The organism is Neotabrizicola paludis (assembly GCF_044142105.1).
Lineage (GTDB): Bacteria > Pseudomonadota > Alphaproteobacteria > Rhodobacterales > Rhodobacteraceae > Pseudogemmobacter.
This window is the reverse complement of the sequence record NZ_JBGTYM010000002.1, coordinates 52,781-165,204: the sequence shown is the minus strand read 5'-3', so window position 1 is coordinate 165,204 and position 112,424 is coordinate 52,781. Positions and strand designations below refer to the sequence as shown.

Here is a 112,424-nt window from a genome sequence, read left to right as displayed (position 1 = left end):
ACTATCCACATAGATGATGCGTGCGACCTGCCCCTGCAGCGAGGCAAGGCAGGCCAGCAGACGGGCCCCTTCGTTGCGCCCGATCACCACGGCGTCGATGCTGGAAGAAGGGGAAGCGCCGGATCTGGACATGGCGCGATCCTAGGCGGGGAAGGACGCGGTTTCCACCCCTTCGCAATGGCGCGCAATGCGACGGAGTCTCTGGTAGCTTTGCACCGCAAAGCTTTCATTTCGCCAAACTTTCTGCTATCGCCAAGCGTACGGGTGGGGACCCGGACGGATCAGTGCGATGAAGACCGCCCCAGTGATCGGGCCGCGCTTCCGCACCCCTTTCGGACAGTAACCGCCTTTGGGCGGAATGCAGTACTCGACCGGCGGCCCCAAGGGTCCGTTGCCGCAACAAAGGCCCGCGACTGACATGAACCGACACATCATCTTGGGGGCCGAGGCACTTGATCCGCATGATAAGGGGCAAACCCTGATGCCGGGCAAGAAGGATGACGGAAAGGGCCGCGCCGAGACACGGCCGCGCCCCGGCCATGTGCCAGTCTTCCGTCAGGGTCAGGTCCTGCCAGCCCAGCCGATTACCCTTGACCAGAAGACCGGCCGCGAGATCCTGCCGCCCTCGCTTTCGCTGGCGACGCTCAATCCTGCGCGGATCTGGGAATCAATCACGCTTGCGATGCCGGAGCCCGGACTTCTGGCGCGAAACGGTCTGTTCTCAGAGATCGAACACCATCCCGCTGCCCCCGCCTTTGACATTCTGCGCACGCGGGTCGTCCAGGCCATGGCCCGCAACGGCTGGACGCGTCTTGCCGTGACCTCGCCCACCCGTGGCTGCGGAAAAAGCCTGGTCGCGGCCAATCTGGCGCTGGCACTGGCCCGGTTGCCGTCTTGCCGAACCGTGCTTGTCGACCTCGACTTGCGCGAACCCGATCTTGCCGATCGTTTCGGACTTGAGGGCATCGGTCCGCTTGTCGACTACCTGCGGGGCGAGCAGCCGATGGAAAGCCACTTCCGCCGCATCGGCAGCAATCTGGCTCTGGCCCTGAACGGCGCGCCGGTCGCCCGCGCGGCCGAGCTGATCCAGGACCCGGAATTCGCCATGGCGCTTGGAGCGGTGGCCGAACTGCTCCAGCCCGACATCGTGATCTTCGACACGCCACCTGTCTTGCCGTCGGACGAAGTCATCTCACTGACCGGTCAGGTCGATGCCGTACTTCTGGTGGTCGACGGCACCCAATCGACCGCGCAAGAGATCAAGGCCGCGGAAGACCTGCTGGAAGGCCAGTTTCCGCTTCTGGGCGTGGTAATGAACCGCGCGCAGGACCGCGCCCTGACCCGTAGCATGCCACGGCGGAGGCAGTGACATGGGCCAACTTCAGACCCTTGAGGATCTGCTCAGCTTCCTGACACGGCGTTGGTGGGTGATCCTGGCCATCATCATCCTGGGCTTTGCCCTGTCCGCGACGCTCGCGAAAATGCGGCCCGACATCTATGAGGCCACGGCCGTGATCCAGGCCCAGGGCGCCCAGATCGGACTGGAGGCCACCAATGGCGGTTCGGCCCAGATGCTACAAGCGATCGAACAGCGGCTCACCACGCGCGAGGCCCTGTTGGCGATGATTGCGCGCCAGGGGCTTTACGCTGATCTGCCCGCCCTTTCGGACGAAGAGCGCGCCGCGCTCTTGCGCGCCTCGATCCGTATCGAGGGCGTGGCCAGCGCCGGGAATCAGGCCTATGGCCAACCCGCGCAGATTTCCGCGATCATCGTCACTGCCCATGATCAGGACGCCGACAAAGCGGCCCGCATCGCCAATGATCTGGCGCAGAGCGTGCTTGATATGGCCGCGGCGGGGCAGATGGCGCGGGCACAGGATACTCTTGCCTTCTACCGGGAAGAAGAAACGCGGCTCAGCGGGCAGGTCGCCGCGTTGGATGGCGATATCGCGGCCTACAAGCAGACCAACAGTGACGCCCTGCCGGAAGGGGCCGATGCGCGGCGTGATGAGATCGCCAGCATCGAAGCGGATCTGCGGGATTTGGACCAGAAACTTGTCGCCTTGACCGAAGAGCAGCGGCAATTGTCATCCCGCACCGACCTGCGCGCAACCGAGCAGCGTCGGTTGCAGGAGCTGACCAGCCAGATCGCCGTTCTGGGCGAACAGCGGGCGACGATCATGGCGCGGCGCGATGTCTTGCAGGCCGCCGGCGCGCGCCAACCCGAGGTCGAGCGCGGCCTGGCCGGGCTTGAGCGCCAATTGGCGCTGGCCCAGGGCAGCCTTACCGCAGTGCAGACCCGCTTGGACGATGCTGAAACCGCTCTGCGTCTGGCCGAAAGACAGCAGGGCGACCGGCTTGCTCTTCTCGACCGCGCCGTGACACCCGGGCAGCCCACGGGCTCGGGCGGCAAGAAGCTGTTCATGGCGGGGGCAATCGGATCGGTCCTGCTGGCCCTTGTCTTTGCCCTTATCCTTGATCTGGCAAAGCCCGTGATACGCACCTCGGCCCAGCTTGAACGGCAACTCGGGCTGCGCGCAGTGATCGCCCTGCCGGATCTGGGCCTGCCGACAGCCAAGTCCCGGCGTGGCAGCCAACGCCCGGCCCGCGCGCACGGGTGATGCTGTATCCTTCATCCCGCTGAAGAAGCGGTGTCTCCCGGCGATAAGTCCGGGGCAAGGCGGGGCGCCTAGCAGCCAGTGCCCTGAAGCACGACCCGTACCGTCCGCCGCAGCACCCGTAGGTCGGTTGCCAAAGACAGATCGGCCTCATAGGCGGCGTCAAAGTCCGCACGCGCCTCGAAGGTGCTGCGGTTGCGATCGGTGATCTGCCAGTATCCGGTCACGCCGGGACGCATCCGGTAATAGGCGGCCCCCGGATAAAGCTCCCGCTGGCAGGGCATCATGGGGCGCGGGCCCACCAGGCTCATATCCCCTTTCAGCACGTTCCAAAGCTGCGGCAGCTCGTCCAGCGAACTGCGCCGCAACATGGTTCCGAAACGCGTGATTCGGGGATCGTTGCGCAGCTTCTGCGTCAGGTTCCATTCCGCCCGCGCCGCAGGGTTCGCGGCCAGATAGTCCTCCAGCCTTTGATCTGCCTGGCTGACCATGCTGCGCAGCTTCCACATCCGAAAGATGCGGCCGTTCCGTCCGACGCGCTGCTGGACATAGAAGGGTTTGCCACCGTCGCGCGCGACGACAAGGGCCAGCACAGCCACCGCCGGAACGACGACAGGGACGGCGGCCAGCACTGCGGTGACATCGATCATGCGCTTGAAAAATCTGCGATATATCCCGGCCGCCGCAGCGTCGGGGACCGGGGGTTCCGCAGGGGCCGTTGCCTGCACGACCTCCTTGCGAGGCAGAGGGCCCGCATCAATATCGCGGGTGAAGTCAGGAATACTGATCGTCATTGTAGATCTTCCGCGAACAATGCGCGCTCTTGGACTCTGTTCGCCATACCAACACCGCAGGCGCGCGACGGTTTCAGGAAAAAGGGAACGACAAATTTAGAAAGCATCTCTGGCACCCGATCTTTTCGCCGCCATGGCCCATTCTACTCACCCGCCCCATCAAGAAGCTACGGGATAAAACAAAAGAACTGCACAGAGACGCCACAATCTTGCCCTCATTGCTCTGCCGCAGACATAGTAGCTGCACAAGGGCAGTCACCCAGGTTGCAGATTGAGCAGTTGGGGGCAGCAGGCCGGGGAATCCTCCCGCGGCGATTCGGTGGGGCTTTGGCGCCAATGGCAGGGCCAGGGCCTGCGTAGGCCACCCAGGCGGATACGGGAACTGTTGCCTGTATGGCAATAATCGCCGAAATCCCGACCAGCCCTGACGCGGACGCATCCTACTCCGACGCGACACCAGCCAGATAGCGGCCATAGGCGGTCTTGCCGAACAGCTTGCCCCGCGCGGCCAGCGCCGCGCGGTCGATCCAGCCCTGGCGATAGGCGATCTCGTCGGGGCTGCCGACCTGCAAGCCCTGCCGTTCTTCCAGCGTGCGCACGAAATTGCCCGCATCCAGCAGGCTCGCATGGGTGCCCGTATCCAGCCAGGCAAAGCCGCGCCCCATCCGCTCGACCGACAGGCTGCCCTCGGCGCGATAGGCCTCGAGCAGATCGACGATCTCCAACTCGCCGCGGGGCGAGGGCTTGATCGCGCGCGCCAGCGCGGGCGCCCGCCCGTCGAGATAGTACAGCCCCGTCACCGCGAAATGCGACGGCGGCACGGCGGGTTTCTCGATGATACCCTTGACCTTGCCCTGCGCGTCAAAATCGACCACGCCATAGCGTTCGGGATCGGCGACATGATAGCCAAAGACCGTGCCGCCTGCCACGCGCGCATCCGCCGTCGCCAGCATTTCCGGCAGGCCATGGCCGAAGAAGATGTTGTCGCCCAGGACCATCGCACTGGGGCTGCCCGCCAGGAAATCCTCGGCCAGAAGATAGGCCTGCGCCAGCCCGTCGGGGCTGGGCTGCACGATCCACTCAAAGCTCAGCCCCCATTGGCTGCCATCGCCCATCAGGCGGCGGAACTGCGGCTGGTCATCCGGCGTAGTGATGATCGCGATCTCGCGGATGCCGCCCAGCATCAACGTCGACAGCGGAAAATAGACCATCGGCTTGTCATAGACCGGCAGAAGCTGCTTGGAGACCCCCATGGTGATTGGCCAAAGCCGCGTGCCCGAGCCTCCGGCGAGGATGATGCCCTTGCGCTGCGTCATGACGAAAGCTCCTTGAGAATGTCGTCCAGCCCAACCCGCCAATCGGGCCGCGCCAGGCCGAAGGCGGCGGTGAAGCCCGTGCAGTCAAGCCGCGAATTGGCCGGACGCTGCGCTGGGGTCGGATAGGCGCTGGTCGGGATGTCGTTGATCGCGCAGGACAGGCCCGCCCGCGCCATGATCTCGCGCGCGAAATCGGCCCAGCTTGCGTCCGGCTCACCCGCGAAATGCTGCGTGCCGCCCTCTGCGCCCTGCCGCATGGCCCGTGCCGCGCTGAAAAGCGCGTCGGCGATCGCCGCCGCTGGCGTTGGCCCGCCGATCTGGTCGGCGACGACGTTCAGGCTGTCACGCTCGCGCCCCAGCCGCAGCATGGTCTTCACGAAATTCGCGCCATGGGCCGAGACGACCCAGCTTGTCCGCAAGATCAGATGCGGCCCGCCCGCCGCGCGCACGCCGACCTCGCCCGCCAGTTTCGAGCGGCCGTAGGCGCCCAGCGGCGCGGTGCGGTCTTCGGGCCGGAAGGGCTGATCCCCTGCGCCGTCAAAGACATAGTCGGTAGAGACATGCAGGAAAGGCAGGCCCCGGTCTGCCGCCGCCAGCGCCATCGCCTCGGGGGCCGCGCCGTTCACCATCGTGGCGGCGTCCTCTTCGGTTTCCGCCTTGTCCACCGCTGTCCAGGCCGCGGCATTGATCACCGCATCGCACTCGGCCGCCTTGACCGCCGCCGCGCAGGCCGGCGGATCGGAAAGATCGGCCTCGTCCCGGCCCAGAAATCGCGCCGTCACCCCATCAGGCAGCCGCCGCGCCAGTTCTGTCGCCACCTGCCCCGTCTTGCCGAAAACTAAAACCCGCATCACTTCCCCGCCCATCGATAGGCCAGAAGGCCAAGATATTCCTTCAGCGCGACGTCGGCATCCTGAAGGTGATCGTCAAGGCGCCATTCAAGTCTAAAAGTCTGATTTCCAGAACGAAAATCCACCGGCCAAGGGATCAGGCCGGTCCAGCCATTGCGCTGGAATGTCTCGATCGAGCGCGGCATGTGGAACGCGCTGGTCACCAGAAGCCAGACCTGCCCCTCTTGCGGTTGAATCAGGTCGCGGGTGAAGATCGCGTTTTCCGAAGTGTTGCGGGACCGGTCTTCCAGCACGATCTGCGCCTCGGGCACGCCCAGCGACAGCCACAAGGCCTTGGTCATCGCCGAAGGCAGCGTATGGGCATCGTTATAGACTAGGCTCGCCGTGCCACCGGTGAAGATCAGCTTCGCGTCTGGAAAACGTCTGGCAAGGTCGACCCCGGCCGTCATCCGCTCGCCGCCCTGGTTCAACCCGACGACACCCCAGCGCGCATAGGCCCCGGTATCTTCCGCGCCGCCCAGAACGATGATCCCATCCACCTTTTCGGGCAGCGGCGGGTTGGGCGGATATTGCAGTTCAAGGCCGGCCAGAAGCGGCGAGGCAAGCGGAAACAGCGTGAACCCCAGCAACAGGACGAAGGTCAGACCCAGCCCCCAGCGCGCCAGGCGCAGCCTGCCCCGCCACAGGCCTAAAAGGCCCAGCGCCATCAGGAACAGCAACCATGTCTCGACCCGTGCGGCCATGCCGATGGTCTTCGAGGCAATGAAGAACAGCTCGTCCATCAGCCGCCGCCGGTCTTGGCCGTGCCAAGCCTTTCGCCCACACCCTTGCGTTCAAGCAGCGGCTGCCACCAAGCCTGATTGTCCAGATACCAGCGCACCGTGCGGCGCAGGCCCTCCTCGACCGTAACCGAGGGGCGCCACCCCAGTTCCTCGCGGATGCGGCTGGGGTCGATGGCATAGCGCGCATCATGGCCAGGACGGTCGGTGACGAAGGTGATCTGATCCGCGTATGACCCCTGCGTCTTGGGCTTCATCTCGTCCAGCAGCGCGCAGATCGTGCGGACAAGGTCGATGTTGCGGCGTTCATTCTCGCCGCCGATATTGTAGCTGCGCCCGACCTTGCCCTGCCGCACCACCAGAAGCAGCGCATCGGCATGATCCTCGACATACAGCCAGTCGCGCACGTTCTCGCCCTTGCCATAGACCGGGATCGCCTTGCCATGCAGCGCATTCAGGATCACGACCGGAATCAGCTTTTCGGGAAAGTGATAGGGCCCGTAATTGTTCGAGCAATTGGTCAGAACGACCGGCAGGCCATAGGTTTCATGCCAGGCGCGGACCAGATGGTCGCTCGCCGCCTTCGATGCCGAATAGGGGCTGCGCGGGTCATAGGGCGTGTCTTCGGTGAACTGCCCTTCGGCGCCCAGCGAGCCGAAGACCTCATCGGTCGAGATATGGTGAAAGCGAAAGCCGGCAGGCCGGCCCTGCCGCTGCCAATGGGCGCGCGCGGCCTCAAGCATGTTGAACGTGCCTGTGATATTGGTCTCGATGAAATCGGCCGGACCGTCGATCGACCGGTCGACATGGCTTTCGGCCGCCAGATGCATCACCGCATCGGGATTGTGCAGCGCGAAGATGCGGTCCAGCGCCACCCGGTCGCGGATATCGGCCTGTTCGAAACTGTAGAGGTTCGACTGCGCCGCGCCCGCGACATTCGCCTCGCAGGCCGCGTAGGTCAGCGCATCCAGGTTCACCACCTCATGCCCACGCGCCACCGCAAGCCGCACCACCGCGCTGCCGATAAAGCCCGCGCCCCCCGTCACCAGAAGCTTCACTTGCCGCCCTCCCAGGTGAAGGGCCGCGGCGCATCGGCCAGAAGCGGGGCCGCGCGATCCTTGTCCGACAGGACGGGCGTGGTGACGCCCCAGTCGATGCCGATCTCGGGATCATCCCAGCGCACCGCTCCATCGCAATCGGGCGCATAAAGATCGCTGCATTTATACTGGACTTCGGCATTCTCGGTCAGCGTCACGAAACCATGAAGAAAGCCCTTGGGCACCAGCAGCTGCCGCCCGTTTTCCGCCGAAAGCTCCACGGCCACCCAACTTGCGAAACGCGGCGAGCCCGCGCGGAAATCCACCGCCACGTCCAGAATGGCCCCGCGCGTGCAGCGCACCAGCTTGTCCTGCGCGCGTGGCGGGCGCTGATAATGCAGACCCCGCAGCGTCCCCTTGGCGGCGGACATGGAATGGTTGTCCTGCACCCAGTCGATGCCGATCCCGACCTCTGCCATACGCGCGGCGTTGAAGGTTTCGCTGAACCAACCCCGCGCATCGCCAAAGCGGCGCGGCGTCAGGATCAGCACTTCGGGCAGGTCTGTCGGCGTTACATCCATCGTCTCTCTCACCTCGGGCGCGGCCATGGACCCATAGCGCAGGTCGCGTGGCTTGCCCAACCCTTACGTCACAAGTTCAAGCAGTTCCGGGCCATAGACCGCCGTCAATGCTGCAATCAGCGCCAGAACCAGCGCAAAGATCTGCAGATCATGCCGCATGTCCCAGGCACCATGCCGCCAGGCCAGCCGCGCGATCAGCGGATGGACCAGCGTCAGCGCCAGACCCTGCGCCAGCAGGGCCCCGCCCAGGCCGGCAAGCTGCACCCCGATCAGGAAGGCCAGGGTCTGCACGGTCGCCCGGGCCGCCTGCAACAGAAAGAAGCCGCGGCCATCCCCCGCCGCCAGCGCGGAATGCTCATAGGTCAGCCCGACCACGGCAGGCATCTGCGCCATGGCGATGGCCGTCACCAGCACCCCCGCCGTATGGTAGCGGGCGTCATACATCAGCGCCACCAGCGGCCCGCCCGCCACCGCCATCGCCGCCAGCATCGCCAGCACCGAGAGTGAGATCGCCCGCCGCAGCCGCGCCAGCCGCGCGGTATTCTGGGCCGAGGCGGCAGGCGGATGGTCGCGATAAAGCGGGATCATGATCCGCGACACCACCGCCGCCGCCAGCAGCATGGGAAAAGAGGCCAGGAAATAGCCGATATTGTAGATGCCCAGATCCGCAAGGCTCAGATGCGCGCCCAGAACCGCCTTGTCGCCCTGCGACAGCAGGAAGCCGCAGGCCGAAGAAAGAAAGATCCATTTGCCGAAATGCAGAAGCTCGCGGCCCGAGGCGCGTTCCCAGGCAAAGCGGTTGGCCTCGCCCGGCAGAAACAGCCAGCACAGCACCAGCTTTGCGGTCGAGCCGATCAGCGCCCCGATCACCAGCGCCCAGACCGAGCGCATCGCCAGCGCCAGCATCACCATGGCCAGGATGCCGATCGCCTGTGACAAGAGGTCCAGCGCCGTGAGCCGCCCCAGCATCAGATGCCGGTTCGCCGTGTCGATCCGCGTCGGGTTGAAGCCCGCGATCAGCAGCGTCAGCCCGGCCACGGGCAAAAGCTGTGCCAGTTCCGGCACGGCGTAGAGGTGCGCCACCGGCCAGGCCACCGCACAGGTCACCAGCCACAACAGCAGGCCCCGCACCACATTGATCGTCCAGGCCGTATCCAGGAAGCCGCGCTCGTCCCCGCGGACCGAGCGGCTGATCGCCGGGCCGATCCCGGTGTCGGAGAACATGGCAAGCCCGATCAGCACCACCGAGACCAGCGCCATCACGCCGAAAGCCTCGGGGAACAAAAGCCGGGTCAGGACGAGGTTGGAGGCAAGCCGCAGGGCCTGGCTGATGGCATATGAGCCTGCGGTCAGCGCGCCGCCGCTCAGCGCGCGGCCGAAAAGCCCCCTGCCGCCCATTGCCCCTTGCATCGACTGTCCTGTCCTGCCTGCCGCGCCTTGCGGCGAACCCTAGGAAGCTTCCCGATCAAAGAAAAGGTACGGCGGCATGGCGGGGGCATGGCACCTTCCTGACATTTCTCCGATCTCGCGCTGTCGGCAGCGATGCAACGCTTCTCCACCGCCGTGCCCCGCGCTGCCCCCTGCCCCCTTGCTTGTACCGGCTGGGTTGCCAATGCTGCCTCCGCCGCTGCCCCGGCCCTGCCCGCTCTGCTCCGCCGCTGAAAGCCCGTGCCGTGAAACTCGCCTATCTGGTTAACACCTATCCGCTCCCCTCGCACACTTTCATCCGGCGCGAGATTCAGGCGCTCGAGCGGATGGACTGGCAAATCCACCGCTTCGCCCTGCGCAGCGCCCCCGACCGGCTGGCCGATCCGGGCGACATCGCCGAACAGGCGCGCACGGAATATATCCTCAAGCCGGGCCTGTGGCGGCTGATGCGCACTGCGCTGGCCTTTGCGGCGCGCCGCCCGCTGCCCGCCTTGCGCGCGCTGCGGCTGGCCCTGGCCTGCGGGGCAAAGGGCGGCGATGGCGCGCCCGGCACCGGCGGGCGGCTGCGGCATTTCGTCTATTGGCTGGAAGGCGCGCAGCTGGCGCGGCGCTGCCATGAGGAACGTCTGCCCCATATCCATGCCCATTTCGGCACGAATTCCGCCACCGTCGCCATGCTCGCGGCGGAAATCGGCGGGCTGACCTATTCCTTCACCACCCATGGCCCCGAGGAATTCGACGCCCCCCGTGGCCATTCCCTGGGCGAAAAGGTTGCCCGCGCGGCCTTTACTGTCGCGATTTCCTCCTATGGTCGGGCGCAGCTGTGCCGCTGGGCCGATGTCGCGCATTGGCACCGCCTGCATGTCGTGCATTGCGGCATCGAACCCTGGCGCTTCCGCGAACCCGCAGTCCAGCCCGATGGCCCGCTGCGCCTTGTGGCCATCGGGCGACTGGCGGAACAGAAGGGCTTTCCGCTGCTGGTCGAGGCGCTGCCCGCCGCGCTGGCCCGCGTGCCCGACCTGCATCTGACACTGATCGGCGAAGGCCCGTTCCGCCCGCTGATCGAAGCACAGATCGCCCGGCTGGGCCTGGCCGCCCATGTCACACTGACCGGCTGGCTGGACGAGACCGAGGTTCGCGACCAGCTTGCCCGCGCCCATGCGCTTGTCCTGCCTTCCTTCGCCGAGGGCCTTCCCATGGTGGTGATGGAAGCCTTCGCTGCCGGTCGCCCGGCCATCGCCTCCGCGATCATGGGCGTGCCCGAACTGGTCACGCACGAGACGGGCTGGCTGGTCCCGGCCGGCGATGCCGATGCCTTGGCCGAGGCCATCGCCGCCGCCGATGCCCTGCCACGCGAACGGCTGGCCGAAATGGGCCGTAACGCCCGTGCCGCCGTCCTTGCCCGCCATGACATCACGCAAGAGGCCGAAAAACTCGCCGCCCTCTTCGCGTCCGGCGGCAGACCCTGACATCCGGGGCGCCTGCACCCTTCCTCTCGGTCCAGATACTCTCAGGGGACCCGGGGAGCGGAAACCCCCGGGCTCTGACCCAGGCGCAGGGCAAAAACCTTTACGACCTTCCCCGCGTGAACTCGCCCCCGCCGCGCTTGCGCCGCACGGCCAGCGACACCCCGACATAGACCCCGAACCCGACCGGATCGCGCAGGGCCAATCCCGCAAGTCCCGGCAGGGACAGCCGCGCCTTGCCTTCGCGCGCCAGCAGCCCGGGATGCAGGGCGGCAATCTCCGCCATACCCGCATCCTGCCGCCGCCGCACCTTGACCAGCGCGGCAAAGCCTTCGGCCATCGGCCAGTCGTATCGGTCAGGCACCTGCACCCGCTCTTCAGGCAGGAATTGCAGCCGCACGAAACTGTCGTCCGAGATGATCCGCGGAAAGTCCCCCCAGCGCGTACGCCCCGCGGCATTCACAGCGAACAGCCCGTAGCCGGGCGCCACGCTGCGGGCAAAGGGCAGGCGCTGCCAGAAGCGCCCATAGGCGCGGGTCAGGGCCGAACGCGCGCGCGGCACGACCGGCGTCGCCCCGGCATAGCGCGGCACATCTTCCGTCAACACCTGCACAAGCGCCGCCATCACCCCGCGCGTCACCACGCAATCGGCATCGAGATAGGCCCGGCAGGCCCCATGCGCGGCCGCATCGCCCGCATTCAGCGCCCCGGGCTTCGATCCCTCAGCCCGTTCGATCACCATCAGGCCCCAACCCGCCGCTCGGGCCGGCGCCGCAAAGCCCCGCGCCACCTCCGCCGTGGCGTCGCGGCAGCCATTCGCCACCACGATCAGCTCGGCCCCGCCCGGCACCGGATCGCTGGCCAAGACCGCCGCCAGACAGCGCCCGATCCAGCCCTCTTCGTTCGAGGCCGGGATGATCACGCTCAGGGCCGGTGCGGGGCGCGCGGCTGTCAGCATGGATCGCAGCCCCGCGCCAGCGCCAGCCAGCGCGGATTCTCGTCGCCCAGATGCCGCATCGCGCCCCAGCTTCCCCATTTGTTCGGGGGATAGAGATCGACAAAGGCATTGAAGGGCTGATCGCTCAGCCGCGCCCAGCCGGATAGAAGTGTGCCGTACAGCGCGCCCATTTCGGGCGAAAAGTTCAGCACGGCGAAGAAATCGGTCAACGCCTGATCCTCGACCATCGGGCCATAGCCCACGACATGGGTGCCGCCCTCATACATCACCAGCTTCAAACCATGATCGGCCGCGACCTGCGCCTGATAGGGCAGCGTGTCGCCCAGAAGCTGTGCCAGGGTGTCCTCCGGCGTACCGCTCGTGCTGCCATCGCGCAGCTCTGCCGCCGCCAGAGCGACCGCCCGGTCATAGCGATGCGCCGCCAAATACTCCGCCGCCGCCCGCCCCGTCAGCCCCTCGCGCGCGGCGCCCGCCTTGGCCGCCGCCTCGCTTTCCGCGAGCCATCCGTTCACGGTGGCACGCTTCTGCTCGGCCCCCAGAAAACCCGAGAAATAGCCCGTCACGGCATAGGCATCGAAGCTCTCCACCGGCGCCTTGCCACCCCGCGCCACTTCCAGCGGCGCGGCCAGCATGTCGGCTTCAGGCCCTTTCCAGCCGGTTTGGGTTGCGATCACCCGGACCACCCGGTCGCAAGGCATGGCGGCGCACCAGAGGCCCATCACCTCCGCCGCCCGCACCCCGTAATATTGCCAGCCCGCGCCATCGACGCCCCAGCGCGCCAAGCCCTGCTGGTTTGCCCAGGCGTTCTGGGCGAATTGCGGGTTCCAGACCTCGTTCGACAGTTCCACCCAGGCGCGCAGGCCGGGGTCCAGATCGCGCGCAACAATTCCGGCATAGATACGAATGAAATTGTCATCGGCCAGATGCGGCAGGGTGAACCAGGGCTCGGCCTCGAGCCGGTTCGCCAAGGCCACCATCACCTCGACCGGAACCCCCTTGCGCGCCCATGAATAATCCATGGGCAAAGGCCGGTCCGCCGCCCGCGACAGGGTGGAATTGTTGGTCAGCATCCAGTCCATGAAGCGGATGCCCCGCGCCCCTTCAATCCGTGCCAGCCAGTCGGGGTTGAAAATCTCGCCCGCCTCCAGCGCCGCCGCACGATCCTCGCGCACGATCGAGATATGGCGGATCGGGTCGGCGCGGTCGGTGGCGGCGATGGTCAGGATCACCGCGCCTTCGCCGGGCGTATAGTCGAATGTCGCGCTGGCGCCTTCGGCCCGTACCTCCTGCGCCCGGCCCTCGATCTTCAGCACGCCCTTGCCCTGCCAGCGCACCAGATAGCGCCCCGCCGCCCCTGCCGCCTCTTGCGGCAGGTCGGTGAGAACAAGGGTCGAGATGCCCGAAACACCATCGGGAAGGAACAGCGGCCAGCCCTCCGCATCCAGCGCCCCTGCCGCGCGCAGGTCGGCCTCGTCCCAACCGCCCCAGCCGCCGCCGCGATGGGCGATCCAGGGTCGGGCGGATTTCATCTGGTCCAGGAAAGGCAGCTGGACCGACCAATCGGCAATGCCGGCAAGGCCCAGCGTCAGCGAAGGGTTGGTGATCGGGGCAAAGCCGGATTTCGGCGCAGAGGCGGGCGCTGCGCTCTGATCCGGCCCGGGCGCCATGTCCGCCCGCTTGCCCATCGCCGCGATCTTTGCGGGCAAGCCCTCGACCGCCGCCCAGGCGATGCGCTGGAAGGCCGCCGCCTGATCCTCGGGGATAACCGCCTCGCGCGTCTCCCAGACCCGGACCAGTTTGGCGGGCAGGCCTTCGGGCGAGCGTCCGGTCAATGCCGCGATCTGCACCATGGCGACGAAGTAAAGCCCGCGCCCGTTCAGATGGATATCGTCGGCGAAGACATCCGAGATATTCGTCAGCCCGGGCACCTGGCCCGCCGCGATCTCGTCCGACAGCAGCGCCATGGCCTGCCCCGCCGGGATGATCTGCGCCCGGTCGCCCGCCGCCGCGAGCCAGAGCGGAAACTCCTCGTCGAGTCGCAGGCGCCAGGGCAGATCGGCATTCACCTCCTCGGGTTTGGGGGTGAAGCTGGGCCAGGTCTCGTAAAGCCAGACCCGCACTTCGGGGTTCGCGGCCTCGGCCGCATCGGCCCAGCGCGCGACAAGGCCCGTCGTGTCGCTCCATTGCAGATGGGCGGCGATGGGCTGGGCTTCGGTCAGGATCAGATCGCCGACCGTGCCCAATGCCAGCGCGGCGCGGCCATCCACACCCTCGGCCTTGGCGGCATTGTCCCAATTATAGCCCAGCGGCGCGCCATTGATGATCTGGGCCTGGACCTCGCGCGTTTCGCCCATGGCAGCCAGGCCGCGCTCGACCATGCCCGGCAGGTCGGGGCCGACCAGCGAATGGCCGATGAAAAGGATCTTTGACAGCAGCGCCAGCACCGACATCCCCTATCCCGCCCTGATGCCGGTGGGCGGATACCCCGCCACCTCGATCCAGACCAGACGCTGAAGCGCCACCGCCACCGCATCGGAGGGCGCACCGGCCAGGGTTCCATCCCGCTTTGGCAGCCGCGCGGGCAGGCCTTCGGGGCTTTGCCCCGACAGGACGGCGGCATGGGTCATCGCGATCAGCCAGGCGCCCAGATCGCTCGGATGGATCTCATCGGTGAAAAAGGCGCGCCGGTCGGGGATACCGGGCAAGGCCCCGGCTTCCGCCGCGCGCACCGCTGCCGCCAACACCGGGCCACCCGGAATCACATGGATCACGCCGCCCGCCTCGGCCAGAGCTGGGCGCAAGAGCGCCGCCTCCCACAGCGCTGCGCGGTCGTCAGCAATCCGGTCCAGCCAGCCTGCCGGATCATCCAGCCGGTGCCAGGTCTCATAGAGCAGCACCCGCGCCTGCGGATTGCCCGTGCGCGCCCGCGCCACCCATTTCGCCAGATGGTTCGCCGACGCATGCCAGCGGATCGCATCCTTCAGCTCGACCATCTCGGTCAGGATCACCGCATCATAGCCGCCGCCCGCCAGCGCCTCGTCTGCCAGGCGGGTCGCCTCCAGCCCCTTGACCTCGCCCTGCCAATGGTCGCGCAGCGAGGTGCCCCAGCCGATCTGGCTGTCAAAGCCATGGCCCAGCGCCGCGGCCAGCATGACCGGCATATCGGGGCCGACCAGCGAATGGCCCAGGTGATAAACCCGGGTCGGTCGCACGATGGCGGGCGGATCGGCGTAGACGGCCCGGAAGGCGGCCTCATCCAGCGCGGCACGAGGCGCAGGGACATCTTCCGGGCGCAGCGCACGCCACCCCGCCAGCCCCGCCGTCGCGGTCATCGCCGCTCCCCCTGCCAGAATCACCCGCCTCTTCACGCCTGCCTTGCCCCTCATCCGCTCTTTCGCCCGCGCCCCTTTCTGCTATCAACGCCGCGCCATGACCAGTGCCCAGGCCGGAACGCAGCGTTTCCAGGGCAAATGATCGGAGACGACAGGATGACACATCTCTGGGTCCGCGCCGAACAGCGCCCGAATGAGGAACGCGTCGGCGTCACGCCCGAGGGCGTCGCCGCCCTGATCGCCGCCGGGCTTCAGGTCACGATCGAGGACAGCCCGACCCGCGCCATTCCGATTGACGGCTATCGCGCGGCAGGCGCCACCATTGCCGCGCCCTATACCTGGCCGCAGGCCCCGCGCGACGCCATCATTTTCGGCCTCAAGGAACTGCCCGAGGACGGCACGCCCCTGCCGCACCGCCACATCATGTTCGGCCATGCCTTCAAGGGCCAGCCCGCCGGACAAGTGCTGCTGAAGCGGTTCAAGGCGGGCGGCGGCACGCTCTACGATCTGGAATATCTGGTGGACGAGGCCGGCCGTCGCGTCGCCGCCTTCGGCTACTGGGCCGGTTTCGCCGGCGCCGCCGTCAGCCTGAAATGCTGGGCCGCCCAGCAGCGCGGCGGGATCTGCGGCCCGGTTGCGCAGGTCGGCTCGCAGGCCGAGCTGATCGCCGAACTTGAAGAAGACCTGCAAAGCCTCGGCCGCCCGCGCGCCCTGATCATCGGCGCCCAGGGCCGGGTCGGCTCGGGCGCCGCCGCGCTCTGCGACGCGATGGGCGTGCAGACCACGCTCTGGGACATGGCCGAGACAGCCCATGGCGGCCCCTTCCCCGAGGTGCTGGCCCATGGCATCTTCCTGAATTGCATCCTCGCCCGCCCGGGCTGCCCGGTCTTTGTACCGCGCGAGGCGCTGACCCAGGTCCGCCGCCTGTCGGTGATCGGCGACATCGCCTGCGACCCGACCTCGGATTTCTCGCCGATCAAGGTCTATGACCGCACGACCGACTGGCAGGAACCCGCCCTGCGCGTCGCCGAATTCCCGCTGCTGGACGTGACCGCGATCGACAACCTGCCCTCGCTGCTGCCGGTCGAATCCTCGCAGGATTACGCCGCCCAGCTTCTGCCCACGCTTCTGTCGCTGACCGATCTTGGCGCGGGCGTCTGGGCGCGGGCATTGGCCGATTACCGGACCCACAGCGCCCAACTTTGACCCGCCCGCGAATTTTCACCGAAAATTCGTATTCTTGAGTGAAGGGAGACACGACATGACGATCCATTGGTGCGGCACCGGCCTGTCCTCCGGCCCCGGCCTTCGCCGCCTGATCGAGGCGGGGCTTCCCGTCGTGGTCTGGAACCGCACCGTCGCCAATGCGCAGGAAGCCGTGGGCGATATCGCCAGCGACATCCGGGCCTATACGCTCGAGGCGCTGACCGCCGCGCTGGAGCCGGGTGATGTCGCGATCTCGATGCTGCCCGCCGATCAGCATGTCGCCATCGCCAGGGCCTGCCTGACCAAAGGCGCGCATTTCGTCTCGTCCAGCTATATCGCACCCGAAATGAAGGCGCTGGATGCCGAATTCCGCGCCAAGGGACTGGTTTCCCAAAACGAGATCGGTCTCGACCCCGGCCTCGATCACCTGATGGCGCATGACCTTGTGGCGCGCTACCGCGCCGCGCCCGGCTATCACGCCGACAATATCCTCACCTTCACCTCTTATTGCGGCGGTATCCCCAAGATCCCGAATCCCTTCCGCTACAAGTTCTCCTGGGCGCCGGCGGGCGTCCTGAAGGCCCTGCGCTCGCCCTCGCGTTCGCTCAAGGCCTTTTCCGAGCTGTGCATCACCAAGCCCTGGGACGCGATCACCGAATATGTCGCCCCCCTGCCGACGCCCGAGGCCTTCGAGGTCTATCCGAACCGCGATTCGCTGCCCTTCATCGCGGATTACCGCTTTGATCCGGCCTGGAAACTGCGCGATTTCGTGCGCGGCACCATCCGGCTGAATGGCTGGTCCGAGGCCTGGAAGGACATCTTCGCCACGGTCGAGGGTCTGGAAGGTGCGCCGCAGGCCGAGGTGGACGCCAAGCTGAACGCCGTCGCCGCCGATCTTCTGAAGACCAATTCCTACGCGCCGGGCGAACCCGATCGCGTCGTGTTGTTCGTGGCGCTCAAGGCCGAGCGCGAGGGTCGCCCGGTTTTCCACCAGACCTGGGCGATGGATGCCTGGGGCGATGCGCGCGGCTCGGCCATGGGGCGGCTGGTCTCGGTTCCGGTCTCGATGGCGGTGCAGGCGGTTCTCGCGCGCGAGATCCCGGCAGGTGTCCATACCGCGCCGCATGATCCGCGCCTTGTCACCCGCTGGCTCGATGAAACCCGGCGTCTGGCGCAATATCTGGAACGGGTCGATCATCTGCACTGACCCCGGCCCTGCCCGCCGAAAGACGGGCCGACACATTGCGGTGACGTGACAGGGGCAGGCTCTGCCGTTAAGCTTTCAGGCCGATCCGGGGCGCAACCCGGACGCGATGCGAGCAGGCAGAGGACCATCCCGCTCATGGGCAGCGACGGCATCCTTTCAGGCCGGGAACGGCTGGCAAACCGCTTTGCGGCCTGGGCCGTGCGGCGCCAGACGCCCGCGCAGGGATTCGTCTCGCAGCCCGAACCGCGCTCGATCGGACTGTATGCGCGCGGCAAGCAGCTTCTGGCCGGCAATATCCTGCTGGCCGGCCATCTGGCCGAATCCAAGGGCCAGCCGCTCTGGGCGATCGAGTCGCCCGACCCCGCCTTTGCCGCCGAGGCCCAGGGCTTCGCCTGGCTGGATGATCTTGTCGCCCTCGGCACCCTTCCCGCCCGCGCGCTGGCGCAGGACTGGACGCTGGACTGGATCCGCCGCCATGGCGCGGGGCAAGGGCCGGGCTGGACGCCGGACCTGACCGGACGGCGGGTGATCCGCTGGGTTCATCACGCGATCTTCCTGCTGCAATCGCGCGACAAACCCGCCCAGGACGGCTATTTCGACGCCCTGACCCGGCAGGTCGCCTTTCTGGCCCGCCGCGCCGGGGCCGCGCGGCCCGGCCTGCCGCGATTCGAGGCGCTGATCGGCCTTCTGATCGGGTCGCTGGCCCTGAAGGGAATGGAGCGGCACGTTCCCGCCGCCCTCCAGGCCCTGACCCGAGAATGTGCCACCCGCATCGACGCCTCGGGTGGTTTGCCCACCCGCAACCCCGAGGAACTGCTCGAGGTTCTGACCCTGCTCACCTGGGCGCTGCGCGCGCTGGCCGAGGCAGAGCAGACCCTTCCACCGGACCTGGCCCAGACCGTTGACCGCATCGCGCCGTCGCTGCGGGTCTTGCGCCACGCCGACGGCGCGCTGGCGCGGTTTCACGGCGGCGGCAAGGGCGTTGAAGGACGGCTCGACGCCGCCCTTGCCGCTTCGGCGGCGTTGCGCCCGGTCGGCCACCTGACCGAAGCCATGGGCTTCGTCCGCCTGTCCGGCGGGCGCACCAGCCTGATCCTTGATGCCGCCGATCCGCCTGGCGGCGCCGCCCGCGCCACGGCCCATGCCTCGACCGCCGCTTTCGAGTTGACTTCGGGCCGCCGCCCTTTGGTCGTCAATTGCGGCTCGGGCCTGCCCTTCGGTCGGGATTGGCGACTGGCGGGGCGGGCGACACAATCCCATTCGGCGCTCGGGCTGAGCGGTTCATCCTCCTCGCGCTTTGGCAAGGGGGGCGCGACCGAGCGGCTTGAGGACTGCGCCCGCGTCACTGCGCTGCGCCATGCCGGGGGCGCCGATGGCGCGCTGACCTATCTGGCGCATGATGGCTGGTCCGCCAGCCATGGCCTGACAGCGGGGCGCGAGCTGCACCTCTCGGCCGATGGCCGCCGCCTGGGCGGCACCGACACGCTGGCCGCGCTCTCCGCCGCCGAGCGCCGCCAGCTGGATCAGGCCATCGCCCGCACCAACCTGCGCGGCATCGGCTTTGCCATCCGCTTCCACCTGCATCCCGATGTCGACGCCACGCTGGATATGGGCGGCAATGCCGTGTCGATGGCGCTGCGCTCGGGCGAGATCTGGGTCTTCCGCCATGACGGGCGCGCGAAATTGTCCCTGGAAGCCTCGGTCTATCTTGAAAAAGGCCGCCTTCAGCCCCGCCCGGCGCGGCAGATCGTCCTTTCCGGCCATGTGACCGACCTTGAAACGCGGATCGGCTGGACCTTGGCCAAGGCACAGGATACTCCGCTCGCCATTCGCGACCTGGACCGGGACGATCCGGTTCCCATCTGACCGGAGGCCGACTTGCCCGATTCCGTCCGCATCACCCGCGCGCTTCTTTCCGTCTCCGACAAGACAGGGCTTCTGGACCTGGCCCGCGCCCTGCACGGGCTGGGGGTAGAGCTTCTGTCCACCGGCGGTTCCTCAGCCATGCTGCGCGACGCGGGCCTGCCGGTGCGCGACGTGTCGGATGTGACCGGCTTCCCCGAGATGATGGATGGCCGGGTCAAGACTCTGCATCCCCGCATCCATGGCGGCCTGCTGGCACTGCGCGACAAGGCCGACCATGTGGCCGCGATGGAAGAACATGACATCGGCCCGATCGACCTTCTGGTGGTGAACCTCTATCCGTTCGAGGAAACCAGGGCCAAGACCGACGATTACGAGACACTGATCGAGAATATCGACATCGGCGGCCCGGCGATGATCCGTGCGGCGGCCAAGAACCATGGCTTTGTCGCCGTGGTCACCGACCCTGCCGATTACGCGGGCCTTCTGGACCAGCTTGGCAGCACCGGCACCACCTCGCTGGCCTTCCGGCAGCGGCTGGCCCAGGCCGCCTATGCCCGCACCGCCGCCTATGACACCGCCGTCTCCACCTGGCTGGCCCAGGCCATCGGCGAACCTGCGCCCCGCCACCGCAGCTTCGCAGGCAAGCTCGCGCAGACGCTGCGCTATGGCGAGAACCCGCACCAGCAGGCCGCCTTCTACCGCGACGGGTCGGACCGCCCCGGTGTCGCCACCGCCAAGCAGTGGCAGGGCAAGGAACTGTCCTACAACAACATCAACGACACCGATGCCGCCTTTGAACTCGTGGCGGAATTCGCGGGCGCAGGCCCGGCCTGCGCCATCATCAAGCACGCCAATCCCTGCGGCGTCGGCCGGGGCGCGACACTGACCGAAGCCTATCAGCGCGCCTATACCTGCGACACGACCAGCGCCTTCGGCGGCATTGTCGCCCTGAACCAGCCGCTCGACGGCGCCACCGCCGAGGAAATCGTCAAGATCTTCACCGAGGTCGTCATCGCCCCCGGTGCGTCAGACGAGGCCAAGGCAATCTTCGCCGCCAAGAAGAACCTGCGCCTACTGACGACCGAGGCCCTGCCCGATCCACGGAAGGGCGTGCTGTCCTTCCGCCAGGTTGCGGGCGGCTTCCTGGTGCAGGATTCGGACGTGGACACGATCACCCAGGCCGATCTCAAGGTCGTCACCAAGCGTGCGCCCAGCCCGCAGGAGTTGGAAGATCTGGTCTTCGCCTGGAAGGTCGCCAAGCACGTCAAGTCCAACGCCATCGTCTATGTCAAGGACGGCGCCACCGTCGGCATCGGCGCGGGCCAGATGAGCCGCGTCGATTCGACCATGATCGGCGCCCGCAAGGCCGCCGAGATCGCCACCGCCCTTGGCCTGGCGGAAAGCCCCGCCATCGGTTCGGTCGCGGCCTCGGATGCCTTCTTCCCCTTTGCCGACGGGATCGAGGTTCTGGCGGCCAATGGCGTGAAAGCGGTGATCCAGCCCGGCGGCAGCCTGAAGGATGCCGAAGTGATCGCAGCCGCCGACCGGCTGGGCCTTGCCATGGTCCTGACCGGCCAGCGCCATTTCCGGCATTGATGCCCATGCGGATCGCCCTTCTCTCCGCCGCGCTGACCCTTGCGCTGGATCAGGTCACCAAGGTGCTGGTCGTCCATGGCCTGAACCTGCGCGAGCGGGGCGAGATCGACGTGATCCCACCCTTGCTCAATTTCCGCATGGCGTGGAATTACGGCATCAATTTCGGCCTCTTTTCAGGCGATGGCAGCGCGACCCGCTGGATTCTGATCGCCCTGTCCCTGGCGATTTCGGTCTGGGTCTGGCTCTGGGTCCGCCGCACCAATCCCTCGGTGCTGGTGCAGGTCTCGGCCGGCATCCTGATCGGCGGCGCGCTTGGCAATGTGATCGACCGCGTCGCCTATGGCGCAGTCGCCGATTTCCTCAATATGTCCTGCTGCGGCATCGAGAATCCCTTCGCCTTCAACGTGGCCGACATCGCGATCTTTGCCGGGGCCTTCGGACTTGTCCTGTTCACCGGCCGCCCGGCCGCGACGGGAAAACCGCCAAGGCGCGGGAAACGTGACCGAAAGACCCCGTGACGGGGCCGGGCACATGCGCTAAGACAGGGCAAGAAACGGCGGAGGCAGGGCGAATGCGGACAGGACGGGGCGGGACCGCCATCGCGGCATGTGCGGTGCTGGCGCTTCTTGCCGCCTGCGGCCCCAAGGGCGAGCCCGAATTGATGAATCTCCGCGCCACCGACGGCCCGGACGAATTCGCCATCCTGCCGCCCAAGGCGCTCTCCATGCCCGAGTCGCTGTCCGACCTGCCCGCGCCCACGCCGGGCGGCGCGAACCGCACCGATCCCACGCCCGAGGCCGATGCGATCAGCGCCCTCGGAGGCAAGCCGCAATCGATCCAGGGCGGCGTACCCGCCGCCGATTCCGCACTTTATGCCCAGGCAAGCCGCTTTGGCGTGACCAGCGGCATCCGCGCCACGCTGGCCTCGGAAGACCTCGACTGGCGGCGCGACAACAATGGCCGCATTCTCGAACGTCTCTTTAATGTGAACGTCTACTACAAGGCCTATGCCGATATGGCGCTCGACCAGCAGCGCGAGCTGGCCTATTGGCGCAAGCGGGGCCTCTTGACCCCCTCGGCCCCGCCGCCGGGTGACGGCGAGAAATAGACCCTCGCACCGCGACAAATTTCCCGGCCCTCCCGCCGGCCCCTTGCGGAGGAACCATGCGCTTTCTCAGACCCTTGGCCCTGCTGATGGCGCTGGCCGCAGCACCTGCGCTGGCCGAAGACGTCACCACCTTCCGGCTCGACAACGGGCTTGACGTCGTGGTGATCGAGGATCACCGCGCCCCCCTGGTCGTGCAGCAGATCTGGTATCGCGTGGGTTCCGCCGATGAAGTGCCCGGCAAGTCGGGCATCGCGCATTTCCTGGAACATCTGATGTTCAAGGGCACCGAGAAGATCCCGCCGAACCAGTTCTCCGCCCTGATCGAGGCGCAGGGCGGCGATGACAACGCCTTCACCTCCTACGACTATACCTCCTATTACCAGCGCATCGCCGCCGACCGGCTGGAAATGGTGATGGACATGGAATCCGACCGGATGCGCAACCTGCGCATGACCGAGGAGGACGTGACCACCGAACGCCAGGTGATCCTCGAGGAACGCGCCCAGCGCACCGACAGCGATCCCGGCGCGCTTCTCGGCGAACAGATGCGGGCCGCCCTCTATATGAACAGCCATTACGGCATCCCGATCATCGGCTGGCGGCACGAGATGGAAGGGCTGACCCGCGACGACGCGCTGGCCTGGTATCGCAAATATTATGCGCCGAACAACGCGACCCTGATCGTCGCGGGCGATGTCGACCCCGCCGAGGTCAAGCGCCTGGCCGAGAAATATTATGGCCCGATCAAACCCTCGGAAGGCATAGTGCCGCGTGACCGCCCGCAGGAACCGCCGCAACTGGCCGAGCGGAGGCTGACCCTTTCGGACGAGCGGGTCTCGAATCCCTATGTCTATCGCCAGTATCTTGCGCCCGCCCGCAATCCGGGCGACCAGAAGGATGCCGCCGCCCTGCTGATCCTTGCGGAATTGCTGGGCGGGTCGGGCCAGACCTCGGTTCTGGCCCGCGCGCTGCAATTCGACACGCAGACCGCCGTCTACACCTCGGCCTTCTATGATGGCACCGCGATCGACAGCGGCAATTTCGGCCTTTACGTCGTGCCCGCGCCCGGCGTCTCGCTGGAAGATGCCGAGGCGGCAATGGACAAGGCGGTCGATGCCTTCCTTGCCAATGGCCCCGATCAGGCCGCTTTCGACCGCATCAAGACCCAGATCCGCGCTTCGGAAATCTATGGCAAGGACGACATCCAGGGCCTGGCCAATATGTATGGCGAGGAACTGACCATCGGTCTGACCATCGACGACATCCAGGGCTTTGACGATGTGCTGGGCGCCGTGACCATCGCGGATGTCATGGCCGCCGCCCATAAGGTCTTCAACCGCAACAGTGCCGTCACCGGCTGGCTGACACCCGTCGCGGGCGAGGCCCCCTCCCCCGGCGCGGGGGAATCGCTGCCCGCCGGCCCGGAAGACCAGCCTGCTGACCTGCCCGCAAAGGGGACGCCGTGATGTTCCGCCCGATCCTAGCCGCCCTCGCGCTGGTCCTTGCGCTCGTCGCCCCGGCGCTTGCCGAAGTGAAGATCCAGGAAGTCACCAGCCCCGGCGGCTTCAAGGCCTGGCTGGTCGAGGACCACGGCATCCCCTTCACCGCGCTGGAAATCCGCTTCGTCGGCGGTACCTCGCTGGATATGCCGGGCAAGCGCGGCGCCACTTACCTCATGTCCGGGCTGATCGAGGAGGGTGCGGGCGATCTGGACAGCCGCGGCTTCGCCGAGGCGCGCGACGGCCTGGCCGCCAGCTTCCGCTTCAACGCCGGGGCTGACACATTCGGCGTCTCGGCCAAGTTCCTGACCGAGAACCGCGATCAGGCGGCGGACCTGCTGGCGCTGGCCCTGACCAAGCCGCGCTTCGACCAGGATGCGGTCGACCGGGTGCGCGAACAGGTGCTGAGCGGGCTGCGCTCCGACGAAAAGGACCCTGGCACCATTGCAAGCCGCACCTTCGACGCGCTGGCCTTTGGCGACCACCCCTATGCCACGGCGGGCGAAGGCACGCTTGAAAGCGTCGCCGCCCTGACCCGCGACGATATCGTCGCCGCCTGGAAAGGCGCCATCGCCCGCGACCGCGTGGTGATCGGCGCGGCGGGTGACATTTCGGCCGAGGATCTGGGCAAGCTGCTGGACAAGCTTCTCGGCGGCCTGCCCGCCACCGGCGCGCCGCAACCCGGCCCCGCCCCCTGGACCCTGACCCCCGGTATCAGCGTGGTGGATTTCCCCTCGCCGCAATCGGTGGTGTTCTTCGGGCATGAGGGGCTGCGCCGCGACGACCCCGATTTCTTCGCCGCCTATGTGCTGAACGAGGTCATGGGCGGCGGCCGCTTCTCGGCGCGGTTGATGCGAGAGGTGCGCGAAAAGCGCGGCCTGACCTATGGCATCGGCACCTACCTAGTGCCCATGGATCTGGGCGAATTGTATCTGGGCCAGTTCTCCGCCTCGAACGACAAGGTGGCCGCGGCGGTGAAAGTGGTGCAGGACGAATGGGCCCGCATCGCGACCGAGGGCATCACCGAACAGGAACTGGCCGAGACCAAGACCTATCTGACCGGCAGCTATGCCCTGCGCTTTTCGGGCAATGGTCCCATCGCCGAGATCATGGTGGGCATGCAGCTTGATCACCTCCCGCCCGACTACATCGCCACCCGCAACGCCAAGCTCGAGGCGGTGACTCTGGAAGACGTGAAACGCGTCGCCGCAAGGCTGTTCCACCCCGACCACCTGCGCTTCGTCGTGGTCGGCCAACCGGCGGGCCTGACCCCGACCCCGTAATTAACGCCGAACTATCAACGGAAACTCACGCAGGGCGCCCGCATCAAACCGGGCGCCCTTCCTCTTCCCCGACTCACCCCCGCCTGCTACATATCGTCGGATGACCCTTCACACCCCCAAGATAACGGGCGCATCCGGTCGCCCGGTGATCCGCCAGCTCGATGAGGCGGCGATCAACCGCATCGCGGCGGGCGAGGTGGTGGAACGCCCGGCCTCCGCCGTGAAGGAACTGGTGGAAAACGCCCTCGATGCCGGGGCCACCCGGATTTCCATCGACTATACCGATGGCGGCAAGACCCTGATCCGCGTCACCGACGATGGCTGCGGCATGACGGCGGAAGACCTGCCGCTCGCCCTGTCGCGCCACGCCACCTCCAAGATCGACGGTTCCGACCTGCTCGACATCCGCTCCTTCGGCTTCCGGGGTGAGGCGCTGCCCTCGCTCGGCGCGGTCGGCCGCCTGACCATCACCTCGCGCGCGCAGGGCCATGACGCCGCCCAGATCACCTGTGATGGCGGCCGCCTCTCTGCCGTCCGCCCCGCCGCCCTGACTCGTGGCACGGTGGTCGAGTTGCGCGACTTGTTCCATGCCACGCCTGCCCGGCTGAAATTCCTCCGCACCGACCGGGCCGAGGCGCAGGCTTTGCATGAGGTTATCAAGCGCCTCGCCATGGCGGAACCAACCGTCGGCTTCACCCTGACCGAGATTTCGCCCGAAGGGCCGCGCACGATCCTGCGTCTCGATCCCGAACCGGGCGACCTGTTCGACGCGCTGCACCGGCGTTTGACCCGCCTGCTTGGCGCCGATTTCACCGCCAATGCCATGGTCATCGACGCCCCCCGCGACGGGCTGCGCCTGACAGGCTATGCCGCCTTGCCGACCTATTCGCGCGGTTCCTCGGCCCAGCAATATCTTTTCGTCAATGGCCGCCCGGTCGCCGACCGGCTGCTTCTGGGCGCCCTGCGCGCCGCCTATTTTGACGTTTTGTCGCGCGACCGCCATCCCGCCGCCGTGCTGAACCTGATCGTCGATCCCCAGCGCGTCGACGTGAACGTGCACCCCGCCAAGGCCGAGGTCCGCTTCCGCGAACCCGATGCCGCCCGCAGCCTCATCATCACCGCGCTGCGCACCGCCCTTGCCGGGGCCGGCCACCGCGCCTCGACCACCGTGGCGACCGAAACCCTCGCCGCCTTCCGCCCCGAATACCCGCGCGAACCCGCGCCCGCCCAGGCCAGCCTCGCCCGGGCCTTCGCCTTCCAGGCCCCCGCCGCCGTCGCCCCCGGCTTTGCCGAGGCGCCGATGGCCCGCACGGCCCCCCCGCCCGACAACACTCCGCAGGCCCCGGAAAACGCCCCTTCCGCCTTCCCTCTCGGTGCCGCCCGCGCGCAACTGCATGAAAACTGGATCGTCGCCCAGACCGAGAACGGCATCGTCATCGTCGACCAGCATGCCGCGCATGAACGCCTGGTCTATGAACGGCTGAAACGCCAGATGGCCCAGACCGGCATCGCGCGCCAGCCGCTCCTGATCCCCGAAATCGTCACCCTCTCGCCTTCCGACGCCAGCCTGATCCTTGCCGCCGCGCCGCAATTGGCCGAGGCCGGGCTGATCGTCGAACCTTTCGGCGGTTCCGCCGTGGCGCTGACCGAAACCCCCGCCATCCTGGGCGCGGTCAATGGCGCAGCGCTTCTGCGCGACATCCTCGACGAACTGTCCGACCAGGGCCATTCCGCGCTGACCCGCGCGCGCATTGATGCCGTCCTGTCGCGCATGGCCTGCCATGGCTCGGTCCGCTCGGGCCGCCAGATGCGCCCCGAGGAAATGAACGCCCTTCTGCGCGAGATGGAGGCCACCCCCTCCTCCGGCCAGTGCAACCATGGCCGCCCGACCTGGGTCGAGCTGAAACTTCACGATATCGAACGATTGTTCGGCCGCCGATGATCACGCTTTTCGGAAAAAGCTATCCCTGGACGGCGCCCGAGATTCTGATCCCGGCAGCCGTGCTTCTCGTGCTGGCCCTGGCGCTGCTGCTGATCCTGCGCGCTGCCCGCCGCAGCGCCCAAAGCGCCGAGCCGCTGTTGCGCGAACTGATGTTCATGGGCCAGCGCGTGCAATCCCTGTCCGATGGGCAGGAACGCCTGACCGGCGGGCTGCATCATGTCTCAGAGGCGCAGGCCCACAGCCAGGCGAACATGCTGCGCCTGATGGAAACCCGCCTCGCCGATGTCCAGCGCCAGATGACCGAAGCCTTGCAGGGCACCTCCACCCGCACGGCGCGCAGCCTGGGCGAATTGCAGCAAAGGCTGGAAACCATCGACAAGGCCCAGGCCAATATCGAGAAACTGTCAGGCAACGTGCTGTCCTTGCAGGATATTCTGTCGAACAAGCAAACCCGCGGCGCCTTTGGCGAGATCCAGCTGCATGACATCGTGCAAAAGGCCCTGCCATCGGATTCCTACACGATGCAGGCCACGCTCTCGAATGGCCGCCGCGCCGATTGCCTGGTCCATCTCCCGAACCCGCCCGGTCCCATCGTCATCGACGCCAAATTCCCGCTCGAGGCCTATGAGGCGCTGCGCCGCGCCGAAACCCCGCGCCAGGCCCAGGAAGCGGCGCAGTTTTTACGAACCTCCGTTCGCAATCACCTGCGCGCAATCGCCGACCGCTATATCCTCGACGGCGAAACCGCCGATGGCGCGCTGATGTTCCTGCCCTCCGAGGCGGTCTATGCCGAGCTGCACGCCAATTTCCCCGAGACGGTGCGCGAAGGCTTCGCGCTCAAGGTCTGGATCGTGTCGCCCACCACCTGCATGGCGACGCTGAACACCATGCGCGCGGTGCTGAAGGATGCCCGCATGCGCGAACAGGCCGGGGCGATCCGCAAGGAACTGTCGCTGCTCTACGGCGATATCGACCGGCTCTCGACCCGCGTCGACAATCTCGACCGCCATTTTGGCCAGGCCGCCAAGGATATCGAGGAAATCAAGATCTCCTCCGACAAGGCAACCAAACGCGCCCGCCGCCTCGACAATTTCGATTTCGAGGAACTGGCCCCCGATCCGCTGCCCAGCCCGCCAGCGCTGGCCCGCCCCGCCGAATGACCCACCCCGCAGGCACAGCCCGATGCAGCACCTGACCCCGGCCGATTACACCATTCAGCCCTGGAAGAACGGCAAGGGCCGCACGGTCGAGATGTGGCGCCGCGACAAGAACGGCCAGATCCTCATCCGCCTCTCGCGCGCCACCGTCACCGAGGATGGCCCCTTCTCGATCTTCCCGGGCATCGCGCGCAACCTGACCGTCCTGTCCGGCCCCGGCTTCCGGCTGATCGGCGAGGGGCTCAACCTGCGCTGTGATCCCCTGGTCCCGGTGGCGTTTCCCGGCGACCTGCCGGTGATGGCAAGCGAGACCGAGGGCCAGCAATCCGACGATTTCAACGTGATGACCGCCGCCGACCTGCCGCGCCCGCAGGTGCGCGTGGTGCAGAATGATGCGCTGGCGGCGGGCGGGCTGCTGGCGCTTTACGCCCTTGGACCTGTCACCGTGAATGGGAGGCCCGTCGCCCGCGACGGCCTAATCCTGACCAGGAATGCCGCGACGCTGTCAGGCGATTGGCCGATGATAGCCGTCCGTTTTTCGGACGTGGATGCCGCGACCACCCCTTAACAAACCGTTAAATCGAAAATCCAAGCCCTTGATTTCTCTTGGATCGTGGCCCGTCTCACCGTGGGACACGCAGCCGCGCCAGGAAGAACCCGTCCATCCCGCCCGCCTCGGCCCAATAGTCCGGCCGCAGCCGCAACCCGCCGCCTTCAGCCCACCAGCCCGGATCGACGCCCGCGATTTCGGCCCGCTCCACCGCCAGCCCCGGATGCCGCGCCAGCGCCGCCGCCAGTTGGTCCTCGCCCTCGGCAGGCAGCAGCGAGCAGGTGGCATAGACCAGCCGCCCCCCGGGCTTCAGCCAGCACAGCGCCCGGTCGAGCAGCCGCGCCTGCAAGGCGACCAGCCCCTCGACCTCGGATCCGTCCTTGACGAAGGGCAACTCGGGGTGCCGCCGCATCGTCCCCGTGGCCGAACAGGGCGCATCCAGCAGGATCGCATCGAACCGCCCCTCCGGCGCCCACGCCAGCGCATCCGCCACCACGACCTGCGCCTTCAGCCCGGTCCGCGCCAGGTTCTCCTCCAGCCGCTTCAGCCGCGTCTCCGACACATCCAGCGCCGTCACCCGGGCCTCCGCCGCGGCCAGTTGCAGCGTCTTGCCCCCCGGCGCGGCACAGAGGTCCAGCACCTCCTCGCCCGGCTGCGGCGCCAGCAGCCGCACCGCCAGCGCGGCGGCGGCATCCTGCACCCACCAGCCCCCCGCCGCGTAGCCCGCCAGCGCCGAGACCTGGCCGGCCGACGCCAGCCGCAGGCTTCCCGTGGGCAAGGCCACCCCTTCGGCCACCTCCGCCCCGTCGCGGCAGGTCAGGTCCAGTGGCGGCTCCGCCGCCTGCACCGCCTCGATCGCCGCCACCGCCTCGCGGCCATAGGCATGGACCATCGGCTGCCGCATCCAGCGTGGCAGTTTCTGCACCCCTGGCAGCGGCCCTTCGGGCACCGCGCGCAAGACGGCATTCACCAGACCCGCCAGATGCCGCGTCTTGGCCCCCCGTTTGGCGATCTCGACCGCGGCATTGACCACACCATGCCCCGCCGCGCCCGAGGCCCGCTCGACCACCGCCAACCGCAGGATATTCAGCACCGGCAGGGGCGGCACCTTGCGCAGATGAGGTTTCAGCGCCCTGTCGGCGGGTTCCAGCTGCCGCAGCACCGCCTGCGCCAGCCGCAGCGCGCGCGCCCGGTCGGCCGGAGCCAGCGCCGGATCGGCCAGGTCCGCCAGCATCTGCCCCTCGCCCAAGACCGCGTTCAGCATCGTGACCGCCGCCGCCCGCGCCTGCACGCCTTCCGCCATGATCTTCCCCTTGCCGCCTGCGCGGCCTATATCACCTGTGCCGACAGAAGGAACCCGCCCTCATGTCTGATCCCAAGTCCGAAGGTTCTAAACTCCCGCCCGAAGCCCTGCGCGCGCTCGCCGAGGCCGAAGAGCGCCGCAAGGCGCAGTGCGATGTCAGGCTGCCGTCCGAACTGGGCGGGCGCAGGGACGGGACCGAGCCGGTCCGCTTCGGCGATTGGGAAAAGAAGGGCATCGCGGTCGATTTCTAGACCGCCCCTGATATTCGCAGAAAATCGGCGCGCCCTACAGGCCCAGCACATCCATCATGTCATATTCGCCGGGCTTCTTGCCCTGGCCCCACAGTGCCGCGCGCAAGGCACCGCGCGCAAAGATCGCGCGATCGGTCGCAACGTGGCGCAGGATCACCCGCTCGCCGTCGGCGGCAAAGATCACGTCATGCTCGCCCACGATGTCGCCGCCGCGGATCGCCGAAAAACCGATCGTCCCCCGCGCCCGCGCGCCGGTGATCCCGTCGCGGCCCGAGACCTTCGCCTCGTCCAGCGCCACGCCCCGTCCTTCGGCCGCCGCGCGCCCCAGCATGAGCGCCGTGCCCGAAGGCGCGTCCACCTTCATCCGGTGATGTGCCTCGACCACCTCGACATCCCAATCCTCGTCCAGCGCAGCCGCGATCTTCTGGGTCAGCCGCACCAGCAGGTTCACGCCCAGCGACATGTTCCCCGCCCGCACGATCACCGCATGGCGGGCGGCGGCGGAGATCTTCTCAAGATCCGTGGGTTCCAACCCGGTCGTGCCGATCACATGCACCGCGCGAGCCTGCGCGGCCAGGGCGGCAAAGCCCACAGTGGCGGCAGGCGAGGTGAAATCCAGCACCGCCTGCGCCTTGGCAAAGGCCTCGACCGGGTCATCGGTCACCGGCACGCCATTGGCCGCCCCGCCCAGACATTCGCCCAGATCGCGCCCGATCCAAGGGTGGCCCGCCCGCTCGACACCCGCCACCAGCCGCGCCTTGTCACTCGCCGTCACCAACTCGGTCAGCATCCGGCCCATCCGGCCCGAAACACCCGTGATCACGATCCCTGGCAGCTCGCCCATCACCCGTCCCCCTGTCGCCTGTGCCCGCTTTAGCGCCCAATCCCCCCGCGCGAAACCCCGCCGTTGCGGGGCGGCGCGAAAACCACTATCTGCGGGATCATGTCCAACAAACGCTCTCCTTCGGGCCAAGGGCCCTCGCATCGCCAGCTGCGCGTCGGCGAATTGATCCGCCGCACCCTGTCTGACGTGCTGAACCGGGCCGAAATCCACGACCCCGAGCTGAACGCCATGTCGATCACCGTGGGCGAGGTCTCCTGCTCGCCCGATCTCAAGATCGCCACGGTCTATGTTATGCCGCTGATGGGGTCGGTTCCCGTGGATCAGGCCATCGCCGCACTGGCCCGCAACAAGGCGGAACTGCGCCACCGCGTCTCGCAGGGGCTGACGCTGAAATACGCGCCCGACCTGCGCTTCCGCCCCGACGAGACCTTCGACCGACTGGATGACACACGGCGCATGTTCTCTGACCCCGCCGTGGCGCGCGACCTTGCGCCCGATGAGGACGAAGATGGGGCAGCGGGCGGTTGAGATGCGGCCCTTTGCGACGCTGATCCTTCTGGCCGGGCTGGCCCTTGGCGCGCAGTCGGCAGCGGCCACGACCTGCCGCGACGACATGTTCGAGGGCGTGGCCTTCACCCTTTGCGAAGTGGGTGAAAAGGATGATCTGCGCCTGTTCCATTCCGGCTCGAGCGGCCCCTATGGCAGCTTCCGCGCCCTCGAAGATGCGCTCGAGGCCGAAGGCAAGACCCTGGGCTTCGCCATGAACGCGGGCATGTATCACCGCGACCTGTCGCCGGTAGGCCTGTTCATCGGCGAAGGCGTCGAGATCGCGCCCCTTGTCACCCGCGCCGGGCCCGGCAATTTCGGCCTTCTGCCCAACGGCGTCTTCTGCTGGGGCAAGGGCCAGTATCGCGTGATCGAAAGCCGCAGCTTCAAGGCCGAGGCGCCTGATTGCCGCTTTGCCACGCAAAGCGGCCCGATGCTGGTCATCAAGGGCAAGCTGCACCCGAAATTCCTGGCCACCAGCGACAGCGAATATATCCGCAATGGCGTGGGCGTGTCGAAAGACGGCAGCCGCGCCGTCTTCGCCATTTCGGGCGCGCCGGTGAATTTCCACCGCTTCGCCCGCTTCTTCCGCGACCATCTGGGCCTGTCCGACGCGCTTTATTTCGACGGCAATATCTCGCGCCTCTATGCCCCTGAACTGAACCGCCACGATGGTGGCTTTCCGATGGGGCCGATCGTCGGCACCGTGGTCGCGAAGGGCTGATCCGATGGGCCGCAGCCGCAAGGGGAACCCGGTCCATGGCTGGGTGGTGATCGACAAGCCTGCGGGCCTGGGCTCGACCGAGGTGGTCAGCCTGGTCCGCCGCGCCTTCAACGCGCAGAAGGCGGGTCATGCCGGCACGCTTGACCCCGACGCCACCGGCGTTCTGGCCGTGGCTTTGGGAGAGGCGACCAAAACCGTGCCGCTGATCGCCGAGGCGCTGAAATGCTATCGTTTCCGCGTGACCTTCGGCGCCACGACCAGCAGCGACGATGCCTCGGGCCAGGTTCTGGAAACCAGCGCCCTGCGCCCGACGCGCGACGCGATCCTTGCCGCCCTGCCCGCCTTTCGCGGCCAGATCAGCCAGATCCCGCCGCAGGTCTCGGCCGTCAAGGTCGATGGCGCCCGCGCCTATGATCTGGCCCGCGAGGGGGTGCAGATGGATCTTGCCGCCCGCCCCCTCTGGGTGGACCGGCTGGAGCTTCTGGACCAGCCCGATGCCGACCATGCCGATCTGGAAATGGTATGCGGCAAGGGCGGCTATGTCCGTTCCATCGCCCGCGATCTGGGGCGGGTGCTTGGCTGTCTGGGCCATGTGCAATGGCTGCGCCGCGAATGGTCCGGCCCCTTTCGCGCCGAGGATGCCGTGACGCCCGATGCGCTCCGTGCGCTGGCCGAAGCGGATCGGCAGGAGGAGGCGCTGCGGCCGCTGGAACTGGCGCTCGCGTCCCTGCCCGAGTTGCAGGCCACGCCGGAAGGGGCGGTCCGGCTGCGCAATGGCAATCCCGGTCAGGTTCTGGGCCATCTGCCCTATGGCGAGCCCGCCTGGGCCTCCTATCAGGGCCGCGCCGTCGCGGTCGGCAGCTATCAGGGCGGCGAATTGCACCCGAACCGCGTGTTCAACTGGTGATCCGGCGCAATCATCAGGCCGGGGACACCCGGTCCGAGGCGATTTACTCTTCCTGTCAGACCTATCGCTACGCGCTGACCCGCATCTGGCACAACGAAAGCCCTCGTATCGCCTTCATCATGCTCAACCCCTCGACGGCCAGCGAGCTTCGCAACGACCCCACCGTGGCCCGTTGCGAGGCCCGCGCCCGCGCTTCGGGCCAGGGCGGCTTCCGCGTCGTGAACCTGTTCGCCTTCCGCGCCACCGATCCGCGCGACCTCAAGGCGGCGCCGGATCCCTGCGGCCCCGATGCCGATGCAGCGCTGACCGAGGCCGCCCTCTGGGCCGATACGATCCTCTGCGCCTGGGGCAATCATGGCCAATACCGCCAGCGGGATATGCAGGCCCTGGCCCTGCTGCGCGCGGCGGGCAAGCCGCTGTTCCACCTTGGCCTCACTCTTCAGGGCCAGCCGCGCCACCCGCTTTACGTCGCCGCCGCCCAGGCCCTGCTGCGCTGGGATCACGCCGCCAGCAGCTGAACATCCGCAGGGTCGACCGAGCCATTCACCGTCGCCACCTCTGCCCCGTCCAGCAGGATGCGCGAGGCATCCTGGCCCTGGATCGGTTCCACGGTAAGATGCGGGTCGGAATGGGCCGCAGCATCATAGACCACGACGATCTGGTCCTCGCTGGCATCATAGTCATGGATCTGGGCCGGATCGCCGCCTTCGCCCAGCCATTGGCTCAGCGAGAACATGTCTTCCCCCGCCCCGCCAGCGGCATGATCCCCCGCGCCCAGCTCCATCACGTCATTGCCATCGCCGCCATTCAGGAAATCGGCCATGTCATCATCGCTTTCGGGGAAAAGGCCCGAAAGGCGATCGTCACCCGCATTGCCATCCAGCGTGTCCGCCCCTGCGCCGCCCCCCAGCGCGTCATTGCCCGCGCCGCCCGCCAGCCAGTCATCGCCCGCGCCGCCGTCCAGACTGTCCTCGCCCGTGCCGCCCAGCAGCGTATCCGCGCCCGCAGCTCCGTGCAGCGTATCGTCGCCCTCTTGGCCAGACAGTGAATCCTCGCCCGCCCCGCCCGCCAGCAGGTCATTGCCTGATCCGCCCGCGGCCATGTCATTCCCGTCGCCACCCGCCAGAGTGTCGTCGCCGTCGCCACCCCAAAGCCCGTCATCACCGTAGCCGCCATCGACCTGATCGTTGCCTGCGCGGGCATCCAGCAGATCATTGCCGGCGCCGCCCGCCATCAGGTCAGCATTGCCGCCGCCCGACAGCAGGTCATCGCCCGTGCCGCCCTGCACAGTCTCGGACGCGTCCGGCAGCGCCGGATCGTCGGAGGTGGCGATCCCGTCCCCGGTGCCATGGTCCGGGCCGTCAGCGCCATCATGGGCCAGAACCGGTGCGCCATCCGCGCCCGCCGTCGCCGGGTCGCCATCGTCATGCAGCAGATCGCCGCCGGTGCCGCCATCGCCGCCAGTGTCGGCCTCGTCCTCCTGCCCGTCTTCGGAACTGTCCTCCGATCCATTCCCTTGGGTCGAATTGAGAATCCCTTCGGCAATGACGCCCGCGAACACGGCCCCCAGAAGGCCCAGCAAACCCAGCATCCCTGTCCCTCACCCAAGCCCGCCGCACCCCTGCGGCACATGACGCGAAGTTCCGTTAACCATCAGAACTGAAATGAAAATCGAGAGAGCGACATAGCATGAACTGCCCCATCAAGCCAGTAAGGATACACGCTTAAATTGTAAGAAATGCCCCACGTCCGGGCGCCTTCGGCCCGTCGCGCCGACAAGCCTCTTCCCTTTGACGCCGATTCCCCCTATAGGCGCGCATCCGCCCTTATGGGGCGGTCAAGGGCCCTGCTGGACGACATCCCGGCTTGTGCCGTCTCTCGCAACCCCGAAAGGAGCCTCCGATGTCGATCACTGTCGAAGAAAAGACCCGCCTGATCAAGGAATACGCGACCAAGGAAGGCGACACCGGCTCGCCCGAAGTCCAGGTCGCCATCCTGTCGTCGCGCATCGCGACGCTGACCGAGCACTTCAAGGGTCACAAGAAGGACAACCACTCCCGCCGTGGTCTTCTGATGATGGTCGCCCAGCGCCGCAAGCTGCTGGACTATCTGAAGAAGAAGGACGAGGCCCGCTACACCTCGCTGATCGGCCGCCTGGGTCTGCGCCGCTAAGCGGACGCCACAGGTTTCAGGAAACGCCCGTGCCTGCCAAGGCGCGGGCGTTTTGCTTTGGTCAGCCCGCGGTGGCGACCGGCACCGCCTCGCGCGGCTCCAGCGTGTCGGGAGGCAGGGTGATCTGGATGCGCAGCGTGCCGCCTGTCAGTTCGCGCAGGATCTGCCCGCCCAGCCCCGACTGAAAGGCATTGCGCAGAAGCGTGCTGCCGAAACCGTCCAGCCCGCTGCCCTCGCCGGTGCCCGCCTCGCTCCACTCGATCTCCAGCCCGCCCTCCGGGCGCAATCGCCAGCCGACCGAGACACCCGCGCCACCTTCGGACAGGCCGCCATATTTCACCGCATTGGTCGCCAGTTCATGCAGGCCCAGCGCCAGATAGGTCACGGCCGAAGACCGGATCTGCACCGCCGGTCCGCCCGGCCCGCCGACCGGCGTGCCTTCTGCCCGATAGGGCTTCAGGATCGCGTTGATCAGGCCCGCCAGTTCCACCCCGGCCGATGCCTTGCCATCGTCCCGCGGCAAGGCCATGCGATGCGCCTCGGCCAAAGCCGACAGCCGGGCCGAAAGCCGTTCGGCCAGCGCGCGCGCCTCGCCCCCGGCCCCGCCGCCAGCCGTCTCGCGTAGGGAGAGGCGCACCATCCCGCTTGCGATGGCAAAGAGGTTGCGGACCCGATGGTCCAGCTCATGCGCGAGAAGCTCTCCCCGCGCCACCTCCTGCTTCAGCCGCAGCTCGCTTTCGATCATCGCGGCCAGATCGGCCAGCGCCGCCCGATCCTCGTCCGCCCAGGCATGCGGCTTGACGTCGATCGCACAGAACGAACCGATGACCGCGCCGTCCGGCGCATGGATCGGATGCCCCAGATAGGCGATCACGCCAAGGTCCGGCACGGCGCCATTGTCCTTGAGCAGCGGATGCGCCCGCGCATCCTCGACCTCAAGCGGGCGATTGGTGCTGACGACATATTGGCAGAAGGAATGGCTCAGCGGCGTCTCTTTGACGGAATCCAGCCCGCAGGCCGCCGTGAAAACCTGCCGTCGGTCATCCACCACCGAGAACAGCGAGACCGGCACCCCCAGCAGCCGGGTGGCAAGCCGGGCCGCCCGCTGCACGGCCGGCGCGCCCAGATCCTCGGCAAGGCCGGTCGCCGCCAGGCTCCTCAGCCGCGCCGGATCGCCAAGAATCCCGTCATGCCCACCGGGAACAGTGGCGGGAAAACTCTGCCCGCCGGGCTGCACCGCGCCGTCCCCAAGCCTGTCCTGCACTTGCCTTGCCCTCACGCGATCCAGGCGCAGAGACTAGTGCATTCCAAGATAGCCACAAGAGACGCGCCATCCAGCGCGCCGATGCGCGCGTGGCTCCGCCGAATCTCCACGCTTCCCATCCGGTGGGTTTTCCTGTATTGGCCCGGCCCATCTGCGACGTGACGCCCTTGGCCCCGGGCACATGCATCAGGATTGGGGCGGCGGCAATGGGGCCGCCAGACACGCGGGAACCGTCAGGGGACGGCAGCGCCCGCAAGAGGAAACCGTATGTTCAACATCACCAAGAAATCCATCCAGTGGGGCAATGAAACGCTCTCGCTGGAAACGGGGAAGGTTGCGCGTCAGGCCGATGGCTCGGTCATCGCAACGCTCGGCGAAACCCAGGTCATGGCCAACGTGACCTTCGCGAAATCCCCAAAGCCGGGTCAGGACTTCTTCCCCCTGACCGTGCATTATCAGGAAAAATACTATGCCGCGGGCAAGATCCCCGGCGGCTTCTTCAAGCGCGAGGCGCGGCCCTCGGAAAAGGAAACGCTGGTTTCCCGCCTGATCGACCGGCCCTGCCGCCCGCTGTTCGTGCCGGGCTTCAAGAATGAAGTCCTGGTCATGGCCACCGTCCTGTCCTGTGACCTGGTCAACGATCCCGACATCGTCGCCATGATCGCCGCCTCGGCCGCGCTGACCATCTCGGGCGTGCCCTTCATGGGCCCGATCGGCGCCGCGCGCGTCGGCTTTGTCGATGGCAAATATGTGCTGAACCCGGCCATGGACGACATGACCCAGCTTCGCACCAAGCCCGACCAGCGCCTTGACCTTGTCGTCGCCGGCACCAAGGACGCCGTGATGATGGTCGAGTCGGAAGCCTATGAGCTGACCGAAGAAGAAATGCTCGGCGCCGTGGTCTTCGGCCATGAACAGATGCAGCCGGTCATCGACCTGATCATCGACTTCGCCGAAACCGCCGCCAAGGAACCCTTCGACTACACGCCGCCCGACTATTCGGCGCTGTATGACAAGGTCAAGGCTGCGGGCGAGGCGCAGATGCGCGCCGCCTTCGCGCTGCGCGACAAGCAGGAACGCACCACCGCGATCGACGCCGCTGCCGACGCCATCGTCGCCGCGCTGTCGGACGAGGACAAGGCCGACGCCAACCTGGGTTCGGCGATCAAGAAGCTGGAATCGTCGATCCTGCGCGGCGATGTCGTCAAGAACGGCACCCGCATCGACGGCCGCGACACCAAGACCGTCCGCCCGATCTTCGTGGAAAACGGCGTCCTGCCGCGCACCCACGGCTCGGCGCTGTTCACCCGCGGCGAAACCCAGTCGCTCTGCGTCACCACGCTGGGCACCGGCGAGGATGAGCAGATCATCGATGCGCTGAACGGCAACAGCCGCTCGAACTTCCTGCTGCACTACAACTTCCCGCCCTATTCGGTCGGCGAAGTGGGTCGCGTGGGGTCGCCGGGCCGCCGCGAGATCGGCCATGGCAAGCTGGCCTGGCGCGCGCTTCAGGCGGTCCTGCCTGCGCCCACCGATTTCCCCTACACGGTCCGTATCGTGTCGGAAATCACCGAATCGAACGGTTCCTCCTCGATGGCCACCGTCTGCGGCGGCTCTCTGTCGATGATGGATGCGGGCGTGCCGCTGAAGGCGCCGGTCGCCGGTGTGGCCATGGGCCTGATCCTGGAAGATGACGGCTCCTACGCGGTCCTGACCGACATCCTGGGCGACGAGGATCACCTCGGCGACATGGACTTCAAGGTCGCGGGCACCGAAGCCGGCATCACCTCGCTGCAAATGGACATCAAGGTCGCGGGCATCACCCCGGCGATCATGAAGCAGGCGCTGGCCCAGGCCCGCGACGGCCGCATCCATATTCTCGGCGAGATGAACAAGGCCCTTTCGGCGCCGCAGGGCTTCTCGGCCTATGCGCCGAAGATCGAGACCATGCAGATCCCGACCGACAAGATCCGTGAAGTCATCGGTTCGGGCGGCAAGGTCATCCGCGAGATCGTCGAGGTCTCGGGCGCCAAGGTCGACATCAACGACGACGGCGTGATCAAGATCGCGTCTTCGGACGCGGCGGCGATCAAAAAGGCCTATGACATGATCTGGTCTATCGTGGCCGAGCCGGAAGAAGGCCATATCTACACCGGCAAGGTGGTGAAGCTGGTCGATTTCGGCGCCTTCGTGAACTTCTTCGGCAAGCGCGATGGTCTGGTGCATGTGTCGCAGATCGCGAACAAGCGCCTGAACCATCCGAATGAGCTGCTGAAGGAAGGTCAGGAAGTGAAGGTCAAGCTTCTGGGCTTCGACGAGCGCGGCAAGGTTCGCCTGGGCATGAAGATGGTCGACCAGGAAACCGGCGCCGAGATCGTGCCCGAGAAGAAGGAAAAGGAAGAGGCCGCCGAAGGCTGATCCTTCAGGGTCTTTCCCGCAACGCATTGCAAGGCCCCGGGCATCGCCCGGGGCCTTCTTTCTTCCGGCGCGCCGGGGCTTGCAGGCATTCCCCCATCCAGATATGTTATGTCATAACATTACAAATAGAGGATGCGATGCCCCGCCCCGACACCCGCCTTCCCGTCACCGTGCTGTCCGGCTTCCTGGGCGCCGGGAAGACGACGCTTCTGAACCACATCCTCAACAACCGCTCCGACCGCCGCGTTGCCGTGATCGTGAACGACATGTCCGAAGTGAACATCGACGCCGATCTGGTGCGCGAAGGCACCAGCCTGTCTCGCAGCGAGGAAAAGCTGGTCGAGATGTCGAATGGCTGCATCTGCTGCACCCTGCGCGGCGATCTGCTGGACCAGGTCCGCAGCCTCGCGGACGAAGGCCGCTTCGACTATCTTCTGATCGAGTCCACCGGCATCGCGGAACCCCTGTCCGTCGCCGCAACCTTCGATTTCCGCGACGAAGCCGGCGACAGCCTGTCCGATGTGGCCCGGCTGGATTGCATGGTCACGGTCGTCGATGCGATCAACCTCCTGGGCGATTTCTCCAGCCATGATTTCCTGGCCGATCGCGGCGAAACCGCGGGCGAGGCCGACGATCGCGCATTGGTCACTCTGCTGACCGAGCAGATCGAATTCGCCGATATCGTCCTGCTGAACAAGATCACCGATGCCGGGGCAGACCGCGCCGATGCCGCGCGCAAGATCATCAAGGCGCTGAACCCCGAGGCACGGCTGATCGAGACGGATCACGCCCGCATTGCGCCCGAGGCGATCTTCGACACCGGCCTCTTCGATTTCAACCGCGCGGCAACCCATCCGCTCTGGGCCAAGGAACTGTACGGTTTCGCAGAGCATATCCCCGAAAACGAGGAATATGGCATCGCCTCCTTCACCTATCGCGCCAGGTCGCCCTTTCACCCGGCCCGGCTGCATCGGGTGCTGAATGGCCCCCTGCCCGGCGTGATCCGTGCCAAGGGGCATTTCTGGTTGGCGACCCGCCCAGATTGGGCCGCCGAGTTCTCGCTGGCCGGGGCGGTCTCATCGGTCGCGCCGCTGGGCCGCTGGTGGGCCGGCGTGCCGCAGGACCGCTGGCCCACCCACCCCGAAGCCCGCCACGAGCTCGACGCCAAATGGCAGGCGCCCTGGGGCGACCGGCGGCAAGAGCTGGTCTTCATCGGCCACGGCATGGACGAACCCGCGATCCGTGCCGCGCTGGACGCAGCCCTGCTTCCCGCGACAGGATTCACCCCCGCCGCCTGGCAGGCGCTGGCTGACCCTTTCCCGCTTTGGCAATACCGCAACGCATGACCGGGAATCTCCGTTCCGCCAAGGCCCGGACCCGGCCCGGAGATCCGATGCGCGCCCATGACGCCCTTCCGGCGCCCCTGCGCCAATGGGCCGCGCAGGCGGTGCTGCCCTGGAGCGCCCGCAGCCTGCGCCGGGCCTGGACCCGCGCCCTCCGCGCGACCGGCTGTCCGCGCGCCGCGCTCCTGCGCCTGTCCGCCGCCGAGGCCGCCACACTTGCCAGCGAGGGACCGCGCATCTGGGGCCGCGGCCATCCATACTTTTCCGCATTGCCCGAATGACCAGCCCGCCGCTATCCTGCCGCAAAAAGAGACAGGTATGCTCGAGGATTTCGGCGACGAGGCCGCAGAGACAGAGGACGGGGCTGACGGCCCCGCCGTATCCGATGCCTTCGCGCTGCAACGCCAGCGCGCCGCCGATCTTGGCGGCTTCATGCTGGAACTGGACAATCACGTCCTCACCTTCCTGCCCGGCCAGGGCAAACGGCTGGTCGTCAGCTTCGACAATCTGGCCGCCGTGCGGGAAACCGAGGATCGCATCATCTGGGGTCAGAAATTCCTGCAGGCCCAGGGCCACGATATCCTGGGCCTGCAAGTCAAGCGCCGCGACTGGTTTCGCGACCGCCAGATCATCGACGCCCTGACCGGCCTCAGGGATGCGGGCTTCTTCCGTGCCTATCCCGCCGTGTCGATGTTTGGCTCTTCCATGGGCGGCTTCGGCGCGCTGGCCTTCGCGCCGCTCGCCCCCGGCTGCACGGTCATGGCTTTTGCCCCCCAGCGCAGCCTTACCGCCAGCCTCTGCCCCTATGAGACGCGCTACCGCCATGCCCGCCTGAACACCGACTGGTCGCTGCCCTATGGCGATGCGGCCCAGGGCCTGTGCGCTGCAAGCCGCGTCTATATCGCCTATGATCCGACCCAGCCCGAAGACCGCGCCCATGCCGCCGCGCTCGAGGCGCCCAATGTCACCTTCCTGCCGATGCGCCATATGGGCCACAAGCTGCCGCCCGCCCTGCTGAAGATGGGTCTTCTGAAAACGATCTCGCAAGCCGCCTTCGAAGCGCGGCTCGAGCTGCCGGACTTTGCCCGGATGATGCGCGCCCGGCGCGAGTCAACGCCCTGGCGGGCCGATTTCCTGGCCCGCTGTCTTGCGCGGGGCCATTACCGGCTCGGCCTTTCTTTGGCCGAAAAGATGATGGCGGACCGTCCGCATTGGAAGATCCGCCACCAGAAGAAGGAACTGGCCGCCGCGCTTGCGGCGGCAGCCTGACGGCGCGCCGATCAGACCGGGCGCTTGGCGAAGCGCAGATAGGGCAGCTTGACGTCCAGCTCGCCGAATTTTTCCTTGGCCTGTTCGTTGTTCAACGAAAGCGCCACGATCACGTCCTGGCCCGGCACCCAGTTCGCGGGCGTTGCGATCGGCACGCCATCGGTGGCCTGCACCGCATCCAGCGCCCGCAGGATTTCCGCGAAGTTGCGGCCCACCGACATCGGATAGGTCATGGTCAGGCGCACTTTCTTGTCCGGCCCGATGATATAGACCGTCCGCACGGTGGCAGTATGCGCGGGCGCGCGACCCTCGGTCGGCAGGTAATATTCGGCGGGCAGCATGTCATAGGCCTTCGCCACCGTCAGCGAGGTATCGTCGATGATCGGGAAATCCGCCGGGCTGCCCGCGAAAGCCTCGATGTCGCGCTTCCACTTGCCATGATCCTCGACCGAATCGACCGAGACGCCGATCACCTTGGTCTTGCGCTTGGCGAACTCGCCCGCCAGCTGCGCCACCGCGCCGAATTCCGTGGTGCAGACCGGGGTAAAGTCGCGCGGATGGCTGAAGATGATCGCATAGCTGTCGCCCAGCCAGTCGTGGAACCGGATCTTTCCGGCCGTCGAATCGGCGGTGAAATCGGGGGCGATGTCATTGATACGCACCGACATGAGGATCTCCTTCTCAGGTTGCGGCACCAGACATAGCCCTAGAAGGAAACGGTTTCATCCCCCCGCGCTCGCGCTGCGTCAAAAGAGAACCGATTTCCTTCATTTCTGTCCGTCCTGGAACGGCCTTTCGCCCAGGCCCATCGGCAGAATGACGCGCTTTCCGCCACTCTGTCGCGTTTCGCGACATGGTTTGCGTCGGAAGGTTGCTTGCGCCCCGCTGCGCCCGGGCGCAAACTTGATCAAATTTCCACGCAGACCGGAGAGCGCCATGCTGACCAAGCGCGATTTCTACATCAACGGCAAATGGGTCGCCCCCGCCAATGCGCGCGACTGGCAGGTGATCAACCCCTCAACCGAAGAGCCCTGCGCGGTGATCTCGCTCGGCGATCAGGCCGATACCGATGCCGCCGTCGCCGCCGCCAAGGCCGCGCTTCCCGGCTGGGCCGCCACGCCCCCCGCCGAACGCGCCCGTCTGGTCGCCAAGATCGTTGATCAGTACAATGCCCGCCTCCAGGAATTCGCCGAGGCCATCGCGATGGAGATGGGCGCGCCCATCGACTTCGCCCTGTCGGACCAGGCCCCCTGCCTGCCCTGGCACACCACCAATTTCCTCAAGGCCTTCGAGCATATCGAATGGGTCCGCCCGCTGCATCCCGGCACGCCCATGGACAAGCCGCAACCCGCCGTGGCGCTGGAACCGATCGGCGTTGTCGGCCTGATCACGCCCTGGAACTGGCCGGTCAACCAGATCGCGCTCAAGGCGATCCCCGCCATGCTGGCGGGCTGCACCTGCGTGCTGAAACCGTCCGAAGAAAGCCCGCTCAACGCGATGCTCTTCGCGGAATTCTGCCATGACGCGGGCATCCCCGCCGGCGTCTTCAATCTGGTGAACGGCGATGGCGCGGGCGTGGGCAGCCAGCTGTCCACCCATCCCGATGTGCAGATGATCTCTTTCACCGGCTCTACCCGTGCCGGCCGCGCCATCTCCAAGGCCGCCGCCGAAAGCCTCAAGCGCGTGACGCTGGAACTGGGCGGCAAGGGTGCGAACCTGGTCTTCGCCGATGCTGATGACAAGGCCATCGAACGCTCGGTCCTGCGCATGATGGAAAACACCGGCCAGTCCTGCAATGCGCCCTCGCGGATGCTGGTGGAGCGCTCGGTCTATGACGCCTCGATCGCCAAGGCAGTGGCAGTGGCCGAGAAGATCAAGGTCGGCCCCGCGCTGGAACACGGTGGCCATATCGGCCCGGTCGTGAACAAGCGGCAATGGGACCAGATCCAGGGCTATATCCAGAAGGGCATCGACGAAGGCGCCCGCCTTGTCACTGGCGGCCCCGGCCTGCCCGAGGGCTTCAACCGCGGCTTCTACGTCAAGCCCACCATCTTCGCCGATGTGAAGCCCGGCATGACCATCGAGAAGGAAGAGATCTTCGGCCCCGTCCTCTGCATGATCCCCTTCGACACCGAGGAAGAGGCCGTGGCCATCGCCAATGACACGCCCTATGGCCTGACCAACTATGTGCAGTCCGGCAGTCCGGCGCGCTCGAACCGCCTGGCCCGCCAGTTGCAGGCCGGTATGATCGAGATGAACGGCAAGCCGCGCGGCGCGGGCTCCTTCTTCGGCGGCGTCAAGCAATCGGGTCGCGCCCGTGAAGGCGGCATCTGGGGCATCGAGGAATTCCTCGAACCCAAGGGCATCTCCGGCTATGACTTCTCGGTGAAAGAAGCGGCCGAATAAGCCCCCGGGCGCAAGCATCTCCAGGACCCGTGCCCCAGGGCGCGGGTCTTTCTGCAAGACGTTCGGAAGACACAAACAAGACCTTCAAACGGCGCTTTCCGGCATTCACGCAAAGCCCCCGGCTCTAGGCTCTGTTTCATCAGATCTGCCCCGGGGACCGCCAATGACCCAATACCGCCATCTCACCTCGCCCCTGCAACTGCGCGGCCATACGCTGCGCAACCGCATCGTCTTTGGCGCGCACACCAACAATATGTCCGACATGGGCCTGCCCGGCCCCCGCCAGGGTGGCTATCTGATCGAACGGGCCCTGGGCGGCGCGGCCATGGTGGTCTGCGAACCCGTCCCCGCCCATCGCACCGGCGTGCTCACCCGCGGCAACCTCCTGCCCGAATCCGATGCCATCATTGCCCCTTTCCGTCCGATCACCCAGGCGATCAAACAGGCGGGCGCCGTCGCCATCCAGCAGATCTACCATGTCGGCGCCCATGGCGATTCCGACCTGTCCTTCGCCCCGCATTGGTCGCCCTCGGGCGGGCCATCCTACCATGACAGCGACGGCAGCCACCGCATGACCGTCAAGGAAATCAACGAGATCCTGGACGCCCACCTTGCCGCCGCCATCCGCGCCAAGGCCTGCGGCTATGACGGGGTCGAGGTCTGGGCCGCCTATCACTCGCTTCTCGACCAGTTCTGGACGCCGTGGTCCAACACCCGCGACGATGACTGGGGCGGCAGCTTGCAAAACCGCACCCGCTTTTCCCGCACCCTGATCGAACGCATCCGCCGCGCCTGCGGCGAGGATTTCGTCATCGGCCTGGCCATCAGCCATTCCGAAATCTTCACCGAGGTGACGCTGGGCGTCGAAGCCATGGCCGAGATCATCGCGCTGCATGATGCCACCGGCCATGTCGATTACGTCACCGTCGGCGCGGGGTCCTATCTCGATTTCGAACGCATCATCCCGCCCTTCACCCATGCCGAGAAACTGACCACGCCGCTTACGGCGGAACTGAAGAAGATCGTCCGCCACGCCAAGATCACCTCCGAGGCCGGCATCCGCACCCCCGACAATGCCGAGACCATCCTCTCCGCGGGCGAGGCCGACCTTGTCTCGATCGTGCGCGGCCAGATCGCCGACCCGCATCTGGCGCGCAAGGTGATGGAAGGCCGCCCGCAGGACATCCGCGGCTGCATCTCCTGCAACCAGATGTGCTGGGGCCGCCGGTCGCGCGACTACTGGATCTCCTGCCTCATCAACCCTTCGGCGGGGCGTGAGTTCGAATGGGGCGGCGACCGCTTCACCCCTGCCGCCACCCCGCGCTCGGTCCTTGTCGTCGGCGCAGGCCCCGCCGGGCTCGAGGCCGCCCGCGCCGCTGCCGAACGCGGCCACCGGGTCGAGATCATCGAGGCCCTGCCCGTGATCGGCGGCCAGTTCCGCCTTGCGGGCCAGCAGCCGCGCCGCGCCCAGATCCTCGACCTGATGGATTGGTATGAACGCCAGTTCGAGAAACTTGGCGTCACGCTGCGGCTGAACACCTATCTTGATGACGATGAAATCGCCGCCCATCCCGCCGATGTGATCATCCTCGCCACCGGCTCGCTGCCAGACGAGGCCGCGACCCAGCGCTGGCTGCCAGGCGAGGCCAGCCTGCCCGGTCTCGACAATGGCCATGTCCACAGCCCCGAAGCGATCTTGCGGCGCGAGGTACGGCCCGGCGATGAGGTGATCCTGTATGATGAAGGCTCGAACTGGCGCGGTGTCGGCACGGCCTGGTGGCTGGCCGAACAGGGCCATAGGGTCACCATCGTGACGCCACAAGCCTATGTCGGGCAAGAGATTTCGCGCACCGCCGCCGATGGCGCCGCCCGCCGTGCCCTGGCGCAGAAAGGCGCGCGCTTCCTGCCCGAAAGTCTGATCGCCCGCTGGCACGGCAATGGCGCCACCGTGCGCAGCCTGCTGACCGGTGCGGAAGAGCTGATCCCCGCCTCGGCCCTGGTGATGTGCACCACCAACCGCAGCTTCGACCCCTATCCCGAAACGTTCCCGGGCAAGCAGACCCACCGCATCGGCGATTGCGCCGCGCCCCGCCTTGCCGCCTATGCCTTCCACGATGGCCGGAAGCTGGCCCTTTCGCTCTGACCTGTGGCTAGCCCAGCAAGGCTTCAACCGAAAAGCCATCGGGAATATCGGAACGATCGTTCAATATAAGTTCCGCCAGCGCCTCGCCAGCCCTGGGCGCCAGCCCGAAGCCGATCTTGAACCCGCCATTGGCGACATAATGGCCCGGCCGCCCGGGCCATGCCCCCAGCACCGGCCCCCGGCTTTTCGCCCGGGGCCGCAGGCCCGCCCAGCGCTCGATCACATCTGCACCCGCCAGCACCGGCATCACCGCCCGCGCCCGCATCACCAGATCCTCGGCCTGCGCATCCGGCCCCGAGACGGTCCAGTCCGTCTCCGATGTCGACCCGACCGCCACCGTTCCATCGCCATGCGGCACGACATGAAGCCCCCCGGCATAGACCTGCGGCAGCGCTGCCGCGTCATGCCGCAGCACCACCGCCTGCCCCTTCACCGCCGCGCCCAGCTTCTTGCCGAAGGCCGCCGACAAATCGGCCAACCCCGTCCAGCCCGTCGCATGCACAACCGCGCCCTCATCCGGTGCCTCGCCGAACACCACCGCGCCCCCCGCCGCCCGCAGCGCCGCCTCCAGCGCCGCGCAGGCCGCCCGGGGCGAAATCCTTGCCGTCAGCGTATCCTCCACCAGAAAGCCGCTCGCCGAGGCCGGCTCCCACGCCGCCCCCGTCGCCGCCACAACCCGCCAGTCGGCCTTGCCGCGCCACAGATCCCGCGCCGCACCCGCGCGCAGCCGCGCCGCCGCCACCGCAGCGTCATCCGCCAGGGGCTGCACCCGGCCAGAGCGGAGATAGAGCGGATCGCCGCCCCCCGCCGCCGCCACCTCTGCCCACCAGCCTTCGGCCATCAGCAGGCTTCCCAGTTGGAAGGCCTTCAGATCATTCCAGCCCTCGGGCGCGAAAGGCGCCAGCGCCCCCACCACCCCGCCCGAGGCCCCGGCCCCGATCCGCGCCGCCTCGACCAGCCGCACCCGGGCCCCGCGCCGCGCACAGGCCCAGGCCACCGCCAGCCCGAACACGCCGCCGCCGCGCACTGTCACATCGACGCTTGTCATTCCCCCGCCCCTGGCCCAGATCTGTGCCGCGAAGGACTAGACCCATGCCCCCGACCGCACAACCCGAACTGGATTGGAAGGACGGCGCGATCCCGATCGCCCGCGCCTTCGACGATCCGTATTTCTCGCTCGCGGGCGGTCTGGCCGAAACCCGCCATGTCTTCCTGTCGGGCAATGATCTGCCCGGCCGCCTGACCCACGGCTTCCACATCGCCGAACTTGGCTTCGGCACCGGCCTCAACCTCCTCGCCCTCGCCCTTCTCTGGCAGGAAGCGGGCAGCCCCGGCACGCTCCGCTTCACGTCCTTTGAGGCCTTCCCGATGGCCGCCCCCGACATGACCCGCGCCCTTGCCGTCTTCCCCGAGGCGGCGGCGATTTCCGCCCCGCTCCTCGCCGCCCGCGCTGCCGGGGCCACGGAAATCGCGCTGCCGGGCATTCAGGTCGCCCTGATCCTCGGCGATGCCCGCCAGACCCTGCCCGCTTGGCGCGAAAAGGCCGATGCCTGGTTCCTCGACGGCTTCTCGCCCGCCAAGAACCCCGAAATGTGGGGCGAGGCGCTGATGGCCCAGGTCGCCCGCCACACCACCCCCGGTGGCAGCTTCGCGACCTATACCGCCGCCGGCCATGTCCGCCGCGCCCTTTCCGCCGCAGGCTTCGCGGTCACCCGCCAGCCTGGTTTCGCGGGCAAGCGGCATATGTCCACCGGTCGCCTTACCGCAACTCCATCCCTTCCGGCCAGCGCATCGCATAATCCAGGCTGATCTCGCGTTTCTCGCCCGCGCCCAGATCGAACGACCATTCCAGTATCCCGCGCTGCCCGTCGACATCGGTCACATCCGGTGCGGGCTTGGCGTCCAGCGTGATCTCCAGGTCCTCCTGCTCGGAATAGGGCACCTGATCCAGCACCCGCAGCGGCCAGCTTTCCGTGCCCAGATTCTCGACCACCAGCACTGCCGCCTCGCTGGCCTCATTCGAGGTCGTCAGAAAGCCCGACTGGCCGCTCGCCCTGACCGGCATCTCGCGCTTCACGCGCAGCGTCTCCAGCGCGCCAAAGGCCAGCTCTGCCTCGGCCCCGCGCGCGATCGTCTCCAGCGCCGCCTGTCCGACCAGAACCCCCTCGCGGAAGATCAGCGCATCGCCCGGCAGCAAGGGTTCCTGCCCGGCATTGACGAATTCCGCCATGACATAGGCGGTGCGGTCCCACCGGGGCACCGCCCGCGCATAGACCACCGGCTCGGCCGCGATCACATCCAGCGCCAGCCGCAGATCCTCGACGCCCGAGGCCACGTCGACCGCGCGTGGATAGGTATAGACCACCGTATCGCCTTCCAGCCCGGCTGCGGCAGTGATCGGGGCTGGCGCGGCGGCCACCTCCATCTCCGGCGCGGCCCCCGCCACCATCGAATCGCGGGCATAGTCCTCGGCCTTGGCTTCAGGCACGATCTGGCGCAGCGCGGGCCAGAGCGTCGACGGCGCGGCCTGATCGGCGGGGCGCGAGGTGGACAATGTCAGATCCACCCCCGTCCAGTCCTCGCCAGTATATTGCGTCACCAGCACCGACCGCTCAATCTCCAGCTTCGGACCGCCCGCCTGGGTCAGGTTCAGCTCGTAGAACGGCCGCCAGGACGCATTCTCGATGTAATGCACCAGCGTCACCGTCGCCGATCCCGCCGTCGCGCCCTCGACCTCGACGCTCAACCCCAGATAATCCGGGTCGATCTGCGGCAGCGTATCCAGCGCCGCCTGCGCCTTTTCCCGCGCCTTCTGCGCCGCGTCCAGCGCCTCCTGTGCCGTCCAGAGATCGGCCTTGGCCGCCGCGGCCGCCTGCGCCGCGGCCAGGGTCTCGGCTCCAACCATCTCGGCCATGGCCTTCAGCGTCTCGGGCGTGGCACTATCGGGCAGCGCGCCGGTGAACGAGGTCAGGAAGGCCCCCTGTGCCGTGGCGGCCGCGATCCGCGCCTGCACGGCCTCCACCCCCGCCAGGGCCGCGCGCTCGTGCGCCTTGGCGGCCTCCAGCGCCGCTTTCGCCGCCGCCTGTTCGGGCGTATCGGGCAGATCGCGCGGCGGCAGCCGGTCGTCGCGCAGGGCAAAGCCGCCCAGTCCCAGCCCCGCGCTGCCCGTCATCTGCATCAGCGCCGTCTCCAGGCCGCGCGGCAGGTCCAGCACCAGCAGCTCGTGCCGCCCAGCCGCGGGCAGGTCAAAGCGCACCTCGCGGGTGATCTTCTCCCCTTCGGGATAGACGGTGACATCGGTGATCGTGCTGCGCGCCTCGATCGTATCGGCCAGGGCCGGGGCAGCTGTGGAGATCAGAAGAAGGGTCAGAATCTTGCGCATGGCGGGGCCTTTCGCGACAGGTATCCCCCCATCATGCGCGCCGCCCGCCGGGCCGCAAGCCGGGAAACCCTGCCCCCTTGCGCGCCAAGGATCGCGCGGCGGGAGACGTCACCCCATGTTGAAGTTCGCCGGATCCGGGCCGCAGCGCTGCCCTTCGTCCAGAGCGGCAATCGCCGCCATCTCCTCCGCGCTCAGCGCAAAGTCGAAAAGGTCGAGATTCTCGGCCAGCCCCTCTGCCCGTGTCGAACGCGGAATGACCGAGGCGCCGATCTGAAGATGCCAGCGCAGGATCACCTGGGCCGGGCTTTTCCCCGCGCGCCGCGCCGCCGCCACCACAGCGGGCGCCGCGAAACTGCGGCCCTGCCCCAGCGGCGTCCAGCTTTGCGTCACGATGCCGCGCCGCTCATGAAAGGCGCGCAGCGCGGGCTGTTGCAGGCGCGGGTTGATCTCGACCTGGTTCAAGACCGGCACAACGCCGGTTTCGCCGATGATCCGCTCCAGCTGCGGCTCCTGGAAATTCGACACGCCGATCGACCGGCACAGCCCCGCCTCCCGCGCCGCGATCAGCGCCTTCCAGGTCTCAAGATACAGATCGCGCGCCGGGGTTGGCCAATGGATCAGCAGCAGGTCCACGAAGGGCAGGCCCAGCCGCGTCAGGCTTGCCTCCGCCGCGCGCAGAGCCTTGTCATAGCCCTGCTCGCTGTTCCAGATCTTCGTCGTCACGAAAACCGCGTCGCGCGGCAAGCCGCTGGCCCGGACCCCGGCGCCCTGGCCCTCTTCATTGCCATAGATCGCTGCGCCATCGACCAGCCGGTAGCCCGCCCTCAGCCCCGAAACCACCGTCTCTTCGGTGATCCCTGCGGGCACTTGCCACAGGCCAAAGCCAAGCTGCGGCATCTTGCGGCCGTCGTTCAGGGTCAGGGTGGTCTGGGTCATGCCGGGTCTCCTTTGCGCGGCAGCAAAGCCGGTGCGGCGGCGCAGGGCAAGGCAAAGACCACAGGATCAGCGCCGCGTGGCCGATGCCAGCAACCGCAGCATCGCCGCCACATGGCTTTGCCGGTCCGCCCCGCTCGCAAGGGCCAGGGCGGTGCGGTCAAAGGCCGCCGACAGAAGATCGGCCAAGGCCGCGCATTCGGGCAGCGGCAATTCGGGCAGCGTCTCTTGCAGCCCGGCCTGCAACTGGGCGCGCCCGTCGCCCGCCGTCAGACGCGCCGCTTCCGCCGGGCCCAGGGCCGCGGGCGCCTCGACCAGCAAAAGTGCCGCCCGGCCCGGCACGGCCATCGCGTCAAGATAGGCCAGGGCGCCGGTGACAAGGGCCTGATCGGGATCGCGGATTGCCATGGTCGCGGCGTCGATGGCCTGGCCCACGGCATCGGCCTCGCGCTGGCACAGGGCGCGCAGCAGATCCGCCTTGTCGGCGAAATGGTGATAGAGAGCGCCGCGCGTCACGCCCGCTGCGGCGACGATCTCGGGTGTGCCCGTCTCGGCATAGCCGCGGGCGGTGAACAGGGCGCGCGCCGCGTCCAACAACTGGCCGCGCGTCGCCTCGCGCCGGTCGGCCTGGCTGCGGCGCGACGGCGCGGCGGGGGCAGGGGATAGTGACACTTACATACACCTTGCATGTTTATCCTCTCAATGATACATGCACATTGTATGTAAAAACAAGCCAGCGAGGATGCCATGCAGACCACCCAATATTACCCGGTGATCCAGACCGCCGATGTCGCGGGCACCGCCGCCTTCTATTGCCGCCATTTCGGCTTTCAGCCGCTGTTCGAGAACGACTGGTATGTCCATCTCCAGCAGGTCTCCGATCCCGGTGTGAACCTCGCGATCCTGCGCCATGACCATGAGACGATCCCGACCGAGGGCCGCGGCCCGACGCGCGGCCTGATCCTGAATTTCGAGGTCGCCGATGTGGATGCCCAGGCGGCGCGCCTGATCGCCGAAGGCGTGCCGGTGGCGAAACCCCTGCGGGACGAAGCCTTCGGCCAGCGCCATATCATCCTGCGCGACCCGAACGGCCTGCTGATCGACCTGATCACCCCGATCGCGCCGGATGACAGCTTCGCCCCGTCCTATGCCAGCGCCGCCCTGCCCGCGTGACCGCCAGACATGACAAAGGCCCCGATCGGAACCGGGGCCTTTGCCAGAATCTCAGGGCCGATCAGCCCTTTTTCAGAACCCGTTGGCCCAGCAGCTCGGCGATCTGCACCGCGTTCAACGCAGCGCCCTTGCGCAGGTTGTCACTGACGCACCACAGGTTGAGCCCGTTCTCCACGGTCGAATCCTGCCGCACCCGGCTGACATAGGTGGCAAACTCGCCCACACATTCGATCGGCGTGATGTAGCCGCCGGCCTCGCGCTTGTCGACCAGCATGATCCCCGGCGCTTCGCGCAGGATGTCCTGCGCTTCCTGCCAGTCCAGGAACTCTTCGGTCTCGATATTGATCGCTTCCGAATGGCCGACGAAGACCGGCACCCGCACGCAGGTCGCCGTCACCTTGATCTTGGGATCAAGGATCTTCTTGGTCTCGGCGACCATCTTCCATTCTTCCTTGGTCTCGCCCGAGTCCAGGAAGACGTCGATATGCGGAATCACGTTGAAGGCGATCTGCTTGGAGAACTTCGACGGCGGCACTTCGGCGGTGGGGTTGTAGACCGCCTTGGTCTGCTCCCACAGCTCGTCCATGCCTTCCTTGCCCGCGCCCGACACCGACTGATAGGTCGACACCACAACGCGGGTGATCTTGGCCCGGTCATGCAGCGGCTTCAGCGCCACCACCATCTGCGCGGTCGAGCAATTGGGGTTGGCGATGATGTTCTTGTTCTTATAGCCCATGATCGCATCGGCATTCACTTCCGGCACGATCAGCGGGATCTCGGGGTCGTAGCGATACAAGGAAGAGTTATCGATCACGATGCAGCCCGCCGCGGCCGCCTTGGGCGCATATTCCTTGGTCGGGCCGCTGCCCACCGCGAACAGCGCGATGTCCCAGCCGGTGAAATCGAAAGTCGCGAGATCCTTGGTTTTCAGGGTAGTGTCGCCAAAGCTGACTTCAGTGCCCAGAGATTTTCGCGACGCCAGCGCGACGATCTCATCGACCGGGAACTCGCGCTCGGCGAGGATGTTCAGCATTTCGCGGCCCACGTTACCCGTGGCACCCGCGACGACGACCTTATAGCCCATCGGGGTTCTCCAAAAACGTCCCCGGCATGGGGACGCGGCCCCTTAGCGCAAAGGCGGCACGGGGGGAAGGGCGAACTGGCCCCGCGCCTCAGGCGCGGCGGTCCTGTGACATAAGATAGATCACCAGCCCCAGCGCCACCGCCACGGCAAAGAAGGCGAAGACCGCCTGGAAGGGCGCCGCCGCATGGCCCGCCACCACCGTGGCCGCATGGATGCGCCCGGTCGCCTCTTGCGCGATCCCGGCCGAGGCGATGCCGAACAGGTTCACCAGCGTCACCCCCCGCCCGATCAGATGGGGCGGAAAGAAGGCCTTGGCATGGGCCACGACCAGCGGGAAGGTCGCGCCGAAGAAGCCCACCCCCACCAGCAGCGCCAGCGCCAGCCCGGGCGACTGCCCGGCCCAGAGCGCCAGCCCCGCGACGCAGACGCACATCAGCAGATTGCCGATGAAGATCACCCATTTCAGCGTGCCGAACCAGCGGTCCAGCGGCCCATAGGCGAAACTGCCCGCCACCATCGCCAGCCCCATCCACAGCCCGGCCTGGCCGATCTCGGCCCGCGAATAGCCCCAGACATCGGTGAAATACGGCCCCAGCCACAACCCGCGCAGCCCCGCCGCCGGGGCATAGCAGACGAACATCATGGCAAAGATCGGCCAAAGCTGCGGAATGCGCAGCAGCGACAGCACCGATCCGCCCTGCCCGGCCGCGACCCGCGCCGGATCGCGCACCAGCGCGAAAACCGCCACCCCGACCGCTGCCGTGATCGCGGCCAGGCCGAAGACAGTCTCTCGCCAGCCAAAGGCCTCGACCGCCGCGGTCAGCGGCAGCGAGGCCGCGATATTGCCCAGCGATCCGATCCCGATCGTCGCCGCCGCCAGCGTCGCGAAGGCCGTCGCCGAAAACTCGCGCGCGAAGATGTAATAGCTCGCCATCAGCACCGGCGAACAGCCGACCCCGATCAGCGCCATGGCCAGCTTGATCCCGTCCGGCGATCCGGCCGAGGCGAACAGCAGCGCCCCCAGCGCGCCCACCATAAGACAGGCCGCCGTCGTGCTGCGCGGGCCGAACCGGTCCAGCGCCGCGCCCACCGGCAATTGCATCAGCGCGAAGGCCAGGAACCACAGGCCCGAGGCCGAGGCGAGATCGACCTTCGTCATGCCCAGATCGGCTTCCAGCACCGGCGTCAGCACCGCCAGGAAGGCGCGATAGAATTGCGACAGCACATAGCTCAGGACCAGACAGGCAATGCCAAGGCGCATCACGGTTTCTCCTTCGGCGGCGGGCCGTTGTGACAGGCCCCTGGGCCGCCCGCAAGGTCTGCTTTGCTGCGCGGCATCGCTCTTGCGCGCGCAGCGCCGCTTGCGTCAGATAGTCCGGATTTCAGCCCGGAGGATTTCATGCACCCCGCCCGCATTTCCGCGCCGCTTTGCGCCTTTCTCGCCCTTGCCCTTCCCGCTCTGGCCAATGACGGCTGGGGCGGCCTTTCCGCCACCGGCCTGACCTTCGGCCAGACCTCCGCCATCGCCATGGAAGAGGAAGACCTTTTCATCAGCCCCGACCGCATCACCGTCGATTACACCTTCCGAAACCTCACGCAGCAGGACGTCACCGGCGAGGTCATCTTCCCCCTGCCGCCCATCGGAGTCTGGTCCATGCTGGAATCGATGTGGAACCTCCCCGAAGACCCGACGCGCGACAATCTGGTGAACTTCTCGGCCACGGTCGATGGCCAGCCCGTCGCGGTACAGATCGACCGCATCGCCGTGATCGAACCGGAATGGCAAGAGGGCCGACCCCTCAACGAACAATATGACACGCCCGGTCGCGACGTGACCGCCGATCTCACCCGTTTCGGCCTGCCGCTGACGCTGGATTACCAGACGGTCAGCGCCGCCCTTCTCGCGCTTTCCCCCGCCGATCAGGCCGCCGCCAAGGCCGCGGGCATCGCCGAGTATTACGAAGGCGACCCGGCACAGGGCGTCCCGCCCGAAGGCTATCCGCTCTGGTCCATCGTCTACCGCTATCACTGGACCCAGACCTTCCCCGCCGGGGCCACTCTGCGCGTCCATCACGAATATGAAAACCGCCCTTCCGGCGGCCTCTTCTATTTCTCCAACCCGCCGGAAGACTATCAGGACTATCTCGTCGACCAGTATTGCATCGACCAGGGCACCGCCAAGGCCATCGTCAAGGCGCTGGAACGGCCCGATGGCGAAGAGTTCGGCAATTACGGCACTGCGCTGAACATCTCCTATGTCCTGCGCACCGCCAATTCCTGGGCCGGGCCGATCGGCAAATTCCGCCTGACGCTCGACAAGGGCCAAGCGGAAAACGTCATCTCGCTCTGCGCCGACGGGGTGAAAAAGACCGGCCCGACGACCTTCGTGATCGAAAAGACCAACTACACCCCCGAACGTGACCTCGAAATTCTGGTGGTCCAGCCGCTGACCGACCAATAGGCCGCGATCCCGCGATGGGTCCGTCCGCCAGCGCCAGCCGCCTTATCGCAAGATAAGGCGGAAGACGTTCGGAAGACGTTTGGAAGACCTTCGCAAGACCCCGAAAATCCAGCCTTTTCAGGCAGGTTGCGGCACCGGCATCACCCGCTCGCGGATCGGCAGATGCACCAGCGCCGAAAACGCGCCCACGCCCACCCCGATCCACCAGACCAGCGTATAGGATCCGTTCAGGTCATACATCTTGCCGCCCAGCCAGACGCCCAGGAAGCCGCCGATCTGGTGGCTCAGGAACACGAAGCCATAGAGCGTACCCATATAGCGCAGCCCGTAGATATGGGCGACCAGCCCGCTCGTCAGCGGCACCGTGGCCAGCCACAGGCTGCCCATCACCGCCGAGAAGACCAGCACCGATGTCGGCGTGATCGGCAGCATGATGAAGATGCCAGCGGCCAGCGTCCGCCCGACATAGATCGCCGCCAGCAGGTATTTCTTGGTGTACTTTTTGCCCAGCCAGCCCGCCGTGATCGTGCCGACGATGTTGAACAGCCCGATCACCGCAATCGACACCGCGCCCAGCGCCGAAGAGGTGGTGATCCCGATCGCCGCCAGCAGCCCGTTCGGGGCAGGCGCGCCGCACAGCTCGGTCACAAAGGCCGGAAAATGCGCGGTGATGAAGGCCAGCTGATAGCCGCAAGAGAAAAAGCCAAGGAAAATCAGGGTGAAAGATGGGTCCTTGAAGGCCCGCACCAGAACCGTGCCCAGGGTCTCTTCCAGTTCCGCCCGGCTGGCCACATGGGGCGAGCGGATGAAGGGCAGCGCGAAAAGCGTCAGCAGGATCACCACGGCGAAGATCAGGAAGACCGTATGCCAGGTGTAGAATTGCAGCAGGAACTCTGCCGTCGGCGCCCCGAAAACCTGCCCCGCCGACCCCGCCGCCGTGCCGATCCCCAACGCCATCGAGCGATGTTCCGGCGCCGCTGCCCGGCCGACAATCGCCAGGATCACGCCGAACCCGGTGCCCGCGATGCCGAAGCCCACCAGGATCGCCAATGTCTGATGCTGCCAGGGCTCGAAAGCATAGGCCGACAGCACCAGACCCAGCGCATAAAGGATCGCGCCGGCGATGATCGCGCGCCGGTCGCCGAACCGTTCCGCCACCGCGCCGAATAGGGGCTGACCGATGCCCCAGGCCAGGTTCTGGATCGCGATGGCCAGCGAGAACTCGCTGCGCGCCCAGCCAAATTCCTGCGCCACGGGGATCTGGAACACCCCGAACGAGGCCCGGATCGCAAAGCCGATCATCAGGATCACCGATCCCGCAATCAGCACCGGCGTGATCAAAGGGGCCTTGGTTTGCGGTAGGACAGCGGACATGACGTTTCACTCCATGATGCCGCGGAACCTGACGCTGCTGCGCGGCAGGGTCAAATGCAGAATTGTGATGAAGACAATTGCGCCGCCGCGGGGCGCAACAGGATCGGCCCCGCAAGGATCTGGCGTGCGTTGGTAAACGAATAGTGAACCCCGCAGGGCCAAGCCTTTGATTCTCATGGCACGACCCGGATGTCCCATCGTGGGACACCGGCTGTCCGGGGCGCCTGCAAGGACGGGCCGCGCCCTGGCTCAGCCCTTCCGCGCGCCGTCCAGCGTGGCGATGCGGTCCTGCGTGGCCGGGTCGGCCAGCAGCTCGGCCAGCGGCGCCTCCAGCCTGCGCCGCCAGTTCGGATGCTCTTCGATCGTGCCCGGCAGGTTCGGCTGCTCGGGCAGGGCCAGCAGGTCCTCCATCGGTACCAGCGCCAGCCGCGACCCGGTCCGTCCGATATGCGACAGCGCCGCCTTTACGACCGGGGCGCTGTCTTCCGGCGCCGGGCGCGGATCGGGCATCCCGAAGGTCGACCATAACAGCCCCCGGTCCCAGGCCCGGCGGGCCTCTTCTCCCGCCCGGTCCGTTCCAGGCGGCAGGCGGCCCAGCGCATCGGCCCAGTCCAGATCGCGCCCCGACCACCAGCCCGCCACCGTCGCCGTGTCATGCGTCCCGGTCATCGCCAGGCTTTCGGCCGGGTAATCCTGCGGCCCGATGAAGCCGTGATCCTGCGCCCGCTCGAACCACAGCACCCGCATCCCCGGCATGCCCCGCGCGGTGATCGCCTCGGAAAACCCATGCGGCTTGGTGCCCAGATCCTCGGCCACGACCATCGCCCCCGCCCGCCAGCTTTCCAGCGCGCAAAGCCGGATCAGGTCATCGAAAGGATAGTCCAGATAGGCCCCGTCGCGCGATGGATGCCCGTCAGGCACCACCCAAAGCCGCGCCAGGCCGAAAGCATGGTCAATCCGCAAGCCCCCCGCCCGCGACAGCGCCGCCCGCAGCATGGCGATGAAGGGCGCAAAGCCCGTCTCGCGCAGACCCTGCGGCGAATAGGAGGTCAGCATCCAGTTCTGGCCTAAGGGCCCCAAAGGATCGGGCGGCGCGCCTATGGTCAGGCCCTGCAACAGCGCCTCGCGCATCGCCCAGCTGTCCGATCCGCCGGTATGCACCCCCACCGCCAAATCGGCGACAAGGCCGATCTTCATGCCCGCCGCCTTGGCCCGCGCCTGAACCGCCGCCAGCCCCGCGCGCGAAAGCCATTGGGCGAACAGGTGAAACTCGATCTCTGCGGCACTCTCTTGCGCGAAAGCCTGCGCCGCTGCGCCGTCGGGCTCGTGAAACGCGGCGGGCCACATCTGCCAGCCATCCGCCCCCTGCGGCCTGAACCGGCTGTCCAGCGCATCATACAGCGCATGGCGCATCAGGGCCGGCCCCTCGGCGGCGTTTTCCTCCCTGATCCGCTGGCGCAAATCCGGCGACAGCCCGGCAAAGACCGCGCGCAGATCGGCCTGCCGCCCGGGCATCGCATCGGGCCAGTCGATCAGCCCACCGCCCGCCCGCTCGGGCAGAGACGGCAGGCCCAGCAGCGCCGGATCGCCCATGGCGGCGTTGAAGAAGGTCCGGCTTGAGGGCGAATAGGGGCTGAACCCCTGCCCCCAGCCCGGGAACAGCGCATGGACCGGGTTGATCATCACCGCATCCGCACCGCGCGCCGCGAAAAGCTCGACCGTCTCGGCCAGTGCGCCGAAATCGCCAAATGCGCTGCTTCGCGCCGTGCGTAGGGCCGGGATCTGGACCGACGGCCCCCAGAACTTGCCCGGTCCGAAATGGTCAAAGCCGACAAAGCGCGGCGGGGCGACGGCCAGCGTGCATTCCGCCCCGTCGATCACCAGCCGGTAATATCCCGGAGCCGCGACGCCCGGCAGACACCCCGCCTCGATATCCAGCCGCAGCGTCCCGCCATCCTCGCCCGTAAGCTCGGCACTGCTGCCCGCGCCCAGCAGGCTTGCAGGCAGGGGCAGCGGCTGCCCGGCCTCGCCGGTGATCAGTTTCGGCGCCCGCGCCGCCTCGGCCACCACCCGCGCCAGACTGCGCCGGATCGCGACGGCATCCGCAGCTTCATAGCCTAGCGCCCCGGATATCTGCGCCAGCCGCTCATCCGGGATCGTGAATTCGGTTCCCGAGAGATCGCGCCAGCCCAGCGAAAGTCCAAGAGACTGCGCAAGCGTCTGGATCTCGGTCACGGTCGCCCTCGTCCCTGGGATTTCCCGCGACGATAACCAGCCGCTGCATCTGCGGCAACGCCATCATTGCGCCGCAGCAATCGCGGGGCTGGCCCGCGCGCCTCCTGTGTCAGTCGAGCCGCACCATGGCCTCGGCCACCCCCTGCCCGGCGGCTTCCAGCGCAAAAACCTTGCCCGCATCGGGGCAGGCCGCCAGCGCCTCGGGCGTCATGCCAGCGCGGGCGGTCGTGACATAGAGCGTGGTCAGGTCCGGCCCGCCGAAGGCCGGACAGGAAGATTGCGGCGCGCCCACCGGCAGGGCGGACAGGAAGCGCCCGTCGGGCGCATAGCAGGCCACGCGTGACGCCCCCCATTGCGCCAGCCACATATTGCCCTGCGCGTCGATCACCGCCCCGTCCGGCTCCAGCCCCTCGGCCCGCAAGTCAAGGAAGGTCACCGGCGTGCCATGGGGCCAGCCATCGGCATCCAGCCCCACACGCATCACCTTCTTCGTCGCGGTATCAGCGAAATAGGCCTGCGTGCCGTCAAGGGAAAAGCAGATCGCATTGGGAATGGTCACGCCCGCGAACAGCCTGCGTGTCTCACCCCGGTACCAGCGCCAGATCGCCCCCTTGCCGGTATCCTCGCCGCCGCGCATTCCCATCGTGCCCCACCAGAACCCGCCCTGGCGATCGGCCCTGCCATCGTTCGAGCGCGTTTCGGGCTGACCTGCCTCGATCCGCGCGAACAGCCGGTGCGCGCCATTGTTCAGGTTCACCCGCCACAGCCCGCTTTCCCCGGCGATCACCGCGATGTCGCGATTGACCAGCCCCATGGCGGAAACCATCTCGGGAAAGTCAAAGGTAAGGCTGCCATCCCCGCCTTGGCCATGCAGCCGTCCGTTCAGGATGTCGAACCACCACAGCATCTGCCGCTCGGCCTGCCACAGCGGCCCCTCGCCCAATTCGCTGATGCGGGCATCGAAGATCATCGTGCCTCCTCCCATGCGGTTACGATGGCGCGGGCGCGGGTGCCGACCTCGGCAGCCGAAAGGCCCGGCGCGTAAAGCGCGGTGCCGATGCCGAACCCGTCCGCCCCCGCCGCCATCCAGGCGGCGAAATTCGACGGCCCTGCCCCGCCGACGGCATAGACCAGACAGCCCTTGGGCAGAACGGCGCGAATTGCCTTGAGGCCCTCGGCCCCGATCAGGCTGCCGGGAAACAGCTTCAGACCCGTCGCCCCGGCCTTCAGCGCCGCGAAACACTCGGTCGGGGTCATCACCCCCGGCCAGCTTTCCATCCCGCGCGCCCGCGTCGCCGCGATGACCTCGGCGTCCATATTGGGCGAAACGACCAGCCGACCGCCCGCATCGGCCACCTCGGCCACATCCTTGACCGTCAGCACCGTTCCCGCGCCGATCTGCGCATGGCTGCCGAAGGCGCCCGACATGGCAGCGATCGAGGTCATCGGGTGGGGAGAATTCAACGGCACTTCGATCCGGGTGATCCCGGCCTCGATCAGCGCCTCGGCCACGGGAACGGCCTCGGGCGGGGTCAGGCCGCGCAGGATGGCGATGAGGGGGCGGTGGGTCATCAGGGCCTCGGAGCGATCAGGGTGGACAGACCGGCCAGCGTGCAGGACGCCACATCCAGCAGTTTCGCCGACACGCCCTGCGCTGCAAGCGCGCGGGCATAGGCGGCAGACAGGCCGGCCGAACCGATCAGGGTGACCGGCTGGCCCAGCCAATAGGGTTTCGCTGCGGCCAGTTCGGCCCCGATCAGAAGGCCCGAAAGCCGCGACCGCGCCGCCGCCGCGCCCAAACCTTCCAACAGACCTTCGGCCCGCAGCGTGAAAAGCCGCGCCGCCAGCCGCTCGGGCCGCGACAGGGCTTCCGACACGGCGGCATCAAAGGCCTCGGGCACCTCGCCCTCGGCACCCGCCAAACCATGCCGCAGGACCGATTGCTTCGCGAGAAGCGCGAACATCTCGCCCGTCATGAAGGTCTGGAAGCTGACCACCTCGCCCGCGCTGACATGCGCCCATTTGGAATGGGTGCCCGGCAGGCAATAAACGCCATCTCCGCCGCCCTGCGCCAAGGCCCCCGCGATCTGGGTTTCCTCGCCCCGCATCACATCGGCGGGCTTGGCCTGGGACAGACCGGGCGCGATAAAGACCCGCAGCCGCTTGTCCTGCACAGGCACGCGCGTCAACGCGCCCACGTCCAACGGCGGGCAGGGCACGGTGCGATAGCGCGCCTCGACCCAGCCCTGCCGTGCGCCCACCATGCCGCAGGCATAGATCGGCAGCACGCCCTCGCCCAGCCAGGCGCCGATCAGGCGCAACAGCGCCGGTTCGAACTGCTCTGGCACCAGGCGACCCATACCGTCTTCCGACACCGCCTCGGCCAGAACACGGCCCTGCGCCGACATCGCATAGACGCGCAAATTCGAGGTGCCCCAGTCGGCAGCGATCCAATCTGGCTGCATGTTTCCTCTTCCCGTCTCCGTTAGGCTTGGGCGATCGCGCTCGCGCCGTCAAGCGGCAGAGCACAGGGCGGGCCTGTCATCCCCAGCGGCCGGTCAGCACCCGGCGGGTCACCGCCTCGACCGGGCGCTCGCGCGCGATCAGGCCCGCCACCCATTCGCAACTGCCCGCGTTGAACACAGCCCCCTTGCCGCGGCGATACTCTGCCATACAGCCATTGCCCCGGCTGGCGCGGCCGAATGTTTCTGGCGTCAGTTCGCCATAGACCCATTCCGCCACCTCTTCCGCATCCAGCGTTCCGATGAACGTGTCGCGATCCTGCCGCCCGGCGGAATGGGCCAGCGTGGTGGCGGGCGACAGGCCGATGATGATCAACGCGCCCTGAAGCCCCGTACCTTCGGCCGCGAAGGGCAGGCCATGGGTCATGGTATAGTCGATGCCGTCGACCTCATAGCCAAAAATCCTCGATTGCGCCCCCAGCACATCGCCATAGCCGAGGCCCGTTTCGTGCAGGCACCAGTGGTCGGGCCGGTAGATGGTGAACCCGCCCGCGCCATGGGCGGCGCAGCGGCTCCACCCGGCATAGACGCCCATCGCCCCGGTCAGACCCATAGTCGCGGCGGCAGGACGGGCGGCACCGGGATAATCCCAATAGGTCGAGAGGCGCGCGGGGTCGCTGTCCCGGACCGGGTCCTCCGCCCGTGCGCGGGTCTTGTAGCAGGTCTGGGTCCGCAGATCGGGCGACAGCCGCGTCTGCCAGAAGAAATTCCCGGCAAAGCGCGCAAGCTCCCCGCCTGCGTCAAGCCAGGCGTCCAGATGGTCGCGCATCTCCCAGGTCCAGTATTCGTCATGGCCGACGATCAGCGCGCGGTCATAGCCGTCCAGCAGATGCGGATCGCGATGCAGGTCATGCTGCGTCGCAAAATCCAGCGCGATCCCCTGCGCCTCGCACCACAGGGCGAAGGGCCGTTCGAACGCCGCCCAGCCAGAGGACGCATATTTTTTAGAAATGGTTCTCGAACGCGCATATTCCATATGCGGATAGCGCGGTTTCGCCAGCAGTGGCGAGGCATAGGGGATGCGAGGCGCATCCGCAGGCCAGCGCACGAAACCCGTGGCCCAGGGGCGCAGCACGCTGACATTCGGGGCAAAATCGGCGCCATTCGGGCCGGTCAGACCCTGATAATGGTTCGAACCGCCCCAGTCGTTATAGGCACACCACGTTCCCGTCGCGAGGATCATGCAGATTTTCGCTGCGGGGCGCGCGGCGCGCAGAACGAACATGTGCTGGCTGTCATGGCCGGGCACAGACAGCGTCACCGTATAGACGCCGCTGGCCCAATCCTGCGGGATTATGAGGGCAAACCGTTCAGGCCAGTTGCAGCCGGAAACCGAACACTCCTCAGGCGTCGTCTCGAAACTCAGGCCGATCTCGGTTGAAAGAACCACGTGCGGCGAAATGCCGTCGCGCGCGATCTGCAAATGGGCGCGCGGAGCGCTGGACATGGCATGAAGCGCCAACCTGTCGCCCGGCGCATAGGATACCGCATCCGTATAGGCCCAGACCTGCGGACGGTTCGGGTCGGCCGAGGCCATCTCGTAGAAATGCCCGGTGACCGGATCGTCATCGTCATGCGGCGCAGTTACGAAAAATCCTTTCAGGCTCATCGGCGAAAGCCCTTGGCAAAGCTGTCCGTAAGGAAGGCGGAGGTAGCGTCGAGATAGGTCTCGACATTCGCCCGGCGAAAGACGCCATGGCCCTCATCCGCGAAGAGAAGCGCTTGGTGCGGGATCTGATGCGCCGCCATCTCGCGGATCGCGACATGGGTGTTTTCCGGGCCGACATTGGTGTCGGCCAGACCATGCACCACAAGAATATGGCCGCGCAGGCCGGACAGGAAATTGCCGGGGCTGGCATTGGCATATTTCTCGGGAAAGTCCTGCGGGCTGCCGCCCATCATCTCTTCGGAATAGCTTTGGCCCCAGGGCATGCCAGTCTCGGCATAGTCGATGTCCAGCTTGTACATGCCGCACATCGGGATCGCCGCCATGACCAGATCCGTGTGGCGGATGGCCTGAAACCAGCTTGAGAACCCACCATAGGAGTTGCCCACCACCGCCACCGGCCCAGGAATGCCGCTGGCCAGCGCGGCTTCGATCCCGGCGCGGATATCGGCTTGCTCGCGACCGCCCCAGCCATCTTCCTTGACCTTCTCGCGCCAGCGCCGGCCAAAGCCGGTGGAGCCGCGATAATTGGGGTCGAGCACGGCATAGCCTTGCTGCACCCAGTAGCCGATCTTCGGGTTCACCCAATCCTCGGAATGCCAGGTCGGCCCGCCATGCACATAGGCGATCAGGCCTTTCGGCACGCCTGCCGGACGGTACAGCCAACCCTGCACCGCCTCGCCATCCGGCGCGGTCCAGCGAAAATCCTGCGGGGCGCTGTGGTGGCGGACCGGGTCTGGCGCAGCCTGGGCCAGCGTCACGCAACGGCCATCGGAGTGAATGCGAACCAGCTGATGCGGGGCTGAGGCGTCATAGGCCTCGGCCAGCCAGCCGCCATCGGGCAGGCCGGCATGGGGCAAGAGCGAACGGCGGCCCGAAAGGTTTGGCAAGGGCGCCAGGGCGCCTCCTGTCCAGATCGAGGCCACGGTGGCGGGGCGGGCATGATGAACGGCGGCGAAACAGCCTTGCGCGCCGGGAACAACGTCGAAGGGCAGGAAATCCGGCTCGCCCGCGATCTCGGTCGCGGTGCCCGTGACGGGGTCGAGCCACCCGAGGATATCGCGGTCCCCGATATCGGCGACAAAGGCGATCGTGCCGTCCGACAGCCAGTCGCCCACCAGCGCCCCCGCCTCGCCAAAGGCCAGCACCTCGCGCAACCCGCCGCCATCGGTATCCAAGAGCCAGAACTGCGTGCCGCCCGGTGCGCGCAGGTTGCGGGGCCAGAGCAGCGTCGTTCCATCCGGCGACAGCCTCACGCCATGGGTGAAGGGGGCATCACATCTGGCAAGGCAGGTCAATGCGCCGGAAGCAATGTCCATCCGCCAGACCCAGCCGCCCGCCGTGACTTGGCCCGCCGCATAATCGTAATTGGCGACGAAATAGAGCGTCGAAGCATCTTCCGACAGGACACCCCCATAGACGTAATGCGTCTGTTGCGGCGGCGTCAGCGCGCGCAGGCTGTTTCCATCGGCGCGGTCCAGCAGAAGCAGGTGATCGCGCTCGCAGGCATTCCTGGATTGGGCGAGGATCAGCCGCTGCCCGTCTTGCGAGACATCACGGATCAGGAAGTGGTCGATGCCCCGGGTCAGCCGTTCCGGCGGCGCCGATCCGTCGGTCGGCACGCACCAGACCTCATCGGTCTCGCTTGGTCCGGCCCAGCACCAGAAGGCCCAGCGCCCGTCGCCCGAGGCATGGACATTAGTGATTTGCGGTAGGGCGGCCCAGGCGCGGGCAAGATCGGACATCGGCTTTCCTATACGAAATGACAGGCCGCAGCACGGGCGTCTTCGCGGCGCAGCAATGGTCTTGTGCTGTGGCAGATCGCCTGCACCTGCGGGCATCGGCTGGCCAAGACGCAACCGGGGGGCGGCGCAGTGACAGAGGGCAGTTCTCCCTGCAACGACTGGCCGATGCGGCCCCGTTCGCGCGGGGGATCGGGTTCCGGCACAGCTTGCATGAGCGCCAGCGAATAGGGGTGCCGCGGCGCAGCATAGAACGCGGAGCGCGGGGCTTGTTCCATCACCCGCCCCAGGCACATGACCATGATGTCATGGCTGATATGCCGCACGACCGAAAGGTTGTGCGAGATGAAGACCAGCGCCAGCCCCAGCCTGTCTTGCAAATCCATCAGCAGGTTCACCACCTGCGCCTGGATCGACACGTCAAGCGCCGAGACCGGCTCGTCGCAGACGATCAGCTTCGGCTTGGCGATGATCGCGCGCGCAATGCCTACGCGCTGCGCCTGCCCGCCCGAAAGTTCGTGCGGGTAGCGGTCGGCGAAATCGGCCGAAAGGCCGACCAGGGCCAACGCCTCGACCGCGCGGTCGCGCAGCGCAGCGCGCGACAGGCCGGGTTCGAACGTGGCAAGCGGGCGCGTGACGATGCGGCCCAGCGTCATGCGCGGGTCAAGGGCGGCGAGCGGGTCCTGAAAGATGATCTGGAATTCGGATCGCCGTTTGCGCAGCGCCTCGGGCCGCATCGCGGCCATATCTTCGCCCTGCCACAGCACCCGGCCGCCGGTCGGCTCGATCAGGCGGATCAGCGCCCGCCCGAGCGTGGATTTGCCGCAGCCGGATTCGCCGACAATGCCCAGCGTGCGGCCTGCTTCCAGCGTGAACGACACGTCATGCACGATGGGCAGAACCTGCGCAGCGGCAAAAAGGCCGGAGGCGGGGATGCGATAGCCGACATCCAGATGTTCCACCTGCAACAGGCTCATGGCGCGGCCCCGATCAGATGGCAGGCGGCATCGTGCCCCGGGGCAAGCGGGTGCAGCGGCGGCTGTTCGGTTTCGCAGGCGGCAATCTTGACCGTGCAGCGCGGGGCGAAGGGGCAGCCGGGCAGCATGGTCCCGCCGGATCGCGGCGTGCCCGGAATGGTGCCCAGCCGCGGCGTCAGCGCATCGGTCAGGCGCGGTGTCGCTGCCAGCAGGGCGGAGGCATAGGGATGCGCGGGGGCGGCGAAGACTGTCTCGCAGGGGCCCTGCTCCATCACCCTGCCGCCGTACAGAACGATCATCCGGTCACAAAGCCGCGCCACCACGCCCAGGTCATGGGTGACCAGGATCACCGCCGTTCCGGCCTCGCGCGCAAGTTCGGCGATCAGATCCAGCACCTGCGCCTGGATCGTCACGTCCAGCGCGGTGGTGGGCTCGTCCGCCAAAAGCAGGGCTGGGCGCACCAGCAGGGCCATGGCGATCATCACACGCTGCCGCATTCCGCCAGAGAACTGATGAGGATATTGCCGTGCCCGCCGCGCCGCATCGGGAATGCGCACGCGGTCAAGCATGGCGATGGCGGCCCGCGCCGCTTCGGCCCGGCCCATCCCCTTGTGCACGACCAGCCCCTCGGCCAGTTGCGCCCCTATCCGCATATAGGGATTCAGCGAGGTCATCGGATCCTGAAAGATCATCGACAGGCTGACGCCCCGCATCCGATCCAGCGCCGTCGAAGACAGTGACAAGAGATCCTGCCCCTGAAAGAGCGCTTGCCCGGAAACGCGACCATTCCCCGCCAGAAGTCCCATCAGCGAGAACAGGATCTGCGACTTGCCCGATCCGCTCTCGCCCACGATCCCCAGTATTTCGCCCGGCGCCACATTGAAGGAAACACGGTCCACCGCCCGCATCATCCCGCCCGGCAGGCGGAAGTCGACCGTCAGGTCGCGCAGGTAAAGCAGGCTATCGCTCATTGGGGTCAAAGGCATCGCGCAGCCCGTCGGCAATGAAATTCAGGCAGAAAAGCACCGCCGCCAGCAGCCCTCCCGGCAACAGAAGCAGGCGCAGATCGGTATCCATGGCGGCGGTGCCGGTCTGGATCAGGTTGCCCCAACTCGCCTGTGGTTCGCGGATACCGATGCCCAGAAAGGACAGGAAGGATTCCGACAAGATCACCTCGGGCACCAGCAGGCTGCCATAGACAAGGACGACCGAAAAGCAGTTGGGCAGAATATGCGTGAACAGGATGCCAGCGCCGGTCATGCCGCCCGCCCGCGCCGCCTCGACGAATTCGCGCCGGGCCAAAGACTGCGCCTGCGCCCGCACGATCACGGCCGGTGTCAGCCAGAGGGTGAAGACGATGGCCGCGAACAGCGCAATCGTGCCGCCGCCGAACAGAAGGCCTAGCAGGATCACAAGGATGACATAGGGAAAGCCATAAAGAACCTCGACCGCTGCCATCATGATCCGGTCGGTGCGACCTCCGACATAACCCGCGACCGCGCCATAGATCACGCCGATCACCCCGGCCGTCAGTGCCCCCAGAAAACCGATGGTCAGCGAGACCTGGCCGCCCTCCATCACCCGCACCAGAAGGTCGCGGCCGAAATCATCGGTGCCGAAAAGATGTGGCGAGGAGAAGTCGATGGGCGCGGAAATGTAGTCGAAATCCGCGTCCTCTCCGGTGAAGGGAAAGGCGTAGGGGCCAAGGAAACACAGCACCACGATCAGCAGCAGGATCACGACCGAGGCCATGGCCAGCCGGTTTGCAGCAAAGCGGCGCAGTTGAAGCTGAAAGGTCGAGAGGTGGCGCGGCGTCACGGCATCAGTCATGGCGCACCCTCGGGTCGATCCAGCCGCGCGCAAGATCGGTCGCGATGTTTGCGACGATCACCAGGCCGCCGTAAAGGATGGTGATGCCCATCACCAAAGGGTAGTCGCGGTTCAGCGCGGCATCGACGAAATGCCGCCCGATGCCCGGCACGGCAAAAATAGTCTCGATCAGGATCGAGCCGGTGATGATCGCCGCCGTGGCAGGACCGAGATAAGCGATCACCGGCAGAAGCGCCCCTTTCAGGACATGCCGCAGCAGGGTGCGCCGCGTGCCAAGACCCTTGGCACGGGCCGTGCGGACATAGTTCTCGCGCAGAACCTCGATCATCGAGGACCGTGTCAGACGCGAGATATAGGCGATGTTGGGCAGAGCCAGCACGAGAATGGGCAGGATCAGGGCGTGCCAGCCGCCCGCGATTCCGCCAACCGGCACCCAGTTCAGCTTGAGCGCGAAAAAGGCCTGGGCCAGCGGTCCGATCACGAAGATCGGAATGGCGATGCCGATAACGCCGATGGTGCCGGCAAGATAATCGGTCACCCCGTTGCGGCGCAGCGCGCCGGCAATGCCCAAAGCGATGCCGACAAGGGTTGCCACCACGATCGCCCAGAAGCCGATCGTCAGCGACCAGGGCAGGCCCGAGGCGATGATGTCGTTCACCGAATAGTCGCGAAACCTAGTCGAGGGGCCAAGATCCAGATGCGCCAGCCCCCAGAGCCAGCGGCCAAACTGCTGCCAGACGGGTTCGTCCAGATGGAAAGCTTTCTGGATATTGGCCAGAACTTCGGGGCTGATCTTGCGATTCTTCGAGAAGGGGCCGCCAGGCGCCAGGCGCATGACGAAAAAGGTCAGCGTCACCAGCGCCACCAGCGTCAGCCCGCCCCCCCACAGCCGTTTCGCAATGAACCTTATCATCTCGCGTCAGGGGCGGCGGCGGCCGCCCCCTGCCCTGTCATTCAAGGCTCAGATACTGGCTGTTGTAATAACCCGCGGGCGAAGGCACCCAGCCCTTCACATGCGGGCTGACCAGGATGCGCGAAGGCTCCACCGCGATGGGCGCAAAGATCATGTCATCCAGCAGGATCTTCTCGGCCTTGGCCAGTTCGGCATTGCGGCTTTCCTTGTCGGGCTTGGTCGCCGCCACGTCCATCTGCGCATCGTATTCCGGCTTGACCCAGTTGTAGCCCGGCTCGGCGCTGGGGCGCATATAGGCAAGGAACGTCTCGGCCCCGGCGAAATCACCCACCAGGTTGTCGGCAAAGACATCCCAGCCGCCAGCATAGAATTCGTCCAGCCAGGCCTTGCGCTCCATCGGGTTGACCTGAGTCTCGACGCCCAGAACCTTCTTCCACATCAGCGCCACGCCCTGGGCCAGACGCGTGCGGTCCTCGGCCACCGTGGTCACGACGGTCAGCTTCAGCGGATTGTCGGGCCCGTAGCCCGCCTTGGCGAACAGTTCCTTCGCCTTGGCCTCGCGTTCGGCCTGGGTCAGTTCGGCCCCGGGCATCTTGGGACCCTGATAGGAAGGATCGAATCCCCCGGCATAGGAGTAAGACGGGATTGCGCCGCCCTTGACGATCTTTTCCTGCAGCGTCTCACGGTCGATGGCCAGCGACAGCGCCATGCGCACATCCAGATTGTCCAGCGGTGGATGGGTGAGATTGAAACTGTAATAGGTGACTTCGGTCGAGGGCGCGATGAAGACCTGATCGGGAATATCAGCCTTGAGCTGCTCGATCATGTTGACCGGTATGTCATAGGTCACGTCCAGCTCGCCCGCCTGGAAGCGCTTGAATTCAGTGCCGACATCCTCGGTCACATGATATTTGACGAAAGGAATTTTCACATTTGCCGCATCCCAATAGTTCGGGTTCTTCTCCAGCAGGACATGGCTTTGCGGCACGATCTCCTTGAACATGTAGGCGCCGTTCGAAACGACCTTGGCCGGATCGGTAAAGCCTGCCGTGCCATTGGCCTCAAGCGAGGGCGTGTGCAGCGGCGGAATCTGGAAGGCGCCAAGGATATCAAGAATATGCGGCGCGGGGGTCAGCATCTCGATCACCACGGTGCGGTCGTCAGGCGCGGTGACGCCCAGCGTGGCGGGGTCTTTCGTGACACCGTTGGCCAGATCGGCCGCGCCCTTGATCTGCACAACCGAGTAGAAATAGTAGCCCTTCTCGCTCAGCGTGTCGGGGTTCAGCGTGCGCAGCACCGAATTCACGAAGTCCTGCGCCACCAGCGGATCGCCATTCGACCATTTCAGCCCGTCGCGCAGATGGAAGGTGTAGGTCTTGCCATCCTCGGACATGTCCCAGTTTTCGGCCGCGCCGGGCATCACTGCGCCGCCGGGGCCAAAGGTCACAAGGCCTTCATAGGCGTCCATCAGGATCCAGCCCGCCGCCGCGTCGAAATTCACCTGCGGGTCAAGCGACGACCATTCCGATCCAATGCCGCGATCCAGCGTATCGTCGGCCCGGGCCGGGGCCGGGGCCAGCGCTGCTGTCAATGCCAGCGCGGCCAGGGCGGTGAGGATCAGGCGTTTCATCTGCGACTCCCCCGTTCTTGTTCATTTGTGCAATTCTTTGACCGTCGCGTTCAGTCTGACAAGAGATTTCCTGACCGGCCCGGCTCTTTCCCTGCAATATCCGCCAGAACCTGCCCCCGCAGGCAGCTTCGCCACAGCTCTTGCCGGTACAGGATGCCGTCAATCGGACTGGTCATCGCCAGACGCTGGCGTGTCATCGCATCGGTGACGTGACCGATGATCTGGCCTGTAGCCACGCGCGCGCCCGGCGCGACGGCCCAGGTCACCACACCGCCCTGCGGCGCAAGGATCTCGACCGTGCCGGACAGGGGCAGCGTTTCGGGTTCGGGATGGGCGGGACCGGCATCTCCGGCAGCAACGCCGATGGCGGCAAGGAAGGTCATCAGGTTGGCCGCATCCCACGCGGCGGTGGCGTCATCGACATCGAATTGGCCGCGATATTCCAGCGTTGCGGAAAACGCCCCAACCGGAATCGGGAAACGGTCGCCATACCGGTCCCGCAATCGCAGCCAGGGTACCGTATGCGCCTCGTCAAAGGCGTTGCCGCCCGAGACGGCTTCGATCAGCGCAAGCCCCGCGCCGATGCAGCGCGCCAGAAGGCTTGTGGTCTGCGGATGGGTCGGCGAGGCATAGAGATGCAGCATCGCCCAATGGTCGCAGTGCAGGTCCAGCACATGGTCGGCCTGCAAGGACCAGCGCAAGAGCGCGATGCGCTGCGCCTCGGCCTCGGTGCCCGACGGCAGTTCCTCCAGCGCCTCGGCAAAGGCAGCGCGGATCACGGCGCCATTCGCGGCCTCGTCCTGGGTCAGCCGGTTTTCCAGCCGGTCGCCGATCAGGGCCGCCATCTCGGGATAATAGCGGTTGAAGTTGCGCAGGCTGTCGGCGTCATGGCGCCCCATCGGCTTGTTATGGGCCCATTGCGTCAGGCCGATCGGATTGGCCAATGGCACCACCCGCACCGGCCCGTGCAGCCTGCCCGCAGCCTCGGCGTCTTCAAGGAGTGGCAGCAGATGCTGCAGGATCAGCACGCCCGGCATTTCATCGGCATGAAGCCCGGCTTGCAGATAGACCGACGGGCCGGTCGTATCGGGCGCGAACAGATAGCTTGTCAGATGTCGGGTCGTTCCGGGGGCGGTGCTGGGCAACGGCTGTCGGTCTTCGATCACGGTCGGGGCCTTACGAGGTTTGTGTACTGCCAGAGCTTGCGCAGGGCGAGGCGCGGCTGGCAACCGGCCTTGGAACAGGCCGGAAAAGGCTTGATGCAGCGGCGGGGCGGGCCTATTCGGGCAACGATCTTTCGGAGAGCGCCATGAGCCTGAACACTTTCGGCCACCTGTTCCGCGTGACGACCTGGGGCGAAAGCCATGGCCCGGCCATTGGCTGCGTGGTCGATGGCTGCCCGCCCGGCGTGGCACTGGCGGAAGGCGACATCCAGCCCTGGCTGGACAAGCGCAAGCCGGGCCAGTCGAAATTCGTGACGCAACGGCGCGAGGCCGATGAGGTGCGCATCCTTTCAGGCGTTTACGAAGGCGTCACCACCGGCACGCCCATCGCCCTTCAGATCGAGAATACTGACCAGCGGTCCAAGGACTATGGCAACATCGCGCTTCAGTTCCGGCCCGGCCATGCCGACCTGACCTATCACCTGAAATACGGCACCCGCGACCCGCGCGGTGGCGGTCGCTCCAGCGCGCGAGAGACGGCCAGCCGCGTGGCGGCCGGAGGCGTGGCGCGGGCGGTGCTGGCGCGGCTGATGCCCGGGCTGAAGATCAGCGGCTATCTGGTGCAGGTCGGGACGAAAGCCATCGACCGCAGCCGCTTTGACGCCGAAGAAATCGGCCGCAACCCGTTCTGGTGCCCCGATCCCATCATGGCGGCGGAATGGGCTGGCTATCTGGACGAAATCCGGCTCGCGCAGGATTCCGTCGGCGCGGTGATCGAGATTGTCGCCGAAGGCGTGCCCGCAGGGCTTGGCGCACCGCTTTATGGCAAGCTGGATCAGGATCTTGCCTCGGCGATGATGTCGATCAATGCCGTGAAGGGCGTCGAGATCGGCGCGGGCATGGCCGCAGCGGCGCTGCGCGGCACCGAGAATGCCGACGAGATCCATCCCGACGGCCAAGGCGGGCTGCGCTTTGGCTCCAACCAGGCGGGCGGCATTCTGGGCGGCATCTCCAGCGGTCAGCCGGTGATCTGCCGCTTCGCGGTCAAGCCGACCTCATCGATCCTGACGCCGCGCGCTTCGGTCGACGTGACCGGCCAGCCGGTCGAGGTGGTGACCAAGGGCCGTCACGACCCCTGCGTCGGCATCCGCGCCGTGCCGGTGGGCGAGGCGATGATGGCCTGTGTCCTCTTGGACCACCTGCTCCTGGACCGCGCCCAGACCGGCGGGCAAAGGGGCGTGATCGGCTGATGTCCCACGGTGGGACAAGGGCATGATCTAATTTTTTCAATGACTTAACGAAGCAAGATTCACGTTCTGTTAAGGTTTTGATCCTGTGCCGGGCCGGTTGCGCATCTCTTGAAGGAAGGCGCGCAGCAGGGCAACGCGGCGCGGACGAAAGGACTCGCCGGTCTCTTCCACCTCGGACATCGAGGCCAGGTGGAAACGTCGGAAATCCATCCGCAGCCGGCACTGCGCCAGACACATCAGCGAGCGGTCGAGAAAGACGATCGACAGGGGCCAGATGCGGCGGCGGGTGCGGTTTCCCGCGCGGTCCGTATAGGTGATGTCCAGTGCCCGCTCGTCCCAGATTGCCTCGCGCAACTGCGCCAGATGGGCGGGCACGGGCGGGCGGGTTTCGTAGCGGTACAGCTGATGCGCGGTATGCAGCGCCTGGGCCTGTACGCGATCGGGCAGGGTGGCGACGATCTTGGCCAGCGCGGAATCGGCGGCGCGGGCCAGGGCCGGATCGCCCGCCAGACGGATCTCGGCGAGGCCCAGGGTCAGCGCCTCGACCTCAAGCCGGGTCAGCATCTGCGGCGGCAGGGCGGGGTCTTCGGTCAGGGTATAGCCATAGCCCGCCGCCCCGTCGATCAAGGCGCCGCCCGCGCGCAGGGCCTCGATATCGCGGTAAAGCTGGCGCGGCGAGACGCCGGTTTCCTCGGCCAGCCTTGCGGCGGTCACCGGCTGCGGCAGGGTGCGCAGAACGGTCAGCAGGCGGAACAGGCGGTCGGCACGGGCCATGAGGACTCCTGACGGGTTCTGACAGGAGGGTGGCGCTAGAACCGGCCCATCGCAAGACAAAAGGAGAAAAGCCTATGCTGACCCTGTTCCACAGCCCGCAAAGTCGCTCGACCGCGATCGTCACCCTGATCGAGGAGATGGGAATCGCCGACAAGGTTGATCTGCGGATCGTCTCGATCCCCCGGATCGACGGCACCGGCGCGCGCGACAAGGCGAACCCGCATCCCGAAGGCAAGGTGCCGGCGCTTGTGCATGACGGGCGGCTGATCACCGAACGCGGCGCGATCATCGCCCATCTTTGCGGGCTGTTCCCCGAAAGTGGCCTGTCGCCCGCGCCCTTCACACCGGATTGGGGTGTCTTCCTGGGCTGGCTGAGCTGGTATCAGGGCGTCCTGGAGCCGGTGATCATTCACGAATTCGCAGGCCTCAGCCATCCGGTCCTGACCGCGACCTTCCGCGACCATCCGACGGCAGTGGCGCGTATCCGGGCGGCCCTGGAGAAATCCCCCTGGCTGATGGGCGAAAACTTCACCGCCGCCGATCTTCTGGTCCACGCGCCCTATGCCTGGTTCCGCGACGCGACCCCCGACGATCCCCTGATCCGCGACTGGGTGGAACGCTGCATGGCACGTCCCGCGCGGCTGCATGCGCTGGAGCAGGACGCGGCACGGCGCGCGGCCTGACCTCGTCGAAGCTCAACTAGGGGGCCGCGGTCGCACACGACCCCCTGACCGTTCAGGCCGTCGTCCGGCGGGACAATTGCACGGCGAGGATGCCCGCCATCGTCACTGCCACCCCGGCCAAATCCCAGGCCGAAATATGCTCACCCAGCAGAAGTGCGGCGGCGACCACCCCGAAGAAGGGGTTGAGGAAATGGAAGGTCGCGGCGCGGGTGGCACCGATGCGGCCAACCAGCCAGAACCACATCAGCGTGGCGGCGATCCCCGGACCTGCGACCTGCCAGAGAAAGGCAAGCGCCAGGGGCAGGGTCGGCGTGAAGCGGAAGGGTTCGAAAAGAAGCGCCGCCAGCGCCAACGCGGCCGAACCGACCAGCATCTGCATCCCCACCACGGTCAGAAGGTTGCCGCCCCCGGCGGCCGCGCCGCGCAGCGTCAGCGTGGCCACGGCCAGCGCCAGCGCGCCCAGGGCACAGAGGAGAAGGCCGGGCAGATCGGCCCCGCCCTGCAAGCGATGCACCATGATCAGCGCCACGCCGGCAAACCCGGCCAGCAGCCCCGCCGTGCCCAGGGCGGGCAGGCGCTCACCCCGGATCGCCCAGGCCAGAGCCGCAACCAGAAGCGGCATGGTGGCCGCGATGATCACCGCCACCGAGGCCTCAACCCGCTGAAGGGCGATGAAATTCAGGCCAAGGTAAAGCGCGTTCTGGCACAGGCCGAAGACCACGACCGGAACGACCTGCGCGCGGGTGAGGCGCAGGCTTTGGCCCAACGCGCGGGCGATGCCCAGCGCGAGAAGGCCCGAGACGAGAAAGCGCAGGGCCAGCGCGGCCAGGGGCGCCATATCCGCCACGATGATGCGCGCCGTGGCAAAGGCCGAGGACCAGAAGAAGACGAAGATCAAGCCGATCAGGGCGGAACGCAGATCCAAGACGGGTCTCCGACAAAAAAGGGCCGCCTGGGGGGCGGCCCGCACGGATCAGGAACAGTGAGCAGCGATCAGCCGTTCACCACATCCTTCAGCGCCTTGGCGATGGCGAACTTCACTTGCTTGTCGGCCGGCTTGGTCATCGTCTCGCCCGTCGCCGGGTTGCGGACCTGACGCTCGGGGCGGGCCTTGCAGACGACCTTGCCGAGGCCCGGCAGGGTGACGGCGCCACCGGCGGCAACTTCCTTGGCGACCACGGCGGCAATCGCGTCGAGCGCTGCACCAGCGGTCTTGCGGTCGGCACCCATCGCATCTGCCAGGGCGGCCACGAGTTGGGTCTTGGTCATCGGCTTGGACATTTTTGCATCCCTTTATTGTTCCGCGGATTCTGGGGCCGCCTTGCCGCGGCCCACCCCCCGATTTACGGGGCCAGCGCCCAGAAGCCCGCTTTCGGGTCTGAAATCAAGACCGGAACGCAGGTTCGGCTGGAATTGAGGCGAATTTCGCCGTGTTTAGAGGAAAGCGGTTTCCTCAAAGCTCCGCAACTTGCGGCTGTGGATCCGCGAAACAGGCATCTCGCGAAGCGACTCCATGGCGCGCACTCCGATCAGCAGATGGCGGCTGACTTGCGTCTTGTAGAAGGCGCTGGCCATGCCCGGCAGCTTCAACTCGCCATGCAGCGGCTTGTCCGACACGCAGAGCAGCGTTCCGTAAGGCACCCTGAAACGGAAGCCGTTGGCGGCGATGGTGGCGGATTCCATATCCAGCGCCACCGCCCGCGATTGCGATAGGCGCCGGACGGGACCGGATTGGTCGCGCAATTCCCAGTTGCGATTGTCGATCGTGGCGACCGTGCCGGTGCGCATGATCCGCTTCAACTCATAGCCTTCAAGCTGGGTCACCGCTTCGACCGCGTCTTCCAGCGCGATCTGGATCTCGGCCAGGGCGGGGATCGGCACCCAGACCGGCAGGTCATCGTCCAGAACGTGATCCTCGCGCAGATAGGCATGAGCCAGCACGAAATCGCCCAGGGCCTGGGTGTTGCGCAAGCCCGCGCAATGGCCAACCATCAGCCAGGCATGCGGACGCAGCACGGCGATATGATCGGTTGCCGTCTTGGCGTTCGATGGTCCGACGCCGATATTCACCAATGTGATCCCCTGCCCATCGGCGCGCTTGAGGTGATAGGTCGGCATCTGCGGCAGGCGGGCGAAGGTCTGGATCACCCCGCCCGGCGTGGTGATCTCTTGGTTGCCGGTCGCGACGAAGGCAGTGTAGCCCGAAGCCGGATCGCCCAATGCGGCGCGGGCATAGGCCTCGAACTCATCGACATAGAACTGGTAGTTGGTGAACAGGACGTGGTTCTGGAAATGGCTCGGGTCGGTTGCGGTGTAATGCGCCAGCCGGGCGAGCGAGTAATCCACCCGCTGGGCGGTGAAGGGGGCCAGGGGCGCCGATCCATCGGCAAAGCGCGACAACATGCCATTGACGATATCGTCATTGGTGGTTGCCAGATCCGGCACGTCGAAAACGTCGCGCAGAGGAAAGTCGAGCACGCCTTCCTGCGGCACCGACAGTTCGGCATTGCCCGCCACCGCGAAATGCACCGGGATCGGCGTTTCCGAGATGCCGATGCGGACCGGCACGCCATGGTTCTGGATCAACAACCCAAGCTGCTGGATCAGATACTGGCGGAACAGGTCGGGCCGGGTGATCGTGGTGGAATAGGTCCCGGGCTGGCTGACATGGCCGAAAGACAGCCGCGAGTCGATGGCACCGAAACTGGTGACGGTCAGGCGCACTTCCGGATAGCAGGCGCGGATCCGGGTCGCCGGACGGCCCTTCGCCAACGCCTCGTTGAAGGCATGGGTCAGATGGGCGACCGATTGGGCGTAAAGCTCTTCGAGCCGTGTGACGGCGGCATCGGCATCGGAAAAATCTTCGGGCGTCGGATGGTCGGGCAGGAGATAAAGCAGGTCTTCCAAGGTGATCTTCCCTTCGGGGATTGATCGCCGCAGATATGCCCGATGCGGCGGCATGGCGCAAGTGAAGGCTGGATGACGGCCTTGCGGCTGCCGCGCGGCGCAGGGATAGTGTGGGCATGAAAACCCTTCTCTCTCTGGGACATGGCTATAGCGCGGCGGCGCTGGCGCGGCGGCTGATCCCGCAGGGCTGGCGTGTGATCGGCACCACCCGCAGCCGCGCGAACGAGCTGGCTGCGCAGGGGGTGGAACCGATCCTCTGGCCCGGCGATCTTGGCCCTGCCCTGGCTGACGCCACACACATCCTCGCCGCGGCCGCACCGGATGCGGCAGGCGATCCCTTTCTTGCCGCCCTGCCGGGCCTTTGCGGGGCGCGGCCCGTATGGGTGGGCTATCTGTCCACCACCGGGGTCTATGGCGATCATGACGGCGGCTGGGTCGACGAGGCGACAGCCCTCACCCCCGGCACCGAACGCGGCCGGCAAAGAGTTCTGGCCGAGGCGCAATGGCAGAAGACCGGCCTGCCTTTGCACATCTTCCGGCTTGCCGGCATCTATGGCCCCGGCCGCGGACCTTTCGAAAAGGTGCGCGACGGCACGGCAAGGCGCGTCCTGAAACCCGGTCAGGTCTTCAGCCGCATCCATGTCGATGACATTGCGCAGGTGCTGGAAGCCTCGATCCGCCATCCCAACCCCGGCGCGGTGTACAATGTCTGCGATGACGACCCCGCCCCGCCGGAAGACGTGCTCAGCCATGCCGCCGCCCTGCTGGGCCTGCCCGAGCCGCCCGCGATTGCCTATGACGAGGCGGAAATGACGCCGATGGCGCGCAGCTTCTATGCGGAATCGAAACGGGTGCGGAACGACCGCATCAAGAAAGAGCTTGGGGTGAACCTGCGTTACCCGGATTACCGGGCCGGGCTGGCGGCCTTGCTGGCAGGGGACTGACGGGGGAAAGATCATGGAACGCTATGACGGCGGCTGCCTGTGCGGGGCCTTGCGCTATGTCGCAACCGGCCAGCCCTACCGCGTCGGCATCTGTCACTGCATGGATTGCCGCAAGAACCATGGCGCGCTCTTCCATGCCTCGGCCATCTTCCCGGAGAGCTCCGTCACGATCACCGGCCCCTTCGCGACCTGGGGCGGGCGCAGCTTCTGCCCGACCTGCGGTTCGCCGGTCTTTGCCCATATCGAGGATGAGATCGGGGTGAATTTGGGCACGCTGGACGAACCCGACCGGCTGAAGCCGACCTACGAGCTGTGGATGGTGCGGCGCGAGGCCTGGCTGCCGGAATTTCCCGGCACAAGGCGTTATGACCACAACCGCGAAAGTGACGGGCGCAGCGAGGGCTAAGCGCTATTGCGCCGCAATCTCGCGGCTGCCGGGCGCCAGGATCGCATCGGTCAGGGTCGATAGCGCCAGCGCCGCCGCGCCATGCGCCCAGAGAAGGTCGCCCCAGGCGTGGATCTCGATCGGAGGGCGCGCGCGGCCGGTTGCGATGACCAGATTGTCCATCTCGGCCAGGGTTTCGGCAGCGTAGAGGTAGTCATAGCGCATCCGCTCGCCCGACAGGATGATAAGCTCGGGGTCGAAAAGGTTGATCACATTCGACAGGCCAACCGCCAGATAGCGCCCGGCACGGCGGAAGATCGACCGCGCAGTCGAATTGCCGGCCTTGGCATGGTCGTAGAGGCTTTCCAGCAGCACATTGATCGGCTGGCTTTCCTTATGGCCCCAATTCAGTGCCGTGCTGGCCTCGCGCGCCAGGGCGTAGTCGGCAACATAGGCCTCAAGGCAGCCGCGCTGCCCGCAGCGGCAGAGCGCGCCGTCGAGCTGAACCTTGGTATGGCCCAGCTCCATTCCCAGCCGCTGCGAGCCGCGATAGATGCGGTGGTTCATCACGAACCCCATGCCGACGCCATGTTCGATGGTGACGACAGCAAAATCCGACAGACCCCGGCCCGCGCCGAACCACAATTCGGCGATGGCGACGAGATTGGCGTCATTGTCGATGGTGACGGGCAGGCCCAGCCGCGCGCTCGCGCTGGCGGCCAGGGGCACTTCGCGTTCGGTCAGGACCGAGGACCAGAAGACCATGCCCTCGGCCACATCGACAAATCCGGGCACGCCGATACCCACGCCCGACAGGGCGCTGCGCGCAAGCCCCGCCTTGTCGCACACCCGGGACAGCAGCGCCTCCACCGCGTCGAGCAATTCTGCCGGAGTCATCGGACCGGGTCGGCGCGGGATCACGTCATCGGCCACAAGGTTGCCGGCGAAATCTACGATCACCGCCGTATGTTCGCGGTCGGACAGCTTCATCCCCGCCACATGATGCGCGGCGGCCCGCACGCCCAGCGCCACGGCGGGGCGGCCGCGCCCTGCCCCTTCAGCCTCGCGCGGGGCGGCGACTTCCTCGATCAGCCCGGCTTCGATCAGTTCCTGCGAGATCGTCGTCATCGTCGCGGGCGAAACGGTCAGCTGCCGCGCCAGCGTGACGCGGGGAATCAGACCAGCCGCGCGCACCCGGTCAAAAACCTGCTGGCGCAGCGGGCGCTGGCCTTCGGTCAGGGGCGGAATCAGCGGCCCGACGCCGCGTCGCGTCTCGCCCTCCCCTTCCTTTGGCAGCTGCGGCACCATTTCTTTTATCCCCGAACTAAACAGGTCCCAATCTATTGCGAGATCGCCCATTTTTCGCCGCGTTGCAGCAAAAACTGGATGAGAGATTACGCTATGCCAGCTTCGCCCAGTGTTTTTATTTTGACAACTGAAATTATTATCGGCAGGATTTTGACTGTATCGGCGAATCTGCCGGACCGGTCCCGTGGACGGGCCGTATCGAACGGGAGGTATCAATGCGGAAGATTTTTCTCGCGGCCGTGGTGACGGCCGCCGGATTTTCGTCGGCGGCGCTGGCCGAGGGCCTGACCGTCGGCGTGTCCTGGTCGAACTTTCAGGAAGAGCGCTGGAAGACCGATGAAGCGGCGATCAAGGCGGCCCTGGAAGCTTCGGGCGATAAGTATATTTCGGCGGACGCACAGGGTTCGGCCGCCAAGCAGCTGACCGATGTCGAGGCGCTGATCGCCCAGGGCGCCAATGCGCTGATCATCCTGGCGATGGACAAGGACGCGATCGGACCGGCGGTCGACAAGGCCGCGGCGGAAGGCATTCCGGTTGTTGGCTATGACCGTCTGATCGAGGACAACCGCGCCTTCTACCTGACCTTCGACAACAAGGGCGTCGGCAAGATCATCGCCGAAGAAGTCTCGAAGGTGAAACCCGATGGCAATTACGCCATCATCAAGGGCGATCCGGGCGACCCGAACGCCGCCTTCCTGCTGGAAGGCATGATGGAAGTCATCGGCGACAAGGTGAATGCGGGCACGATCAAGATCGTCGGCGAAGCCTTCTCGGATGGCTGGAAGCCGGAAAATGCCCAGACCAACATGGAGCAGATCCTCTCGGCCAACAACAATGCGGTCGATGCGGTTCTGGCCGAAAACGACGGCATGGCGGGCGGCGTGATCGCGGCGCTTGCGGCGCAGGGCCTGACCGTTCCGGTCGGCGGCCAGGATGGCGACCTTGCCGCGCTGAACCGCGTGGCGCGCGGCACCCAGACCGTCTCGGTCTGGAAAGACAGCCGCCAGCTTGGCAAGGCGGCGGCGGAAATCGCCGTGGCTCTGGCCGGCGGCACCGCAATGGACGCGGTTCCCGGTGCGGTGAAATGGTCGGGTGGCGAGAAGGGCGTTGAGATGAGCGCCATCTTCCTGACCCCGACCCCGATCACCAAGGACACGCTGAACCTTGTGATCGACGCGGGCCACATCACCAAGGAAGCCGCCTGCGAAGGCGCGATGGAAGGCGTGGCCGCCTGTCAATAACCTCCGGTCCCCCGGCGCCCATACGGCGCCGGGGGTTTTCCGTTTCGAAGGGCCCGCAACCCGGCTGACCGCAGATGCGGACGCGCCCGGCCGCCCGCCCATCCCTTTCCCCATTCAATGCCGGACGCCCCCATGAGCGATACTCCCGCCGTTCCGCATCCCGCCTCCGACCCCGGCCTGAGTCCGGTTCAGAAATTCCTGCGCGCAACCGAGATCGACACCCGCCTTCTGGGCATGCTGGGGGCGATGCTGCTGATCTGGATCGGCTTTCACCTATATGGCGCGGCGGTGAACGGCTTCGGCGCCTTCCTGACCCCGCGCAACCTGTGGAATCTTTCGGTCCAGACCGCGAGCGTCGGCATCATGGCCTGCGGCATGGTCCTTGTGATCATCACCCGGCATATCGACCTGTCGGTCGGCTCGGTTTTGGGCTTTACCGCGATGATCATGGGGATCGTGCAGGTCTGGTGGCTGCCCGGCATCCTGGGCCTTGGTCATCCGCTGATCGTGGTGATCACCTGCATCGTCGGTCTGGTGCTTGGCACGGCCATCGGTGCCTTCCATGGCTGGCTGGTCGCCTATCGCGGCATTCCCGCCTTCATCGTCACCCTGGGCGGGCTTCTTGTCTGGCGCGGCATGGCCTTCCTGGTCGCCTCGGGCGTCACCATCTCGCCGGTCGACACGACCTTCGCGCTGCTGGGCGGTGGCCCGCGCGGCACCATTGGCGAAACCGGAAGCTGGATCGTCTGTGCGCTTGTCTGCATCGCAATCCTCTGGATGCTCTCGGCGGGACGCAAGGCGCGCAAGTCGCATGGTTTCCCGCTGCGCCCGGTCTGGGCCGAGGTCTTCCTGGCCGTGCTGGGCTGCGGTCTGGCGATCGGTGCCACGCTGGTGGTGAATGCCTATCCCTGGCCCGTGGGCATCGTGAAGCAATATGCCGCCGAGAAGGGGATCGAGATCCCCGAAGGCGGGCTTTTCATCAGCCATGGCTTCGCAATTCCGCTGCTGATCCTGGCCGTGGTCGGGCTTGCCATGACCATTCTGATGGGCCGCACCCGCTTTGGCCGCTATGTCTATGCCATCGGCGGCAACCCGGATGCGGCGGAACTGTCGGGCATCAACACGCGCTGGATGACGGTCAAGATCTTCGCCCTGATGGGCTTCCTGACCGGCCTGTCGGCCATCGTCGCCAGCGCGCGCACCACCAGCGCCACCAACTCGCTTGGCCAGTTGGACGAACTGTATGTCATCGCCGCCGCCGTGATCGGGGGCACCTCTCTTGCCGGGGGTGTCGGCACGATCTATGGCGCGATCATCGGCGCCTTCGTCATGCAAAGCCTGAAATCCGGCATGGTCCTGATCGGGTTCGACGCCGCCATTCAGGACATCGTGGTGGGGATCGTTCTGGTCATCGCCGTCTATGTCGACATTCTCTATCGCAAGCGCGCCAAGTAAGGGGGACAGACATGACCGCTTCCACCGCGAACCGTGGCACGCCGCTGGTCGAGATGCGCGACATCTCGATCTCTTTCGGCGGGATCAAGGCCGTCGACCATGTCTCGATCGACCTATATCCCGGCGAGGTCGTGGGCCTTCTGGGCCATAACGGCGCCGGCAAATCGACGCTGATCAAATGCCTCTCGGGCGCCTATCGGCCCGACAGCGGCCAAATCTATATCAACGGCGAGCAGGCGACGATCAGCAACCCGCGCGACGCCCGCAGCTACAATATCGAGACGATCTATCAGACCCTGGCCCTGGCCGACAATCTGGACGCCGCCTCGAACCTGTTCCTTGGCCGCGAGATCGTGGGCAAGGGAGGCTTCGTCGACGACACCCAGATGGAGGCCGAGACCCGCAAGATCATGGGCCGCCTGAACCCGAATTTCCGCAAGTTCAACGTGCCTGTGTCCGCCCTGTCGGGCGGCCAGCGCCAGTCGGTCGCCATCGCCCGCGCGGTCTATTTCAACGCCAAGATCCTGATCATGGACGAGCCGACCGCCGCGCTTGGCCCGCATGAAACCCAGATGGTGGCCGAGCTGATCCAGGAGCTGAAGGCCCAGGGTCTGGGCATCTTCCTGATCGAGCATGACATCCATTCGGTCATGAAGCTGTGCGACCGGGCCAGCGTCATGAAGAACGGCCAGCTTGTCGGTACGGTGAATGTGAACGAGGTCACCGATGACGACATTCTGGGCATGATCATTCTGGGCAAGAAACCCGCGCATGTGGCTGCCTGATGTATATCGGACTTGATCTGGGCACTTCGGGCCTGAAGGGCATCCTGATCGGTGCCGACCAGACCGTGATCGCCGAAGCGACCGCCCCTCTGACCGTGCAGCGGCCCGCCGAAGGCTGGTCAGAGCAGCGCCCCGCCGATTGGATCGCAGCGGCCGAGACCGTGCTGGATCAGCTTGCCGCGCAGGGTCTGGGGGCGGTCGGGGGCATCGGCCTGTCGGGCCACATGCACGGCGCGACACTGCTGGATGCCTCGGACCAGGTGCTGCGGCCCTGCATCCTGTGGAACGACACCCGCAGCCATGAAGAAGCGGCCGAGCTGGACGGCGACCCGATGTTCCGCCGCATCACGGGCAACATCGTCTTTCCGGGCTTCACCGCGCCCAAGCTGCTTTGGGTGCGCCGCCATGAACCTGCGATCTGGGACCGGGTCGCCAAGGTCCTGCTGCCCAAGGATTACCTGCGCCTCTGGCTGACCGGCGGCCATGTCGCCGAAATGTCGGATGCGGCGGGAACGTCCTGGCTGGATACCGGCAAGCGCGACTGGTCGGAGGCTCTTCTCGCCGCCACGGGCCTGAACCGCGGCCACATGCCGTCCCTCGTCGAAGGCTCGCAGGTCTCGGGCCAGTTGCGCGACGGGCTGGCGGCACGCTGGGGCCTGCCGAAAGGCGTGGTCGTGGCGGGCGGCGGCGGCGACAATGCCGCCTCGGGTGTGGGCGTGGGCGTTGTGCGCGCGGGCGAGGCCTTTGTCAGCCTGGGCACGTCCGGGGTGCTTTTCGCCGCAAATGACGGCTACCAGCCCGATCCGGCCACCGCCGTCCACACCTTCTGCCATGCCCTGCCCGGCACCTGGCACCAGATGGGCGTGATCCTGGCCGCGACCGATGCGCTGAACTGGTTCGCCCGGCTGGCGGGCACCGATGCCGCCGCGCTGACCGGCGGTCTTGGCGCGCTGCAGGCGCCGGGCAAGACGATCTTCCTGCCCTATCTGGGCGGCGAGCGGACGCCGCTGAATTCGGCCTCGGTCCGCGGCGCCTTTACGGGCCTTGAACATGCGACCGACCGTGAGGCCGCGACCCAGGCCGTGCTGGAAGGCGTGACCTATGCGATCCGTGACAGCCGCGATGCGCTGGCCGCGACCGGCACCCGCATCGGCACGCTGCTGGCCGTGGGCGGCGGGTCGCGCTCGGATTACTGGCTCAAGCTGATCGCCACCGCGCTTGGCGTGCCGGTCGCCCTGCCCGTGGCGGGGGATTTCGGCGGCGCTTTCGGCGCGGCGCGGCTCGCGCTGATGGCCGAGACCGGCGCCGGGGCCGAGATCGCGACGCTGCCAAAGATCGCCCGGGTCATCGAACCTGAAACCGCGCTTACAGCGGCTTTCGATGCGGGTCACGCCCGCTTCCGCGCCGCGCAAACTGCCATCAAGGACCTGAAATGACCGACTTCTTCAAAGGCATCCCGCAGATCAGATACGAAGGGCCGGAAAGCGCGAATGAATTCGCCTTCCGCCACTATAACCCCGACGAAGTCCTGCTGGGCAAGCGGATGGAGGACCATCTGCGCTTTGCCGTTGCCTATTGGCACAGCTTTGCCTGGCCGGGAGGCGACCCGTTTGGTGGTCAGACGCTGCAAAGGCCCTGGTTCGGCGATACGATGGACCTTGCCCGGTTCAAGGCTGATGTCGCCTTCGAGCTGTTCGACATTCTTGGCGCGCCTTTCTACTGCTTCCACGATGCCGATGTGCGTCCCGAGGGCGCGACCTTCGCCGAAAGCCTGAAGAACCTGAACGGCATCGTCGATTATCTCGAGGCCAAGCAGGCCAAGCACAAGACCCAATTGCTCTGGGGCACGGCGAATATGTTCAGCCATCGGCGCTGGATGTCGGGCGCGGCCACGAACCCCGATCCCGATGTCTATGCCTATGCCGCAGCCTCGGTGAAGGCCAATATGGATGCCACGCATCGGCTGGGCGGGCAGAACTATGTGCTCTGGGGCGGCCGCGAGGGCTATGAGACGCTGTTGAACACCGACCTTGGCGCCGAGCGCGCCCATGCCGGGCGCTTCCTTCAGCAAGTGGTGGAGTACAAGTACAAGATCGGCTTCAAGGGCGCGATTCTGATCGAGCCGAAGCCTCAGGAACCGTCAAAGCACCAGTACGACTACGACGTGGCCACGGTTTACGGCTTCCTCAAGGATTTCGGGCTTGAGGGCGAGGTGAAGACCAATATCGAACAGGGCCACGCCATTCTTGCCGGTCATTCCTTCGAGCATGAACTGGCGCTGGCGGCCTCGCTGGGCATCTTCGGCTCGATCGATATGAACCGCAACGATTACCAGTCGGGCTGGGACACCGACCAGTTCCCGAACAACCACGCGGAAAAGGCGCTGGCCTTCTACGAGGTGCTGCGCGCGGGCGGCTTTACCACCGGTGGCACCAATTTCGACGCCAAGATCCGGCGCCAATCGCTGGACCCCGAAGATCTGGTTCTGGCCCATGTCGGCGGCATGGACACCTGCGCCCGCGCGCTCAAGGCGGCGGCGAAGCTCTATGAGGCGGACGAGCTGGAAGCTGCCCGCCGCGCCCGTTACGCGGGCTGGGAAACACCGGCCGCCAAGGCGATGCTCAAGGGCAGTCTGGCCGAAGCGGCGGCGCGCGTGACGGCGGAAGGGCTGGAGCCCGAGCCGAAATCGGGCCGCCAGGAACGGCTCGAAAACCTCTGGAACCGCTATATCTGAGCCAGACTAACTTTTCGCGCGCCCCATCAGCCTGTGGATGCGGGCGCGCGATTCCAGTTCGGCATTGATCGCGCCACCGACCAGAATCGCCCAGACTGACAGATAGAGCCAGGTCATCAGGATGATCACGGCGCCGATCGAGCCATAAATGCGGTTGTAGCTGTTGAAATTTGCCAGATAGATCGAAAAGCCAATCGACACCCCTGCCCAGGCCGCCGAGGCGAACAGCACGCCCACGGTGAACCATCCCTTGCGGCCGTTGCCCGGCACATTGGGACCGAAGCGATAGAGGATCGACAGGCAGGTCAGCACGAACAGGAACATCACCGCCCAGGGAAGCACCTGGGTCAGCCAGGCCGAAACGGTCCCGTCGTTCAGATAGGCCAGCAGCACCGGCACCAGAACAGCGGTCGCCAATGCCACGATCAGCGCCCCGATCAGCGCGCCGGTCAGCATGAAATCCACCGCCCATCCCCACAGCCATCCCCGTGGCCGCGTCCGATGCACCACGTCCAGCCCCTGGATCAGCGCCGAAACCCCGGCGCGGGCGGAATAAAGCGCGACGGCGAAGGACAGGAAGGTGGCCCAGCCCAGCGTGCTGCGCGGCGCGTTCAACAGCGCCATGACCTGATCATGCATCAGCCGCGCCGCATCGACCGGCAGGAACCGCTCGGCAATTGCCAGATAGCCCGCGATCACCAGCGGGTCCGACACCATCCCCCAGATCGCCACCACGGCCGCCAGGCCCGGAAAGACCGCGAACATGGCATAGAAGGCCACGCCCGCCGCGATCAGGCCGAAATGGCCGTCGCCCACCCGCGTCCAAACCGCGACGATGAAATGCCAGAAGGTCCGAAGCGTCTTTATCATAGCGGCAGCTTCCCAGACCTTTGCTGCGCGTGCAACTTGCGCCGGCGCCTGGCCGATGGAAAAGGTCGGTGCGTTGCCGCAAGGCGCGGTCAGGCCACCGTGCCGGATTTTTCGATCATGCGCGCCAGCGTCCTGGCATGGCGTTGCGCCAGACCCGACAGGCGCAGCGTCACCGCGGGATAACCCGAATCGAGAAGCTGATCAGGGTGAAAATCCGGCTCGGCCCGTAGCAGCGCCCTGAGCACGCGCGCGGCCTTCTCGGGCGCTTCCGCTTCAAGATAGAGATAGAGAAGCGGGCGCATCGCGGCGCGGAAACTGGGTGCGCGATAGAAGGCGGCTTCGTAATGGGCCGCGGCCTTGCCGAATTCGCCACCGCGCAGGGCCGCGAGGCCGGCCAGCGCCTCCCACCAATGGCCAAAGGCGGTGCGCGAGGCGATCTCTGTGCCACGCCGCGCGGCAGCCAAGGCAGCAGCATGGTCGCGTTGGCGGATATGCGCGGCGGCGACCGACCAATGCGCATAGGCATTGAACGGCGACAGCCGCACAGAATCGCGTGCCAGAACCGTGCCTGCCTCGGGGTTTTCATCGACCATGACGCGGGTCTGGCTGACCAGCGCCAGCACCAGAGGATTGCCGTTGGAACGGCCCAGCGCATCGCGCGCGAAAGCGTCGGATTCGCTTTCAAGCCGTTTGGGCGGCTCCTCTGTCCGCTCGACGAACATGATCTGCCGGACCAGGCTGCGCCAGGCATGGATGCGGCCCGTGGGCAGAAGGCGCGCGGCGCGTTCCAGAAGCGCGTCAGCCGCACGCAGCCGGACCGCATCATAGCTGAACATCTCGACCACGGCCCGGGCGATCAGGTCATTGACCTGAAGCGCCGCACCGGCAGGCCCGGCCTGCGCCAGCCTGGGCATCTGCGACAGTGCGGCATCGGCGGCCTGGAACACCAGCGCGGGCACGTCGCCCAGACCCTCGGCCACGTCCTGCGGCCCTTCCACGGCGATGCGCTGGCTCCACACCGTCTGGCCGGTGGCGCGGAAGGCAAGGCTTGCCATCATATGCACCCGGCCCTGGATCAGCGCCCCTTCGAGATGCAGCTCCAACCCCGTGCGCGGCAGATCGGCAGGCAGGTCATCCGGTCCGGCACCGAAGACCTGCACATGGGCGAATTCCGAAACCAGCCGCGCGATAGCCTGCGCAAGATCGCGCGCGGCGAAACTGCCAGCACCCGGCGGCAAAGAGCCAAGGGTGATGACGAAGGGCGGCGCGCTGTCGCTGGGTGGCGAGGCGCTGGCCGAAGACCCACCGCCGACGCCTAGTGCCGCCGCGACACGGGCGCGCTCCTCGCGCAGCCAGTCCAGAAAGGCCGGGTCGACGATGTCGATCCCTTCCAGAAAATCGCGGCCAGCGGCCAGCGCCTCGGCGGCCGCTGTCGCATCGGTTTCAAGATCGGTCGCCACATCGGCCAGCGAGACGGAATCGCGATCAGCCTGCACCTTCGACGCGCAGTCACCCAGCGCTTTGCGCAGCTCCATCAGCGCCTGCCGCAGACTGCCCGAGGCCTGTTCAGCCCCTCGGTCGGACCAGAGCTTTGATTCCAGCCAGCGCCGGGCACGGCGACGGTCCGGGGTCTGGCACAGCATGGCCAGAAGCGCGCGGGACTTGGCCCCGCGCGGCGTGCAATCGCGCCCGGCGCTGTCCAGCACCTGAAACCCGCCGATGAGGCGAACAAACATCCCGCTACCCTGCCCCCAGTCGTCAACAGCTTACCGCAGCTTCGGGCGGGTTCAACCTGCGTGAAAACGCCGTCAAACGCCGCAGAGGAATGCTGCGACTTCTTTGCAGCGCCGCGAAAGCCCGGCAAGGTCTGGGAAAATAGCGGAGGGGCACCATGGCATTGATGGGTTCACACGGGTCGCATGGCTCACACGGGTCACATGGCTCACACGGATCGCACGGTTCCCATGGCTCACATGGGTCCCACGGGTCGCATGGATCGCATGGCTCGCATGGCGGCGGCGAAAGCCCGATCATGTCCTCGGCCCTTGGCCTGACGGCCGAGGCGCTGATGGGCTATTGGGACGGCACAGTGCCCGTGCCCGCGATGCCGCGCGCCGACGATCTGACCCGGCTGATGCGCCAGGCCGATTATCCCCGCGCCGCCGTTCTGGCGCATGAGGCGCTGGGGCTGTTCTCGGTCCGCCCGAACGGAACCGGCTATTCGCTGTACGGGACCGAAGAGATCACCTCGCTCCTGCCGCCCTCGCCCGCCAAACTCGCCGAGCAGATGGTGGAATTGCGCGCCGCGATGGACCTGCGCGCCGACCGCCTGCCCGAGATCCTGGCCCAGACCGATGGCATCGCGGGCTTTTTCAATGCCCAGCAATCGCTCGGCCTGAACCGCCGCCGCTATACCGCGCTGCTGATCGGGGCGATGTATGACGCGGTGGTCAGCCAGGAACAGCGGATGAAGCATTTCTGTTCGATCCTGCGGCCCTATGACCTGTCGCCGCAGATCCAGCCGGTGATCGATACGCCGGGCCATTCCGCCTATCCCTCAGGCCATGCGACCGAGTCTTTCGCCATGGCGACGACCATCGCCGCCCTTCGGCTGTCGGGGCGTGGCACACCCGATGCCGGGCTCATCGACGCGATCCTGAACAAGCTGACCCCGGCGGCCGAGGCCGCGCCGGCGGCGGATGACACGGTGATGCTGTTCCGGCTAGCCCAGCGCATCGCCGACAACCGCACGGTGGCGGGTGTGCATTACCCGGTCGATTCGGCGCATGGCGCGCTTCTGGGTCTGTCTGTGGCGCTGGGGTTTCTTGCGCATTGCCTGGGCGGTGGCACGGCGCAGCCCATCCCGGAATTCGCCGCGCGGGCGGATGACTGGGTGGGCGATTTCACACTGTCGAAATGGGTGGCGGCGCTGGGGGTCGGAACCACGACCGGCTGGCGGCGCGACAGCTCGCGTATGGCGCAGGCGCAGGACTGGCACATCTTGCCGCAACTGTGGCGGGCCGCCGTGCTGGAATGGGGGCCGGGGCCGACACCCTGACCCCGCACAGCTCGTCTTATTCGGTCAGCATCCCGTGACCCAGGCGGCGGTCGGCTTCGGGCGACCAGCCCCCCGGCCCCACCAGCGCCGCCCGTTCCGCCGCAAGGCTGCGCGCGGCGGGCGGCGTGGTGCGAAAGTACTCGACCAGACGCCGGGCCACGGCGGGTGCGGCCATCGAGGTGCCCGCAAGACGCGCGGTCGCGCCTGACAGATTCGCCGCCCCTCGTATCCCGCCCAGGAACCCGCGGGCTGTGCCGGGGGCGGAAAGCATCGGCCCCGCCGCCTCGCCGGGCCGGGCAAGCATGGTGACGCCTTCGGCAGAAAATTCGGCGGCGCGGCGGGTGGCATGGGTCAGCGGATCAGGACCGGGGCGCAGGGCGCCAACCAGATAGACTTCAGGCGCCGGGCAAGAGGCGAAGGACACCGCCGTCCCCTCGCGCGTGACCGGACTGCCCGCAGGATCGCTGTAATCGCGGGTCACGCCATCCCAGGCCCAGCCCTCGACATGATCCAGCCAGCTTTGCCGCCCGAAAGGCGCATGGCCCAAGGGCGTATCGTCGCGCTGGACCCGGGCGATCAGGCGCACCGGCTCATTCTCGGCGCTGGCCAGCCTAAGTCGCCACAGGCCCGGCGCAGCGCGGGCCAAGGGCTGTTCGGGGCGCGAGGCGGCAAGGGCGATATGGCAGAGCGACTGGCCGGATTCGGGCAGGAAACTGACCGCCGCGACCGGTCCGTTCGGCGTCACGACCCGCCAGCCGCCGCGCGTGACGCTCCACGGCACGGTCAGGGGCGGCAGGCCCGCGCCGGGCGGCGGGGTCAGGGTCAGGGTCAGCCCCGGCAGGGCCTGGGTATCGACGCGCAGTTCCAGAAAGCTGGGCGTGCGGTCATCGGGCTGGATGCGCCAGTCCAGCCTCACCGGCCGCGCGATCCGCGCCTCGGCGCGCGCCACCAGCCGGGTGCGGCGGGCATTGCCCATGGCCGCGGTGATGCGCAGGGGCGAGGCCGGGGCGATGCGTTTGTGGCGGGCGATCTCATATCCGAACCAGTCCGACAGGAACTCGGTCGCGTCGCCCGGCCCGGCCAGCGAACCGATCGACAGGTTGACCACCACGGGCGGCACCTGCGCGCCGTCCGACAGGGCAAGCACCTGCGCCAGCACCCAGCGCAGCCCCTGCACCAGATGCGCCTCCATCCGGCGCCCCGCCGTCTCGCGGATTGAGGCCGGGGGAAGCTGCACCGCCAGCAGCGGGCTTTGCGCCATCGCCTCGGCAAAGCCCGCGCCCGCTGCCAGATCCAGCACATGCGAGCCATGGCCCACCCGCCGCGCCGTGGCGGCCCGGTCGGGCAAAGGGTAAAGCGCGCGGTTGATCTGGGTATAGGCCTCGGCCTCACGCTGGCCCGAGGCGAGGATGCCGTCGATTTCGGCCCCGCTCAGCACGCGGCCAAGCTGGATATCGGCCGAAGGAAGGGTGTTCTGAAACAGCCGCTCTGCCGCCTGAAGCCAGACGGCAAGGAAACGGGTGGTCGTCGGTGTGCGACGGAAGCGGGCGTTCAGAAAACCGATCCCCTCGTCAATCACCGCAATGACGGGAGTCGAAACCGGCAAGGTGCCGGGCAGGGCCAGCAAATCCTGCGGCGCGGCCAGGGTGGGCGCGGGTTCGGTGGGCAGGAAACCGGGGCCGATGCCCAGAATCTCCCAGCTTGCCGGGGCCTGAGGCAGAAAGCTGCGTGGTGCATAAGCCACGAAGCGCACCTCATGCGGCCAGCCCGGCCCCAGATGCGCACGTTCGGTTTCCAGCAGGTCGCGCTCATGCGGCGCCCATTCCAGATCGGGCAGGGCCAGCGTAGCGGCAATGGCCTGTTTCAGACTTTGCCCGAGGCCCGGTCTTTTCCGAAACCGGGCCAGCACCGGAACAAACCGCTCCGGCCCGCCCAAAGCGGCCTCGACCGCCGCCTCCCAGGCCGCATAGCCGCCGTGGTCAAGCCCTGTGGTGATCGGCTGCCAGTCCATGCCTGCCCCCTGCTGCGCTGCCCTACCCTGACACGGGCGAACCGGGCCTGCGCGGAGAAATTGCCGCAAGCACGGGGTTTGACGGCTTATTCACGCCCCCCTTTGCGCACCGGAGCGTTCAGGCGGATTTCAGGCTCGCGGTAACGTAATTCACCGACAGGTCGCGATCCGACAGGCTCCAGCGCCACGAGACCGGATTGAATACCATTCCCTTGCGGTCGACAGGCGTCAGCCCCGCGCGGCGGATCAGATCAGATAACTCGTCCGGCGTGATGAATTTCTGCCAGTCATGCGTGCCCTTGGGCAGCCAGCGCATCACCCATTCCGCCCCGACAATGGCCAGAGCGAAGCTCTTGGCATTGCGGTTCAGCGTCGAGCAGACCATCAGCCCGCCGGGTTTCAAGAGCGTCTGGCAGGCGGTCAGATAGACCAGCGGATCGGCCACATGCTCGACCACTTCCATGTTCAGGACCACATCGAAACGCTCGCCCGCCGCCGCCAGAGCCTCGGCCGTGGTGTGGCGATAGTCGATCTCCAGCCCCGACTGCTCGGCATGAAGCCGCGCGACGGGGATATTCCGCTCGGCCGCATCCGCTCCGATCACCGTGGCGCCAAGCCGCGCCATCGGTTCGCACAGAAGCCCGCCGCCACAGCCGATATCCAGCAGGCGCAGGCGCTGAAACGGCTTCGGCCCAGTCAGGTCACGGGAAAACTCGGCGGCGATCTGCCGGGTGATATAGTCCAGCCGCACGGGATTCATCTGGTGCAGCGGCTTGAACTTTCCGGCCGGGTCCCACCATTCCTCGGCCATGGCCTGGAATTTCGCCACTTCGGCGGGATCGACGGTGTTCGTCTCCATGACCTTCCCTTTCAGCGGATCGACAGCGCAACTGGCCGGTATATAGTGCAGCCATGGATCACAGGTCAGGCCCAAAACGCGCTGTCGAGTTCCTTTATCCCGCGATCGACCCGTTCGATCAGCGCGTGATCGACATGGGCGATGGCCACAAAATCTATGTCGAGCAATGTGGCAAGCCCGATGGCGTGCCGGTCATCGTCTTTCACGGCGGGCCGGGCGGCGGCTGCAGTCCGGCAATGCGGCGTTATTTCGACCCTTCGCATTACCGCGTCGTGCTGTTCGACCAGCGCGGCTGCGGGCGGTCCCGCCCCCATGCCACGGTCGAGGGCAACACGACCTGGCATCTGGTGGCCGATGTCGAGCGCATCCGGGCCGAACTGGGCATTGGCAGCTTCATCGCCTTTGGCGGCAGCTGGGGCGCGACGCTGGCGCTGATCCATGCGCTCAGCCATCCGCAGGCGGTGCGCCATCTGGTGCTGCGCGGCGTCTTCCTGATGACCCGGGCCGAACTCGACTGGTTCTATGGCGGCGGCGCCGGGGCTTTCTTTCCCGATCTGTGGCAAAGGTTCCTTGCGCCCATCCCCGAGGCGGAGCGCGGCGACCTGATCGCCGCCTATCACCGCCGCCTGTTCTCGGGCAATCTGGCCGAGGAAACCCGCCATGGCCGCGCCTGGGCGCAATGGGAAAACGCGCTGGCCTCGATCCAGAACGAGGGGATGGTGGGCGAAGGACCGGCGGAATATTCCCGCGCCTTCTCTCGGCTGGAGAACCACTATTTCATCAATAGCGGCTTTCTGGACGAAGACGGATGGATCCTGACGAACCGCAAGCGGATTGAGCAGATCGGCGCCACCATCGTGCAGGGCCGCTATGACATGGTCTGCCCGCCGGTTTCCGCCTGGAAACTGGCACAGGGTTGGCCGAAGGCGCGTCTGGAAATGGTTGGCCTGTCGGGCCACGCCCTGAGCGAACCTGCGATCAGCGAGGCGCTGGTGCGGGCGATGGACGGGCTGCGCAGCCTGTAGCGGCCTCAGCCCTTGCCCAGCACTTCATCCTGATGCTCGCCCAGCCCGGGCGAGGGCCGGTCAAGCGCCAGCGCAGCGCCCGAGAAGGTGAAGGGGCTACGCACTCCCGGCACGCCGCCCGGCGCGATCTGCATCCCGCGCGCCACGACCTGCGGATCGGCAAAGACCTGACCCATGTCGTTGATCGGCCCGGCCGGCACGCCCGCAGTTTCGCAGGCGACCAGAAGATCGGCCATCTTCCAGGTTTTCGTCGCGGCGGTCAGCCGGGACGTCATGTCATCACGGCGCGAGACCCGATCGGCATTCGTCAGAAAATCGGGGGCGGTCGCCATTTCCGGCAAGCCTAGCAGGGTGCAAAGCCGCTGATACTGGCCGTCATTGCCGGTCGCCAGGATTACCCAGCCATCGGCGCAATCGAACACCGCATAGGGCGCAAGATTCGGATGGGCATTGCCCATCTTCTTCGGCGCGGTGCCGGTGGCGAGATAGTTCATCGCCTGATTGGCCATGATCGCCGTCGCCACATCCATCAGCGCCATGTCGATCTGCTGGCCCTGCCCGCTGCGGCCGCGCTGCACCAGCGCCGCCAGGATGGCATTTGCCGCATAGATGCCGGTGAAGACATCGGTCACCGCGACGCCCACTTTCTGCGGCTGACCCTCGGCCTCGCCCGTGACGCTCATCAGCCCGGCCATGCCCTGGATGATGAAATCATAGCCGGCCCGATGGGCGTAGGGCCCGGTCTGGCCGAAGCCGGTGATCGAGCAATAAATCAGCCGCGGATTGATCTTTTGCAGCGAGGGCCAGTCAAGCCCGTATTTCGCCAGACCCCCGACCTTGAAATTCTCGATCACCACATCGGCGTCAGCCACCAGACGGCGCACGATCTCCTGCCCTTCCGGGGTGCGGAAATCGCAGGTCACGCTTTTCTTGCCGCGATTGCAGGAATGGAAATAGGCCGCGCTGCGTTCGGCGCTGCCATCAGCCAGCGTCCGGTCGATGAAGGGCGGGCCCCAGCGGCGGGTATCGTCACCTTCCGGCGCCTCGACCTTGATGACCTCGGCCCCCAGGTCGGCCAGCATCTGCCCGGCCCAGGGTCCCGCGAGAATCCGCGCAAGCTCGATAACGCGGATTCCCGCCAGAGGTGCTTCGGTCATGTCAGGGATCAGCCCGGCAGCTTGGCGTCGATGATCGCCTTCAGGTCCTCATAGGACATGTTCGGATGCTTCTCGCCATCGATGATCAGCGTCGGCGTGCCCTCGATCTTATCTGCCTTCATGCCGGCTTCGAAATGCGCGACCATCGCCTCAACCATCGGCGCATCGGCCATGCAGGCATCCAGCGCCTCATTGGTCAGACCGGCGGACAGGCCGATCTTGCGCAGGTTCTGCACCACGACATTCGGATCTTCCGACGCGGCCCATTCCTTCTGCGTCGAGAACAGGATGTCCTGGATGCCGAAATAGCGCAGGTCGCCGCCGCAGCGTGCCACCAGTGCGGCCCAAAGACCGTAGCGGTCGAAATACACCTCTTTCAGCGTGAAATAGACCTTGCCGGTGTCGATGTAATTGGTCTTGAGTTGACCAAAGACCGTCTCGTGGAAATGCGCGCAATGCGGGCAGGTAAAGCTGGCATATTCGGTGATCTTCACCGGCGCGTTCGGATCGCCGAGCGAGAAATCCTTCACCTCCGGCGCGGCTGCGGCGGGCGCATCGGGCGCCGGCGTGGTTTCCTGCGCCCCTGCGGGCAAGCCCTGCGCGGCGGCAAGTGCTGCGGCCAGGGCGACAAGCGCCCGACGGTTGATCGTCAACATGCGGTCAGTTTCCTTCCTTGGCCTTTCGGCGAGATAAGACATTTTCGGCAAGCCGTTCAAGCGCCGCGCGCAATCCCGGATCGCCGACGCCATCGGCGGTCTCACGGGCGCGGGCCTGCACGGCGGGGTCGGGGACAGCGGGCGCCTTTGGCGCGGGCTGGAACTGGGCCTGGCCTTCGGCAAAGCCTGTGACGGCGGTCTGGGTCAGGATGATGCGCGAAATGGCGTTATATCCATAGACGGCGTTGACCTTGGCGCGCAGGCGGTCCTTCTGCATCTCGATCATCGGCGCATGGGCGCCCTGCACCAGCAGGGTCAGCGTCGCCCCCATGCCTTCGCGCCCATACCCCACTTTCACGGGCATCGTGACACGGGCGATCTCTTCCCCCGCCACTTCGGCCCAATGGGTCACCAGACGCGCCACGGCAAAGCCCCGCGCCTCGCCCGCATGGCGCAGCTGGCGCGCCATGAGGCCGAAGGCCGGCTCGAAGCCGCGGCGGCGATGCTCGGCCGAAGGGGGCTGAAGAGGGGTCTTTGCCATCTGGTTCCTGCGCAATTGCAGTCTATCTTAGCGCAAGCGGAAGGTCTCGCCAGTGAACAGCGGGCAACAGGGCATAAAGATTGCGTGACGCAGGCGAAATGATTTCCGGGCAAGAGCTGGCGCAGATGCAGGCGCTGCTGATGGGCTGGTATGACCGCCACGCCCGGGTGATGCCCTGGCGCGTGGCGCCGCAGGACAAGCTGGCAGGGGTGCGGCCCGACCCCTACCGGGTCTGGCTGTCCGAGGTGATGCTGCAGCAAACCACGGTCGCGGCGGTGCGCGACTATTTCCACCGCTTCACCGCGCGCTGGCCCGATGTGGCGGCCCTGGCGGCGGCGAAGGATGCCGAAGTCATGGCCGAATGGGCCGGGCTTGGCTATTATGCCCGCGCCCGCAACCTTTTGAAATGCGCGCGAAACGTGGCCGTGCGGGGCGGATTTCCCAACGATCGCGCGGGTTTGCTGGACCTGCCGGGCATCGGCCCCTATACGGCGGCGGCCGTGGCGGCGATTGCCTATGACGAGCCGGCGGTGGTGGTGGATGGCAATGTCGAGCGGGTGATGGCGCGGCTTTTCGCGGTGGAAACGCCTCTGCCGGGCGCGAAGCCAGAGCTTGTGCGGCTGGCGGGGCTGATGACGCCGCAGGCGCGGCCGGGCGACCATGCACAGGCGGTTATGGATCTGGGCGCGACGATCTGCACGCCGCGCAGTCCGGCCTGCGGCATCTGCCCGCTGATCGACCATTGCCGGGGCCGCGCCGCCGGGCTGCAGGCCGAACTGCCGCGCAAGGTGGCGAAGGCGGCCAAGCCGACGCGGCAAGGCACGGTCTGGGCGCTGCGCCTGCCCGGCGGATGGCTGCTGGAGCGGCGGCCCGAGCGCGGGCTTCTGGGCGGCATGTGGGGCCTGCCGGGCGATGGCTGGGATGGCGCGGGCGGCGAAGCCCCTGCGCCGGCCGAGTGGCGCGCGGCGGGCGAGGTGCGCCATACCTTCACACATTTCCACCTGACCCTGCAAGTTCTTGTGGCCGAGGGTGAGGCGAACCCCAACCGTGGTGAATTGGTGCCATTTGCCAACTTCAGCCCCAAAGACCTGCCCACGGTGATGCGCAAGGCGTTTGACCTTGCGTCTGCGGCGATCAAGCCGCGTTGAGCGGCGCGGGCAATGGCGTAAGATCAGGGCCGCAAAGGAAGATGCCATGGCCCAGATCGCACCGGATGTCCTGACCCGCCCCGCCAGCGCGCTACCCTTCTGGCTGTCGCTGGGCACAGTGCCGCTGGCGCTGATCGGGATCGCTTGGGGCGGGCTGTGGGTGCTGCTGCTGCCGCTGTATTCCTGGGGCATGTTCAGCCTGCTCGACGCGCTGACCGGACTGAATCCCGACAATGCCGACCCGGCCACGCCCGACCGCGACCTGCTGCTGTACCGGCTGGTCACGCTGGTCTGGCTGCCGCTGCAACTGGCGGTTCTGGCGACGATGCTTTGGGAGTTGCCCCGATCTAACCATCTGGGAGGATGGGAGAAATTCGGCCTGATGTTCGGCATGGGGATCATGTCGGGCACGGTGGGTATCAACTATGCGCATGAGTTGATGCACCAGAAATCCCGGCTGGAACGCTGGCTGGGCGACCTGCTGCTGGCAAGCGTGCTGTATTCCCATTTCCGCACTGAACATCTGCGGGTGCATCACCTGTATGTCGGCACCCCGCGCGACACCGTGAGCGCCCGATACAATGAGGGGTTCCACCGCTTTTATCCGCGCGTCCTTCGGCATGGCCTGCACTCGGCCTGGGCGGCAGAACGGGCGATGCTGGCGCGCAAGGGGCTGTCGGTCTGGCACAGAAGCAACCCGTTCTGGCGCTATGCCATCTTGCAGGCGGCGTTCCTGGTGATGGCGCTGGCTTTGGGCGGATGGGAAGGGCTGGGTCTGTTCCTGGTCCAGGCGGGCGTGGCGGTCTGGCAGTTGGAGTTGGTGAATTACATTGAGCATTATGGGCTTACGCGAAAGCACATGGGCGACGGACGCTATGAACATGTGCTGCCGCGCCACAGCTGGAACGCCTCGCACCGGGCGTCGAACTGGCTGCTGATCAACCTTCAGCGCCATTCCGACCACCATTACAAGCCCGACCGGCGCTTTCCGCTTTTGCAGACCTATCCTGAGGAGGAGGCGCCGCAATTGCCCTATGGCTATCCGGTGATGAGCCTGACCGCGATGGTGCCGCCCTTGTGGCGGCGGGTGATGAACCCGCGCGTCCGGGCCTGGCGGAAGCGGTTCTATCCCGAGATCACCGATTGGAAGCCTTATAACAAGGGGGCTATGCCAATGCCGCGCGGCGCACCCTGACCCTGTGTTGCGCCGGGACGTTTACAGATGATGAAGGCCGGGCCCAGCGCCCGGCTTTTTGCGTTTGAAATCCATAATTTGATTGTCTTCCGAACGTCTTCCCACTGTCTTCCGAAGGTCTTCCGCAAGCGCCACCTGACGGAGCCGCAAAAGAAAAGGCCCCGCCATGCGGACATGGCGGGGCAGTGGCGGTTCCGGGCGGTCCGGAAACGCAGGCGTTCGGTGGACCCGTCCTGTTCGGGGGTCAGTTCGGGCGAGTGGCCTCTGCTTCCATCTCGGCCCGGATCTGTTGCCGCAAGATGTCGATCGGGATCATCTTGCCATCGCGCTTGAAGTGCCAATAGGTCCAGCCGTTGCAGGAGGGCGCGCGTTCGTAGGCCGCGCCGACCTGATGGATCGATCCGGTCATCTCGGTGCCGATCAACGTGCCATCGGCGCGAACCTTGGCCTTGTAGCGGTTGCCGATCGAGTAAAGCTCTTCGCCCGGGCGCAGCATGCCGCGTTCCACGACCTGGCCGAAGGGCACGCGCGGTTCGGCGCGCTTGGACCCGGTGACTTCCAGCGCCGAAGCATCATAGCGGCGCACGCGGGCCAGACGCTCGGCCGCGGCCTGGCGATAGCTTTCCTCGCGCTCGATGCCGATGAAATCGCGGCCCAGCATCTTGGCAACGGCGCCGGTGGTGCCGGTGCCGAAGAACGGGTCAAGCACGACATCGCCCGGCATGGTGGTGGCGACCAGCACGCGATGCAGCAGGCTTTCCGGTTTCTGCGTCGGATGGGCTTTGTCGCCGTTTTCATCCTTGAGCCGCTCATGCCCGGTGCAGATCGGCAGGACCCAGTCCGAGCGCATCTGGATGCCTTCGTTCAGGGCCTTCAGCGCCTCGTAGTTGAAGGTGTATTTCGCGCCTTCGCCGCGCGAGGCCCAGATCAGCGTCTCATGGGCATTGGTCAGGCGCTTGCCCTTGAAATTCGGCATCGGGTTCGACTTGCGCCAGACCACGTCGTTCAACAGCCAGAAGCCCTGGTTCTGCAATTCGGCGCCAAGGCGGAAGATGTTGTGATAGGAGCCGATCACCCAGATCGCGCCATTGGGTTTCAGCAGGCGGCGGGCGGCGGCCAGCCAGGCCCGGGTGAACTCGTCATAGGCGGCGAAAGAGGTGAACTGGTCCCAATGGTCATCCACCGCATCGACGCGGGAATTGTCGGGCCGGTGCAATTCGCCCTTGAGCTGGAGATTGTAGGGCGGATCGGCAAAGATCAGGTCGACGCTGCCCGCAGGCAGGCTGTTCATCACGTCAATGCAGTCGCCTGCCAGGATCTGGTTCAGCGGGAGGTCGCCCTCCGCCGGGATCTTCTTCGTCGCCATTCTCTGCCTCTGTGCCCCACGGCCTCTTGTGTGCCGTTTGTTGTCCACAGGATGAGTCAGAGGCGATTCGGCGTCAAATTCTTTTTTGAATCAAGAGGTTACAGAAATAGCTTGGCACAATATCTTGTGGACCGGCGCGAAGGAACGTCTATGAACGGGGGTGACCCCCAAATCTAGAAGCGCCTTGAGATGGGCCGGAGTCGGGTAGCCTGCATTGGCCTCCCAGCCATAGCCGGGGTGCTGTTGCGCCAAATCCACCATAAGGCGATCGCGCGTCACCTTGGCCACGATCGAGGCGGCGGCGATCGACAGGCTGCGGGCATCGCCCTTGACCAGCGCCTCGGCGGAACAGGCAAGATCGCGCGGCAGGCGGTTGCCGTCGATCAGCGCATGGTCGGGGGCAAGCTGGGCCAGCGCGCGGGACATGGCGAGATGGCTGGCATTAAGGATGTTGAGCGCGTCGATCTCTTCGACGCTGGCATGGGCGACAGCGACGCGGGCGTCGCGCAGGATCAGGTCATGCAGCCGCTCGCGCGCGGCGAGGGTCAGCGCCTTGCTGTCATTCAGGCCGGGCGGAATGCGGGCGGGGTCAAGGATCACGGCCGCTGCCGTGACGGGACCGGCCAGCGGGCCGCGCCCGACCTCGTCCACCCCTGCCACGGTCAGCGCCCCGCGCGCCTGGGCGGCGGTCTCGAAGGCGAAGTCGGGGACAGTCTTGGGCATTGGAGGCTTTCGGGCGGCACGCAGGGGCGGCTTGGCGGGCGGAAGATGCCGCTTCTGGCGGTTCTCTGCCTCTGGTCCTGCCGTGGCGCAAGCGCTATCGACAGATATCCGCGTCTCCCTGCGCGTTCCGGGGCGGGCTGGCGCATGACATGAAGGGGCTGCCGCATGACGTTTTCCCGCAAGATCAAGATCGCGCCGTCGATCCTCTCCGCCGATTTCGCCGATTTCGGCCGCGAGATTCAGGCCATCGAGGCGGAAGGCGCGGATTGGGTGCATGTCGATGTGATGGATGGACATTTCGTGCCGAACCTGACCTTCGGCCCGCCCGCCGTGGCCGCGTTTCGCAAGCATGTGAAGACGGTGATGGATGTGCATCTGATGATCGCGCCGGTCGATCCCTATATCGACGCCTTCGCCAAGGCGGGCGCCGATATCCTGACCGCGCATATCGAGGCGGGGCCGCATATCCACCGCACCTTGCAGGCGATTCGCGCTGCGGGGATGAAGGCGGGCGTGGCGCTCAACCCCGGAACCTCGGCCGAGACGGTGACCGACCTTCTGGATCTGACCGACCTGATCTGCGTGATGACGGTGAACCCGGGCTTCGGCGGGCAGAAATACATCGACATGACGGCCAAGGTCCGCAAGCTGCGCGCGATGATCGGCGACCGGCCGGTGCATATCGAGATCGACGGCGGCATGGATCCGGTCACCGCGCCGGGCATGGTGGCCGCGGGGGCGGATGTGCTGGTCGCGGGATCGGCGGTGTTCCGGGGCGGTTCGGTCGGCAATCCGGGCGTCTATGGCGAGAACATCCGGGCGATCCGGGCCGCTGCGGAGGCCGCGCAGTGAGACGCGCGGTCATCTTCGATCTGGACGGTACCTTGGTCGACAGCGCCGCCGACATACAGGCGGCGGTGAACCGGATGCTGGCGGAAGAGCAGCGCGCGCCGCTGGATCTGGCGCAGGTGACGCGCTTCATCGGCAATGGGCTGCCCAGGCTGGTCGAGCGGGTGATGGCGGTCAGCGATCTGGCGCCGGAGCAGCATGGCCGGCTGACGGCGGTGGTGCTGGCGCACTACAATGCGGGCGGCACGGCGCTGACACGGCCCTATCCGGGGGTGATGCAGGCGCTGACCGTGCTTGCGGCCCGCGGCCATGTGCTGGGGGTCTGCACCAACAAGCCGGAGGGTGCGGCGCGGGCAGTGCTGACCGATCTGGGGCTGATGCCGCTGTTTCAGGCGGTGGTGGGCGGCGACCGGCTTGCCGTGACCAAGCCCGATCCAGCGCCGCTGCGGCTTTGCGCCGAAGAATTGGAGGCCGATGAGGTCGCCTTTGTCGGCGACAGCGAGGTGGATGCGGCCACGTCCGAGGCGGCGGGCGTGCCTTTCCTTCTTTTTACCGAGGGCTATCGCAAGGGCCCGGTCGAGGCGATGCCCCATCGCGCCGCTTTTGCCGATTTCCACGGCCTGCCCGGCCTGCTGTTGCGCGGGGAAGCCGGGGAGGACGCCGCCGCGCGGACCTAGGCGAAGGGTCGCGCCGCGCCGCGCGAAAGCCGGTCGGACAGGGCGCGGGCCAGGACCATGCCCGCCATCATGGCGGCAAGGAACAGGTAGACCGAAGGCTCGAAAGTGCCCAGGGCGGGCAGCGCGCCGCCGGGGCAGAAGCCCGCCAGACCCCAGCCGATGCCGAACAGGGCCGAACCTCCGATCAGGCGCAGATCGATGGCGGTGGTGCTGGGCAGCGAGAAGGCCGGGGCCAGCAGGGGGCGCGCGCGCGGCAGAACGATGCCGTAGCCCACAAGCGTCACCCCCAGCGCGCCGGCCATGACCAGCAGCAGGCTGGGATCCCAATCCCCCGTGAAATCAAAGAAGTTCAGCACTTTGGCAGGGTTGGCCATGCCGCCCACGACAATGCCGGTGCCGAAGATCAGACCGATCAGATAGGCAAGGACGATCCGCATCTCAGCGCCCTGCCCCATGCCTTGCCATATAGACGGTCAGGGCGGCGGTGGCCATGAAAGTCAGCGTTGCCACCAGCGAGCGCGGCGACAGCCGGGCCAGGCCGCAGATGCCATGGCCCGAGGTGCATCCGCCGCCGAAGGTCACGCCGATGCCGACAAGCGCGCCGCCGACGATCAGGGTGCCGGGGTCAACGGGCACCTGCACTTCGGGCCAGCGCCCGGTGAGCGCCAGCCAGACCAGCGGGCCGGAGGCCATGCCCGCGACCAGCGCCGCGCGCCAGGCCCAGTCGGACAGGCTGGCAGGAAAGATCAATCCGGCGACAATGCCGGTCGCCCCCATGATGCGGCCCAGCAGCGCCATGAGAAGCACGGCGGACAGGCCGATCAGCAGCCCGCCCGAAAAGGATTGCAGTGGCGTGAAGGCGGTTTCCATCCGGTGACCCTGGCTGCGCAAGCGCCCAGATAGGCAGGACGGCGCGATTCTGTCCAGCGCCTGCCAACCTGAGGTTGTTACGCAATCTTTGACAAACTGATGCGCCTTTGTGATCCCGGGCGGCAAGGCTGGCGAAAGGGCTGCCCGCAGGGGCGGCCCTGTCCGTTTCCTTTGCCAGCGAGAGGCCCGCCATGACCCGTACCCCGACCCAAAGCCATGACGAGATGTCCTGGGACGACTTTGACGAAATGCGCGACCCGCGCCCGGCCCGGCATGGGTTCGATGCCGTGGTCGACCGCGCGATCTCGCGCCGGGGCTTTCTGGGCGGTGTGCTGGCGATCGGCTCGGGCGCCTCGGTCTTTGGCTCGGCGCTGATCGGCAGCACGCGCCCGGCCCAGGCGGCGGCCTTCGCCTTCACGCCGGTGGGCATCGGCACCGATCATGGCATCCAGGTGCCGGCGGGCTATGCCTGGAAGCCGCTGGTGCGCTGGGGCGATGCGCTGGTGGCCGGGGCCGAGGGCGCCTTTGGCGCCGAGACCGGCGTGGCGCTGGAAATGTCGGACAAGGTCTTCGGCGAGAATACCGACGGGATGGAACTGTTCGAGCTGGATGGCAGGCAGGTCATCGCGGTGAATTCGGAATATGTGAACCCCAAGATCAATCTGCCCGCCGAGGCCGAGGGCAAGCCGCGTTCGGCCGAGGAAGTGCAGCTTCTGAAGAACATGCAGGGCGTGACCGTGCTGGAAATCGCGGCCAGTGGCGAGGGCTATGCGGTCGTTGCGGACAGCCCCTATAACCGCCGCATCACCAATGACACGCCGATGACCCTGGACGGGCCGGTGGCCGGGACCGATCTGGTGAAGACCGCCGCTGACCCGGATGGTCTGTCGCCGCTGGGCACGCTGAACAATTGCGGCTCGGGCCGGACGCTCTGGGGCACCTATCTGACCTGCGAAGAGAATTTCAACGGCTACTTCGGCATGGTCACCGAGCGGGAGCAGACCCCGGAAGAAAAGCGCTATGGCCTGAAGGGCGAGAGCAATTACCTGTACGAAAAGCACGATGCGCGGTTCGACCTGACCGCCAACCCGAACGAGCCGCATCGCTTTGGCTGGGTGGTCGAGATCGACCCGGCGGACGCGGCCTCGACCCCGGTGAAACACACTGCTTTGGGGCGGTTCAAGCACGAGAATGCCGAGATGGTGCAGGCCGCCGATGGCCGTGTGGTGGTGTATATGGGCGATGACGAGCGGGGCGAGTTCATCTACCGCTACGTCTCGACCGGGACCTGGGCCGAGGGCCAGCCCGGCGGGACGCTCTTGTCGGAAGGTACGCTGTATGTGGCCAGGTTCAATGACGACCTAACCGGCGAATGGCTGGCCCTGATGCCCGAGACCACCGGCATGACCCTGCCAGAATTGCTGACCTTCGCACGGCTTGCAGGCAGCAAGGTGGGCGCGACCACGATGGACCGCCCGGAATGGATCGCGGCGCATCCGGCGCGGGCCGAGGCCTATTGCGCGCTGACCAACAATTCGAAACGCGGCGAGGAGGGCCAGCCCGTGAACGCGGCGAACCCGCGCTTGGCCAATGAATATGGCCAGATCCTGCGCTGGCGGCCGGAAGGCGGTGACCATGGCGCCGACCGCTTTGACTGGGATCTCTATGTCATGGCGGGCAACCCTGCTGTGCACAAGGATGCCTATGCCGGGTCGCCGAACATCACCGACGGCAACATGTTCAATTCGCCTGACGGGATGGCCTTCGACACGACGGGCATGCTGTGGATCCAGACCGATGGCGAGGATACGAACGAGGGCGATTTCGTCGGCCAGGGCAATAACCAGATGCTGATCGGCAACCCGGATACCGGCGAGATCGCCCGTTTCCTGACCGCGCCGAACGGGGCCGAAGTGACCGGCCTGTGCTGGTCGGCCGACCGCAAGGTGGCCTTTGTCGGCATCCAGCATCCGGGCGGAAGCTGGCCCGATGGCACGGGCAAGCCGCGATCCTCGATCATCCAGGTCTGGCGTGAGGATGGCGCGACCATCGGCTGATCCATTTGCGTGCAGGACGGGACGGGGGTCGCCGGCGCGGCCCCCGGTTCCGTTCCGGGATGGACCAGGCTTTCGCATAATGGCAGGTTATGCCTCAGGCGCGGCGATCGGAAATCCTGATGAAGAACCTGACCCTCCGACAGTTCCGCTATTTCGAGGCGGTGGCGCGGCTGCGCCATTTCGGGCGCGCCGCCGAGGATTGCGCGATCAGCCAGCCCGCCTTGTCGATGCAGATCAAGGAGCTGGAACAAAGCCTGGGGCAACCCCTGGTCGAGCGGGGCACGCGCGGGCTGCGGCTGACCGGGTTCGGCGAGGTGTTCCTGGCCCATGCCCGCAAGATCCTGGCTTCGGTCGCCGATATCGAGGCGCTGGCGCTGGCCTCTTCGGGCAGCCCCTCGGGCGTGTTGCGGCTGGGGGTGATCCCGACCATCGCGCCCTATCTGCTGCCCGCGATCATCACCCGGCTTGAGCGTGACTTTCCAGGCCTGACGCTTTTGCCACGCGAGACGGTGACACAGCGCTTGCTGGAGGAATTGCTGGACGGACGGCTGGACGCGGCGATCCTGGCGCTGCCCGTGTCGGAACCAAGCCTGGCCGAATTGCCGCTGTTCAACGAGAATTTCGTTCTGGTGCGGCCACTTGGTGACCGCGACCGCCCGGTGCCGGACCGCGAGAGGCTGGGCGAGATGCGGCTATTGCTTTTGGAGGAGGGCCATTGCTTCCGCGATCAGGCCCTGTCGTTTTGCACCGTTCCGGCGGCACGGCCGCGCGAGATTCTGGATGGCAGCACACTGTCGACGCTGGTGCAGATGGTGGGGGCGGGAATCGGCGTGACCCTGATTCCGGAAATGGCGGTGCGGGTCGAGACACGCTCGGCCCCCGTGGCCACGGCGCATTTTCCCGACCCGCAGCCCCAGCGCAGCATCGGCATGGTCTGGCGGCGGTCGAACCCGCTGGAGCGGCGCTTGCGCCAGATCGCAGAAGCCGTGCGCGCCGCCGCGCAGGAGAGGCGCGACGACGCGGCATAGGCCGGGTCAACGGCCCAGACGGAAGCCCGCTTTGCGGAGGCATTGCTCGGAAAAGATCGTGTCCCAGCGGCCATAGATCTTGGCTTCGTTGCTGCATTCATAGGGCAGGTTGCGATTCACCCCGGCGCGCAGCATGCAGCTTTCGGAATAGACCACAGCGTCGCGCTTCTTGCCGCTGATCTGGATCGCGCAGGAGGCGGGGACGGTATAGCCCTTCTTCTTATGCGGCTTGGACGGGACCGGGTAGTAGCGGTCATCGTCATAGCGACCGGGCTTCTTGTTGTCCTTGTTTGCCTCATTGGCGATGGCGCCGATGATGGCGAGGCCGAGCAGGGTCTTCAGCATGTCCTCGCTGTCGGGCGCGGCCTGGGCGGGGACGGCGGTCGACAGCACGACCGCAAGAATCGCGGCCCCGGCGGTGAGCATGGCGCCCATGCGGCGGGGCGAGGTGGCGGTGTCGGGCCGGATGATCCGGGCGGCGGGAAGGGGGCGGGGGGCGGCGGTCATCTGCTTCTCCTTTGTTTCCAGTGGCTTGCCTGCGAAGGCGGGGCGGCGCTCGATAAGGTGGGTCGGGTCTTGGGCCCGGTGCCTGTGGTCTTGCATCCAAGCTGGGGCCAAGGGCGCCGGACAGGCAATATCGGGGCTCTGACAAGCGATAGCGGCGGGCGGAACCCGGCTTGCTAGGGGATAACAACCCGGCGGTTACGCGCCGATATTGAATAGCCCAAGGGGCTGGGTCATGGTGCGGGACAGAACAGGCAAACCTGTCCGACGGAGCAGAGCAATGATGAAGGCGATCGCGGCGGCTTTGGTGGCGCTGGCCCTGGCGGGCCCGGCGAGCGCCGAATGCTATGCCGATTACAAGGCCAAGAAGGACGGGCCGCTGCAACTCCATTACGGTGTGGCGCAGGTCTCGGACGGCAATTGCAGCAAGAAGGCGGCGGCGGGCGAACTTGCGCCGCGGCTGGCGGCCGATGGCTGGACCTTGCTGAACATCTTGTCCACATTCGGCCCGGAAGGTTTGGCGGAAAGGAAAGCGAGTGCCGGGGCCTATTTCCTCCGTTACTGACAGTCTGAAGACCGGCAACAGGGTGGTGACGGGCGGCATTGCCGCCATCGTCCTGATCCTGTTTGGCGCGGCGCTGTTTCTGTTCCTGAACCTGCCCGACGCCAATGCCTTCAACGCGCGGGTCGAACGGATCTTCGTGGAAAACGACGACCTGCGCACCGGGGCAGAGATCAAGCTTCTGGAAATCCTAGCGCAATCAGGCACTTCGTTCTCAGAGGTGCTGACGAGCTATCGCTCGGTCATCTTCGTGCTGCTGGTGCTGTCTTCCGCATTGCTGGTGGCGGCGCTGGTGTTTCTGGTGATGATCATCGCCTTGAACAAGCGGATCGGGGCGATCCAGCGATCGGGCATCCAGGTGTCGAGCCTGATGATCAGCCGCGAGGCGCGGGCGGTCTATATCAATGATCTGGAATTCCAGCTGACCGAGGCGGCGCTCGAGACCATGGCGGTGCTGGCCGAGGCGCGGATGGATGATGACGTGCTGACCGGCGCGCAGATCGAGGCGGTGATCTCGGGGCGCAACGAGGCCGATTGCGACGAGGCGGCGGGGGCGACGCGGGTCAAGCGGCTGCGCGACACGCTGGGCAACCAATTGGTCAGCGAGTTGCTGGTCAAGACCATCGCCCGGCGCGGCTATGTGCTGGCCGTGGACAAGGACGCGATCCGCATGATCTGAGGCGGATTTCGGTTAATTCACTGAAATTGTTTTGATTTTCTGATCTTCCCAAGGTCTTGCGACTGTCTTCCGAACGTCTTCCGCAACGGGCGCCCGCTTCGGATTGACGCAACGCCCGCCCCAGCGTGGCATCGCGTCGCGAAACCATCATCAAAACCTTGCACAAGGGGGGGCGGGGGCCTAAATAGCCCCGCTCATCCTGCCGCGCCCTGGGGGACCCGATGATCCAGACGCCCTATTACCTGATCGACCGCGCCAAACTGGCGCGCAACATGGCCGTTATGGATGACTTGCGGGCGGCATCCGGGGCAAAGGTCCTTCTGGCGCTGAAATGTTTCGCCACCTGGGGCGTCTTTGGCCAGATGGCACGGCATATGGACGGGACGACCAGCTCGAGCCTCTATGAGCTGAAGCTGGGGCGCGAGGAGTTCGGCGGCGAGACCCATGCCTATTCGGTGGGCTGGGCGGATCACGAGATCCCCGAGGCGGTCGGATATGCCGACAAGATCATCTTCAACTCGATCAGCCAGCTTGAGCGGTTCGACAACCAATCAGCGGGCATCGCGCGCGGGTTGCGGCTGAACCCGCGCTTTTCGACCAGCGGCTTCGACCTTGCCGACCCGGCGCGGCCGTTCAGCCGCCTGGGCGAATGGGACAAAGCAAAGATCGACGGCGTGATGGAGCGGATTTCCGGCTTCATGATCCATTACAATTGCGAGAATGCCGATTTCGACTTGTTCGACCGCCAGCTTGACCGGATCGAGGCAGAGTTCGGCGATCTGCTGAAGCGGCTGTCCTGGGTCAGCCTGGGCGGCGGCATCCATTTCACCGGCGAAGGCTATCCGGTCGACCGGCTGGCGGCGCGGTTGCGGGCCTTCCAGGACCGTTTCGGCGTGCAGGTCTATCTGGAGCCGGGCGAGGCGGCGATCACCGGGGCGGCCAGCCTTGAGGTGACGGTGCTGGACGTGCTGAACAACGGCAAAGATCTGGCCGTGGTGGATTCGAGCGTCGAGGCCCATATGCTGGACCTGCTGATCTATCGCCAGGCGGCCAAGATCGAAACCAGTGGCGCGCATCCCTATATGATCTGCGGCAAATCCTGTCTGGCGGGCGATGTGTTCGGGGAATTCCCGTTCGAAAACCCGCTGCGCGTGGGCGACCGGATCAGCATCGCCGATGCGGCGGGCTACACGATGGTCAAGAAGAACTGGTTCAACGGGGTGAAGATGCCGTCGATCGTCATCCGCGAGACGGATGGCAGCCTGACCATGGCGCGCGAATTCACCTATGACGATTACCGGAGCAGCCTGGGCTGATCCCCTTCCCCGCAACCCCGAGGAGGTGCCTCAATGAAGAAGAATGTCCTGATCATCGGCGCGGGTGGCGTCGCGCAGGTCGTGGCGCATAAGGCGGCGCAGCACAATGACGTGCTGGGCGATCTGCATATCGCCAGCCGGACGCAGGCGAAATGCGCGGCGATCATCGAGAGCGTCCGGGCCAAGGGCGCGATGAAGGTGCCGGGCGTGTTCACGGCCCATGCGGTGGATGCGATGGATACGGCCGCGGTGGCGGCGCTGATCCGCGAGACCGGCTGCCAGATCGTGATCAACGTGGGCTCGTCCTTCGTGAACATGACGGTGCTGGAAGCCTGCATCCAGACCGGGGCGGCCTATATGGACACGGCGATCCATGAGGATCCGAAGAAGGCCTGCGAGACGCCGCCCTGGTATGGCAATTACGAATGGAAGCGGCGCGCGGCCTGCAAGGCGGCGGGAGTGACGGCCATTCTGGGCGTGGGCTTCGACCCCGGTGTGGTCAATGCCTGGGCGCGGGTGGCCGAGGGGATGCTGGACCGGATCGACAGCGTCGACATCATCGACATCAATGCCGGCTCGCATGGCCGCTGGTTCGCGACCAATTTCGACCCCGAGATCAACTTCCGCGAATTCACCGGCACGGTCTATTCCTGGCAGCAGGGTGCCTGGCAGGAAAACAGCATGTTCGAGGTCGGCAAGACCTGGGACATGCCGGTGGTGGGGCCGCAAAAGGCCTATCTGACCGGGCATGACGAGGTGCATTCGCTCTCGGCCCGCTATCCCCAGGCGGATGTGCGCTTCTGGATGGGGTTCGGCGACCATTACATCAACGTCTTCACCGTGCTGAAGAATCTGGGCCTGTTGAGCGAGAAGCCGGTCAGGACGGCGGAGGGGCTGGAGGTCGTGCCGCTGAAAGTGGTCAAGGCGGTGCTGCCCGACCCGGCCAGCCTGGCGCCGGAATACACCGGCAAGACCTGCATCGGCGATCTGGTGAAGGGCGTGAAGGATGGCAAGCCTGCGGAAGTGCTGATCTACAATGTCGCCGACCACAAGGAGGCCTATCTGGAAGTCGGCGCGCAGGGGATTTCCTATACCGCGGGCGTGCCGCCGGTGGCCGCGGCGGTCCTGATCGCGCAAGGCGCCTGGGATGTGGGGACCATGGCCAATGTCGAGGAGCTGGACCCCGCGCCCTTTGTGAACCTGCTGAACCGCATCGGCCTGCCCAGCCGTATCCGCGACGCGGAAGGCGACCGGGAATTGTGGCTGTAAGGCCCCTCAGCCCGCCTTGGCCTTGCGCGCTTTGGCGGGCTTTTTCGCGGGTGCCGGTTCGGGATTGGCGGCCGCCAGCGCATCACGCTCTTCGCGCAACGCCTTGAGCCGGGCCGAGGCGGCCTGGCGACGGGCGGTTTCCGTGGCGACGATGTCGCGCGCCGCCTGATCGGTGACGTCGGCCTTGCTGACCGGCCGTGGCGGGTTGGCGCGGAAAAGCGATGTCCTGGTGGAGCTGCTGGCCATTTTCTATCCTTTCGACAGGGAAAGAGCCGGGAACTTGCCCGGCCCTTTCCATTCCTGGGGTCTGCCCTGCCTCTCCCGACATCAAAGGCCGGGCGGCAGGCGGCGGCGGTCAGACCTTTTGCAGGTTTTCCGCAGCATTCTTGCCCGAACGCTGGTCGCGCACGAGGTCGAAGCTGACCTTGTCGCCCTCGGACAGCGATTGCAGACCCGCGCGTTCGACGGCCGAGATATGAACGAAGACATCCGCCTCGCCGCCTTCGGGGGCGATGAAGCCGAAGCCTTTGGTGGTGTTGAAGAACTTGACTGTGCCAGTCGGCATGACGATTTCCTTTCAATCAGTCGCATGTATCATCCGGTCGTGCGGGTCGCACGACAGGCCGGTGGATCGATGTTGAAAAAGAAGATCGTCGAGTGCGCGGGGGGCCAGAACTGGCCGACGGGCGCACAGAACAACGTCCGACAGCAAGACCGATGTCATTCATATGGGCACAGAGGCGCGATAAAGCAAGCCCGCTGACCTTTGCCCGCGCGGATTGGCCGGTGCCCGCCGCCAGGGAAGGCAAAGAAAAAGGCCCGGGCTTCACAGCCCAGGCCTTTTTTCAAGTGGTGAGCCCGACAGGATTCGAACCTGTGACCCACTGATTAAAAGTCAGTTGCTCTACCAACTGAGCTACGGGCCCACGGCTGCGGCGTGTAAGGAAGCCCCCCGGAGGCGTCAACCCCAAAACCGTTGCAGAGCGGCGAAGATTTTGGGGGAAGAGGTGGATGGTGAGCCGTGAAGGATTCGAACCTTCGACAAGCTGATTAAGAGTCAGCTGCTCTACCAACTGAGCTAACGGCCCATCCGGGCGCCCGGATAATCCGCTCTCGCGCCGGGCGCAAGCGGGAATCTTCACCGGGCACTGGATTGCCGCGCGGCACGGGCGTATATGCGCGCCATGAACAACGCATCGCGCCCCCAGGGCCTGCCCTTCATGAAGATGCACGGGGCGGGCAACGATTTCGTGGTGATCGACTCGCGGTCGCGCGAGGCGGCGGTCGTGACGCCTGCGCTGGCGCGCGCGCTGGGCGACCGCAACCGGGGCGTGGGCTTTGACCAGCTTGCCGAGATTCGGCCCGCGACGGGCGCGGATTTCGAGCTGGATTTCTGGAACAGCGACGGCAGCCGCGCGGGCGCCTGCGGCAATGCCACGCGCTGCGTGTCGGACCATGTGATGCGCGATCTGGGCAAGGAGGCGGTTGCCCTGCGCACGGCGCGCGGCATGCTGGCGGCGCGGCGGCTGCCGGATGGTCGCGTCAGCGTGAACATGGGGCCGCCGCAGCTTGACTGGCGCGAGGTGCCGTTGGCGCGCGAGGTGGACCTGCTGCACCTGCCCCTGCCCGGCGATCCGGTCGCGGTCGGCATGGGCAATCCGCATTGCGTGTTCTTTGTCGCCGATGCCGGGGCGGTGGATGTGGCCGGTGAGGGCGCCCGGGTCGAGACCGACCCCCTGTATCCGCAGAAGACCAATGTCGAGTTCGCCAGCCTGATCGGCCACGACCGGCTGCGGATGCGGGTCTGGGAGCGCGGCACGGGCATCACCCTGGCCTGCGGCTCGGGCGCCTGTGCCACGGCCGTAGCGGCGCATCTGCGCGGCCTGACCGGGCGCCACGTGGCGCTGGAGCTGGATGGCGGCGTGCTGGAGGTGGACTGGCGCGAGGATGGCGTCTGGATGACCGGGCCGGTGGCACATGTCTTTGACGGCTGGCTTTCGGCCGAGTTCCTGGCAGCGACGGCATGAACGCCGCCCCGCCCGTTTTCGCCACACTGGGCTGCCGCCTGAACGCCTATGAGACCGAGGCGATGAAGGAGCTTGCCGCCGCTGCCGGTCTGGAAGGCGCGGTGGTGGTGAACACCTGCGCGGTGACGGCGGAAGCGGTGCGCAAGGCCAAGCAGGAGATCCGCCGCCTTGCCCGCGAGAATCCCGGCGCGCCGGTGATCGTGACCGGCTGCGCGGCGCAGACCGAACCGGAGACCTTTGCCGAGATGGCCGAAGTTACCCG

The 112,424-nt window shown here is 66.6% G+C and carries 106 protein-coding genes and 2 tRNA genes (2 of these 108 running past the window's edge); 52 read left to right on the top strand and 56 right to left on the bottom strand.

All coding sequences use genetic code 11. From position 1 onward, the window contains the following. Positions 1-132, bottom strand: partial view of a glycosyltransferase family 2 protein gene (locus ACED67_RS05890; protein ID WP_395540646.1) — the beginning only. 840 nt of this gene lie to the left of the window's left edge; 132 of the gene's 972 nt are visible here — the first part of the coding sequence; its start codon is at positions 130-132; the stop codon falls past the left edge of the window. Positions 133-418: 286 nt separating this feature from the next. Between ACED67_RS05890 and ACED67_RS05885 the strand changes: the two genes are divergently transcribed. Both ACED67_RS05885 and ACED67_RS05880 read left to right on the top strand, forming a co-directional pair. Next, entirely contained in the window at positions 419-1,369 is a 951-nt protein-coding gene (locus tag ACED67_RS05885; protein WP_395540645.1) for a CpsD/CapB family tyrosine-protein kinase, read from the top strand. Position 1,370: 1 nt separating this feature from the next. Then, a complete protein-coding gene (locus tag ACED67_RS05880; protein ID WP_395540644.1) occupies positions 1,371-2,621 on the top strand; it encodes a Wzz/FepE/Etk N-terminal domain-containing protein in 1,251 nt (416 codons plus the stop codon). Positions 2,622-2,689: 68 nt separating this feature from the next. Here the strand turns inward: ACED67_RS05880 and ACED67_RS05875 are convergent, their stop codons facing one another. From ACED67_RS05875 to ACED67_RS05845, 7 genes are all read right to left on the bottom strand, one after another. Continuing rightward, positions 2,690-3,412: a sugar transferase gene (locus tag ACED67_RS05875; RefSeq protein ID WP_395540643.1), complete on the bottom strand. Its 723-nt coding sequence runs from the start codon at positions 3,410-3,412 to the stop codon at positions 2,690-2,692. Between the two features lie 440 nt (positions 3,413-3,852). After that, positions 3,853-4,728, bottom strand: coding sequence for a glucose-1-phosphate thymidylyltransferase RfbA (rfbA, locus tag ACED67_RS05870; protein ID WP_395540641.1), 876 nt, complete (start codon positions 4,726-4,728; stop codon positions 3,853-3,855). Beyond that, positions 4,725-5,579, bottom strand: coding sequence for a dTDP-4-dehydrorhamnose reductase (rfbD, locus tag ACED67_RS05865; protein WP_395540640.1), 855 nt, complete (start codon positions 5,577-5,579; stop codon positions 4,725-4,727). Before rfbD ends, rfbA begins: the two co-directional genes overlap by 4 nt. Further along, positions 5,579-6,361: a YdcF family protein gene (locus ACED67_RS05860; protein ID WP_395540639.1), complete on the bottom strand. Its 783-nt coding sequence runs from the start codon at positions 6,359-6,361 to the stop codon at positions 5,579-5,581. Before ACED67_RS05860 ends, rfbD begins: the two co-directional genes overlap by 1 nt. Next, positions 6,361-7,416: a dTDP-glucose 4,6-dehydratase gene (rfbB, locus tag ACED67_RS05855; protein WP_395540638.1), complete on the bottom strand. Its 1,056-nt coding sequence runs from the start codon at positions 7,414-7,416 to the stop codon at positions 6,361-6,363. Before rfbB ends, ACED67_RS05860 begins: the two co-directional genes overlap by 1 nt. Further along, positions 7,413-7,976 carry a dTDP-4-dehydrorhamnose 3,5-epimerase gene (gene rfbC, locus ACED67_RS05850; RefSeq protein ID WP_395541136.1) on the bottom strand — a complete coding sequence of 188 codons (564 nt, stop codon included), beginning with the start codon at positions 7,974-7,976 and terminating at the stop codon, positions 7,413-7,415. Before rfbC ends, rfbB begins: the two co-directional genes overlap by 4 nt. 63 nt (positions 7,977-8,039) lie before the next feature. Further along, the gene (locus tag ACED67_RS05845; protein ID WP_395540637.1) at positions 8,040-9,386 is read right to left on the bottom strand and encodes an oligosaccharide flippase family protein; all 1,347 of its coding nucleotides are present in this window, start codon (positions 9,384-9,386) and stop codon (positions 8,040-8,042) included. A gap of 263 nt (positions 9,387-9,649) precedes the next feature. Between ACED67_RS05845 and ACED67_RS05840 the strand changes: the two genes are divergently transcribed. Next, positions 9,650-10,873, top strand: coding sequence for a glycosyltransferase family 4 protein (locus ACED67_RS05840; protein ID WP_395540636.1), 1,224 nt, complete (start codon positions 9,650-9,652; stop codon positions 10,871-10,873). 100 nt (positions 10,874-10,973) lie between these two features. Here ACED67_RS05840 and ACED67_RS05835 read toward each other — a convergent pair whose 3' ends face one another. The 3 genes from ACED67_RS05835 to ACED67_RS05825 are packed head-to-tail and all read right to left on the bottom strand — an operon-like array spanning position 10,974 to position 15,160. Then, complete coding sequence (locus tag ACED67_RS05835; RefSeq protein ID WP_395540635.1) at positions 10,974-11,828, bottom strand: glycosyltransferase family 2 protein; 855 nt, start codon at positions 11,826-11,828, stop codon at positions 10,974-10,976. Next, positions 11,822-14,278, bottom strand: coding sequence for a hypothetical protein (locus ACED67_RS05830; protein WP_395540634.1), 2,457 nt, complete (start codon positions 14,276-14,278; stop codon positions 11,822-11,824). Before ACED67_RS05830 ends, ACED67_RS05835 begins: the two co-directional genes overlap by 7 nt. Before the next feature lie 3 nt (positions 14,279-14,281). Further along, a complete protein-coding gene (locus ACED67_RS05825; RefSeq protein WP_395540633.1) occupies positions 14,282-15,160 on the bottom strand; it encodes a hypothetical protein in 879 nt (292 codons plus the stop codon). Between the two features lie 156 nt (positions 15,161-15,316). Here ACED67_RS05825 and ACED67_RS05820 point away from each other — a divergent pair, with 156 nt between their 5' ends. The 11 genes from ACED67_RS05820 (at position 15,317) to ACED67_RS05770 (ending at position 28,592) form a co-directional block, all read left to right on the top strand. Beyond that, a complete protein-coding gene (locus ACED67_RS05820) occupies positions 15,317-16,366 on the top strand; it encodes a saccharopine dehydrogenase (protein WP_395540632.1) in 1,050 nt (349 codons plus the stop codon). A gap of 55 nt (positions 16,367-16,421) precedes the next feature. Then, the gene (locus tag ACED67_RS05815) at positions 16,422-17,573 is read left to right on the top strand and encodes a saccharopine dehydrogenase family protein (RefSeq protein WP_395540631.1); all 1,152 of its coding nucleotides are present in this window, start codon (positions 16,422-16,424) and stop codon (positions 17,571-17,573) included. 135 nt (positions 17,574-17,708) lie between these two features. Beyond that, a complete protein-coding gene (locus ACED67_RS05810) occupies positions 17,709-19,439 on the top strand; it encodes a heparinase II/III family protein (RefSeq protein WP_395540630.1) in 1,731 nt (576 codons plus the stop codon). Positions 19,440-19,451: 12 nt separating this feature from the next. Next, complete coding sequence (gene purH, locus ACED67_RS05805) at positions 19,452-21,035, top strand: bifunctional phosphoribosylaminoimidazolecarboxamide formyltransferase/IMP cyclohydrolase (protein ID WP_395540629.1); 1,584 nt, start codon at positions 19,452-19,454, stop codon at positions 21,033-21,035. Between the two features lie 5 nt (positions 21,036-21,040). Next, on the top strand, positions 21,041-21,553 hold the full coding sequence (lspA, locus tag ACED67_RS05800) for a signal peptidase II (RefSeq protein WP_395540628.1): 513 nt from the start codon (positions 21,041-21,043) through the stop codon (positions 21,551-21,553). A 53-nt stretch (positions 21,554-21,606) separates the two neighbouring features. Beyond that, the gene (locus ACED67_RS05795) at positions 21,607-22,143 is read left to right on the top strand and encodes a DUF3035 domain-containing protein (RefSeq protein ID WP_395540627.1); all 537 of its coding nucleotides are present in this window, start codon (positions 21,607-21,609) and stop codon (positions 22,141-22,143) included. Between the two features lie 56 nt (positions 22,144-22,199). Continuing rightward, the gene (locus ACED67_RS05790) at positions 22,200-23,609 is read left to right on the top strand and encodes a M16 family metallopeptidase (RefSeq protein WP_395540626.1); all 1,410 of its coding nucleotides are present in this window, start codon (positions 22,200-22,202) and stop codon (positions 23,607-23,609) included. Next, entirely contained in the window at positions 23,609-24,925 is a 1,317-nt protein-coding gene (locus tag ACED67_RS05785; RefSeq protein ID WP_395540625.1) for a M16 family metallopeptidase, read from the top strand. The genes ACED67_RS05790 and ACED67_RS05785 overlap by 1 nt, the downstream gene beginning before the upstream one ends. 100 nt (positions 24,926-25,025) lie before the next feature. Continuing rightward, entirely contained in the window at positions 25,026-26,867 is a 1,842-nt protein-coding gene (mutL, locus tag ACED67_RS05780) for a DNA mismatch repair endonuclease MutL (protein ID WP_395540624.1), read from the top strand. After that, positions 26,864-28,027: a DNA recombination protein RmuC gene (locus ACED67_RS05775; protein WP_395540623.1), complete on the top strand. Its 1,164-nt coding sequence runs from the start codon at positions 26,864-26,866 to the stop codon at positions 28,025-28,027. The genes mutL and ACED67_RS05775 overlap by 4 nt, the downstream gene beginning before the upstream one ends. A 22-nt stretch (positions 28,028-28,049) precedes the next feature. Beyond that, entirely contained in the window at positions 28,050-28,592 is a 543-nt protein-coding gene (locus ACED67_RS05770; RefSeq protein ID WP_395540622.1) for a HutD/Ves family protein, read from the top strand. A 55-nt stretch (positions 28,593-28,647) separates the two neighbouring features. Here ACED67_RS05770 and ACED67_RS05765 read toward each other — a convergent pair whose 3' ends face one another. Next, positions 28,648-29,877 (bottom strand): RsmB/NOP family class I SAM-dependent RNA methyltransferase, encoded by a 1,230-nt coding sequence (locus tag ACED67_RS05765; RefSeq protein ID WP_395540621.1) that lies wholly within the window; start codon positions 29,875-29,877, stop codon positions 28,648-28,650. A gap of 62 nt (positions 29,878-29,939) precedes the next feature. On the opposite strand from ACED67_RS05765, the gene ACED67_RS05760 reads away from it, so the two are divergent. Continuing rightward, positions 29,940-30,128 carry a DUF1674 domain-containing protein gene (locus tag ACED67_RS05760; protein WP_395540620.1) on the top strand — a complete coding sequence of 63 codons (189 nt, stop codon included), beginning with the start codon at positions 29,940-29,942 and terminating at the stop codon, positions 30,126-30,128. A 34-nt stretch (positions 30,129-30,162) separates the two neighbouring features. Here ACED67_RS05760 and dapB read toward each other — a convergent pair whose 3' ends face one another. Beyond that, positions 30,163-30,972, bottom strand: a complete 810-nt coding sequence (gene dapB, locus ACED67_RS05755) for a 4-hydroxy-tetrahydrodipicolinate reductase (protein ID WP_395540619.1) — start codon at positions 30,970-30,972, stop codon at positions 30,163-30,165. A 99-nt stretch (positions 30,973-31,071) separates the two neighbouring features. Here dapB and rbfA point away from each other — a divergent pair, with 99 nt between their 5' ends. The 4 genes from rbfA to ACED67_RS05735 are packed head-to-tail and all read left to right on the top strand — an operon-like array spanning position 31,072 to position 33,667. Beyond that, positions 31,072-31,500 (top strand): 30S ribosome-binding factor RbfA, encoded by a 429-nt coding sequence (gene rbfA / locus ACED67_RS05750; protein WP_395540618.1) that lies wholly within the window; start codon positions 31,072-31,074, stop codon positions 31,498-31,500. A gap of 1 nt (position 31,501) precedes the next feature. After that, a complete protein-coding gene (locus ACED67_RS05745; RefSeq protein WP_395540617.1) occupies positions 31,502-32,242 on the top strand; it encodes a phosphodiester glycosidase family protein in 741 nt (246 codons plus the stop codon). Between the two features lie 4 nt (positions 32,243-32,246). Further along, complete coding sequence (gene truB, locus ACED67_RS05740) at positions 32,247-33,149, top strand: tRNA pseudouridine(55) synthase TruB (protein WP_395540616.1); 903 nt, start codon at positions 32,247-32,249, stop codon at positions 33,147-33,149. Then, positions 33,146-33,667, top strand: a complete 522-nt coding sequence (locus tag ACED67_RS05735) for a DUF1643 domain-containing protein (protein WP_395540615.1) — start codon at positions 33,146-33,148, stop codon at positions 33,665-33,667. Before truB ends, ACED67_RS05735 begins: the two co-directional genes overlap by 4 nt. Here the strand turns inward: ACED67_RS05735 and ACED67_RS05730 are convergent. Continuing rightward, positions 33,649-34,740, bottom strand: coding sequence for a calcium-binding protein (locus ACED67_RS05730; RefSeq protein ID WP_395540614.1), 1,092 nt, complete (start codon positions 34,738-34,740; stop codon positions 33,649-33,651). The two genes, ACED67_RS05735 and ACED67_RS05730, sit on opposite strands and share 19 nt — an antisense overlap. A gap of 311 nt (positions 34,741-35,051) precedes the next feature. On the opposite strand from ACED67_RS05730, the gene rpsO reads away from it, so the two are divergent. After that, on the top strand, positions 35,052-35,321 hold the full coding sequence (gene rpsO, locus ACED67_RS05725) for a 30S ribosomal protein S15 (RefSeq protein ID WP_395540613.1): 270 nt from the start codon (positions 35,052-35,054) through the stop codon (positions 35,319-35,321). Between the two features lie 61 nt (positions 35,322-35,382). Here rpsO and ACED67_RS05720 read toward each other — a convergent pair whose 3' ends face one another. After that, on the bottom strand, positions 35,383-36,585 hold the full coding sequence (locus ACED67_RS05720; RefSeq protein WP_395540612.1) for a GAF domain-containing protein: 1,203 nt from the start codon (positions 36,583-36,585) through the stop codon (positions 35,383-35,385). Between the two features lie 267 nt (positions 36,586-36,852). Between ACED67_RS05720 and pnp the strand changes: the two genes are divergently transcribed. The 4 genes from pnp (at position 36,853) to ACED67_RS05700 (ending at position 41,615) form a co-directional block, all read left to right on the top strand. Then, positions 36,853-39,003: a polyribonucleotide nucleotidyltransferase gene (gene pnp, locus ACED67_RS05715; protein ID WP_395540611.1), complete on the top strand. Its 2,151-nt coding sequence runs from the start codon at positions 36,853-36,855 to the stop codon at positions 39,001-39,003. Positions 39,004-39,140: 137 nt separating this feature from the next. Next, on the top strand, positions 39,141-40,349 hold the full coding sequence (locus tag ACED67_RS05710; protein ID WP_395540610.1) for a GTP-binding protein: 1,209 nt from the start codon (positions 39,141-39,143) through the stop codon (positions 40,347-40,349). Then, positions 40,346-40,627, top strand: a complete 282-nt coding sequence (locus ACED67_RS05705; protein ID WP_395540609.1) for a DUF6525 family protein — start codon at positions 40,346-40,348, stop codon at positions 40,625-40,627. The genes ACED67_RS05710 and ACED67_RS05705 overlap by 4 nt, the downstream gene beginning before the upstream one ends. Positions 40,628-40,664: 37 nt before the next feature. After that, positions 40,665-41,615 (top strand): hypothetical protein, encoded by a 951-nt coding sequence (locus ACED67_RS05700; protein WP_395540608.1) that lies wholly within the window; start codon positions 40,665-40,667, stop codon positions 41,613-41,615. Between the two features lie 11 nt (positions 41,616-41,626). Here ACED67_RS05700 and ACED67_RS05695 read toward each other — a convergent pair whose 3' ends face one another. Continuing rightward, complete coding sequence (locus tag ACED67_RS05695) at positions 41,627-42,283, bottom strand: peroxiredoxin (RefSeq protein ID WP_395540607.1); 657 nt, start codon at positions 42,281-42,283, stop codon at positions 41,627-41,629. Positions 42,284-42,551: 268 nt separating this feature from the next. On the opposite strand from ACED67_RS05695, the gene ACED67_RS05690 reads away from it, so the two are divergent. Together ACED67_RS05690 and ACED67_RS05685 are read left to right on the top strand one after the other, a co-directional pair. Next, on the top strand, positions 42,552-44,021 hold the full coding sequence (locus ACED67_RS05690; protein WP_395540606.1) for an aldehyde dehydrogenase family protein: 1,470 nt from the start codon (positions 42,552-42,554) through the stop codon (positions 44,019-44,021). Positions 44,022-44,184: 163 nt separating this feature from the next. Then, positions 44,185-46,164 carry an oxidoreductase gene (locus ACED67_RS05685; RefSeq protein WP_395540605.1) on the top strand — a complete coding sequence of 660 codons (1,980 nt, stop codon included), beginning with the start codon at positions 44,185-44,187 and terminating at the stop codon, positions 46,162-46,164. A gap of 7 nt (positions 46,165-46,171) precedes the next feature. Here ACED67_RS05685 and ACED67_RS05680 read toward each other — a convergent pair whose 3' ends face one another. Further along, positions 46,172-47,212, bottom strand: a complete 1,041-nt coding sequence (locus ACED67_RS05680; protein ID WP_395540604.1) for an NAD(P)/FAD-dependent oxidoreductase — start codon at positions 47,210-47,212, stop codon at positions 46,172-46,174. A gap of 44 nt (positions 47,213-47,256) precedes the next feature. On the opposite strand from ACED67_RS05680, the gene mnmC2 reads away from it, so the two are divergent. Then, on the top strand, positions 47,257-47,973 hold the full coding sequence (gene mnmC2, locus ACED67_RS05675) for a tRNA (5-methylaminomethyl-2-thiouridine)(34)-methyltransferase MnmC2 (protein ID WP_395540603.1): 717 nt from the start codon (positions 47,257-47,259) through the stop codon (positions 47,971-47,973). Here the strand turns inward: mnmC2 and ACED67_RS05670 are convergent. The 3 genes from ACED67_RS05670 to ACED67_RS05660 form a co-directional block, all read right to left on the bottom strand. Then, positions 47,924-49,546, bottom strand: coding sequence for a DUF4139 domain-containing protein (locus tag ACED67_RS05670; protein WP_395540602.1), 1,623 nt, complete (start codon positions 49,544-49,546; stop codon positions 47,924-47,926). The genes mnmC2 and ACED67_RS05670 overlap by 50 nt on opposite strands. 108 nt (positions 49,547-49,654) lie before the next feature. Next, entirely contained in the window at positions 49,655-50,482 is an 828-nt protein-coding gene (locus ACED67_RS05665) for an aldo/keto reductase (protein ID WP_395540601.1), read from the bottom strand. A 66-nt stretch (positions 50,483-50,548) separates the two neighbouring features. After that, positions 50,549-51,151 carry a TetR/AcrR family transcriptional regulator gene (locus tag ACED67_RS05660; RefSeq protein ID WP_395540600.1) on the bottom strand — a complete coding sequence of 201 codons (603 nt, stop codon included), beginning with the start codon at positions 51,149-51,151 and terminating at the stop codon, positions 50,549-50,551. A 75-nt stretch (positions 51,152-51,226) separates the two neighbouring features. Between ACED67_RS05660 and ACED67_RS05655 the strand changes: the two genes are divergently transcribed. After that, on the top strand, positions 51,227-51,652 hold the full coding sequence (locus tag ACED67_RS05655; RefSeq protein WP_395540599.1) for a VOC family protein: 426 nt from the start codon (positions 51,227-51,229) through the stop codon (positions 51,650-51,652). Between the two features lie 61 nt (positions 51,653-51,713). On the opposite strand, the gene ACED67_RS05650 is transcribed toward ACED67_RS05655, so the two are convergent. Both ACED67_RS05650 and ACED67_RS05645 read right to left on the bottom strand, forming a co-directional pair. Continuing rightward, positions 51,714-52,736, bottom strand: a complete 1,023-nt coding sequence (locus ACED67_RS05650) for an aspartate-semialdehyde dehydrogenase (RefSeq protein WP_395540598.1) — start codon at positions 52,734-52,736, stop codon at positions 51,714-51,716. Between the two features lie 88 nt (positions 52,737-52,824). Continuing rightward, complete coding sequence (locus tag ACED67_RS05645; protein ID WP_395540597.1) at positions 52,825-53,997, bottom strand: MFS transporter; 1,173 nt, start codon at positions 53,995-53,997, stop codon at positions 52,825-52,827. Between the two features lie 138 nt (positions 53,998-54,135). On the opposite strand from ACED67_RS05645, the gene ACED67_RS05640 reads away from it, so the two are divergent. Next, entirely contained in the window at positions 54,136-55,197 is a 1,062-nt protein-coding gene (locus ACED67_RS05640; RefSeq protein WP_395540596.1) for a DUF4424 family protein, read from the top strand. Positions 55,198-55,314: 117 nt separating this feature from the next. On the opposite strand, the gene ACED67_RS05635 is transcribed toward ACED67_RS05640, so the two are convergent. The 13 genes from ACED67_RS05635 to ACED67_RS05575 form a co-directional block, all read right to left on the bottom strand. Beyond that, positions 55,315-56,571 (bottom strand): MFS transporter, encoded by a 1,257-nt coding sequence (locus ACED67_RS05635; protein ID WP_395540594.1) that lies wholly within the window; start codon positions 56,569-56,571, stop codon positions 55,315-55,317. Between the two features lie 249 nt (positions 56,572-56,820). Then, positions 56,821-58,806: a 4-alpha-glucanotransferase gene (gene malQ, locus ACED67_RS05630; protein ID WP_395540593.1), complete on the bottom strand. Its 1,986-nt coding sequence runs from the start codon at positions 58,804-58,806 to the stop codon at positions 56,821-56,823. A 109-nt stretch (positions 58,807-58,915) separates the two neighbouring features. After that, on the bottom strand, positions 58,916-59,776 hold the full coding sequence (locus ACED67_RS05625; RefSeq protein ID WP_395540592.1) for an SMP-30/gluconolactonase/LRE family protein: 861 nt from the start codon (positions 59,774-59,776) through the stop codon (positions 58,916-58,918). After that, a complete protein-coding gene (locus ACED67_RS05620) occupies positions 59,773-60,378 on the bottom strand; it encodes a 2-dehydro-3-deoxy-6-phosphogalactonate aldolase (protein ID WP_395540591.1) in 606 nt (201 codons plus the stop codon). The genes ACED67_RS05625 and ACED67_RS05620 overlap by 4 nt, the downstream gene beginning before the upstream one ends. Next, positions 60,378-61,271: a 2-dehydro-3-deoxygalactonokinase gene (locus tag ACED67_RS05615; RefSeq protein ID WP_395540590.1), complete on the bottom strand. Its 894-nt coding sequence runs from the start codon at positions 61,269-61,271 to the stop codon at positions 60,378-60,380. Before ACED67_RS05615 ends, ACED67_RS05620 begins: the two co-directional genes overlap by 1 nt. 76 nt (positions 61,272-61,347) lie before the next feature. Continuing rightward, positions 61,348-62,937 carry a N,N-dimethylformamidase beta subunit family domain-containing protein gene (locus ACED67_RS05610; RefSeq protein ID WP_395540589.1) on the bottom strand — a complete coding sequence of 530 codons (1,590 nt, stop codon included), beginning with the start codon at positions 62,935-62,937 and terminating at the stop codon, positions 61,348-61,350. Then, positions 62,934-64,739 carry a S9 family peptidase gene (locus tag ACED67_RS05605; protein ID WP_395540588.1) on the bottom strand — a complete coding sequence of 602 codons (1,806 nt, stop codon included), beginning with the start codon at positions 64,737-64,739 and terminating at the stop codon, positions 62,934-62,936. Before ACED67_RS05605 ends, ACED67_RS05610 begins: the two co-directional genes overlap by 4 nt. Before the next feature lie 8 nt (positions 64,740-64,747). Next, positions 64,748-65,713: an ABC transporter ATP-binding protein gene (locus tag ACED67_RS05600; protein ID WP_395540587.1), complete on the bottom strand. Its 966-nt coding sequence runs from the start codon at positions 65,711-65,713 to the stop codon at positions 64,748-64,750. Further along, on the bottom strand, positions 65,710-66,699 hold the full coding sequence (locus ACED67_RS05595) for an ABC transporter ATP-binding protein (protein ID WP_395540586.1): 990 nt from the start codon (positions 66,697-66,699) through the stop codon (positions 65,710-65,712). The genes ACED67_RS05600 and ACED67_RS05595 overlap by 4 nt, the downstream gene beginning before the upstream one ends. Continuing rightward, complete coding sequence (locus tag ACED67_RS05590) at positions 66,674-67,543, bottom strand: ABC transporter permease (RefSeq protein WP_395540585.1); 870 nt, start codon at positions 67,541-67,543, stop codon at positions 66,674-66,676. The genes ACED67_RS05595 and ACED67_RS05590 overlap by 26 nt, the downstream gene beginning before the upstream one ends. Continuing rightward, positions 67,536-68,456: an ABC transporter permease gene (locus ACED67_RS05585; RefSeq protein WP_395540584.1), complete on the bottom strand. Its 921-nt coding sequence runs from the start codon at positions 68,454-68,456 to the stop codon at positions 67,536-67,538. Before ACED67_RS05585 ends, ACED67_RS05590 begins: the two co-directional genes overlap by 8 nt. Before the next feature lie 37 nt (positions 68,457-68,493). After that, complete coding sequence (locus ACED67_RS05580) at positions 68,494-70,086, bottom strand: peptide ABC transporter substrate-binding protein (RefSeq protein WP_395540583.1); 1,593 nt, start codon at positions 70,084-70,086, stop codon at positions 68,494-68,496. Between the two features lie 50 nt (positions 70,087-70,136). Next, the gene (locus tag ACED67_RS05575; protein ID WP_395540582.1) at positions 70,137-71,252 is read right to left on the bottom strand and encodes a M14 family metallopeptidase; all 1,116 of its coding nucleotides are present in this window, start codon (positions 71,250-71,252) and stop codon (positions 70,137-70,139) included. A gap of 143 nt (positions 71,253-71,395) precedes the next feature. Here ACED67_RS05575 and aroC point away from each other — a divergent pair, with 143 nt between their 5' ends. Continuing rightward, positions 71,396-72,499 (top strand): chorismate synthase, encoded by a 1,104-nt coding sequence (gene aroC, locus ACED67_RS05570; protein ID WP_395540581.1) that lies wholly within the window; start codon positions 71,396-71,398, stop codon positions 72,497-72,499. A 69-nt stretch (positions 72,500-72,568) separates the two neighbouring features. On the opposite strand, the gene ACED67_RS05565 is transcribed toward aroC, so the two are convergent. Beyond that, positions 72,569-73,273 carry a helix-turn-helix transcriptional regulator gene (locus ACED67_RS05565; RefSeq protein ID WP_395540580.1) on the bottom strand — a complete coding sequence of 235 codons (705 nt, stop codon included), beginning with the start codon at positions 73,271-73,273 and terminating at the stop codon, positions 72,569-72,571. Positions 73,274-73,347: 74 nt separating this feature from the next. On the opposite strand from ACED67_RS05565, the gene ACED67_RS05560 reads away from it, so the two are divergent. Beyond that, on the top strand, positions 73,348-73,956 hold the full coding sequence (locus tag ACED67_RS05560; protein ID WP_395540579.1) for a glutathione S-transferase family protein: 609 nt from the start codon (positions 73,348-73,350) through the stop codon (positions 73,954-73,956). 52 nt (positions 73,957-74,008) lie between these two features. Here ACED67_RS05560 and ACED67_RS05555 read toward each other — a convergent pair whose 3' ends face one another. The 3 genes from ACED67_RS05555 to ACED67_RS05545 form a co-directional block, all read right to left on the bottom strand. After that, entirely contained in the window at positions 74,009-74,881 is an 873-nt protein-coding gene (locus ACED67_RS05555) for a DMT family transporter (protein ID WP_395540578.1), read from the bottom strand. 68 nt (positions 74,882-74,949) lie between these two features. Next, the gene (locus tag ACED67_RS05550) at positions 74,950-75,237 is read right to left on the bottom strand and encodes an HU family DNA-binding protein (protein ID WP_395540577.1); all 288 of its coding nucleotides are present in this window, start codon (positions 75,235-75,237) and stop codon (positions 74,950-74,952) included. Between the two features lie 153 nt (positions 75,238-75,390). Continuing rightward, positions 75,391-76,863, bottom strand: coding sequence for an AMP nucleosidase (locus ACED67_RS05545; RefSeq protein WP_395540576.1), 1,473 nt, complete (start codon positions 76,861-76,863; stop codon positions 75,391-75,393). 116 nt (positions 76,864-76,979) lie between these two features. On the opposite strand from ACED67_RS05545, the gene ACED67_RS05540 reads away from it, so the two are divergent. Then, positions 76,980-77,807, top strand: coding sequence for an SDR family oxidoreductase (locus ACED67_RS05540; protein ID WP_395540575.1), 828 nt, complete (start codon positions 76,980-76,982; stop codon positions 77,805-77,807). Between the two features lie 13 nt (positions 77,808-77,820). Then, positions 77,821-78,213 (top strand): GFA family protein, encoded by a 393-nt coding sequence (locus ACED67_RS05535; protein ID WP_395540574.1) that lies wholly within the window; start codon positions 77,821-77,823, stop codon positions 78,211-78,213. 3 nt (positions 78,214-78,216) lie between these two features. On the opposite strand, the gene ACED67_RS05530 is transcribed toward ACED67_RS05535, so the two are convergent. Next, positions 78,217-79,500, bottom strand: coding sequence for an ROK family protein (locus tag ACED67_RS05530; RefSeq protein WP_395540573.1), 1,284 nt, complete (start codon positions 79,498-79,500; stop codon positions 78,217-78,219). A gap of 215 nt (positions 79,501-79,715) precedes the next feature. Here ACED67_RS05530 and ACED67_RS05525 point away from each other — a divergent pair, with 215 nt between their 5' ends. The 5 genes from ACED67_RS05525 (at position 79,716) to xylA (ending at position 85,715) form a co-directional block, all read left to right on the top strand. Then, positions 79,716-80,741, top strand: a complete 1,026-nt coding sequence (locus tag ACED67_RS05525) for a substrate-binding domain-containing protein (protein ID WP_395540572.1) — start codon at positions 79,716-79,718, stop codon at positions 80,739-80,741. Positions 80,742-80,873: 132 nt separating this feature from the next. Then, positions 80,874-82,196 (top strand): sugar ABC transporter permease, encoded by a 1,323-nt coding sequence (locus tag ACED67_RS05520; protein WP_395540571.1) that lies wholly within the window; start codon positions 80,874-80,876, stop codon positions 82,194-82,196. An 11-nt stretch (positions 82,197-82,207) separates the two neighbouring features. Beyond that, positions 82,208-82,981, top strand: coding sequence for an ATP-binding cassette domain-containing protein (locus ACED67_RS05515; protein WP_395540570.1), 774 nt, complete (start codon positions 82,208-82,210; stop codon positions 82,979-82,981). Next, positions 82,981-84,417, top strand: coding sequence for a xylulokinase (xylB, locus tag ACED67_RS05510; protein WP_395540569.1), 1,437 nt, complete (start codon positions 82,981-82,983; stop codon positions 84,415-84,417). The genes ACED67_RS05515 and xylB overlap by 1 nt, the downstream gene beginning before the upstream one ends. Further along, a complete protein-coding gene (xylA, locus tag ACED67_RS05505; protein WP_395540568.1) occupies positions 84,414-85,715 on the top strand; it encodes a xylose isomerase in 1,302 nt (433 codons plus the stop codon). Before xylB ends, xylA begins: the two co-directional genes overlap by 4 nt. Positions 85,716-85,721: 6 nt before the next feature. On the opposite strand, the gene ACED67_RS05500 is transcribed toward xylA, so the two are convergent. Both ACED67_RS05500 and ACED67_RS05495 read right to left on the bottom strand, forming a co-directional pair. Beyond that, positions 85,722-86,585 (bottom strand): YihY/virulence factor BrkB family protein, encoded by an 864-nt coding sequence (locus tag ACED67_RS05500; protein WP_395540567.1) that lies wholly within the window; start codon positions 86,583-86,585, stop codon positions 85,722-85,724. 89 nt (positions 86,586-86,674) lie between these two features. Further along, positions 86,675-88,321, bottom strand: coding sequence for an AfsR/SARP family transcriptional regulator (locus tag ACED67_RS05495; protein ID WP_395540566.1), 1,647 nt, complete (start codon positions 88,319-88,321; stop codon positions 86,675-86,677). Positions 88,322-88,617: 296 nt separating this feature from the next. On the opposite strand from ACED67_RS05495, the gene ACED67_RS05490 reads away from it, so the two are divergent. After that, on the top strand, positions 88,618-89,643 hold the full coding sequence (locus ACED67_RS05490) for a phosphatase PAP2 family protein (protein WP_395540565.1): 1,026 nt from the start codon (positions 88,618-88,620) through the stop codon (positions 89,641-89,643). 16 nt (positions 89,644-89,659) lie between these two features. Here ACED67_RS05490 and ACED67_RS05485 read toward each other — a convergent pair whose 3' ends face one another. Then, the gene (locus ACED67_RS05485; RefSeq protein ID WP_395540564.1) at positions 89,660-91,654 is read right to left on the bottom strand and encodes a S8/S53 family peptidase; all 1,995 of its coding nucleotides are present in this window, start codon (positions 91,652-91,654) and stop codon (positions 89,660-89,662) included. Positions 91,655-91,772: 118 nt separating this feature from the next. Continuing rightward, positions 91,773-92,513, bottom strand: coding sequence for a bifunctional 2-polyprenyl-6-hydroxyphenol methylase/3-demethylubiquinol 3-O-methyltransferase UbiG (gene ubiG / locus ACED67_RS05480; RefSeq protein ID WP_395540563.1), 741 nt, complete (start codon positions 92,511-92,513; stop codon positions 91,773-91,775). A 53-nt stretch (positions 92,514-92,566) separates the two neighbouring features. Between ubiG and pip the strand changes: the two genes are divergently transcribed. Continuing rightward, a complete protein-coding gene (gene pip, locus ACED67_RS05475) occupies positions 92,567-93,538 on the top strand; it encodes a prolyl aminopeptidase (RefSeq protein ID WP_395540562.1) in 972 nt (323 codons plus the stop codon). A gap of 5 nt (positions 93,539-93,543) precedes the next feature. Here pip and ACED67_RS05470 read toward each other — a convergent pair whose 3' ends face one another. The 3 genes from ACED67_RS05470 to ACED67_RS05460 are packed head-to-tail and all read right to left on the bottom strand — an operon-like array spanning position 93,544 to position 95,892. Then, entirely contained in the window at positions 93,544-94,695 is a 1,152-nt protein-coding gene (locus ACED67_RS05470) for a CaiB/BaiF CoA transferase family protein (RefSeq protein WP_395540561.1), read from the bottom strand. Positions 94,696-94,703: 8 nt separating this feature from the next. Beyond that, complete coding sequence (locus tag ACED67_RS05465) at positions 94,704-95,351, bottom strand: DsbA family protein (RefSeq protein WP_395540560.1); 648 nt, start codon at positions 95,349-95,351, stop codon at positions 94,704-94,706. 4 nt (positions 95,352-95,355) lie between these two features. Continuing rightward, entirely contained in the window at positions 95,356-95,892 is a 537-nt protein-coding gene (locus tag ACED67_RS05460) for a DUF721 domain-containing protein (protein WP_395540559.1), read from the bottom strand. An 80-nt stretch (positions 95,893-95,972) separates the two neighbouring features. Between ACED67_RS05460 and ACED67_RS05455 the strand changes: the two genes are divergently transcribed. Continuing rightward, positions 95,973-97,040: an A/G-specific adenine glycosylase gene (locus ACED67_RS05455; protein WP_395540558.1), complete on the top strand. Its 1,068-nt coding sequence runs from the start codon at positions 95,973-95,975 to the stop codon at positions 97,038-97,040. A gap of 46 nt (positions 97,041-97,086) precedes the next feature. Then, positions 97,087-98,235 (top strand): alkane 1-monooxygenase, encoded by a 1,149-nt coding sequence (locus ACED67_RS05450; RefSeq protein ID WP_395540557.1) that lies wholly within the window; start codon positions 97,087-97,089, stop codon positions 98,233-98,235. A 244-nt stretch (positions 98,236-98,479) separates the two neighbouring features. On the opposite strand, the gene ACED67_RS05445 is transcribed toward ACED67_RS05450, so the two are convergent. Further along, positions 98,480-99,601 carry a site-specific DNA-methyltransferase gene (locus ACED67_RS05445; protein ID WP_395540556.1) on the bottom strand — a complete coding sequence of 374 codons (1,122 nt, stop codon included), beginning with the start codon at positions 99,599-99,601 and terminating at the stop codon, positions 98,480-98,482. A gap of 90 nt (positions 99,602-99,691) precedes the next feature. Continuing rightward, positions 99,692-100,324, bottom strand: a complete 633-nt coding sequence (rnhB, locus tag ACED67_RS05440; protein WP_395540555.1) for a ribonuclease HII — start codon at positions 100,322-100,324, stop codon at positions 99,692-99,694. Positions 100,325-100,489: 165 nt separating this feature from the next. Between rnhB and rpe the strand changes: the two genes are divergently transcribed. Together rpe and gph are read left to right on the top strand one after the other, a co-directional pair. Then, positions 100,490-101,176, top strand: a complete 687-nt coding sequence (rpe, locus tag ACED67_RS05435) for a ribulose-phosphate 3-epimerase (RefSeq protein WP_395540554.1) — start codon at positions 100,490-100,492, stop codon at positions 101,174-101,176. Continuing rightward, positions 101,173-101,850 carry a phosphoglycolate phosphatase gene (gph, locus tag ACED67_RS05430; RefSeq protein WP_395540553.1) on the top strand — a complete coding sequence of 226 codons (678 nt, stop codon included), beginning with the start codon at positions 101,173-101,175 and terminating at the stop codon, positions 101,848-101,850. Before rpe ends, gph begins: the two co-directional genes overlap by 4 nt. On the opposite strand, the gene ACED67_RS05425 is transcribed toward gph, so the two are convergent. Together ACED67_RS05425 and ACED67_RS05420 are read right to left on the bottom strand one after the other, a co-directional pair. Continuing rightward, entirely contained in the window at positions 101,847-102,287 is a 441-nt protein-coding gene (locus ACED67_RS05425; protein WP_395540552.1) for a DUF6691 family protein, read from the bottom strand. The two genes, gph and ACED67_RS05425, sit on opposite strands and share 4 nt — an antisense overlap. Before the next feature lies 1 nt (position 102,288). Next, complete coding sequence (locus tag ACED67_RS05420; protein WP_395540551.1) at positions 102,289-102,720, bottom strand: YeeE/YedE family protein; 432 nt, start codon at positions 102,718-102,720, stop codon at positions 102,289-102,291. Positions 102,721-102,911: 191 nt separating this feature from the next. Between ACED67_RS05420 and ACED67_RS05415 the strand changes: the two genes are divergently transcribed. Then, complete coding sequence (locus tag ACED67_RS05415; RefSeq protein WP_395540550.1) at positions 102,912-104,777, top strand: PhoX family protein; 1,866 nt, start codon at positions 102,912-102,914, stop codon at positions 104,775-104,777. 119 nt (positions 104,778-104,896) lie between these two features. Beyond that, positions 104,897-105,805 (top strand): hydrogen peroxide-inducible genes activator, encoded by a 909-nt coding sequence (locus ACED67_RS05410; RefSeq protein WP_395540549.1) that lies wholly within the window; start codon positions 104,897-104,899, stop codon positions 105,803-105,805. A 6-nt stretch (positions 105,806-105,811) separates the two neighbouring features. Here the strand turns inward: ACED67_RS05410 and ACED67_RS05405 are convergent, their stop codons facing one another. Beyond that, on the bottom strand, positions 105,812-106,312 hold the full coding sequence (locus ACED67_RS05405; protein ID WP_395540548.1) for a hypothetical protein: 501 nt from the start codon (positions 106,310-106,312) through the stop codon (positions 105,812-105,814). 277 nt (positions 106,313-106,589) lie between these two features. Here ACED67_RS05405 and ACED67_RS05400 point away from each other — a divergent pair, with 277 nt between their 5' ends. From ACED67_RS05400 to ACED67_RS05385, 4 genes are all read left to right on the top strand, one after another. Beyond that, complete coding sequence (locus ACED67_RS05400) at positions 106,590-106,874, top strand: hypothetical protein (RefSeq protein ID WP_395540547.1); 285 nt, start codon at positions 106,590-106,592, stop codon at positions 106,872-106,874. Beyond that, complete coding sequence (locus ACED67_RS05395) at positions 106,846-107,550, top strand: winged helix-turn-helix domain-containing protein (RefSeq protein ID WP_395540546.1); 705 nt, start codon at positions 106,846-106,848, stop codon at positions 107,548-107,550. The genes ACED67_RS05400 and ACED67_RS05395 overlap by 29 nt, the downstream gene beginning before the upstream one ends. Positions 107,551-107,771: 221 nt before the next feature. Further along, positions 107,772-108,866, top strand: a complete 1,095-nt coding sequence (gene nspC, locus ACED67_RS05390; RefSeq protein ID WP_395540545.1) for a carboxynorspermidine decarboxylase — start codon at positions 107,772-107,774, stop codon at positions 108,864-108,866. Between the two features lie 33 nt (positions 108,867-108,899). After that, positions 108,900-110,135 (top strand): saccharopine dehydrogenase family protein, encoded by a 1,236-nt coding sequence (locus tag ACED67_RS05385; protein WP_395540544.1) that lies wholly within the window; start codon positions 108,900-108,902, stop codon positions 110,133-110,135. A gap of 6 nt (positions 110,136-110,141) precedes the next feature. Here ACED67_RS05385 and ACED67_RS05380 read toward each other — a convergent pair whose 3' ends face one another. From ACED67_RS05380 to ACED67_RS05365, 4 genes are all read right to left on the bottom strand, one after another. Then, complete coding sequence (locus tag ACED67_RS05380) at positions 110,142-110,381, bottom strand: hypothetical protein (RefSeq protein WP_395540543.1); 240 nt, start codon at positions 110,379-110,381, stop codon at positions 110,142-110,144. A gap of 109 nt (positions 110,382-110,490) precedes the next feature. Continuing rightward, positions 110,491-110,700 (bottom strand): cold-shock protein, encoded by a 210-nt coding sequence (locus ACED67_RS05375; protein ID WP_395540542.1) that lies wholly within the window; start codon positions 110,698-110,700, stop codon positions 110,491-110,493. A gap of 285 nt (positions 110,701-110,985) precedes the next feature. Further along, positions 110,986-111,061: transfer RNA gene (locus ACED67_RS05370), tRNA-Lys, on the bottom strand. Between the two features lie 86 nt (positions 111,062-111,147). Next, positions 111,148-111,223: transfer RNA gene (locus ACED67_RS05365), tRNA-Lys, on the bottom strand. Between the two features lie 96 nt (positions 111,224-111,319). On the opposite strand from ACED67_RS05365, the gene dapF reads away from it, so the two are divergent. Beyond that, positions 111,320-112,162, top strand: a complete 843-nt coding sequence (gene dapF / locus ACED67_RS05360; RefSeq protein WP_395540541.1) for a diaminopimelate epimerase — start codon at positions 111,320-111,322, stop codon at positions 112,160-112,162. Beyond that, on the top strand, positions 112,159-112,424 hold the 5' portion of the coding sequence (mtaB, locus tag ACED67_RS05355; RefSeq protein WP_395540540.1) for a tRNA (N(6)-L-threonylcarbamoyladenosine(37)-C(2))-methylthiotransferase MtaB. It continues 1,006 nt past the right edge of the window; only the first 266 of its 1,272 coding nucleotides appear in the window; the start codon lies at positions 112,159-112,161; the stop codon falls past the right edge of the window. Before dapF ends, mtaB begins: the two co-directional genes overlap by 4 nt.

What these genes read in the sequence shown, in the direction of transcription:
- ACED67_RS05885 (WP_395540645.1), top strand. Translation starts at nt 419, where the DNA reads ATGAACCGACACATCATCTTGGGGGCCGAGGCACTTGATCCGCATGAT.
- ACED67_RS05880 (WP_395540644.1), top strand. Translation starts at nt 1,371, where the DNA reads ATGGGCCAACTTCAGACCCTTGAGGATCTGCTCAGCTTCCTGACACGG.
- ACED67_RS05875 (WP_395540643.1), bottom strand. Translation starts at nt 3,412, where the DNA reads ATGACGATCAGTATTCCTGACTTCACCCGCGATATTGATGCGGGCCCT.
- rfbA (WP_395540641.1), bottom strand. Translation starts at nt 4,728, where the DNA reads ATGACGCAGCGCAAGGGCATCATCCTCGCCGGAGGCTCGGGCACGCGG.
- rfbD (WP_395540640.1), bottom strand. Translation starts at nt 5,579, where the DNA reads ATGCGGGTTTTAGTTTTCGGCAAGACGGGGCAGGTGGCGACAGAACTG.
- ACED67_RS05860 (WP_395540639.1), bottom strand. Translation starts at nt 6,361, where the DNA reads ATGGACGAGCTGTTCTTCATTGCCTCGAAGACCATCGGCATGGCCGCA.
- rfbC (WP_395541136.1), bottom strand. Translation starts at nt 7,976, where the DNA reads ATGGATGTAACGCCGACAGACCTGCCCGAAGTGCTGATCCTGACGCCG.
- ACED67_RS05845 (WP_395540637.1), bottom strand. Translation starts at nt 9,386, where the DNA reads ATGCAAGGGGCAATGGGCGGCAGGGGGCTTTTCGGCCGCGCGCTGAGC.
- ACED67_RS05835 (WP_395540635.1), bottom strand. Translation starts at nt 11,828, where the DNA reads ATGCTGACAGCCGCGCGCCCCGCACCGGCCCTGAGCGTGATCATCCCG.
- ACED67_RS05830 (WP_395540634.1), bottom strand. Translation starts at nt 14,278, where the DNA reads ATGTCGGTGCTGGCGCTGCTGTCAAAGATCCTTTTCATCGGCCATTCG.
- ACED67_RS05825 (WP_395540633.1), bottom strand. Translation starts at nt 15,160, where the DNA reads ATGACCGCGACGGCGGGGCTGGCGGGGTGGCGTGCGCTGCGCCCGGAA.
- ACED67_RS05820 (WP_395540632.1), top strand. Translation starts at nt 15,317, where the DNA reads ATGACACATCTCTGGGTCCGCGCCGAACAGCGCCCGAATGAGGAACGC.
- ACED67_RS05815 (WP_395540631.1), top strand. Translation starts at nt 16,422, where the DNA reads ATGACGATCCATTGGTGCGGCACCGGCCTGTCCTCCGGCCCCGGCCTT.
- ACED67_RS05810 (WP_395540630.1), top strand. Translation starts at nt 17,709, where the DNA reads ATGGGCAGCGACGGCATCCTTTCAGGCCGGGAACGGCTGGCAAACCGC.
- lspA (WP_395540628.1), top strand. Translation starts at nt 21,041, where the DNA reads ATGCGGATCGCCCTTCTCTCCGCCGCGCTGACCCTTGCGCTGGATCAG.
- ACED67_RS05795 (WP_395540627.1), top strand. Translation starts at nt 21,607, where the DNA reads ATGCGGACAGGACGGGGCGGGACCGCCATCGCGGCATGTGCGGTGCTG.
- ACED67_RS05790 (WP_395540626.1), top strand. Translation starts at nt 22,200, where the DNA reads ATGCGCTTTCTCAGACCCTTGGCCCTGCTGATGGCGCTGGCCGCAGCA.
- ACED67_RS05785 (WP_395540625.1), top strand. Translation starts at nt 23,609, where the DNA reads ATGTTCCGCCCGATCCTAGCCGCCCTCGCGCTGGTCCTTGCGCTCGTC.
- mutL (WP_395540624.1), top strand. Translation starts at nt 25,026, where the DNA reads ATGACCCTTCACACCCCCAAGATAACGGGCGCATCCGGTCGCCCGGTG.
- ACED67_RS05775 (WP_395540623.1), top strand. Translation starts at nt 26,864, where the DNA reads ATGATCACGCTTTTCGGAAAAAGCTATCCCTGGACGGCGCCCGAGATT.
- ACED67_RS05770 (WP_395540622.1), top strand. Translation starts at nt 28,050, where the DNA reads ATGCAGCACCTGACCCCGGCCGATTACACCATTCAGCCCTGGAAGAAC.
- ACED67_RS05765 (WP_395540621.1), bottom strand. Translation starts at nt 29,877, where the DNA reads ATGGCGGAAGGCGTGCAGGCGCGGGCGGCGGCGGTCACGATGCTGAAC.
- ACED67_RS05760 (WP_395540620.1), top strand. Translation starts at nt 29,940, where the DNA reads ATGTCTGATCCCAAGTCCGAAGGTTCTAAACTCCCGCCCGAAGCCCTG.
- dapB (WP_395540619.1), bottom strand. Translation starts at nt 30,972, where the DNA reads ATGGGCGAGCTGCCAGGGATCGTGATCACGGGTGTTTCGGGCCGGATG.
- rbfA (WP_395540618.1), top strand. Translation starts at nt 31,072, where the DNA reads ATGTCCAACAAACGCTCTCCTTCGGGCCAAGGGCCCTCGCATCGCCAG.
- ACED67_RS05745 (WP_395540617.1), top strand. Translation starts at nt 31,502, where the DNA reads ATGCGGCCCTTTGCGACGCTGATCCTTCTGGCCGGGCTGGCCCTTGGC.
- truB (WP_395540616.1), top strand. Translation starts at nt 32,247, where the DNA reads ATGGGCCGCAGCCGCAAGGGGAACCCGGTCCATGGCTGGGTGGTGATC.
- ACED67_RS05730 (WP_395540614.1), bottom strand. Translation starts at nt 34,740, where the DNA reads ATGCTGGGTTTGCTGGGCCTTCTGGGGGCCGTGTTCGCGGGCGTCATT.
- rpsO (WP_395540613.1), top strand. Translation starts at nt 35,052, where the DNA reads ATGTCGATCACTGTCGAAGAAAAGACCCGCCTGATCAAGGAATACGCG.
- pnp (WP_395540611.1), top strand. Translation starts at nt 36,853, where the DNA reads ATGTTCAACATCACCAAGAAATCCATCCAGTGGGGCAATGAAACGCTC.
- ACED67_RS05710 (WP_395540610.1), top strand. Translation starts at nt 39,141, where the DNA reads ATGCCCCGCCCCGACACCCGCCTTCCCGTCACCGTGCTGTCCGGCTTC.
- ACED67_RS05705 (WP_395540609.1), top strand. Translation starts at nt 40,346, where the DNA reads ATGACCGGGAATCTCCGTTCCGCCAAGGCCCGGACCCGGCCCGGAGAT.
- ACED67_RS05700 (WP_395540608.1), top strand. Translation starts at nt 40,665, where the DNA reads ATGCTCGAGGATTTCGGCGACGAGGCCGCAGAGACAGAGGACGGGGCT.
- ACED67_RS05695 (WP_395540607.1), bottom strand. Translation starts at nt 42,283, where the DNA reads ATGTCGGTGCGTATCAATGACATCGCCCCCGATTTCACCGCCGATTCG.
- ACED67_RS05690 (WP_395540606.1), top strand. Translation starts at nt 42,552, where the DNA reads ATGCTGACCAAGCGCGATTTCTACATCAACGGCAAATGGGTCGCCCCC.
- ACED67_RS05685 (WP_395540605.1), top strand. Translation starts at nt 44,185, where the DNA reads ATGACCCAATACCGCCATCTCACCTCGCCCCTGCAACTGCGCGGCCAT.
- ACED67_RS05680 (WP_395540604.1), bottom strand. Translation starts at nt 47,212, where the DNA reads ATGACAAGCGTCGATGTGACAGTGCGCGGCGGCGGCGTGTTCGGGCTG.
- mnmC2 (WP_395540603.1), top strand. Translation starts at nt 47,257, where the DNA reads ATGCCCCCGACCGCACAACCCGAACTGGATTGGAAGGACGGCGCGATC.
- ACED67_RS05670 (WP_395540602.1), bottom strand. Translation starts at nt 49,546, where the DNA reads ATGCGCAAGATTCTGACCCTTCTTCTGATCTCCACAGCTGCCCCGGCC.
- ACED67_RS05665 (WP_395540601.1), bottom strand. Translation starts at nt 50,482, where the DNA reads ATGACCCAGACCACCCTGACCCTGAACGACGGCCGCAAGATGCCGCAG.
- ACED67_RS05655 (WP_395540599.1), top strand. Translation starts at nt 51,227, where the DNA reads ATGCAGACCACCCAATATTACCCGGTGATCCAGACCGCCGATGTCGCG.
- ACED67_RS05650 (WP_395540598.1), bottom strand. Translation starts at nt 52,736, where the DNA reads ATGGGCTATAAGGTCGTCGTCGCGGGTGCCACGGGTAACGTGGGCCGC.
- ACED67_RS05645 (WP_395540597.1), bottom strand. Translation starts at nt 53,997, where the DNA reads ATGCGCCTTGGCATTGCCTGTCTGGTCCTGAGCTATGTGCTGTCGCAA.
- ACED67_RS05640 (WP_395540596.1), top strand. Translation starts at nt 54,136, where the DNA reads ATGCACCCCGCCCGCATTTCCGCGCCGCTTTGCGCCTTTCTCGCCCTT.
- ACED67_RS05635 (WP_395540594.1), bottom strand. Translation starts at nt 56,571, where the DNA reads ATGTCCGCTGTCCTACCGCAAACCAAGGCCCCTTTGATCACGCCGGTG.
- ACED67_RS05625 (WP_395540592.1), bottom strand. Translation starts at nt 59,776, where the DNA reads ATGATCTTCGATGCCCGCATCAGCGAATTGGGCGAGGGGCCGCTGTGG.
- ACED67_RS05620 (WP_395540591.1), bottom strand. Translation starts at nt 60,378, where the DNA reads ATGACCCACCGCCCCCTCATCGCCATCCTGCGCGGCCTGACCCCGCCC.
- ACED67_RS05615 (WP_395540590.1), bottom strand. Translation starts at nt 61,271, where the DNA reads ATGCAGCCAGATTGGATCGCTGCCGACTGGGGCACCTCGAATTTGCGC.
- ACED67_RS05610 (WP_395540589.1), bottom strand. Translation starts at nt 62,937, where the DNA reads ATGAGCCTGAAAGGATTTTTCGTAACTGCGCCGCATGACGATGACGAT.
- ACED67_RS05605 (WP_395540588.1), bottom strand. Translation starts at nt 64,739, where the DNA reads ATGTCCGATCTTGCCCGCGCCTGGGCCGCCCTACCGCAAATCACTAAT.
- ACED67_RS05600 (WP_395540587.1), bottom strand. Translation starts at nt 65,713, where the DNA reads ATGAGCCTGTTGCAGGTGGAACATCTGGATGTCGGCTATCGCATCCCC.
- ACED67_RS05595 (WP_395540586.1), bottom strand. Translation starts at nt 66,699, where the DNA reads ATGCCTTTGACCCCAATGAGCGATAGCCTGCTTTACCTGCGCGACCTG.
- ACED67_RS05590 (WP_395540585.1), bottom strand. Translation starts at nt 67,543, where the DNA reads ATGACTGATGCCGTGACGCCGCGCCACCTCTCGACCTTTCAGCTTCAA.
- ACED67_RS05585 (WP_395540584.1), bottom strand. Translation starts at nt 68,456, where the DNA reads ATGATAAGGTTCATTGCGAAACGGCTGTGGGGGGGCGGGCTGACGCTG.
- ACED67_RS05580 (WP_395540583.1), bottom strand. Translation starts at nt 70,086, where the DNA reads ATGAAACGCCTGATCCTCACCGCCCTGGCCGCGCTGGCATTGACAGCA.
- aroC (WP_395540581.1), top strand. Translation starts at nt 71,396, where the DNA reads ATGAGCCTGAACACTTTCGGCCACCTGTTCCGCGTGACGACCTGGGGC.
- ACED67_RS05565 (WP_395540580.1), bottom strand. Translation starts at nt 73,273, where the DNA reads ATGGCCCGTGCCGACCGCCTGTTCCGCCTGCTGACCGTTCTGCGCACC.
- ACED67_RS05560 (WP_395540579.1), top strand. Translation starts at nt 73,348, where the DNA reads ATGCTGACCCTGTTCCACAGCCCGCAAAGTCGCTCGACCGCGATCGTC.
- ACED67_RS05550 (WP_395540577.1), bottom strand. Translation starts at nt 75,237, where the DNA reads ATGTCCAAGCCGATGACCAAGACCCAACTCGTGGCCGCCCTGGCAGAT.
- ACED67_RS05540 (WP_395540575.1), top strand. Translation starts at nt 76,980, where the DNA reads ATGAAAACCCTTCTCTCTCTGGGACATGGCTATAGCGCGGCGGCGCTG.
- ACED67_RS05535 (WP_395540574.1), top strand. Translation starts at nt 77,821, where the DNA reads ATGGAACGCTATGACGGCGGCTGCCTGTGCGGGGCCTTGCGCTATGTC.
- ACED67_RS05530 (WP_395540573.1), bottom strand. Translation starts at nt 79,500, where the DNA reads ATGGTGCCGCAGCTGCCAAAGGAAGGGGAGGGCGAGACGCGACGCGGC.
- ACED67_RS05525 (WP_395540572.1), top strand. Translation starts at nt 79,716, where the DNA reads ATGCGGAAGATTTTTCTCGCGGCCGTGGTGACGGCCGCCGGATTTTCG.
- ACED67_RS05520 (WP_395540571.1), top strand. Translation starts at nt 80,874, where the DNA reads ATGAGCGATACTCCCGCCGTTCCGCATCCCGCCTCCGACCCCGGCCTG.
- ACED67_RS05515 (WP_395540570.1), top strand. Translation starts at nt 82,208, where the DNA reads ATGACCGCTTCCACCGCGAACCGTGGCACGCCGCTGGTCGAGATGCGC.
- xylB (WP_395540569.1), top strand. Translation starts at nt 82,981, where the DNA reads ATGTATATCGGACTTGATCTGGGCACTTCGGGCCTGAAGGGCATCCTG.
- xylA (WP_395540568.1), top strand. Translation starts at nt 84,414, where the DNA reads ATGACCGACTTCTTCAAAGGCATCCCGCAGATCAGATACGAAGGGCCG.
- ACED67_RS05500 (WP_395540567.1), bottom strand. Translation starts at nt 86,585, where the DNA reads ATGATAAAGACGCTTCGGACCTTCTGGCATTTCATCGTCGCGGTTTGG.
- ACED67_RS05495 (WP_395540566.1), bottom strand. Translation starts at nt 88,321, where the DNA reads ATGTTTGTTCGCCTCATCGGCGGGTTTCAGGTGCTGGACAGCGCCGGG.
- ACED67_RS05490 (WP_395540565.1), top strand. Translation starts at nt 88,618, where the DNA reads ATGTCCTCGGCCCTTGGCCTGACGGCCGAGGCGCTGATGGGCTATTGG.
- ACED67_RS05485 (WP_395540564.1), bottom strand. Translation starts at nt 91,654, where the DNA reads ATGGACTGGCAGCCGATCACCACAGGGCTTGACCACGGCGGCTATGCG.
- ubiG (WP_395540563.1), bottom strand. Translation starts at nt 92,513, where the DNA reads ATGGAGACGAACACCGTCGATCCCGCCGAAGTGGCGAAATTCCAGGCC.
- pip (WP_395540562.1), top strand. Translation starts at nt 92,567, where the DNA reads ATGGATCACAGGTCAGGCCCAAAACGCGCTGTCGAGTTCCTTTATCCC.
- ACED67_RS05470 (WP_395540561.1), bottom strand. Translation starts at nt 94,695, where the DNA reads ATGACCGAAGCACCTCTGGCGGGAATCCGCGTTATCGAGCTTGCGCGG.
- ACED67_RS05465 (WP_395540560.1), bottom strand. Translation starts at nt 95,351, where the DNA reads ATGTTGACGATCAACCGTCGGGCGCTTGTCGCCCTGGCCGCAGCACTT.
- ACED67_RS05460 (WP_395540559.1), bottom strand. Translation starts at nt 95,892, where the DNA reads ATGGCAAAGACCCCTCTTCAGCCCCCTTCGGCCGAGCATCGCCGCCGC.
- ACED67_RS05450 (WP_395540557.1), top strand. Translation starts at nt 97,087, where the DNA reads ATGGCCCAGATCGCACCGGATGTCCTGACCCGCCCCGCCAGCGCGCTA.
- ACED67_RS05445 (WP_395540556.1), bottom strand. Translation starts at nt 99,601, where the DNA reads ATGGCGACGAAGAAGATCCCGGCGGAGGGCGACCTCCCGCTGAACCAG.
- rnhB (WP_395540555.1), bottom strand. Translation starts at nt 100,324, where the DNA reads ATGCCCAAGACTGTCCCCGACTTCGCCTTCGAGACCGCCGCCCAGGCG.
- rpe (WP_395540554.1), top strand. Translation starts at nt 100,490, where the DNA reads ATGACGTTTTCCCGCAAGATCAAGATCGCGCCGTCGATCCTCTCCGCC.
- ACED67_RS05425 (WP_395540552.1), bottom strand. Translation starts at nt 102,287, where the DNA reads ATGCGGATCGTCCTTGCCTATCTGATCGGTCTGATCTTCGGCACCGGC.
- ACED67_RS05420 (WP_395540551.1), bottom strand. Translation starts at nt 102,720, where the DNA reads ATGGAAACCGCCTTCACGCCACTGCAATCCTTTTCGGGCGGGCTGCTG.
- ACED67_RS05415 (WP_395540550.1), top strand. Translation starts at nt 102,912, where the DNA reads ATGACCCGTACCCCGACCCAAAGCCATGACGAGATGTCCTGGGACGAC.
- ACED67_RS05410 (WP_395540549.1), top strand. Translation starts at nt 104,897, where the DNA reads ATGAAGAACCTGACCCTCCGACAGTTCCGCTATTTCGAGGCGGTGGCG.
- ACED67_RS05405 (WP_395540548.1), bottom strand. Translation starts at nt 106,312, where the DNA reads ATGACCGCCGCCCCCCGCCCCCTTCCCGCCGCCCGGATCATCCGGCCC.
- ACED67_RS05400 (WP_395540547.1), top strand. Translation starts at nt 106,590, where the DNA reads ATGATGAAGGCGATCGCGGCGGCTTTGGTGGCGCTGGCCCTGGCGGGC.
- nspC (WP_395540545.1), top strand. Translation starts at nt 107,772, where the DNA reads ATGATCCAGACGCCCTATTACCTGATCGACCGCGCCAAACTGGCGCGC.
- ACED67_RS05385 (WP_395540544.1), top strand. Translation starts at nt 108,900, where the DNA reads ATGAAGAAGAATGTCCTGATCATCGGCGCGGGTGGCGTCGCGCAGGTC.
- ACED67_RS05380 (WP_395540543.1), bottom strand. Translation starts at nt 110,381, where the DNA reads ATGGCCAGCAGCTCCACCAGGACATCGCTTTTCCGCGCCAACCCGCCA.
- ACED67_RS05375 (WP_395540542.1), bottom strand. Translation starts at nt 110,700, where the DNA reads ATGCCGACTGGCACAGTCAAGTTCTTCAACACCACCAAAGGCTTCGGC.
- dapF (WP_395540541.1), top strand. Translation starts at nt 111,320, where the DNA reads ATGAACAACGCATCGCGCCCCCAGGGCCTGCCCTTCATGAAGATGCAC.